This window comes from Bacteriovorax sp. PP10 (assembly GCF_035013165.1).
GTDB classification, from domain to species: Bacteria; Bdellovibrionota; Bacteriovoracia; order Bacteriovoracales; family Bacteriovoracaceae; genus Bacteriovorax; species Bacteriovorax antarcticus.
Window position 1 is genome coordinate 288,358 of the sequence record NZ_JAYGJQ010000001.1, and the last position, 115,343, is coordinate 403,700.

At 38.8% G+C, this 115,343-nt stretch carries 118 protein-coding genes and 7 tRNA genes (2 of these 125 only partly in view); 80 read left to right on the forward strand and 45 right to left on the reverse strand.

From position 1 onward, the window contains the following. The 8 genes from hutH to SHI21_RS01370 all read right to left on the reverse strand — a co-directional run. Positions 1-601: the 5' end (the start) of a histidine ammonia-lyase gene (hutH, locus tag SHI21_RS01335; RefSeq protein WP_323574319.1), read on the reverse strand. It extends 935 nt beyond the left edge of the window; the window shows 601 of its 1,536 coding nt (coding positions 1-601); its start codon is at positions 599-601; its stop codon lies off the left edge, out of view. A gap of 90 nt (positions 602-691) precedes the next feature. Beyond that, complete coding sequence (locus SHI21_RS01340) at positions 692-1,141, reverse strand: hypothetical protein (RefSeq protein WP_323574320.1); 450 nt, start codon at positions 1,139-1,141, stop codon at positions 692-694. Between the two features lie 140 nt (positions 1,142-1,281). Further along, a complete protein-coding gene (locus SHI21_RS01345; protein ID WP_323574321.1) occupies positions 1,282-1,932 on the reverse strand; it encodes a ribulose-phosphate 3-epimerase in 651 nt (216 codons plus the stop codon). A 5-nt stretch (positions 1,933-1,937) separates the two neighbouring features. After that, positions 1,938-2,885 (reverse strand): methionyl-tRNA formyltransferase, encoded by a 948-nt coding sequence (gene fmt / locus SHI21_RS01350; RefSeq protein ID WP_323574322.1) that lies wholly within the window; start codon positions 2,883-2,885, stop codon positions 1,938-1,940. Continuing rightward, a complete protein-coding gene (gene def, locus SHI21_RS01355; protein ID WP_323574323.1) occupies positions 2,885-3,469 on the reverse strand; it encodes a peptide deformylase in 585 nt (194 codons plus the stop codon). The genes fmt and def overlap by 1 nt, the downstream gene beginning before the upstream one ends. A 20-nt stretch (positions 3,470-3,489) precedes the next feature. Further along, positions 3,490-4,596: an LptF/LptG family permease gene (locus SHI21_RS01360; protein ID WP_323574324.1), complete on the reverse strand. Its 1,107-nt coding sequence runs from the start codon at positions 4,594-4,596 to the stop codon at positions 3,490-3,492. After that, positions 4,568-5,296 (reverse strand): CFI-box-CTERM domain-containing protein, encoded by a 729-nt coding sequence (locus SHI21_RS01365; protein ID WP_323574325.1) that lies wholly within the window; start codon positions 5,294-5,296, stop codon positions 4,568-4,570. The genes SHI21_RS01360 and SHI21_RS01365 overlap by 29 nt, the downstream gene beginning before the upstream one ends. Positions 5,297-5,316: 20 nt before the next feature. After that, complete coding sequence (locus SHI21_RS01370; RefSeq protein WP_323574326.1) at positions 5,317-6,153, reverse strand: hypothetical protein; 837 nt, start codon at positions 6,151-6,153, stop codon at positions 5,317-5,319. A 91-nt stretch (positions 6,154-6,244) separates the two neighbouring features. Between SHI21_RS01370 and galU the strand changes: the two genes are divergently transcribed. The 4 genes from galU to SHI21_RS01390 all read left to right on the forward strand — a co-directional run bounded on the left by galU (position 6,245) and on the right by SHI21_RS01390 (position 12,225). Next, the gene (gene galU, locus SHI21_RS01375) at positions 6,245-7,132 is read left to right on the forward strand and encodes a UTP--glucose-1-phosphate uridylyltransferase GalU (protein WP_323574327.1); all 888 of its coding nucleotides are present in this window, start codon (positions 6,245-6,247) and stop codon (positions 7,130-7,132) included. Positions 7,133-7,141: 9 nt separating this feature from the next. Beyond that, entirely contained in the window at positions 7,142-8,068 is a 927-nt protein-coding gene (locus SHI21_RS01380) for a hypothetical protein (protein ID WP_323574328.1), read from the forward strand. Between the two features lie 3 nt (positions 8,069-8,071). Then, positions 8,072-10,075 (forward strand): replication restart helicase PriA, encoded by a 2,004-nt coding sequence (gene priA, locus SHI21_RS01385; protein WP_323574329.1) that lies wholly within the window; start codon positions 8,072-8,074, stop codon positions 10,073-10,075. Positions 10,076-10,155: 80 nt separating this feature from the next. After that, positions 10,156-12,225, forward strand: coding sequence for a hypothetical protein (locus SHI21_RS01390; RefSeq protein ID WP_323574330.1), 2,070 nt, complete (start codon positions 10,156-10,158; stop codon positions 12,223-12,225). A gap of 63 nt (positions 12,226-12,288) precedes the next feature. Here the strand turns inward: SHI21_RS01390 and SHI21_RS01395 are convergent, their stop codons facing one another. After that, complete coding sequence (locus SHI21_RS01395) at positions 12,289-13,764, reverse strand: hypothetical protein (protein WP_323574331.1); 1,476 nt, start codon at positions 13,762-13,764, stop codon at positions 12,289-12,291. Between the two features lie 93 nt (positions 13,765-13,857). Between SHI21_RS01395 and SHI21_RS01400 the strand changes: the two genes are divergently transcribed. From SHI21_RS01400 to SHI21_RS01425, 6 genes are all read left to right on the forward strand, one after another. Continuing rightward, positions 13,858-15,792 (forward strand): transglycosylase domain-containing protein, encoded by a 1,935-nt coding sequence (locus SHI21_RS01400; protein WP_323574332.1) that lies wholly within the window; start codon positions 13,858-13,860, stop codon positions 15,790-15,792. Between the two features lie 48 nt (positions 15,793-15,840). Beyond that, positions 15,841-15,915, forward strand: a tRNA-Gln gene (locus SHI21_RS01405). A gap of 42 nt (positions 15,916-15,957) precedes the next feature. Beyond that, positions 15,958-16,902 carry a ribose-phosphate diphosphokinase gene (locus SHI21_RS01410; RefSeq protein ID WP_323574333.1) on the forward strand — a complete coding sequence of 315 codons (945 nt, stop codon included), beginning with the start codon at positions 15,958-15,960 and terminating at the stop codon, positions 16,900-16,902. A gap of 11 nt (positions 16,903-16,913) precedes the next feature. Then, on the forward strand, positions 16,914-17,483 hold the full coding sequence (pth, locus tag SHI21_RS01415; protein WP_323574334.1) for an aminoacyl-tRNA hydrolase: 570 nt from the start codon (positions 16,914-16,916) through the stop codon (positions 17,481-17,483). Between the two features lie 19 nt (positions 17,484-17,502). Next, positions 17,503-18,612 (forward strand): redox-regulated ATPase YchF, encoded by a 1,110-nt coding sequence (gene ychF, locus SHI21_RS01420; protein WP_323574335.1) that lies wholly within the window; start codon positions 17,503-17,505, stop codon positions 18,610-18,612. Between the two features lie 94 nt (positions 18,613-18,706). Beyond that, positions 18,707-19,822, forward strand: a complete 1,116-nt coding sequence (locus SHI21_RS01425) for a lipase/acyltransferase domain-containing protein (protein WP_323574336.1) — start codon at positions 18,707-18,709, stop codon at positions 19,820-19,822. Here SHI21_RS01425 and SHI21_RS01430 read toward each other — a convergent pair whose 3' ends face one another. Both SHI21_RS01430 and SHI21_RS01435 read right to left on the reverse strand, forming a co-directional pair. Continuing rightward, positions 19,823-21,907, reverse strand: coding sequence for a lytic transglycosylase domain-containing protein (locus SHI21_RS01430; protein ID WP_323574337.1), 2,085 nt, complete (start codon positions 21,905-21,907; stop codon positions 19,823-19,825). Between the two features lie 30 nt (positions 21,908-21,937). Next, positions 21,938-22,537: a hypothetical protein gene (locus tag SHI21_RS01435; protein ID WP_323574338.1), complete on the reverse strand. Its 600-nt coding sequence runs from the start codon at positions 22,535-22,537 to the stop codon at positions 21,938-21,940. Between the two features lie 158 nt (positions 22,538-22,695). Between SHI21_RS01435 and SHI21_RS01440 the strand changes: the two genes are divergently transcribed. From SHI21_RS01440 to SHI21_RS01470, 7 genes are all read left to right on the forward strand, one after another. Beyond that, positions 22,696-23,868 (forward strand): Mrp/NBP35 family ATP-binding protein, encoded by a 1,173-nt coding sequence (locus tag SHI21_RS01440; protein WP_323574339.1) that lies wholly within the window; start codon positions 22,696-22,698, stop codon positions 23,866-23,868. Positions 23,869-23,888: 20 nt separating this feature from the next. After that, a complete protein-coding gene (locus tag SHI21_RS01445; protein ID WP_323574340.1) occupies positions 23,889-24,428 on the forward strand; it encodes a hypothetical protein in 540 nt (179 codons plus the stop codon). Positions 24,429-24,478: 50 nt separating this feature from the next. After that, positions 24,479-24,670: a hypothetical protein gene (locus SHI21_RS01450; RefSeq protein ID WP_323574341.1), complete on the forward strand. Its 192-nt coding sequence runs from the start codon at positions 24,479-24,481 to the stop codon at positions 24,668-24,670. 196 nt (positions 24,671-24,866) lie between these two features. Then, complete coding sequence (locus SHI21_RS01455) at positions 24,867-25,904, forward strand: hypothetical protein (RefSeq protein WP_323574342.1); 1,038 nt, start codon at positions 24,867-24,869, stop codon at positions 25,902-25,904. An 85-nt stretch (positions 25,905-25,989) separates the two neighbouring features. After that, entirely contained in the window at positions 25,990-26,322 is a 333-nt protein-coding gene (locus SHI21_RS01460; RefSeq protein WP_323574343.1) for a tRNA-binding protein, read from the forward strand. A 68-nt stretch (positions 26,323-26,390) separates the two neighbouring features. After that, positions 26,391-26,768 (forward strand): DOPA 4,5-dioxygenase family protein, encoded by a 378-nt coding sequence (locus SHI21_RS01465; protein WP_323574344.1) that lies wholly within the window; start codon positions 26,391-26,393, stop codon positions 26,766-26,768. Between the two features lie 233 nt (positions 26,769-27,001). After that, entirely contained in the window at positions 27,002-27,409 is a 408-nt protein-coding gene (locus SHI21_RS01470) for a CBS domain-containing protein (protein WP_323574345.1), read from the forward strand. Positions 27,410-27,481: 72 nt separating this feature from the next. Here SHI21_RS01470 and SHI21_RS01475 read toward each other — a convergent pair whose 3' ends face one another. The 6 genes from SHI21_RS01475 to SHI21_RS01500 form a co-directional block, all read right to left on the reverse strand. After that, entirely contained in the window at positions 27,482-28,444 is a 963-nt protein-coding gene (locus SHI21_RS01475) for an electron transfer flavoprotein subunit alpha/FixB family protein (protein WP_323574346.1), read from the reverse strand. A gap of 20 nt (positions 28,445-28,464) precedes the next feature. Beyond that, positions 28,465-29,253 (reverse strand): electron transfer flavoprotein subunit beta/FixA family protein, encoded by a 789-nt coding sequence (locus SHI21_RS01480; protein WP_323574347.1) that lies wholly within the window; start codon positions 29,251-29,253, stop codon positions 28,465-28,467. Positions 29,254-29,256: 3 nt separating this feature from the next. After that, positions 29,257-30,399, reverse strand: a complete 1,143-nt coding sequence (locus tag SHI21_RS01485; protein ID WP_323574348.1) for an acyl-CoA dehydrogenase family protein — start codon at positions 30,397-30,399, stop codon at positions 29,257-29,259. Between the two features lie 72 nt (positions 30,400-30,471). Next, positions 30,472-30,933 (reverse strand): 2-amino-4-hydroxy-6-hydroxymethyldihydropteridine diphosphokinase, encoded by a 462-nt coding sequence (folK, locus tag SHI21_RS01490; RefSeq protein ID WP_323574349.1) that lies wholly within the window; start codon positions 30,931-30,933, stop codon positions 30,472-30,474. Positions 30,934-30,935: 2 nt separating this feature from the next. Further along, positions 30,936-31,157: a lipoprotein gene (locus SHI21_RS01495; protein ID WP_323574350.1), complete on the reverse strand. Its 222-nt coding sequence runs from the start codon at positions 31,155-31,157 to the stop codon at positions 30,936-30,938. Continuing rightward, positions 31,147-32,166, reverse strand: a complete 1,020-nt coding sequence (locus SHI21_RS01500) for a hypothetical protein (RefSeq protein ID WP_323574351.1) — start codon at positions 32,164-32,166, stop codon at positions 31,147-31,149. The genes SHI21_RS01495 and SHI21_RS01500 overlap by 11 nt, the downstream gene beginning before the upstream one ends. A gap of 120 nt (positions 32,167-32,286) precedes the next feature. Between SHI21_RS01500 and SHI21_RS01505 the strand changes: the two genes are divergently transcribed. The 4 genes from SHI21_RS01505 to SHI21_RS01520 all read left to right on the forward strand — a co-directional run bounded on the left by SHI21_RS01505 (position 32,287) and on the right by SHI21_RS01520 (position 35,789). Then, entirely contained in the window at positions 32,287-33,042 is a 756-nt protein-coding gene (locus tag SHI21_RS01505; protein ID WP_323574352.1) for a LysM peptidoglycan-binding domain-containing protein, read from the forward strand. Positions 33,043-33,113: 71 nt separating this feature from the next. Next, complete coding sequence (locus SHI21_RS01510; protein WP_323574353.1) at positions 33,114-33,896, forward strand: hypothetical protein; 783 nt, start codon at positions 33,114-33,116, stop codon at positions 33,894-33,896. Then, positions 33,893-34,927: an aminoglycoside phosphotransferase family protein gene (locus SHI21_RS01515; protein WP_323574354.1), complete on the forward strand. Its 1,035-nt coding sequence runs from the start codon at positions 33,893-33,895 to the stop codon at positions 34,925-34,927. The genes SHI21_RS01510 and SHI21_RS01515 overlap by 4 nt, the downstream gene beginning before the upstream one ends. Further along, positions 34,917-35,789: a sugar phosphate nucleotidyltransferase gene (locus tag SHI21_RS01520; protein ID WP_323574355.1), complete on the forward strand. Its 873-nt coding sequence runs from the start codon at positions 34,917-34,919 to the stop codon at positions 35,787-35,789. Before SHI21_RS01515 ends, SHI21_RS01520 begins: the two co-directional genes overlap by 11 nt. On the opposite strand, the gene SHI21_RS01525 is transcribed toward SHI21_RS01520, so the two are convergent. Further along, positions 35,786-35,992 (reverse strand): 4Fe-4S binding protein, encoded by a 207-nt coding sequence (locus tag SHI21_RS01525; protein WP_323574356.1) that lies wholly within the window; start codon positions 35,990-35,992, stop codon positions 35,786-35,788. The genes SHI21_RS01520 and SHI21_RS01525 overlap by 4 nt on opposite strands. 56 nt (positions 35,993-36,048) lie before the next feature. On the opposite strand from SHI21_RS01525, the gene SHI21_RS01530 reads away from it, so the two are divergent. After that, positions 36,049-36,774: a hypothetical protein gene (locus SHI21_RS01530; protein WP_323574357.1), complete on the forward strand. Its 726-nt coding sequence runs from the start codon at positions 36,049-36,051 to the stop codon at positions 36,772-36,774. A 39-nt stretch (positions 36,775-36,813) separates the two neighbouring features. Beyond that, positions 36,814-37,320 (forward strand): hypothetical protein, encoded by a 507-nt coding sequence (locus SHI21_RS01535; RefSeq protein WP_323574358.1) that lies wholly within the window; start codon positions 36,814-36,816, stop codon positions 37,318-37,320. Positions 37,321-37,351: 31 nt separating this feature from the next. Here the strand turns inward: SHI21_RS01535 and SHI21_RS01540 are convergent, their stop codons facing one another. Then, entirely contained in the window at positions 37,352-38,188 is an 837-nt protein-coding gene (locus tag SHI21_RS01540) for a TIM barrel protein (protein WP_323574359.1), read from the reverse strand. Positions 38,189-38,457: 269 nt separating this feature from the next. Here SHI21_RS01540 and SHI21_RS01545 point away from each other — a divergent pair, with 269 nt between their 5' ends. From SHI21_RS01545 to SHI21_RS01565, 5 genes are all read left to right on the forward strand, one after another. Continuing rightward, positions 38,458-39,228, forward strand: a complete 771-nt coding sequence (locus SHI21_RS01545; protein WP_323574360.1) for a hypothetical protein — start codon at positions 38,458-38,460, stop codon at positions 39,226-39,228. Between the two features lie 5 nt (positions 39,229-39,233). After that, positions 39,234-41,108, forward strand: coding sequence for a CHASE2 domain-containing protein (locus SHI21_RS01550; RefSeq protein WP_323574361.1), 1,875 nt, complete (start codon positions 39,234-39,236; stop codon positions 41,106-41,108). Between the two features lie 101 nt (positions 41,109-41,209). Beyond that, positions 41,210-42,706 (forward strand): sigma-54-dependent transcriptional regulator, encoded by a 1,497-nt coding sequence (locus SHI21_RS01555; protein ID WP_323574362.1) that lies wholly within the window; start codon positions 41,210-41,212, stop codon positions 42,704-42,706. A gap of 5 nt (positions 42,707-42,711) precedes the next feature. Beyond that, positions 42,712-43,212 carry a signal peptidase II gene (gene lspA / locus SHI21_RS01560; protein WP_323574363.1) on the forward strand — a complete coding sequence of 167 codons (501 nt, stop codon included), beginning with the start codon at positions 42,712-42,714 and terminating at the stop codon, positions 43,210-43,212. Then, positions 43,193-43,933 (forward strand): prolipoprotein diacylglyceryl transferase, encoded by a 741-nt coding sequence (locus SHI21_RS01565; RefSeq protein ID WP_323574364.1) that lies wholly within the window; start codon positions 43,193-43,195, stop codon positions 43,931-43,933. The genes lspA and SHI21_RS01565 overlap by 20 nt, the downstream gene beginning before the upstream one ends. Positions 43,934-43,941: 8 nt before the next feature. Here SHI21_RS01565 and SHI21_RS01570 read toward each other — a convergent pair whose 3' ends face one another. Then, complete coding sequence (locus SHI21_RS01570) at positions 43,942-44,370, reverse strand: 4Fe-4S dicluster domain-containing protein (RefSeq protein ID WP_323574365.1); 429 nt, start codon at positions 44,368-44,370, stop codon at positions 43,942-43,944. 100 nt (positions 44,371-44,470) lie between these two features. Between SHI21_RS01570 and icmF the strand changes: the two genes are divergently transcribed. After that, positions 44,471-47,626, forward strand: a complete 3,156-nt coding sequence (gene icmF / locus SHI21_RS01575) for a fused isobutyryl-CoA mutase/GTPase IcmF (RefSeq protein WP_323574366.1) — start codon at positions 44,471-44,473, stop codon at positions 47,624-47,626. Beyond that, on the forward strand, positions 47,626-48,192 hold the full coding sequence (locus SHI21_RS01580) for a cob(I)yrinic acid a,c-diamide adenosyltransferase (protein ID WP_323574367.1): 567 nt from the start codon (positions 47,626-47,628) through the stop codon (positions 48,190-48,192). The genes icmF and SHI21_RS01580 overlap by 1 nt, the downstream gene beginning before the upstream one ends. Here SHI21_RS01580 and SHI21_RS01585 read toward each other — a convergent pair whose 3' ends face one another. Beyond that, positions 48,193-48,792 carry an FHA domain-containing protein gene (locus SHI21_RS01585; RefSeq protein ID WP_323574368.1) on the reverse strand — a complete coding sequence of 200 codons (600 nt, stop codon included), beginning with the start codon at positions 48,790-48,792 and terminating at the stop codon, positions 48,193-48,195. A 133-nt stretch (positions 48,793-48,925) separates the two neighbouring features. Here SHI21_RS01585 and SHI21_RS01590 point away from each other — a divergent pair, with 133 nt between their 5' ends. After that, on the forward strand, positions 48,926-49,258 hold the full coding sequence (locus SHI21_RS01590; protein WP_323574369.1) for a HesB/IscA family protein: 333 nt from the start codon (positions 48,926-48,928) through the stop codon (positions 49,256-49,258). 8 nt (positions 49,259-49,266) lie between these two features. Beyond that, positions 49,267-50,823: a tetratricopeptide repeat protein gene (locus SHI21_RS01595; RefSeq protein WP_323574370.1), complete on the forward strand. Its 1,557-nt coding sequence runs from the start codon at positions 49,267-49,269 to the stop codon at positions 50,821-50,823. Here SHI21_RS01595 and SHI21_RS01600 read toward each other — a convergent pair. The 3 genes from SHI21_RS01600 to SHI21_RS01610 all read right to left on the reverse strand — a co-directional run bounded on the left by SHI21_RS01600 (position 50,788) and on the right by SHI21_RS01610 (position 53,839). Next, the gene (locus tag SHI21_RS01600; RefSeq protein ID WP_323574371.1) at positions 50,788-52,224 is read right to left on the reverse strand and encodes an aKG-HExxH-type peptide beta-hydroxylase; all 1,437 of its coding nucleotides are present in this window, start codon (positions 52,222-52,224) and stop codon (positions 50,788-50,790) included. The genes SHI21_RS01595 and SHI21_RS01600 overlap by 36 nt on opposite strands. A gap of 124 nt (positions 52,225-52,348) precedes the next feature. Further along, the gene (locus SHI21_RS01605; RefSeq protein WP_323574372.1) at positions 52,349-53,665 is read right to left on the reverse strand and encodes a hypothetical protein; all 1,317 of its coding nucleotides are present in this window, start codon (positions 53,663-53,665) and stop codon (positions 52,349-52,351) included. Positions 53,666-53,764: 99 nt separating this feature from the next. Then, positions 53,765-53,839 (reverse strand) — tRNA-Asn (locus tag SHI21_RS01610). 163 nt (positions 53,840-54,002) lie between these two features. On the opposite strand from SHI21_RS01610, the gene SHI21_RS01615 reads away from it, so the two are divergent. Both SHI21_RS01615 and SHI21_RS01620 read left to right on the forward strand, forming a co-directional pair. Next, complete coding sequence (locus tag SHI21_RS01615) at positions 54,003-54,596, forward strand: hypothetical protein (RefSeq protein ID WP_323574373.1); 594 nt, start codon at positions 54,003-54,005, stop codon at positions 54,594-54,596. Continuing rightward, positions 54,596-55,810: a DUF2252 family protein gene (locus SHI21_RS01620; RefSeq protein ID WP_323574374.1), complete on the forward strand. Its 1,215-nt coding sequence runs from the start codon at positions 54,596-54,598 to the stop codon at positions 55,808-55,810. Before SHI21_RS01615 ends, SHI21_RS01620 begins: the two co-directional genes overlap by 1 nt. Before the next feature lie 36 nt (positions 55,811-55,846). Here the strand turns inward: SHI21_RS01620 and SHI21_RS01625 are convergent, their stop codons facing one another. Genes SHI21_RS01625 through SHI21_RS01635 form a run of 3 tightly spaced genes read right to left on the reverse strand, consistent with a single transcriptional unit; the run spans position 55,847 to position 59,785 of the window. Next, on the reverse strand, positions 55,847-57,370 hold the full coding sequence (locus tag SHI21_RS01625; RefSeq protein ID WP_323574375.1) for an aldehyde dehydrogenase family protein: 1,524 nt from the start codon (positions 57,368-57,370) through the stop codon (positions 55,847-55,849). 7 nt (positions 57,371-57,377) lie between these two features. Further along, on the reverse strand, positions 57,378-58,409 hold the full coding sequence (locus tag SHI21_RS01630; RefSeq protein ID WP_323574376.1) for an arginine N-succinyltransferase: 1,032 nt from the start codon (positions 58,407-58,409) through the stop codon (positions 57,378-57,380). A gap of 8 nt (positions 58,410-58,417) precedes the next feature. Continuing rightward, a complete protein-coding gene (locus SHI21_RS01635) occupies positions 58,418-59,785 on the reverse strand; it encodes an aminotransferase class III-fold pyridoxal phosphate-dependent enzyme (RefSeq protein ID WP_323574377.1) in 1,368 nt (455 codons plus the stop codon). Between the two features lie 91 nt (positions 59,786-59,876). Between SHI21_RS01635 and SHI21_RS01640 the strand changes: the two genes are divergently transcribed. From SHI21_RS01640 to SHI21_RS01660, 5 genes are read left to right on the forward strand one after another with little or no spacing between them, the layout of a single operon-like run. Further along, positions 59,877-60,614: a tetratricopeptide repeat protein gene (locus tag SHI21_RS01640; RefSeq protein ID WP_323574378.1), complete on the forward strand. Its 738-nt coding sequence runs from the start codon at positions 59,877-59,879 to the stop codon at positions 60,612-60,614. Between the two features lie 16 nt (positions 60,615-60,630). Beyond that, a complete protein-coding gene (locus tag SHI21_RS01645; protein WP_323574379.1) occupies positions 60,631-61,269 on the forward strand; it encodes a cyclic nucleotide-binding domain-containing protein in 639 nt (212 codons plus the stop codon). Then, positions 61,266-62,318, forward strand: coding sequence for an AI-2E family transporter (locus tag SHI21_RS01650; RefSeq protein WP_323574380.1), 1,053 nt, complete (start codon positions 61,266-61,268; stop codon positions 62,316-62,318). Before SHI21_RS01645 ends, SHI21_RS01650 begins: the two co-directional genes overlap by 4 nt. Positions 62,319-62,366: 48 nt before the next feature. Continuing rightward, complete coding sequence (locus SHI21_RS01655) at positions 62,367-63,011, forward strand: outer membrane protein assembly factor BamD (RefSeq protein WP_323574381.1); 645 nt, start codon at positions 62,367-62,369, stop codon at positions 63,009-63,011. Between the two features lie 12 nt (positions 63,012-63,023). Continuing rightward, entirely contained in the window at positions 63,024-63,755 is a 732-nt protein-coding gene (locus SHI21_RS01660; protein WP_323574382.1) for a tetratricopeptide repeat protein, read from the forward strand. Positions 63,756-63,832: 77 nt separating this feature from the next. Here SHI21_RS01660 and fliW read toward each other — a convergent pair whose 3' ends face one another. The 12 genes from fliW to SHI21_RS01720 form a co-directional block, all read right to left on the reverse strand. Beyond that, positions 63,833-64,414, reverse strand: a complete 582-nt coding sequence (fliW, locus tag SHI21_RS01665; RefSeq protein ID WP_323574383.1) for a flagellar assembly protein FliW — start codon at positions 64,412-64,414, stop codon at positions 63,833-63,835. Positions 64,415-64,505: 91 nt separating this feature from the next. Beyond that, on the reverse strand, positions 64,506-64,736 hold the full coding sequence (gene csrA / locus SHI21_RS01670; protein WP_102245320.1) for a carbon storage regulator CsrA: 231 nt from the start codon (positions 64,734-64,736) through the stop codon (positions 64,506-64,508). Positions 64,737-64,878: 142 nt separating this feature from the next. Next, a complete protein-coding gene (gene flgL, locus SHI21_RS01675; protein WP_323574384.1) occupies positions 64,879-65,904 on the reverse strand; it encodes a flagellar hook-associated protein FlgL in 1,026 nt (341 codons plus the stop codon). 16 nt (positions 65,905-65,920) lie between these two features. Further along, positions 65,921-67,384 (reverse strand): flagellar hook-associated protein FlgK, encoded by a 1,464-nt coding sequence (gene flgK / locus SHI21_RS01680; protein WP_323574385.1) that lies wholly within the window; start codon positions 67,382-67,384, stop codon positions 65,921-65,923. Between the two features lie 9 nt (positions 67,385-67,393). Beyond that, positions 67,394-67,885: a flagellar export chaperone FlgN gene (gene flgN, locus SHI21_RS01685; protein WP_323574386.1), complete on the reverse strand. Its 492-nt coding sequence runs from the start codon at positions 67,883-67,885 to the stop codon at positions 67,394-67,396. Between the two features lie 41 nt (positions 67,886-67,926). Further along, positions 67,927-68,244, reverse strand: coding sequence for a flagellar biosynthesis anti-sigma factor FlgM (flgM, locus tag SHI21_RS01690; protein WP_323574387.1), 318 nt, complete (start codon positions 68,242-68,244; stop codon positions 67,927-67,929). Beyond that, positions 68,241-68,753, reverse strand: coding sequence for a rod-binding protein (locus SHI21_RS01695; protein WP_323574388.1), 513 nt, complete (start codon positions 68,751-68,753; stop codon positions 68,241-68,243). The genes flgM and SHI21_RS01695 overlap by 4 nt, the downstream gene beginning before the upstream one ends. Positions 68,754-68,850: 97 nt before the next feature. After that, on the reverse strand, positions 68,851-69,855 hold the full coding sequence (gene flgI, locus SHI21_RS01700; protein ID WP_323574389.1) for a flagellar basal body P-ring protein FlgI: 1,005 nt from the start codon (positions 69,853-69,855) through the stop codon (positions 68,851-68,853). 3 nt (positions 69,856-69,858) lie between these two features. Further along, positions 69,859-70,644 carry a flagellar basal body L-ring protein FlgH gene (locus tag SHI21_RS01705; RefSeq protein ID WP_323574390.1) on the reverse strand — a complete coding sequence of 262 codons (786 nt, stop codon included), beginning with the start codon at positions 70,642-70,644 and terminating at the stop codon, positions 69,859-69,861. Next, the gene (locus SHI21_RS01710; RefSeq protein ID WP_323574391.1) at positions 70,641-71,534 is read right to left on the reverse strand and encodes a flagella basal body P-ring formation protein FlgA; all 894 of its coding nucleotides are present in this window, start codon (positions 71,532-71,534) and stop codon (positions 70,641-70,643) included. Before SHI21_RS01710 ends, SHI21_RS01705 begins: the two co-directional genes overlap by 4 nt. An 8-nt stretch (positions 71,535-71,542) precedes the next feature. After that, complete coding sequence (gene flgG / locus SHI21_RS01715; protein ID WP_323574392.1) at positions 71,543-72,385, reverse strand: flagellar basal-body rod protein FlgG; 843 nt, start codon at positions 72,383-72,385, stop codon at positions 71,543-71,545. Between the two features lie 25 nt (positions 72,386-72,410). Then, on the reverse strand, positions 72,411-73,250 hold the full coding sequence (locus SHI21_RS01720; protein WP_323574393.1) for a flagellar hook-basal body protein: 840 nt from the start codon (positions 73,248-73,250) through the stop codon (positions 72,411-72,413). Between the two features lie 250 nt (positions 73,251-73,500). Here SHI21_RS01720 and SHI21_RS01725 point away from each other — a divergent pair, with 250 nt between their 5' ends. From SHI21_RS01725 to SHI21_RS01740, 4 genes are all read left to right on the forward strand, one after another. Continuing rightward, on the forward strand, positions 73,501-73,707 hold the full coding sequence (locus tag SHI21_RS01725; protein ID WP_323574394.1) for an exodeoxyribonuclease VII small subunit: 207 nt from the start codon (positions 73,501-73,503) through the stop codon (positions 73,705-73,707). Continuing rightward, on the forward strand, positions 73,708-74,754 hold the full coding sequence (locus tag SHI21_RS01730) for a patatin-like phospholipase family protein (RefSeq protein WP_323574395.1): 1,047 nt from the start codon (positions 73,708-73,710) through the stop codon (positions 74,752-74,754). A 21-nt stretch (positions 74,755-74,775) separates the two neighbouring features. Then, positions 74,776-77,451: a penicillin-binding protein 1A gene (locus SHI21_RS01735; RefSeq protein WP_323574396.1), complete on the forward strand. Its 2,676-nt coding sequence runs from the start codon at positions 74,776-74,778 to the stop codon at positions 77,449-77,451. A gap of 129 nt (positions 77,452-77,580) precedes the next feature. Further along, on the forward strand, positions 77,581-78,585 hold the full coding sequence (locus SHI21_RS01740) for a cell envelope integrity protein TolA (protein ID WP_323574397.1): 1,005 nt from the start codon (positions 77,581-77,583) through the stop codon (positions 78,583-78,585). A gap of 121 nt (positions 78,586-78,706) precedes the next feature. Here SHI21_RS01740 and SHI21_RS01745 read toward each other — a convergent pair whose 3' ends face one another. The 4 genes from SHI21_RS01745 to SHI21_RS01760 form a co-directional block, all read right to left on the reverse strand. Further along, entirely contained in the window at positions 78,707-79,006 is a 300-nt protein-coding gene (locus tag SHI21_RS01745) for a hypothetical protein (RefSeq protein ID WP_323574398.1), read from the reverse strand. 259 nt (positions 79,007-79,265) lie between these two features. Continuing rightward, positions 79,266-79,655, reverse strand: coding sequence for a glycine cleavage system protein GcvH (gcvH, locus tag SHI21_RS01750; RefSeq protein ID WP_323574399.1), 390 nt, complete (start codon positions 79,653-79,655; stop codon positions 79,266-79,268). Next, positions 79,655-80,731, reverse strand: coding sequence for a glycine cleavage system aminomethyltransferase GcvT (gene gcvT / locus SHI21_RS01755; protein WP_323574400.1), 1,077 nt, complete (start codon positions 80,729-80,731; stop codon positions 79,655-79,657). Before gcvT ends, gcvH begins: the two co-directional genes overlap by 1 nt. 26 nt (positions 80,732-80,757) lie before the next feature. After that, the gene (locus tag SHI21_RS01760; protein ID WP_323574401.1) at positions 80,758-81,624 is read right to left on the reverse strand and encodes a bifunctional 5,10-methylenetetrahydrofolate dehydrogenase/5,10-methenyltetrahydrofolate cyclohydrolase; all 867 of its coding nucleotides are present in this window, start codon (positions 81,622-81,624) and stop codon (positions 80,758-80,760) included. A 76-nt stretch (positions 81,625-81,700) separates the two neighbouring features. Between SHI21_RS01760 and SHI21_RS01765 the strand changes: the two genes are divergently transcribed. The 4 genes from SHI21_RS01765 to ruvB are packed head-to-tail and all read left to right on the forward strand — an operon-like array spanning position 81,701 to position 84,059. After that, positions 81,701-81,874 carry a hypothetical protein gene (locus tag SHI21_RS01765; protein WP_323574402.1) on the forward strand — a complete coding sequence of 58 codons (174 nt, stop codon included), beginning with the start codon at positions 81,701-81,703 and terminating at the stop codon, positions 81,872-81,874. Next, positions 81,871-82,371, forward strand: coding sequence for a crossover junction endodeoxyribonuclease RuvC (ruvC, locus tag SHI21_RS01770; protein WP_323574403.1), 501 nt, complete (start codon positions 81,871-81,873; stop codon positions 82,369-82,371). Before SHI21_RS01765 ends, ruvC begins: the two co-directional genes overlap by 4 nt. Continuing rightward, positions 82,368-83,033: a Holliday junction branch migration protein RuvA gene (gene ruvA / locus SHI21_RS01775; protein WP_323574404.1), complete on the forward strand. Its 666-nt coding sequence runs from the start codon at positions 82,368-82,370 to the stop codon at positions 83,031-83,033. The genes ruvC and ruvA overlap by 4 nt, the downstream gene beginning before the upstream one ends. A gap of 3 nt (positions 83,034-83,036) precedes the next feature. Continuing rightward, on the forward strand, positions 83,037-84,059 hold the full coding sequence (gene ruvB, locus SHI21_RS01780; protein WP_323574405.1) for a Holliday junction branch migration DNA helicase RuvB: 1,023 nt from the start codon (positions 83,037-83,039) through the stop codon (positions 84,057-84,059). Here ruvB and SHI21_RS01785 read toward each other — a convergent pair whose 3' ends face one another. Both SHI21_RS01785 and SHI21_RS01790 read right to left on the reverse strand, forming a co-directional pair. Beyond that, positions 84,060-84,491, reverse strand: a complete 432-nt coding sequence (locus SHI21_RS01785) for a hotdog fold thioesterase (protein ID WP_323574406.1) — start codon at positions 84,489-84,491, stop codon at positions 84,060-84,062. Between the two features lie 9 nt (positions 84,492-84,500). Beyond that, the gene (locus SHI21_RS01790) at positions 84,501-85,523 is read right to left on the reverse strand and encodes a hypothetical protein (RefSeq protein WP_323574407.1); all 1,023 of its coding nucleotides are present in this window, start codon (positions 85,521-85,523) and stop codon (positions 84,501-84,503) included. A 197-nt stretch (positions 85,524-85,720) separates the two neighbouring features. On the opposite strand from SHI21_RS01790, the gene SHI21_RS01795 reads away from it, so the two are divergent. From SHI21_RS01795 to rpsQ, 33 genes are all read left to right on the forward strand, one after another. Then, on the forward strand, positions 85,721-88,228 hold the full coding sequence (locus SHI21_RS01795) for a tail fiber domain-containing protein (RefSeq protein WP_323574408.1): 2,508 nt from the start codon (positions 85,721-85,723) through the stop codon (positions 88,226-88,228). 307 nt (positions 88,229-88,535) lie between these two features. Then, positions 88,536-89,456, forward strand: coding sequence for a UDP-3-O-acyl-N-acetylglucosamine deacetylase (gene lpxC / locus SHI21_RS01800; protein WP_323574409.1), 921 nt, complete (start codon positions 88,536-88,538; stop codon positions 89,454-89,456). 52 nt (positions 89,457-89,508) lie between these two features. Then, complete coding sequence (locus SHI21_RS01805; RefSeq protein WP_323574410.1) at positions 89,509-91,227, forward strand: proline--tRNA ligase; 1,719 nt, start codon at positions 89,509-89,511, stop codon at positions 91,225-91,227. A gap of 7 nt (positions 91,228-91,234) precedes the next feature. Continuing rightward, positions 91,235-92,008 carry a TrmH family RNA methyltransferase gene (locus SHI21_RS01810; protein WP_323574411.1) on the forward strand — a complete coding sequence of 258 codons (774 nt, stop codon included), beginning with the start codon at positions 91,235-91,237 and terminating at the stop codon, positions 92,006-92,008. A gap of 84 nt (positions 92,009-92,092) precedes the next feature. Next, a tRNA-Thr gene (locus tag SHI21_RS01815) sits at positions 92,093-92,168 on the forward strand. Positions 92,169-92,195: 27 nt separating this feature from the next. Next, positions 92,196-92,281 (forward strand) — tRNA-Tyr (locus SHI21_RS01820). A gap of 22 nt (positions 92,282-92,303) precedes the next feature. Further along, positions 92,304-92,379: transfer RNA gene (locus SHI21_RS01825), tRNA-Gly, on the forward strand. 50 nt (positions 92,380-92,429) lie between these two features. Next, positions 92,430-92,504: transfer RNA gene (locus SHI21_RS01830), tRNA-Thr, on the forward strand. Positions 92,505-92,634: 130 nt separating this feature from the next. Beyond that, positions 92,635-93,825 carry an elongation factor Tu gene (gene tuf / locus SHI21_RS01835; protein WP_323574412.1) on the forward strand — a complete coding sequence of 397 codons (1,191 nt, stop codon included), beginning with the start codon at positions 92,635-92,637 and terminating at the stop codon, positions 93,823-93,825. A gap of 94 nt (positions 93,826-93,919) precedes the next feature. Then, positions 93,920-93,995 (forward strand) — tRNA-Trp (locus SHI21_RS01840). 128 nt (positions 93,996-94,123) lie between these two features. After that, entirely contained in the window at positions 94,124-94,510 is a 387-nt protein-coding gene (secE, locus tag SHI21_RS01845; protein ID WP_323574413.1) for a preprotein translocase subunit SecE, read from the forward strand. A gap of 22 nt (positions 94,511-94,532) precedes the next feature. Beyond that, a complete protein-coding gene (gene nusG / locus SHI21_RS01850; RefSeq protein WP_323574414.1) occupies positions 94,533-95,117 on the forward strand; it encodes a transcription termination/antitermination protein NusG in 585 nt (194 codons plus the stop codon). A 33-nt stretch (positions 95,118-95,150) separates the two neighbouring features. Continuing rightward, positions 95,151-95,579 carry a 50S ribosomal protein L11 gene (rplK, locus tag SHI21_RS01855; RefSeq protein ID WP_323574415.1) on the forward strand — a complete coding sequence of 143 codons (429 nt, stop codon included), beginning with the start codon at positions 95,151-95,153 and terminating at the stop codon, positions 95,577-95,579. A gap of 67 nt (positions 95,580-95,646) precedes the next feature. Continuing rightward, complete coding sequence (gene rplA, locus SHI21_RS01860; RefSeq protein ID WP_323574416.1) at positions 95,647-96,348, forward strand: 50S ribosomal protein L1; 702 nt, start codon at positions 95,647-95,649, stop codon at positions 96,346-96,348. Positions 96,349-96,453: 105 nt separating this feature from the next. Beyond that, positions 96,454-96,957: a 50S ribosomal protein L10 gene (gene rplJ, locus SHI21_RS01865; RefSeq protein ID WP_323574417.1), complete on the forward strand. Its 504-nt coding sequence runs from the start codon at positions 96,454-96,456 to the stop codon at positions 96,955-96,957. A gap of 38 nt (positions 96,958-96,995) precedes the next feature. After that, on the forward strand, positions 96,996-97,364 hold the full coding sequence (rplL, locus tag SHI21_RS01870; RefSeq protein ID WP_323574418.1) for a 50S ribosomal protein L7/L12: 369 nt from the start codon (positions 96,996-96,998) through the stop codon (positions 97,362-97,364). 135 nt (positions 97,365-97,499) lie between these two features. Next, on the forward strand, positions 97,500-101,627 hold the full coding sequence (gene rpoB / locus SHI21_RS01875) for a DNA-directed RNA polymerase subunit beta (protein ID WP_323574419.1): 4,128 nt from the start codon (positions 97,500-97,502) through the stop codon (positions 101,625-101,627). Positions 101,628-101,707: 80 nt separating this feature from the next. Continuing rightward, on the forward strand, positions 101,708-105,823 hold the full coding sequence (gene rpoC / locus SHI21_RS01880) for a DNA-directed RNA polymerase subunit beta' (protein WP_323574420.1): 4,116 nt from the start codon (positions 101,708-101,710) through the stop codon (positions 105,821-105,823). Positions 105,824-105,909: 86 nt separating this feature from the next. Further along, complete coding sequence (gene rpsL / locus SHI21_RS01885; RefSeq protein WP_323574421.1) at positions 105,910-106,284, forward strand: 30S ribosomal protein S12; 375 nt, start codon at positions 105,910-105,912, stop codon at positions 106,282-106,284. A 105-nt stretch (positions 106,285-106,389) separates the two neighbouring features. Next, complete coding sequence (rpsG, locus tag SHI21_RS01890) at positions 106,390-106,860, forward strand: 30S ribosomal protein S7 (RefSeq protein WP_323574422.1); 471 nt, start codon at positions 106,390-106,392, stop codon at positions 106,858-106,860. A 62-nt stretch (positions 106,861-106,922) separates the two neighbouring features. Then, a complete protein-coding gene (gene fusA / locus SHI21_RS01895) occupies positions 106,923-109,007 on the forward strand; it encodes an elongation factor G (protein ID WP_323574423.1) in 2,085 nt (694 codons plus the stop codon). A 28-nt stretch (positions 109,008-109,035) separates the two neighbouring features. Further along, a complete protein-coding gene (tuf, locus tag SHI21_RS01900) occupies positions 109,036-110,226 on the forward strand; it encodes an elongation factor Tu (protein WP_323574412.1) in 1,191 nt (396 codons plus the stop codon). Positions 110,227-110,309: 83 nt separating this feature from the next. Beyond that, positions 110,310-110,618 carry a 30S ribosomal protein S10 gene (gene rpsJ, locus SHI21_RS01905; protein ID WP_102245280.1) on the forward strand — a complete coding sequence of 103 codons (309 nt, stop codon included), beginning with the start codon at positions 110,310-110,312 and terminating at the stop codon, positions 110,616-110,618. 83 nt (positions 110,619-110,701) lie between these two features. Then, the gene (gene rplC / locus SHI21_RS01910; RefSeq protein ID WP_323574424.1) at positions 110,702-111,355 is read left to right on the forward strand and encodes a 50S ribosomal protein L3; all 654 of its coding nucleotides are present in this window, start codon (positions 110,702-110,704) and stop codon (positions 111,353-111,355) included. Between the two features lie 13 nt (positions 111,356-111,368). Continuing rightward, the gene (gene rplD / locus SHI21_RS01915; RefSeq protein ID WP_323574425.1) at positions 111,369-111,986 is read left to right on the forward strand and encodes a 50S ribosomal protein L4; all 618 of its coding nucleotides are present in this window, start codon (positions 111,369-111,371) and stop codon (positions 111,984-111,986) included. A 2-nt stretch (positions 111,987-111,988) separates the two neighbouring features. Next, complete coding sequence (gene rplW, locus SHI21_RS01920) at positions 111,989-112,279, forward strand: 50S ribosomal protein L23 (protein WP_323574426.1); 291 nt, start codon at positions 111,989-111,991, stop codon at positions 112,277-112,279. Between the two features lie 26 nt (positions 112,280-112,305). Beyond that, positions 112,306-113,130 carry a 50S ribosomal protein L2 gene (gene rplB / locus SHI21_RS01925; RefSeq protein ID WP_323574427.1) on the forward strand — a complete coding sequence of 275 codons (825 nt, stop codon included), beginning with the start codon at positions 112,306-112,308 and terminating at the stop codon, positions 113,128-113,130. Positions 113,131-113,145: 15 nt separating this feature from the next. After that, complete coding sequence (rpsS, locus tag SHI21_RS01930; protein WP_323574428.1) at positions 113,146-113,430, forward strand: 30S ribosomal protein S19; 285 nt, start codon at positions 113,146-113,148, stop codon at positions 113,428-113,430. Positions 113,431-113,449: 19 nt separating this feature from the next. Next, entirely contained in the window at positions 113,450-113,785 is a 336-nt protein-coding gene (rplV, locus tag SHI21_RS01935) for a 50S ribosomal protein L22 (protein ID WP_323574429.1), read from the forward strand. A gap of 10 nt (positions 113,786-113,795) precedes the next feature. Further along, positions 113,796-114,422 carry a 30S ribosomal protein S3 gene (rpsC, locus tag SHI21_RS01940; RefSeq protein ID WP_323574430.1) on the forward strand — a complete coding sequence of 209 codons (627 nt, stop codon included), beginning with the start codon at positions 113,796-113,798 and terminating at the stop codon, positions 114,420-114,422. 33 nt (positions 114,423-114,455) lie between these two features. After that, positions 114,456-114,890, forward strand: a complete 435-nt coding sequence (gene rplP, locus SHI21_RS01945; RefSeq protein WP_323574431.1) for a 50S ribosomal protein L16 — start codon at positions 114,456-114,458, stop codon at positions 114,888-114,890. Between the two features lie 52 nt (positions 114,891-114,942). After that, positions 114,943-115,134: a 50S ribosomal protein L29 gene (gene rpmC / locus SHI21_RS01950; protein WP_323574432.1), complete on the forward strand. Its 192-nt coding sequence runs from the start codon at positions 114,943-114,945 to the stop codon at positions 115,132-115,134. A 10-nt stretch (positions 115,135-115,144) separates the two neighbouring features. Next, on the forward strand, positions 115,145-115,343 hold the 5' portion of the coding sequence (gene rpsQ, locus SHI21_RS01955; RefSeq protein ID WP_323574433.1) for a 30S ribosomal protein S17. The gene runs 56 nt beyond the window's last position; only the first 199 of its 255 coding nucleotides appear in the window; the start codon lies at positions 115,145-115,147; its stop codon lies off the right edge, out of view.

The following is a 115,343-nucleotide window of genomic DNA, read 5'->3' on the forward strand; positions in this document are numbered from 1 at the left end:
CAGTTCCGTTGATTAGAGCTAAACCATCTTTTGGCCCAAGAACAGCAGGAGCTCTTCCTAATGTTTTGATTGCGATATCAGAGTTAACAATCTTGCCTTGGAATTCAACATCGCCTTCACCGATTAAAGCTAGAGCAATATGAGATAGAGGGGCTAAATCTCCACTGGCACCAACAGAACCTTTTTCAGGAACTACTGGAGTGATGTCGTTATTTAAAAAATCTAAAAGTAATTCAACAGTACTAGGTTCTACACCAGAGAATCCTGAGATTAAGCAGTTTGCTCTTAGAAGCATGATCGCTCTTGTGATCTCACGAGAAAAAGGTTTACCCACACCAGTACAGTGAGAGCGAATTAAATTTACTTGAAGTTGAGCAAGATCTTTTTCAGCAATGTGCATGCTAGATAGTGCACCAAAGCCAGTATTGATTCCGTAAACCGGAGCACCTTTTTTTACGATTTCAAAAACGAAGGCACGAGAGGCTTTCATTTTAGTCATCGCAGATGGGTCGATTGATAATTTAATATTTCCGCTTTTTGAATGAGCGACTTGGTGGACTTGATCAATAGTTAAAGACTGGCCATTTAGACTGATATTCATATGTTCTCACAAGGGTTAAAAATACCTTGATCCTACAATGAAAAATGTGGGTTTGTAATGATGTTTTGCTTCAAGTTTGGGATGTTTTAACTAAGCGGCCATGGCATAGGCCTTTTCAGGCGGATATTTCTTAATCATTTGGAGAACGACCATTAGCGCCTTGGTATTATTATAGAATTTGCACCATGACAAAAGAGTCTGCTTTTTATAATCGCAGTGAAGAATAGTAGGATTGGATTCAATTGCTTCGGTCAGGGATTCCAGTTTATTACTTTGTATAAACAAAACAATTTGTTCCATCTCTTTTGGTGCTTGAATGCGTTTTGCTTTTCCATGTGAACGGCGTTTTGTCGTATTGAAAAGTACGTAGATGGGAATAATGAAAGCTAGTTTTGGGACGAATAAAGACAGACACCCAATGAACATGATTGCCCAAAAATCGTTCGGGCCCAGACCAATCACGAAGGGTAGAGAAAATGTTGAAAGATATTCGATGCCATCTTTTACCTTCTCGTTTTTAATGTATTGTTTGAAACTCATTAAATGAAGTTTAATTGGTAAAAGTGTCTAAACCAAGCACAGAGGTAAGTGTTGGAAATGTTCAGCTCACTGACGATTTATTAATCAGAAAATTGCCCAGAATTGATGGCGGAATAGTAATTTCCTCAATGAAATAAAGACTATCTCAAGGATTCAATCTTTTCGGCATATTTGTCTTTTGTCGTTTTAAAAACATAAGATCCAGCAACGAGATTGTCAGCACCTGCAGCGATTAATTCTTTTGAATTTTTATCTGTCACACCACCATCTACTTGAATTTGAAAGTGAGCTTTAAGAGATTCACGTCTTGATTTTAGTTCTTTGATTTTATCAAAGGCACTCGGCATGAATGATTGCCCACCAAAGCCAGGTTCAACTGACATAACTAAAACCAGATCTATTGCTTTTAAGATTTCATCTGTAAGCGCACTCACAGGAGTATTGGGCTTAATAGAAATTCCCACGCTAGGATAATGTGATTTTAGTTTTTTAATAAGTCCTAGAGAGTCTGGAGTCGCTTCCACGTGAAATGTGAAGTTGTATAGACCAGAGTCTTTTAATATTTCGCCATGAAACTCAGGATTTGTGACCATGAAGTGAGCGTCACATTTATGAGGAGCTTTTTTTGTAATAAGTTCGATGATCGGATGACCGAAAGTTAAATTGGGAACGAAGTGGCCATCCATGATGTCCAGGTGGAACCACATGTCTTTCACACCAGCAAATGCATTAAGCTCTGGTTCAATATTTAAAAAGTCGCAGGCAAGAAGGCTAGGTGAAATGATTGTCATAAAAATTACGGATTAAGAATAATCTCTCCGCCCTTATTTTTTAGGCCATTAAGTAGTTCTGTATCGTTGCAAACTTTTTTACCTTCGAGTTGAATTGAGACTAAGCGAATAGTCGCATCTTTAATTCCCACTGCCAGGTGTCCGTGATCAATGGATGTCTCTCCAGGAGCAAGGTTGCGCTGAAGTTTTTCAATCTTAAATACTTTAAGGCGTTGTCCATTTAGGAAACAGTATGTTCCAGGCCATGGATCAAGCGCTCTGATTTGATTGTAGATTTTTTTATAGTCAGAGTCTTTGAAGTTTAGGAATCCATCTTCTTTTTTAAGAGTTGGAGCAAAACTCACACCCGCTGGGTCTTGTGGGGTATAGACTAATTTATCGTTTAGAATTTTTTCGATTAAAGCTTTTGTACTAAGAGCAGCTTGGTCTTTAAGTCTGTTATAAAGACTCTCTCCGTTTTCATCAGGAGCAATATTTAATTCATCGAAATGAACTAAATCACCAGCGTCCATTTCTTTCACCATTTTTTGAATTGAAACACCTGTTGAAGTGTCGCCATTTAAAAGAGCGTATTGAATTGGAGCGGCCCCTCTGTATTTTGGAAGGATAGAAGTGTGAATGTTAAAACATCCAAGCTTCGGCATATTTAAAACTCTTGAACCCAAAAATTGAGCGAAAGCTAATACAAGAATGAAATCGATCTCTAGTTTTTCTAGCTCTTCTAAAACGGCCGGTTCACGGTTGATGTTTTCAACTTGAAACAATTTAATATTATTGGCCTTCGCAAATTCAGCAACAGGAGGAGATTTTAATTCCTGCCCGCGTCCTGCTGGTCTATCCGGCATTGTGATCACGCCAACTAAATTAATAGCAGGATTGTTGAAGAGTTCAACCAGAGTCGGAACTGAAAAATCAGGAGTTCCGCAATAAACAACATTAAGTTTTTTCGTCATTATTTTTTCTTAGCTTTTTTAAGGAACTTCTTTTCAATTAACTGCTTCTTTAAAAAGCTTAGTCTTTCGATAAAAACAATTCCATCAAGGTGATCGTTTTCATGTTGAAGACACACAGATAAAAGTTCATCAGCTTCAAGGCTGTGATGATTGCCGAACATATCTTGATACTCAACAGTCACGAACTCTGCGCGCTTCACATCTTCGTAAACACCAGGAACACTCAGGCATCCTTCTTCGTGAATAATCTCACCTGTCTTGTTTTTGAAAACAGGATTAATGACCGCGATGGGTTGCATGTCTGAGTAACGGTATTCTGATGATCCATCAGGAAGTGTGACTTTTTCTCTTTCAAACCAAATGTCCATAACGAATAGACGGATGCTGTGACCAACTTGAGGAGCAGCAAGACCGATTCCTGGAGCATGATACATCGTAAACAACATATCTTTGATTAGTGCTCTCAAGTCGTCATTGAATTCAGTAACAGGAGCAGCAATCTTTTTTAAGACAGGTGCCGGGTATACAGAAATTGGAAGCTTAGTTCCAATCAGTTCATAATTATCTAGGAAGTTTTCTTTCATAGCTAAATTCATATCATAAATTAGCGTAATTTGCGATGGTAAATAAAGTAGAACACCAGGTAGACGACAAAGACAGATGGTACCCCAAAAGTGGCGGCTATCGCTGGGATTTTACTAGTTTGCCCTAGTGTCATGAAGTAAGAATAGATAAACCAATAGATGAAAGTGAAGGTTAAAACAAAGGCAATATTCGACCCGAATGAGCTGTTTCTTCGATTGGGATTAAAGAGTGCAACTGAGGCCAGAATCGCAAGTATCAGACAAGTGAAGGCCGAAGAGAATTTATCAAGGAAGGTTACAAAATACTCACTATCGTTGATTCCGTTTGTGCGTAAAACAAGAATGTAGTCGTAGAGTCTCCAGATATTTAAAGTCGAAATATCAGCGTTAATTTTTTTGAAATCCGAAATGGTTTCTTTTAACTGAAACATTTTGTCGTGAAAGTAACTTGGTTCCGGAAACGTTTTGTTTTCAAGATTCGTTACATGCAGACCCTTTTTTAAAAGCCATGAATTACCTTCAATAAATTTTGCTGAATTGGCCGTAACTTGCTCAGAGAATTTGAAGTTTTTGTCATAATAGTAAAGATTCAAATCGAAGATCGTATTGCTGTTTCCATCAAACGAGCTGTATGAAAAAAAGTAATCCTGACCCTTAAACCAAATTTTACCGGATTTAAGAGCATTGATTGAAACTGAGCTGGTCTTTGCTTTGTTGGCAATGGCCGGATGAGTGTCACTCAATGTTGATTGCTTATGTTTTGTGTAGGGAACAAGGTAACCGTTAATAAAAAAGAGAGTTAATCCAACGAAGGCCCCGATCGTTCCGATACAAAGAACAAACTGGCGTCTTGAAAATCCGCTGGCGAAAATGGCAGTCAGTTCGTTTCTGCTTTTTAATTTGTTGATTGAAAATAAAGAAGCAACCAGACATGAGACAGGAAAAATTCTTATTAAGAAAGTAGGAAGTTCTAAAACTAAATCCAGTAAAATGGATTTGAGTTCATTCGTTGCTTTTAACAACCCGGTTAAAATATGACCAAGTGAAAGCACCATCACTAAAATGAAGACCGAACCTAGAAAGAATGTAAGCCACTCTTTAAGAATGAGTTTTCGTATGGTGAACATGTGACCTTATGAAAAAAATGAACGTTGATAAAAGAGGACGGGCAATAAAAGTGTTGAACACGAATTTTTGCTTTGGCCTGACTTCCAGATAATTCACTAAAGTTGGTGAGTGAGCATAATAAAAATCGATAAAATCAAGGCCAAGATTGTATTTGGCAATTTTTAATTTGAAATGGCGAAGAGTTTCCGTCTTTTCATCTTCAAAACCGAAGGCCATCGTTGCTACATAACAGCGTTTCGCACTGATTTGAATCTTATGGTAAGCGGCTTCAAAAGCTTTAAGGTTGTGGGCCTGCTTTTTATTATTAAATTTACGGATGATCTGAGCGTTGACGTGTTGGTATTTAAAACCAATTGAGAATTTCATGAATTGCTCAAGACATCTAAAGCAGTCTCTTTGAAGATTTGGACTTCTATCATAGGCCTTGGCAAGATCCCAATAAGCGTGACTGATTAAAAGAAGCTCAGTCATATCTTTTTCAGCATCAAATAAGCTTGGAGATAAACGATCTTCAGTAGTGTCGAAATAAAGTGCCAGAATACCGAGATACTTATTATAAGAGTCTACGGCAAGCGCCATGCGGTCTTCCTTGACGAAAACTTGGGCGCGCTTTAAATGAGCAAGACGAGTGCGATAAAGTTCAACAACCTGTTCGCGCTTTCTATCGCTTGCATCTTTCGGGTCTTTTTTCTTTGCCAATGAAAACCTTGTTTTTTAAATTAGAATCTAAATGAAGCACCAAAAGATGTTTCTCTGATTTTTGATTCATTTCTATTAATAGCTAAGTCAGCTTCTTGTTTTGTATTTTTCATTGCAAATTCGAAAGCAAGTTTGGGTTGTACCCATGCTAGCCCAAACCCATTTCCTTTTTCCTGGCGGCTTTTATCATTGAAAGCCCCAAAACGAAGGTAGAAATCATTTAGGACACGAAGTTGAACTCCACCACGATAAAGTAGTGTATCGCCAATTTCATCAGCGTTATAGTTTCCACCAAAATCAAACGCCAGCGTTACATAGTCTGCAAAGATGTGTTGCCCACCGATGATGGCCTTTGTTTCACCTGCTTTAGAATTGAAAGCATCGTAAGCTACAATCCCTAAAGAAGTTTGAGTGTCCAGAGCGTGAATAACACCAATGACTGTTTGATAATAATCGACTTCTGTTTTTGTTGTTAAGTTTTCGTCTTTTGATTTTCTTATACTCGCACCAAAAGCAGATTTCTCGCTTAATGGACTTGAAGCAGTAAGGCCCCAACGCGTGCGTTTTTGATCGCCTTCTTCTTGGTTTACATAACTTAGTGATCCACTCAAGCTCGGATTACCATCGGCCATGACCACACCAGTATTTTTTGGCTTTTGAATGACATTGCCGTCTTTGTCTTTGATTTGCAGCATATCTCTTTGAACATAAACATCAGCTTGATTAAAGAATGCTAAACTCGCTGGGTTTAAAAAAGCGGCTTCTTCCATAAAAATGCCCGCAACACCAGTTCCTGCGATAGACTTGGAGTGAGTTGTTTCAAATTCGTGTATCTTTGCAAAAGCAAAATTAGACATGAGTAATGTTGCCAGGAAAAAAGATTTTTTGATTTGATTGCGAATGTTAATAATTCCTTTTAAAATTGATAATGCTTAAGAGGAAATTATAATGAAAATAAGACGCGCCGTCATCCCCGTTGCTGGAAAAGGGACAAGATTTTTGCCAGCTACCAAACAAGTACCTAAAGAAATGATTCCAATCATCAATCTACCGATGATTCACTACGTGGTAGAGGAAGCAATTTTGTCGGGTATTGAACAGATTATTTTTATCACTTCATCGGGAAAAAACGCGATTGAAGATTACTTTGATAGAAACTTTGAATTAGAAGACTTTCTAATTAAGAGTGGAAAAGTAAAAGAGCTGGAGTTGATTCAGCAAATTGGTAAAATGGTTGAAGTGACTTCAATTCGCCAAAAAGAACAACTTGGTTTAGGCCACGCCGTTCTTTGTGCAAAAGATGTTGTTGGTAATGAACCGTTTGCAGTTATTTTAGGTGATGAGATCGTTCGCGGTCCAAACCCGGTAACAAAACAGTTAATTGATATTTCAAATAAGAACAATAATGCCAACGTGATTGGTGTTATGGAAATTGATCCACTTGAAACATACAAATACGGTATCGTTAAAGGGGATTACATCGATGATCTAAAGAAAACGATGAGAATGCACACGATGGTTGAAAAACCTCGTCCGGCAGAAGCTCCATCAAATCTTGCGACTCCGGGACGTTATGTATTCCGTCCGGAAATCTTCGATGCACTAAAAGTTATTCCTAAAGGTGTTGGTGGAGAATACCAACTGACGGATGCGATTAATCTTTTAGCAAAAGAAAGTGAAGTCTATGCTCATATTTTCGAAGGGGACCGTTTTGATACGGGAAGTATCGAAGGTTATTTAAATGCAACGATTGAGTTTGCTTTAATGAACAAAGAGTCTGAGCCGATGATGAGACGTTTGATTAAAGAAAAAATGGAAAAGTATAAAATTAAATAGGTAAATATTATGAAAATGTTTTCAAAGCTTTTAATTGTGATGATGATTTCTTTTTCTGCCGTTGCTTCAGTGCCAACTGAAGAAGGCCTGTTGAGAAATTTGAACAATGCTGATTTGCCAGGACAATACATTACTGTAAAGACCATGGTTCAATCGTTAACGGAAGCTGACAAGACAGATTACGTAAAGTTTCAGATTTCAGCAGAAAATCCAAATACTGTTGGTTTACTACAAACAACATATTCAAACGGGCAGATGCTTAATTCGCAAATTAAGAGTGTTAAATATTTTCCAGATTTACTTGCACAGATTAGAAGAGAAAAAGCTCCGGAAAAAAGTTTGTTTTATTCTGTCCTGATGATGCTAACAACAAACCGCTCACAAGGGATGGAAGCATTCCTGGAAAAAAACGGAATCAGCGTTGTTAAAAATAAAACAATCTTAAACGAAGATAAAATTAAACTTCTTCGCGCTTACAGAGCTCACCTTGTGAATAACAAAGGTAAAGGAGATTCTGGGTCACCATTAAATCCGGAAGATCCAAAAAACAAAGAAAAAGTTTTAGATCTATTTAGATCAAATACTTTCAAGAGAGCTAAAAATATTGAACTAGTTAAAAAAGATAATGAGTTCATGTGGAAAGTTGACTGGAAAGCGGCACAAGGGTTTTTCTCAAATGAAGAAAGGCAATTTAGAGCTATCGACTACAGTACAGCTGATTCTCAAATTAAAATCGAAGCTAACAGCTACTTACTATTCAATGGAACAAATGAACTTCCAAAATTCATGAACATTAAAGATAGTGCCGGGCAGTTATACAAAATTCAAACCCTAGGTTTGGACATTAAACGAACAGACAAGCGTCTTGCTGATAGTTACGAAGAGCTTAAAAAAGCTCCAGGACAATCAGATGCTGGTTATTCGTTCTTATTTTAAAGAATGGAAAAACACTTTTTTCTCGTAGCAGTTAATACGCCTTTCAATTCATCTATGCTCACTTATAGTGCGACAGAGGAAATGAGTAGCGTGATTAAAAAAGGCTCGCTGGTCAAAGTTCCCTTGGGGAAAAATAGACTCGCGGATGGCTGCGTGTGGGGAAAAACATCAGGCGACAATCTCGACCTGAAAAAAATCAAAGATATTCATTCAATCAGTGAAGAGCTTTTCATCTTAAAAGAAGAGTGTGACTTATTCCAATGGATGTCCAGTTATTACCATTACCCATTAGGGCAGTTAATTTTTGATGTTCTTCCGACTTTTTTAAAACGCCCGAGGAAACTAAACTTTGATCAAGGTCAGGGAGTTACAAGTCCATTTGTTTTAAATGAAGACCAAAAAGAAGTTGTCGATAAAATCGCAGCAGCAGGACTCGATAAGTTTAGTAAGTCACTTGTTCACGGGGTAACGGGAGCAGGGAAGACAATCATTTATCTTGAGTTGATTAAAAAGATTATTCACGAGAAAAAATCAGTTCTCTTTCTTCTTCCAGAAATTAACTTAACTCCACAGTTTTTGAAAACTTTTCAAACATATTTAGATGTACCAATTTATTCTTATAACAGTGCTATTAGTAACTCTGATAAATTTGGCCTTTGGAAACTTCTTCAAGAAGACTCTTCACCTAAGTTAATCCTGGGTGTTCGTAGTAGTATTTTTCTTCCGATAAAAAATCTGGGATTAGTAATCGTCGATGAAGAGCATGACCAGTCTTTTAAACAAGATGACAGGTGTACATATAATGCCCGCGATATTGCCATTAAAAGAGCGTCACTTTTAAAAATTCCGGTCATCCTGGGTTCTGCTACACCAATGGTAGAGACTTATAAAGCTTTCGTGGGAACAACTCATTACTTTCCAATGCAAAAAAGAGCTCAGGAAGCAAAACTTCCCGACGTTGAATTAGTTGATATGCGCGGAAGAGGTCGAATCGAGTCTGAAAAACATTTATGGCCTTATAGTAGTGAAAGTATTTTTAAAATTAAAAAAGCACTGGAAAAAGGTGAGCAGGTTTTGGTTTTTATTAACCGCCTTGGATACGCCAGCTACTTACAATGTAATTCTTGCGGGCATCAGTTTTCATGCCCTAATTGCAGCACGAATCTAAAATTTTTTAAAAAAAGAAGTGAACTGGTTTGTCAGACATGCGAATTCAAAATGCCTCAGCCGGAAATGTGTCCAGAGTGCATGAACATTCAGTTAACTCCTAAAGGATTTGGAACTGAAAAAGCACACGATACATTACAGGGCCTATTTCCTGATAAAATCATCGAGCGCTTTGACCGTGATGAAATTAAAACGTTCACCAAGTTAGAAGATACGCTCAATCTCTTCCACGATAAAAAAATAGATATCCTGGTTGGAACTCAAATGCTTTCAAAAGGTCACAACTTTGAAAACGTAAACCTGGTTATTATTCTAGGGATTGATTCCCAACTAAACTTCCCGGACTTCAGGTCTAATGAGCGCGTCTACCAAACTCTTACTCAAGTAAGTGGTAGAGCAGGACGCTTTGGAAAAAAGGCAGAAGTTCTAGTGCATACTCTGGCCCCTGAAAATAAAATTTTCTCTTACCTGAAAAATCACTCATTCGATGACTTCTATAAAGATGAGATTCCGATGAGAGAGATGTGCTCATCTCCACCTATGAAAAAACTTATCCTGATCTACTTTAATGGTAAGGATCAAGGACAGGTTATAAAGGAGAGCAGTGAGCAGGCCCAACGTTTACGAGACACTGCTGAAGCTCATTTTGCTAAGGTCGACATCTTAGGGCCTCGACCGAGTATGATAGAAAAGAAGGTTAACAAATTTACTTGGTCATTAATGATACGAAGTGAAGATGTGAATCAACTTCACAACTTAGTGAACTCTTTTGAAAAAAATTACCGCCCCCCTCACACTATCTCCCTGAAAATAGATGTAGATCCGTATTATTTTGATTAAGTATTAAAGTAAATCCGATATTGCTCCGTTAAGACGATGAGTTCTAGATAAATAGGCCCACGTCCTTAAAGGAATTATTTATGAAATTGAATAAAAAAATGATGGCAATTAACGTCCTTGCGACACTTCTCATGACAGATGTGGCAATGGCCAGAATTTCTGGGGAAAGAAAGCCGTCGACACCAGGAGAGAGTTCCTCTAGTGGTGGAAGAAGTCAGTCACAACCTTCAAAGGTAAAAGTCACTGTAGCTTCTAAAGACAATTTTCAAGTTGTGAAAACAGCGGACATGGTAAATTGTACGATGGATATGGATCAGGAAAAATATTTTCCACTAGATCTATTCACCCAGCTTTCACGAGATGAAGGAGCAGGTGTTGATATTCAATTAAGAGCAGGAAATAAAGTTGTGGTGAAAATTCCACCAACGATTAATGTCTGCGGTCAGTTCACACCGGAACTTAGACAAGATAATGATACAAAAAACGTAACCGTTTTAATTAAATTAATTGGAACGAAAAAAGAAACCATCGAAGTAAACGGTGTAAAAACTGTTGTTGAAACAAAAGATGCTCTTCTTACGCATAAAGATCTTGAAGACTGTTTAGTCGAAAAGAATATTATCGTTGATGGTAAAATTGATTACGATAAAGTTCCAGGTAAAGGTTATTCAGAAAGTATTTCAACTTTCGACTATGACTTTGATAAAAAGAAAGATGTAAAAAATACTGTGACTGTATCATATGGTTATCCAAAATCTTATGACTCAGATGAGGGATATAAAGCATTGTTTGGTTTCGAAGACAGGACACCAAATGTTCCTGGTGAAAGCTGTATGCGTACTGAAAAAATCGCAGACAATTCAGTTTATATTAATGAAGGTAGAGATGTTCTGATTGAAAGAATCAACGCTGCTTGTATGAGTGAAGACGCTCAGAAAATTGCAGACGCGAAAAGATCAATGGGGAATGCGGATGCTCTAAAAGACATCGCAGAAAAAATTAAATCTGAAATGGATGCGGCTTATTTAGTAGCTGTAAAAAAAGACGTTCTCGCAATCAGCAATAAGATGTCTAAGATTGAAGATAATTTAAATAAAAACAAAGACTCAATGGACGAAGCTAAAGCTAAAAAATTGATGGCAGAATATGCATCTTTAGCTAAAGACTTAGACCGTGACTTTTTAAATCCGGCCATCAAGCGTTTAGACAATCTAATGCTAAAAAGAGCTGCTCTTGATGATGATGAATCACCAGCTGCAAGAGACCTGGATGCTGAAATTAAAAAAATCAATGAAGACGTTTCTCAGTTCTCAAAAAGAAACCCAACTTCATTTGCGAGTGTTTACTCTGTAATGGAAAAATACGCGCTTAATGATTCAGCTAAAACTATTGAAGATATTCGTTTGAAGTCTTACCTATATGGAAAAGTTTACGCTGGTCCAACTGATGACAGACGTGGAAAACCACTATCTTTCGAATCAGCTAACCAACAACAAGTTCAAAAGCTTTCAAGCTTTGAAAAAACTCTGAATGTTTGGTCTGATGTGTACTTAGTTGGAAAAGGAAATATGCTTCCAATCCAAAGAACAGAAAGAGAGCGCCAAGGTGCAATTGATCGTATGAACTCTCGTTACGCAGCTTTTGAGAAAAAAGAATTATCTGATTACAACAATTACTGTTCAGTTGGTATGCTTGGATCAGTAAAGAACCCGGTTAAGTGTAAAGAGTTCGTAGGTGGACGTGATAAGCGTATGCAAAATGAACTTAAGAAACGTGAAAAAGATCTTCTTTATGTAAGAAGCAAAAATGACATGTTAACAAAAATGGGAACTAGTTATAACGACTACCAAAGAAACGTAGCTTCGAAAGAAGCAGCTGAAGCTGAAATGTATGACCCAACTGGATCAACATATACAAACTACGATGATAACTTTGCTGACAGATTCCCTGGGTACTATGGACCAAGTTCAACGACAGCATACGATCCTAACATGTACAACATGGGTGGTGTAAGTGGATCAATGAATATGGGGCAACCTCAGATGATGATGGCACAACAACAGCAGTATGGTGGACAACAAGGTTACCAATACCAAATGCAACAACCTCAAGGTGGTGGTCAGCAGATGGGTGCTTGGCCGTCGCTTTAATGAAAAATTTTAAAAATTAGATAAAAAAAAGGCCCTCTTTCGAGGGCCTTTTTTATTTTAGAATTAGAAAGTTACTGATGTGTTTACTTGAAGAAGAAGAGAGCTTTTCGCTTCGTTCTTAACGTTTGCATCGTTAGTGTAGCTGAAATAATCACCAGTGATTAAATATCCAAGACCAGCACCGATTGAGATTTCATTATTCCACTTGTAAGTAGCGTTCATGTCGATCTCTGTTCCAAGGTCGTCTGCTTGAGTTGTTGCAGCAGTAAAGATTTTATTTTTTGTGTGGTTGTAAGCTGACTTTCCAGCTTCTGCCACTTCAAGAGCTTTTGCATAGATGATAGCTGTATCAAAAACCCATTTCTCTGTGCTGTAGCTTGATCTAAGTTTTAAGTACATTGAGTTTGTGATGTATGAATCATAAACGCTTCCATTAACTCCATTATTATTACCCTTAGTACCAATTGCACCGATGTTGTAACGGTAAAGAAGATTAGCAACTTGGTAGTTTGGATTTAAATAAAGAGCACCAAACTTAGAAGCACTTCCGTCGTGACCATTAACATGTCCACCATCTAATCCAAGCGTCCAGGAATCATTTGCACGGTAGTTTGTTTGAGCAAGAATAGCTTTTGTAGAATAGCTAACTACAGGTCCACCAGTAATTGTTCTTCCAAGGTCACCAGACATTAAAGGAACTTCAACAGCGATATCGAATTTATCCCAAGTTTTTTTCAGGAAAATATCTGTAATTTTAACATCTGTTGCGCCAACAGGTTGAGCCGTTGGAGTTTGGATTGTAGAAGTGATTGTTGTATTTGAACCATTGCTTGATTTTACACCGTACATGATACCGAATGCGATATCTCTTTCAGCGTTATCATAAAGAAGTCCAACCCCGTATTCTTTTACATCTGTCGCAGTTGTTAAACCAGTGTTAGCAACTTTTGACCAGAATGGGTGAACGTGAAAGTTCCCAACTTTTAACTTCATCGTGATCCCGTCACGAGAAGAAGCATGGCGATCCCAAGTGTTTGAACCATCGTTATAGATTGCTCCAAGACCCCATTGGTATGTGTGGCGACCAATCATATAAGTTGCTGTATCAGAATATAATTCTAGATAAGCTTTTTTGATGTTTACAGTGCTGCCTTTTGCTTGATTGTGGTAATAAACAGGAATATTGTTCGTACCGTTAGCGTCAGTCTGTGATGAATCCCCAAGCATTCCGCCACTAGCATAATCAGTCGTTAATTCTGCTTTGAAAGTCGCAGCGTCATTGATGATCATAGTTGGAGCAAGTTTGAAAACATAACTTAGCCAGTTAGCAGAACCTTTTCCACCATTATCAAGGCCAACTTCTTGTGATCCGTCGTTAGTTGATGTTTGATCAGTAGTTGCTTTAACTCGGCGATATCCGCTGATAAGAGTTGAGTCAACACCGAAAGCTCCATGCCAATCAATTGGAAGAGCGAATGATGTAGCAGGAACAACTGCCAAAAGCGCGATGGCCATTAATCTGTTCAGAGACATAGTCATGAAATACTCCAAAAAAAGAAGTCAATTAACATTGGAAAGTTTTATCAAAATACTATATGAAATGGTAGTAGTTAAGTCAAAACGAGAAACACAATGAAGCAATGGGCAATTCGCATATTAATCGCGCTACTGATTTTAATCGTATTAGCGGCAGGCGCAGTATTCATTTTTGTCAAAACGACATTAAATGAAACTTCGATTGCACTTTTAGAAGAAAAAATTTCTAAAACTTACGATCCTTACACCACTCCAAGTGAACCAATCACACTGGAAGAGGGATCTCTTGTAAAACGTGAAGAATTACAACGCTTCTATTTATTTACTGCAGAAAAAAATAGCTTTGAAGACTTCATGGCAAGATACCGTGAAACAGGTGCGATTACTGAATTAAAAGAAATCCCTGGCGTCTTACAAGTTAATCAGAACATTCATTTTAAAAACTTAATGTCCAATGACTGTGTTGAGCTTTATTGCTACCAACACTACCTGCCTTTCGAATACATTCCTTCAATTTTCTGGAAAGGATTAATTGGCGTTGAAGACCAAAGATACCTGGATCATTTTGGTGTCGATTTAAAATCTCTTTTTAGAGCACTAATCACAAACTTAAAGACGATGAGATACACTCAAGGTGGATCAACAATCTCTCAGCAGTTAGTTAAAAATTTGTTTTTTACCAATGAAAAAACATTCACACGTAAATTAAAAGAAATGGTGGTTTCAATTTACATTGAAACGCAATTTCCTAAAGAAAAAATTCTGGAAGCTTATTTAAACGAAGTTCACTGGGGAGCACTTCAGGGAATTAAAATGAAAGGTGTCCTTTCTGCTTCACTTTTTTACTTCGGTAAAAAGCCAGGGGATATCACACCGTATGAAGGCGCAATTTTAATTGGTCTCTTAAAAGGGCCAGGATACTTTCACCCTCTGAAAAAAATTGAACGCCTGCAAGAACGTGCAGGAATTGTTTACAATAAACTTATTCAAGAAAACTTTGTTGCCAATGATCCGTCAGTTGTATGGAAAAAGAAAGATTGGGATAACTGGACAGCAAGACTTACAAAATTAGAATCACAAAGATACCACCAGGCGATCTGGAGAACACTTAACGATCAAGAGCCGACTCTTTCAAATTATGAAAAATTTGTTCTGATTCAAAAAGTGGCCGATGTTAAATCTAAAATCGCAGCAAGGTTTAACGATAAATTCAACACTGTAGATATCTCTGTAAAAGTTATGCTTGGGCCATTAAACGGCAGCTCTTGGTACAGCTATTACAACCGTGTTGAGAGAAACAAAGAAAAAGCACTTCACCAGGAACGCCACCAGGTAGGAAGTACGATTAAACCAATTATCTATAGTGTGTTCGAAGACCTTGGTCGCAGCATGAGTGATTATGTATCGACTGATGCCATCACATTAAATTTAAAATCTGGTCCGTGGACTCCAAGAGAGTCTCATAGCAAAGTTGAGCCTCAAGTTTCTTTGACTGAAGCTTTGATGAAATCATACAACCGTCCGGTGATCAGAATTGCCAGTGAATTAGGTTTTCCAGCTGTGGAAGAACGCCTGAAACCATACTTTCCAGAGTTAAAAACTCCATTGGATCAATACCCATCAGAGCTTTTAGGAAGTATGGAACTGAGTATGAGTGAGCTTCGTGATGCCTACGTAAGCTTTATTAGAACAGAGTGCGGCAAAATAAAAAACAGTGAACGTTTCATGGATCAGTCCGTTTTATCGATCCTGAGCGATCCAAATCAGACGACAGTTGAGCGTGCGGTTGACGTTGTAATGCAGAAGCTTCGCTTCTTCGGGAAAACGGGAACGACAAATAATGGTTATGATAACTGGTATGTGGCCTTTGACGGGAAGAACATTACGTTAATTTGGGTTGGATATGAAGGTGAGCGTAAAACAAAATCTTTAGGATTATACGGTGCGACCACTTCATTTGATGTTTTCCAGAGTTATTACCGAGACAGAGGGCGTCGTTTCCAACAATTCAGCTGTGATCTAGTTAACTAGCTCTTGCAAAAAAGCACTGTTTTGATTATATTAAGTTCACAAATGTATTGGGGTGTCGACAAGTGGTAAGTCTGCAGATTTTGATTCTGCCATGCCAAGGTTCGAATCCTTGCACCCCAACCATTTTGTAATCAACGAAGTACATTTATTTTAAGAGAGGATCTTGTGAAACGAATCGTATTAGTTTCTGGTTCTTCAAATCCATCACTCGCTAACCAAATATCAGATTTTTTAGATGTGCCGCTTGTTAATCCCCAATTAGTTCGTTTTGCTAATGGAGAGATTTTCTGCGAAATCGAAAAGCACGTTCGCGGAGCTGACGTCTTCGTCATTCAATCGACAAGTGCACCGGTTAACGACAATTTGATGGAACTCTTAATTATGATCGACGCTCTAAAAAGAGCATCGGCCGCTTCAATCACAGCAGTTATTCCATTCTACGGATACGCAAGACAAGATAGAAAAGCTTCCCCTAGGACTCCAATCTCAGCAAAACTAGTAGCTGATATCGTGACAGTGGCCGGAGCAACAAGAGTTGTGACTATGGACCTTCACGCTGGTCAGATCCAGGGATTTTTCAATATTCCTTTCGATAATATTTTTGCTTCGCCTGTGCTTCTTCAGTACATCAAAAAAGAAATCTTCACGGATAATTCAGTGTTCATTTCTCCAGATGCTGGTGGAGTTGAGCGCGTTCGTTTTTATGCTAAAAAATTAAATTCTGAAATCGCCATGATCGATAAACGCCGTACAGGTAAAAACATTGCGGAAGCAATGAACGTTATCGGTAACGTTGAAGGCAAAGAATGTATCATCATCGACGATATGATCGATACGGCCGGGACTTTGATTGAGGCCTGTAAAGCGCTTAAGAAAAATGGTGCGACTAAGATTTATGCTTGTGCAACTCACGCAGTATTCTCTGATCCAGCGATTAAGAGAATTACAGAGTGTGCAGAGCTTGATCGTGTCATCGTAACAGATACAATCCAAATGAGTGAAGCTGCAAAAAAATGCGATAAGATCAAAGTTTTATCAACAGCTGAACTTCTAGCAAAAGCAATCCACAGAACATTCAATAACGATTCTGTCAGCTCGCTTTTCATCTAAGGAAAAGGGCCATGGACCGTTTAATTGTAGGACTTGGAAATCCAGGATCAAAATATCATTACACTCGTCACAACATTGGTTGGGATGTGTTCGAAGAACTTAGTTTTGCGGGCCAGTTAAAATGGACCGACAAATTTAAAGGTCAGTATGCCGTTTATCAAAACGGGGATGAAAAAATCTATTTTCTAAAACCTCAGACATTTATGAACCTTTCAGGCGAAAGTGTTCAACCCTTGATGAACTTCTTCAAAATTCCTGTGGAAAACATTCTGGTCGTCCATGACGAACTCGATCTTCCATACGGGACCATCGCTTTCAAGAAAGGCGGGGGTTTAGCAGGCCATAATGGATTGAAATCTATTACAGCATCGCTTGGAACTCAGGAATTCAGAAGAGTCAGAGTAGGAATCGGCCGCCCGGTACACGGCGATGTTTCCAACTGGGTTCTCTCGGGGTATATAGGAGAAGACAAAGATTTTTTTAGACCTTTTTTAAAGGGTGCAGCACAGGCGCTGGAAGAGTATATCAAACTTGGTTTTGATAAAGCAGCGACCTCATATAGTAAGAAAAAAATTGTTTAATATTTAATAGAGGAATTTTATGGCATTAAATTGTGGAATTGTTGGTCTTCCAAATGTTGGTAAATCAACAATCTTTTCAGCGATCACTTCAGCTCCTGCAGAAGCAGCGAACTACCCATTTTGTACAATTGAACCAAACGTGGGAATCGTAGCAATGCATGACCCTCGTATGAAACAAATCGGGGACATCATCGGACCTGAGAAAATGATCTACACAACTGTTGAGTTCGTAGACATTGCTGGTCTTGTTAAGGGTGCTTCAAAAGGCGAAGGTTTAGGAAACCAATTCCTAGGTCACATCCGCGCTGTAAACGGAATCGTTCACGTTGTTCGTTGTTTCGAAGACGGAGATATCATTCACGTTCACGGAAAAGTTAATCCAAAAGACGATATCGAAACAATCAATCTTGAGTTAGCGTTTGCTGACTTAGAAGTTGTTGAGAAAAAACTTCAAAACATTCCGAAACTTTTAAAGTCTCAAAATAAAGAAATTTTAACTTCAGCAAAAATCCAACTTCCTCTTTTAGAAAAACTAAAAGTTGAACTTGAATCTGGTATTGCTGCAAGAAACTCTTCTCTATCTGACGAAGATAAACTAGCAGTTGAAGATCTTAACCTTATCACTATGAAGAAAGTTATCTATCTTTGTAACGTTGATGAAGAAGGTCTGACTTCAGACAATGATCACGTTAAAGCTGTAAAAGCATACGCTGCTGCTGAAAACTCAGAAGTAATGAAGTGCTGTGGGAAACTTGAATCAGAAATCGCATCTCTTGAAACTCTTGAAGAGAAAAAAGAATTCCTTGAAGCTGCAGGTATCACAGAGTCTGGTCTTGATCAGTTAACTCGTGCTGCTTACAACATGCTTGGACTTAAAACTTATTTCACTGCTGGTGTTAAAGAAGTTCGTGCATGGACTTTCCATGATGGTTACAAAGCTCCTCAGTGTGCAGGTGTTATTCACTCTGATTTCGAAAGAGGATTCATTAAAGCGGAAGTTTTCCACTTTGATGACTTAATCAAATTCGGTTCTGAAGCGAAAGTTAAAGAAGCTGGAAAGTTCAGAGTTGAAGGAAAAGAATACGTAGTGAAGGATGGCGACATCATGCACTTCAGATTTAATGTGTAATTGGTTTTTTAAAACAATAATACTTTTAACAGTGGCCGCCTGTTCAACACGCGGCCCTGATAAAAGTTCAATAAATCTTCCCATCGAATCCCATATGCCCCAAAAAATTCTTCTATTCATTCCTGGTTATTACGGTTCGAAGCTAAAAGAAAAAAGCTCTGGAAAAATCCGTTGGGCAAAAGCTTCTAATTTTTTATTCAGTCAGGTTGGTGTTTCGACACAAATCCCCGGAACAGAGATTGGATCTGATAATGAATTAGTGATTGATGGTGTTTTAAGAAATGTTCTCATTTTTCCCGCTTTGTGGGACGTTGATTCATATGGAAAAACATTAACGTTACTTGACCAGTTCGCCGTTGATAATCAAATGCGCTTAGAAACTGCTGCTTATGATTGGCGAGATGATTTTCATAATAGTGTTCTTACTATTGATCAAAAAATTAAAAGTTTTAACTTAAAACCTGATGATGAGCTCTATGTTGTAAGTCATAGCACTGGTGCTCTTTTAATGGCCTATTACATTCGTTATGGAACTCAGGATGTCGATGATGCTGTTGAGAACTGGGATGGTTTAAAAAAGCTTACAAAAGTGGCCTTAATCGCTCCTCCTCTTCATGGATTAATGATTTTAATGCGAGATATGGAAGATGGAACAAGAGTTGGTATTAATAGATCGCTGCTTTCAGGATTAGAATACTCGACGTTTAAATCTTCTTATTTTTTCCTGCCGCCAAGAGGTGAAGATATCGCTCTTAGTGAATCGAAAGAAAAAGTCTCATTAGATATTCACGATATTAATAAATGGGAAAAAAATCATTGGGGACCGTTTAAATACGCTAAACCTAATGAGGTTGCGACTGTTCGTGCCTTTGTTCAAAAGTACATGTCACGTTCTGAAAAATTCCATGCACTTTTACGTGCGCCTATAAAAATAAATCCACCTAAGAAGCTACCGATGCTTCATATGAGAGGTTTAGGTCATGAGACTAAAGAGTATGCTTCTCTTGCTATGAAAGATGGAATGCTTTCTTATTCGTTTGATAAAGAAGGGCAAGTTGATGGTGATGGGACTGTAACGATTAGATCTGGAGTGCCGCTGGAGTATTTTAAAGCGTTGGACTTTACGACGATCGATTCAGGACTAGGGCATCTAGATATTCTAGCTTTGCCCGAGTCGCAGATCAATATTTGGGATTTTCTTAAAAAATAATTATTTTACAGCACTAGTCACTTTAAACGACTCATCAAGAGGCGTTGTCAGCACCGAACGATTCTGAAGAAGCGAATAGAAAAATCTATTTCTATAAATAAGTTTCACGTAATTTCTCGTCTCTTCAAATGGGATAGACTCAATAGTCGCTAACGGATCATCATTTCTAAAGATCTCTTTTTTCCAACGATCAATTCTATTTTCACCAGCATTATAAGACGCCAGAGTGTAGATCAAGTTACCGTCAAATCTTGTTAATAACTGCTTTAAATATTTCGATCCTAAAGCGACGTTCACTTTCGGGTCATTTAAATGAGTCACTCTGATCTTGCGGTTAAAGCGTTTCGCCGTTGCTGGCATTAACTGCATTAAACCTTTTGCCCCAACTCTTGAAGTGGCCAGTGGGTTAAAAGCAGACTCTTGTCTGATAAGCGAAATCACAATTAAAGGATCGATATTGTCTGTGTTTTTCTCAATTAAACTCATGTATCCCACAGGGAAGATGTATTTAATTAAACGGTAGTTTAAACTCAGTGAGTTTTCTCCAAGAGAATCCTGGAAAACTTTAAACGAGTTAATAAACTTATCCTGAGAGTGGAGTAGGCGAACCAGGTTCAGCACAATAAACTCTTTATTGTCATTAACCGTTATATTCTTGGCCAGTTCTTTATCTTTGAAGACAGATAGTTTATCCATTGATTGAACATGACGGATTTCTAAGGTTGCAAATCTTTCGTGTCCAAGAGCATTCCATACAGCTAAACGTCTAAGAGCATCTTTTAGCTCTTCGCTCGTTACATCCATTTTAAATTCAACAGGAGCATCTTTAGAAATAAGTTTCGCCAGGATATCCTGTTCGCTCATTCCTTTGTTCTGAGTCGCGATCTCTTTAAGTGAGATGATCGAGTAAAAAGAATAAGGAGAAGAGTTAATGATCTTATTAAAGTAAGCCGTCGCTTTTTTGGCTTCACCAGTTTTTAATAAACCGTAAGCAATCCAATACTGAAGTTTTGAATCAAACGATTCAAAGTTCTTTTCCATGTTGAATTTTTCAATAACCGCTTTCATCGACTTATAGTCTTTATTAATTAAATGCGGCCATAGAAGGTAGAAAGTCGCTTCAGAAGCTTCTTCTTTAGGAGCGACAGCACGAGCAAGAGTTAAAATCTCTACAGCATCGTTATCGCGACCTTTATAGTATAGAGCTTTTGCCGCAAGAGTTGTTCCAACCCATGCTTTTCTTTCATCAATAAACTTTTTATTCTTACTATAGAAGTTTAAAGCAGCAATAATCTGAGCTTTTGCTTGAACGTATTCGCCTTTGTCAGTTAAGTCCTGTGAGTCTTTAATCAGGCGAGTGAACTCTTCCTGAAAGAAAGTCCCAGAGTTATTATCCAGGTGAAGATTGTTTTGTAGGAAGTTATTTAACTGAGTACTAACATGCAGATTCACAAGGATTGCAGATGTTGGCTTAGTTTTAAAATCGATATACTTAGCAATTAAAATATCAGAGATTTTTTCGTGTTCACTTTTGTTTGCTTTGAAGTGTTTTAAAACAGCTGAAACGTCAGTTTGATTTTCACCAGTCACATAAAAAGAGGCAGCATCTTTAAGGTAGCTTAAATCTCTTGTTGAAAGATTAATCGTTGGCGAGAATTTCGAAAGATTCTTTAAAAATAAGTAACGGCAGTACTTATCAAGCGTGATGTCCATTCTGTGAGCAAGATTTTCTGTAAACTCGTTAACCTGACGAGGTTGAATCGCACAGTTTGTATAAAAGCTATCCTGATCAGAAATTTTTGAAATAAGCTCAAGACGATTCGTCATCATATCAAGGTGACTGAATGACTGTTTCTTATTTTTGTAGCTCACAAATTTAGCTACAGTAGACTTTTTTAATTCATTTTTAGATAAGTCTGCATATAAAGAAACAAGTTCTTTTCCAATCTCCATATCAAGCGGAGAATAATTAAGCTTGAATGGCACGTCGTCCGCCATTGCGATTGAAGCAAAATTTAAATTTGGATTTGCTAGCGCCGCCGATATGTAGCAAGTAGTAATGGCCGCTAACGTAACTAGCCTCAAAATAAAGACCTCCATGTCGTTTTTCCTGACTTAACTCTTGTTCGTGAATCTCTCTTGGATTTCTGAGAGACGCGAAGAGATTTCATTTAATACGACTCGTTTATCATCCGGAACCACGAGGCTTAAATTATTTATGTATGAATTGACTTCGCTCAAATAGACTAGGTCACTCTTGTAACCATCTTCTATGTATTCAATAGTATCATTTAAGTCGTCAGCTACATCCTGGAAATAATCTCCCTTGCGGAAAAATAGTTTACCAGGACTAAATCCATCTCGTATAGATCGTAGATGTTTCTGCAACTTATAAAGCGGACCAGCAATTCGGTGAGAAAAAAAGATGCATCCAAAAAAGGAAAGGATGGCAAAACCGAAGTGAAGTCCAGTCAGTAAAAGAATCAAGAGGTCGCGTTTTTCACTGTAATACAAAGCAATTTCAGGATTCTTAAGAGCAAAGTTAGCGCTGATTGCACTTAAGAGAACGTAGATCGTAAATGGATAAATAAGCCCTGTGACGAATACTAAAACTGATGCGTAAAAACTCAGTCTGTATTGAAACTTTGGATTAATTAAATATATTTTTCTACTGTAAGACACGAGATCCCCTGAAACGAACAAATGTACTTTCATTTTAGTGTAAATCCGCGTTGTCTCCTAGGAAAATATGAAACACTAGGACAATTGTTGACGAGCGACATCGGCCAATTTTTTAGCAATTTTGAATTCTTTAACATTCGCTACATTTCAGGTATAAAAGCTGTGTTAAATAAAAATTCAAAGGGCCAATTATGAGTAACGAGAACATCTTAAATTCACTCAAAGTTATAGTAAATCCAAACACTGGAAGAACTCTTCAAGAAGAAGGAAGAGTCATCGAAGTAAAAGCTGACCAAAATGAGCTACTATTCAAATACAAGCGTGACGGAATCACTCCTGAACAAAAAAGAGCGATCGAAACGATCATCGTGAATATTGCTCACCCAACGTACCCGGCAGATAAGGTAACTGTACTGACAGTTTCAGAAAACTCTGCGGACGTATTTGCTGGAAAAACTTTCACAAAGCCAGAATCAAAAGCAGCACCAGCGGCCTCTGCTCAAATTAAAACTGGTCACGGTCCTGCCGGACAAAATAAGAAACACGTGGCAGGTGCTAAAAAAGTTATCGCCGTATCTTCATGCAAAGGTGGAGTTGGTAAATCGACAGTGTCGGTTAACTTAGCTTTCGCACTTAAAGCTCAAGGTAAAAAAGTTGGATTACTTGATGCCGATATTTACGGGCCATCAATGCCAATGCTTTTAAATCAAAGAGGCGCAAAACCAGGAGCGACTCCTGAGAAAAAAATTCTTCCAATCGATGCTTATGGAATTCCATTCATTAGTTTCGGATTATTCATCAATGAAAAAGATCCTGTTATCTGGCGTGGTCCAATGCTTGGTGGAGTTTTAAATCAATTCTTATTCGATGTAGCTTGGGAAGGATTAGATTATTTAATTATCGATCTTCCTCCTGGAACAGGTGACATGCAATTATCAATGATTCAGGCAACTGACATTGATGGAGCGATCGTTGTTTCAACTCCACAAGACGTAGCAGTTATGGACTCAATTAAAGGGATGAGCATGTTCACTCAAGTGAAAGTGCCTATTTTAGGAATGGTTGAGAACATGAGTTACTTCGTTCCAGAAGATAACTTGTCTAAAAAATATTATATTTTTGGAGAAGGCGGAGTGAAGAGAGCTGCAAAAGAATTCAATGTAAATCTTTTAGCAGAAATTCCTTTAGAGATCGCTTTAAGAGAAGGATCTGATAAGGGAACACCATACATGAATGAAAAGAAACATGAAGGCCGTCCGGTTTGGAATGCTTACATGAATCTAGCAAAGAATATCGATCAGTGTTTCAATACACCGGCCGAAGAAGGACAACCGAAAGGATTTTTTAAAAGACTTTTTTCGTAGTAAGAGCATAAGATAGATACATGACAAACTTGATTGAAGTTTTAAAAGAACAGGCCTCATTTGGATTTACCGGAAAGGTGAATGTTCTCTCTAAAGAGAACGGCCAGTTCTTAGGTGTTATCTATCAACAAGAAGGAATGATTGTCGGAGCTCAGTTAAAAGAGTTGAAAGGCAAGAAGGCCTTATTGAAAATGATCTTTGATGATGTTGAATCGAATGAGTTATTCAAGTTCATCGTTGAACCTGAAGTTCTTTCACCAGAAAATATCACTTTAAAAATTACCTTCGAAGAAGTTAGGAAAGAGGCCCAAGGCCACTTCCAGGAATACCTAAGTGCGAAGAAGCTTCGCCCGGCACCACATTTAAAACTGGTCATTGACCCGGAAATTATTGTGTCGATTGAGAGCATCACTCCTCAGGAATTCGATGTATTATCGGTCATTACTGAGTGGTGCAATGTTAGTGACATCTATAAATACAGTAAGTTAATGGATTTTGAAGTCACACATGCCTTGGTCTCTTTACGCAAAAAAAGAGCAATAAAGGTATTCCAAAATTAAGAATTACCCAATAGAATTTCCTAACTTTATAAAGTTACATTGGAGAGACCATGAAAAGCCAAACACACAATCAAGGTGAATTAAAAGACCTGAACATTAAAGTAGAGAAAGACGTAGTTGAAGCATTCGAAAGAATGACGAAGACTTCAGGACTTCCTCTAGCAGACCTAGTGGTTATCGCTATGAAGAGATACCGCTCATCTCACTCAGATTGGGATGTTAAGCCTAAGAAAGAACAATAAGACCAAACTTTTTACACCTGGCCGTGGTATGTAAATATTATAGCCAGTGTGTTTAAATCCTAGCCACCCGCCTATCTAAAATCTAAACAAATCTACCTAAATTCATACCCTTACACTCAGAAATACCCGACTTTTCCACTTTGAAACATGGCATTATCGTTGCACTTTAAAGCTTAAACAAAGAAGGGGAACGGTTATGAAAGTTTTAACATCTAAGAAGGCCATCATCGTAGCACTAAGCTTAGGCTCAGTAGTACTAGCTGGAACAATTAAAGATATTAACTCACGCACCGTAAGTAGGTCACATGCCGAACAGGTAGAGATGGCGCCTATAGAAAGGAACCTTGCTTCTGAAGCACAGACGGCCAGTCAACGAATAGCGGTTATGAAAGTTGAAATGAATGAAGCTTTCAAGATCGACGGTGAATGGGAAGTTACACGAATTGTGGGTGCTGACGAAACTGTTACATATGATAAAATCAATAATCCTGAAGACGCTCATAAGAAGATTATCGTACCGATGAAACTTGTTAGAACTTCAGAAGTTATGGTGAACAACGACCGAGGTCTTGTTTATAAAATCTCTCTTCTATCTAACTTTGGAACTATCGCGATCTATAAAACGATTAACGGTGGCCAGGAAATTTTAGAAGCCAAGAGAATTAAAAAAGTTAAAGAAGAAGGTGCTGCAACATCTGAAGAAGTTGAGCTGGTTCTTGAGCGAGCTCTCAACCAATCTAAATCGACAAAGATTTTAACTGGTTCAGAAGTTTCAGGGGAAATGACTTTAACGAAAGGATCAATTGAAGGATTAACTGTTTCACTTACAAATACAAATGGTGAAGTTCAGAGTATCGACATCGCAAGCGCTCAACTTATGGATGGTGGATCGTTTAAAGCAGACGTAGGTGATGAAGAAGTCGCTGGGGTTGTGTTTAATAACGGGAAAGATGGTTACAGACTAAGTTTCGTAACTGGACCATTGGCCGGAGCAATGCTTAACTTCGTAACAAAAGAAGCATTAAGTGAAATGGAAAATAAAACGAAAGAAGCGAATGATGACTATATCGCTCAAGATGAATCAAGTGTGGAATCGATGCAACAGCAAGAAGGTGTTCAGGACGCGATCGCTGAAAGAAGAGAAGTAGCATCAGATGAAAACTATGAGCCAGTAAGAATCTTAAGTGCCGATGAAATTAAAGAGACTGCTGAAACTCAAGGATTTGCTTTCTAAATAAAATCGAAAAAGAAATTAATGGGAAATAAAAAACCTCGCGAATGCGAGGTTTTTGCGTTTAAATTATTCCAATGAGGTGAATATGATTTCATGGGAAGATTTTGAAAAAGTCGATATTCGTTTGGGCACTATTATAAAAGCGGAAGAGTTTCCTGAAGCAAAAAGGCCTGCTTATAAAGTGTGGGTTGATTTAGGTACCGATCTTGGAGTAAAAAAATCGAGCGCGCAAATTACTACTGTCTACAAGCTTGAAGAACTAATAGGGAAGAGAGTGCTTGCTGTCGTAAATTTCCCTCCAAGACAAGTTGGAAAATTTATGTCGGAAATTTTAGTGACAGGGTTTTATCGCAAAGAAGGTGAAGTTGTTTTGGCCACAGTTGATCAGGATGCACCTAATGGATCACGACTTTTGTAAAAAATTATTCAGGTCACAAAATTAAATATCAGTTAGTTCTTTTCAATTTTTTATGGTTTATTAGCTCCATGAATGAAACAACCTTTAAAGTAAATTCCAAGTTACTACCTGTCGATTTTCCACGTGAATTCGATGCTCACATTTATTTCGCAAGCGAAGAGCTAAACGCCGCGACTCTTTTAAGAGATAAAATGAAAAGTCATTTTAAGGACGTGGTCTTTTTTGTGGGTGATATGATCACTGTACCTATAGGACCACATCCAATGCCGATGTTTGAAGCGAATTTTCCGCAAGAGTGTTTTACTGAAGTTGTATTGTGGTTAATGAGAGAAAGAGAGAATTTCTCTGTGTTGGTTCACCCGTTAACTGGTGATGATCTATATGATCATACTCAAGGCGCCATGTGGTTGGGTAATTCGGTTGAACTTAAGTACGATGTTTTTTAGGGACGTGGAGACCTAACGAGCTATAACCGTTAAACAACAATTTACTGAAGGTGTAAGACATTCCAATTATTCAACAAAGCCTCCCAAGTATTATGCAAAACTGATAACTCTCATCTTTTAACCTTTTCTGAATCACATCTGCGCCATTAAAAACTGATTATTATAGACTAGATTTCAAAAACTATATTTCACATTCTTATTTGTGTTTTAAACAAGCTTTAAGGGAGAAAATTATGACTAAACCAATTCCTCAGATTAATAAATTTATGACGACATCGCCTCATACAATTGGATCTGACCAAACGCTTGAACAAGCAAAAAAAATTATGCACGAGTTTTCAATTCGTCACTTACCTGTATTAAATGCAGGTAAGATAGTTGGTATTATTTCTGAAAAAGATATAAATTTCTTAAGTTCTTTTAAAGAGATTGATCTACAAAAAGAAAAAGTTGAACAAGCAATGACATTAGATCCATTTATGGTTAATGCTGACACGCTGTTGGATGGGATTTGTATGGAAATGGCAGAAAAAAAGATAGGCAGCGTTCTGGTCAAAGACAATAACAAATTAGTTGGAATTTTCACTTGGATCGATGCACTTAGAGCTATGAATGAATTATTTCAAACACGTTTAAAATAAAAAAATGAATTTCTCTAAAAAAAAAAGGCCACATCATTGATGTGGCCTTTTTTTATCGATTTCATTTTAGGATTACTTACCTAGTAATGCTTTAAACTCTTGAGTCATGATCGGAACGATCGTGAATAAATCACCAACGATACCGTAGTCAGCTTTTGTGAAGATCGGAGCATCTGGATCAGTGTTGATCGCAACGATAACTTTCGACGTTCTCATACCAGCTAAATGTTGAATAGCTCCTGAAATACCACAAGCAATATAAAGAGAAGGAGCAACTGTTTTACCAGTCTGACCAACTTGCATTGCGTGTGGAGCAAATCCTGAATCTACTGCAGCTCTTGAAGCACCAACTGTTGCTCCAATAACTTCTGCCATTTCATCAAGGATTTTGAAGTTAGCTGAATCTTTCATCGCGCGACCACCAGAGATGATGATGTTTGCTTCAGTTAAATCTAGCTTTTCAGATGCACCTTTAACGATGTCTTTAATCATTGCTCTGATTGCTCCAGCGTCTACAGCATCTTCTTTCGCAGAAGCGGCAGCAGCAGTTGGGTTAGCGTTCATACCAAGAGCGTTTGGTCTAACAGTTACGAAGTGAGGCTTCGGTCCTGTTAACTCAACTTTCGCGAAACACTTTCCAGCAAATAGTGGACGAGTTCCAGCGAATTTATCACCTTCCATAATGAAGTTTGTCACTTCTGATGCCATACCAGCATCAAACATTGTAGCTACACGTGGAAGTAAATCTTTACCAACTGAAGTTGCTCCAGCGAATACGTAATCGTATGCGCCTGCAGAGATGAAACCTTTAAGAGCGTTTGCGTATCCTTCTGGAGAATACTTTTCTAAGTTAGCACCCTTTAAAGAGTGAACGTTAGCAGCTCCGAATTTTGCAAGGTCTGCGATAGCTTCTGAAGGGATTGTTCCGATCGCTGCTACATCAACAGTATGTCCTGCTAATTTTCCTAAAATTTCTAATGTCACACCTTTAACGTGTGATCCGTGAAGTTCTGTGAATACTAATATTTTCGCCATAAAATCCTCTTAAAATTTAATTAAATAACTTTTGCTTCAGTTCTTAATAGTCCAACTACTTCTTTAACTACAGCAGCTTGTTTAGCAGCGTCTGTTGCATCGAATTTCTTTCCAGCTGGTTTCTCAGGAGGAAGAGAGAAGTTAGAGTATTTAACTCTCTTATCTGCATCACTAACACCAACGTCAGCAAGAGATAAAACAGTTAAAGGCTTTTTCTTAGCTTTCATGATCCCTGGAAGAGAAGCGTATCTTGGAGTGTTGATCCCTTTGTTACAAGCGATCATCGCTGGAAGTTTTACACCGTAAACTTCAAGTGCTCCACCTTCAATTTCGCGTTTTACTGTTACTTCAGAAGCATTACCTTCGTAACCAACAACAACTGAAACAGAAGGAACGTTTAACATTGTCGCAAGAATTTGTGGAACTTGAAGACAGTCATCGTCGATTGCTTGTTTACCAGTAAGTAGTAGGTCTGGAGTTTTTCCAGATTTTTCGATCGCACCTTTTAGAGCTTTAGCGATCATATAAGAATCTAAGTTATCAGCTGCTTCAACAAGGAAAGCTTCGTCAGCTCCCATTGCCATTGCTGTTCTTAGTGCTTCTGTGTCTTTTGTAGATCCAACTCTTAGAACAGTTACAACTGATCCAGCGTTAGCAGCTTGAACAACAAGAGCTTGCTCAACAGCGTATTCATCATATGGATTCATGATCCACTTGATTGAGTTTGTTTCAATGAATGATCCATCCGCAGTTGGGATGATCTTTGTTTCAGTATCCGGTACTTGTTTTACGCAAACGAAAATATTCATATGTTAGCTCCTTGAAAATATTTCTTTAGCAATAACTAAACGTTGTATTTGAGATGTCCCTTCGTATAACTGGATAAGCTTAGCGTCTCTCATGATTTTTTCAACCGGGTACTCTTTGCTGTAACCGTAACCGCCAAAAACTTGTACTGCATCTGTAGCAATTTGCATACACGAATCAGCTGCGAAAGCTTTCGAGTACGAAGCTAGCTGAGTGTTAGGTTGTCCGTTATCTAGAAGCCATGCGGCCTTGTGAACTAATAATCTTGATGCTTCGATTTTCATCGCCATATCAGCAATCATAAATTGAATTGCTTGATGGTGAGAAATAGGAACATTGAATTGCACGCGCTCTTTAGCGTACTTTACTGCGTGGTCATAGGCACATTGAGCTCCACCAACAGCGCTTGAAGCAACCATCGGGCGAGAGTGATCAAGTGTCTTCATGGCAATCTTCCAGCCTTGATTCAATCCACCTAAGATATTTTTTTTGGGAATGCGAACGTTATTGAAAGTCATAGCACGAGTGTCCGAACAACGGTGACCCATTTTATCTTCTTTCTTTCCGATCTCAATTCCAGGAGTTCCTTTTTCGATAACAACGGCCGTGATCCCTTTATGCTTTAGAGCAGGGTCAGTTGTTCCGTATAAAACGAATAGATCAGCGTAACCAGCGTTGGTGATCCACATTTTGTTACCGTTAATAATAACGTCGTCACCATCTTCTTTAATCGTCGTCTTCAATCCACCAGCATCTGATCCATTTCCAGGTTCAGTTAAGCAGAAAGCGGCGATCTTATAACTCTCCGTGAACGGAGTTAAAAATCTTTTTTTCTGTTCATCATTTCCACCAATAACAATCGGAAGAAGGGCCAGGTCATTGGCCATGATCGCTGTATTCATTCCCATACAACCGTAAGCCAGTGCTTCAGTGATGATCATTGAATCAATTGCTGTGAATCCATTTCCACCGTATTCTGTTGGAATACATGTGTTGATGAGTCCTAGCTCCCATGCCTTTGTTAGAATTTCCATTGGCATTTCTGCTTTTTCATCAAACTCTTGAGCTTTAGGCATCATCTCGTTGCGAGCGAATTTCATAGCGAGATCTTTGATCTCGATTTGATCGGGCGTTAGGCTAAAATCCATAGAATTTTCCTTTGTGATCTTTGAAGAAATTTGATCAGCCTAATTATACGAACTGAAGATGATTTTGGTCAATCAAGAAATGGGAATTGCAGTATTATCGAAGGTAAAATTGAACGAATGTTTTTTTTGCAAAGTTTTAAAACCCGGTAGCTCTGATAAAGGCAAGACGACAAAGCTGCGCTCAAATAATCTGGGGTGTGGAAGCATGAGTTTTTCGCTCTGAATCTTTAAATCTCCCCAGAAAATCATATCGAGATCAATGATTCTAGGCCCCTTTGGAATTAAACGATTTCTTCCCATAAGAAGTTCAGTTTCCAAAAGAAAATCCATAATCGCTTCAGGAGATTCATCGGGAATTTGGAATTCTAAAACTTGATTATAGAAATCTGGTTGATTTAAATAATCCACCGCAGGACTTTCATAAATCTTACTTTCTGCAATAAAAACTAATCTTTTTGATAAATAAACTTTGGCCTCATCAAGATGAGATTTGCGATCGCCAATATTTGATCCGGTTGCAATGAAAAGTGACATGATTAAGGCTTTACTGGAATTTTCTGTTGTTGTTGATCAAGGGTGCTTGGAATAGATTGTTTGTCTTTCGTACGCTCTTTCTCTTCAGCAGAAAGCTCAGTACCCGTATAGTCTTTTACGTAAGAGTCCACAATCGTTTCACGATATTTAACAGGTGGTCCTTTCACTCCACATGAAGTGAGTGTTAAAAGAAGTCCAAGGCAAATGATAATTTTAGAATTCAAGAGTTAGTCCACCACTTAAAATATCAGAACCCAGGTCTGCACGGATAAACCAGCCTGGTACTATCCTTTTTAAAACAGTGACACCAAAAATAACAGAACTTTTCTTTAAATCATCAACAAGCTTTACTTCGTTTTCTAATTCTTCGGGCGTACTTTCACCGTCTTCAACACCAGCTCCTGGTGAATTGACGTTAATTACCTGGTAACCAACATAAGGCATAATATAACTATAGAAAGGCGCATTGAATGTGTACTTCACTTTACCAGTAAAGTTAGTCATCCTCGTATCAATTCCAGTCGCTGGATAATCAGTAATGGTGTTAGTTCCCACGCCAAGCTCGGCCCAGATATTATCTGAAACCTGGTAGCCCCAAGATCCATTCATGTGAGTGTATCTTTTGCTTGAGCCATCAACATCAAGGCCCGAGATCAAGCCAACACCGGCAGAAATCAAGTTGTCAGTTTTAATTAATCTCTTTGAAGTTTCTTCTAAAGAAAGGTCATCATCATTAAGTGTTGTTGAGTTGAAAAGATCGTCTTCATCTTGAACTTTTGAAGTGTTCTTAGCATTTTCTTCAGGCGTTTTAGGAGTTTTTTCTAAATTAGAGTAGTAACTGTCGTCACCTTTAAGAACTAAGACTTCTTTTCCAACTGCCATTTGTTTCCAAAGAGTCACGTTGTAGATTTTTACGATTTTAATTCCAGAAAGCTGATCATCAGTTGTCTTGGCCACAAGGGCGCGACAAACTAACTTATTCCCTAATAGTAGAGAAATAAAATCACCTTTAGAGAAAGTCTTATTTTCGTTGGTTAGAATAAAGATTTTTTTTGAAGGAGAAACAACTTTTATTGTTTCTGCCACTAAATTAGGAGCATTTTCTGTATGGCCTGTTTCGATTCTGTCTTCTTCTTCGATGTCATCTAATACGTTTTGAGCATAGACGCTTGGAATTGCTAAAAATATTAGCAGACAAAAAAGGACAGCTATTTTGTATCTTCTTAAAAACATAACTTATTCTAAATTCTCATAGGAAATTTGCAACTTAAATAATTATTGAGTGGTTTATTCCGGGCTTCTAAACTTTTTTTTTCAAGTGCCGATAACCAATCATAACGAGAGGGGATTCTTATGAAAATCGTAACACTTTTAGCTCTAATTTTAACACTTAGTTCATGTAGCTTTTCTGACTCTAATAAAGAAGAAGTAGCAGTGTCTCATGACGATCTGGAATTTGCAGTTGATACGATTGCTGATCAACCAGATAATCAGGAATTTAAAGTAGAAGAAGAGAAAGTTGCAGAAACAATTATACCTGACGAATACCAAGCTCCTCCGGTTCAAGAAGAAGTTGCAATGACTGCTCCGCAAGAGCCGACATTCGAAGAATTCAAACCAGAAGCAAAAGTAGAGGATTTCATAGCGGAAGCTCCAATGCCAGTCGTTGAAAAAACAAAAGAAGCTCCAGCAAGAATTAAAATTGTTGAAGAAGCAGTTCCAACATCTTCATCATATGGCCCTATGGAAAACTATAAAGTCCAAAAAGGTGACACAATGATGATGATCGCTTTCAAGATCTATGGTGACTACCGTAAGTGGAAAGACATTAAAGAGTGGAACAAAGACGTTAAAAAAGTCGGTGAAGGCGTAGAGTTAAAGTATATGGTTCCTGAGCAAAGATTCGGATGGCAGCCATCTGGACTTCCATACCTAATTAAGACAGCTGATACTCTTGGAACAATCTCGAAAGACAAGTACGGAACAACTAAAAAGTGGAAATCTATTTATGAGAATAACCGTCCACTTATTAGAAACCCGAACCTGATCTTTGCTGGTTTCACTATTTACTATCAACCAGCACGTAGTCTTGCTTCTGAGCCAAAATAATCTATAATAAATTCAAGATAATATGGTCTTGTAGTTGGGCCCTTAAATATTAAGGGCCCTTTTTTTATTATATGAACAAATTTTTTCGCTTCATTCTTATCGCCTTACTCGGGATTTTTGTATCTTGTAGTACAAACTCGAACAAAAAGACTATCGACTACACTGGGATCGGCGAACTTCAAACCAAAGACTATATTGACCACCTGGCCGCTGCCGGTGGATATTACTTAGCTTACGAAGAAACGAAGACTATAAAACTTCGTCCGGACACTATTGAGTTTTTAGAAAGCATCTATGATCGTTTGGTTTCAAATAACCAGCTTATTTTGAATCTGAACGAGCGTCCGACGTTTTATATCATTCAACATAAATCTCCCTTTCTCTTTTCTCTTCCAAGATCACAGTTTTTCTTTTCAACGGCCTTAATCGAACGCTATCTGAAAAGTGAAGAGCTCTTCGTGGCAGCTTTCGCGGCCGAAGTCGTAAGAAGCCAGCGCTATATTTATGAAAAAAAAATCATGCTGCCTTTGGGATTCTACAACACTGAAAAAATGATCGGCCTTACAAAACTAAAATTTGATACCAAACAACAAGTCAGTGAATGGACTTATTTCGTTTTAAAGAGAGCAGGTTATGATGCCTCTGCTTATTTAAACTGGATCCAGATCCAAAACCGAAACACCTTAGATTTTTCTATGTACCTTGGAGACTCGGTAGGAATTTCAAAGGAAGAACATCTCTTTAAAAACTTCATGACCAAACAAGGTGTCATGGGTGTAGAAAAAAGATTCAACGAAGCCAACTCATCTAAAAACTTTTATAAACTCCTAAATAATGTTGCGAGCAGAAAATGAAACCAGAACAATCAGAAAGAATTCTTGTAGAAGAACTGTTTAAAAAAACGATCCATAAAGATCTTCTTAAAGATGACATGGTTGAAAATGTAGAAAAGCTTACTGGTGATGCTTCAACAAGAAAGTATTACAGAATCTGGACTTCAAAAAAATCTTATGTTGTCTGCCTTGATAACCCGGTGACAGAAGGCCAGGAAGAGCCAACATTCTTAAAACTTCAAAGAGTGCTTCATGCTGAAAATGTACGCGTGCCACTTATTCACGATAAAGAATTAGCAACGGGGTACATCCTGGAAGAAGACTTAGGGGACGTAACGTTCTTAAAAGAAATCTCTCAAATTCAAAATCTTCAAGATGAGTATAACTTCTACATCACGGCAATCGATCTTATGCATTCAATCCATAAAATCGATACAACGAAGTATAAAGGTGAGAGTTTCACAAAACTCGCTTTTGATACTGAGAAGTTATATGCAGAAATGGAATTCACAAAAAAATATTTTTTAAAGTCCTACTTAGGTTTAGATGTTTCATCTACACCAATAGAAATTTTATACAAAAGCCTTTATGAAATGTGCTTTTCAATTTCAAGTGAACCAAGAGTACTGGTTCACCGTGATTACCACTCAAGAAACCTGATGATTAAAGACGGCGAACAAATCGTTATCGATTTCCAGGACGCTCGTATGGGGACACCTCTTTATGATCTAGTGTCTCTTTTAGAAGACTGTTACTACCAAATTGATGATGGAAATAAGAAGCGCTTAATTGAGTACTACTTCAATACTTATTTCAAGAAGTTTGATCCAGCAAAAAGCTTCGAAGAATTTAAGTCTCTCTACGATATGATGACCATTCAAAGAGTCTTCAAAGCAATCGGAAGTTTTGCTTATATTTACGCTGATAGAAAAGATCTTAGGTACATTAAGTACATTGGATACGCTTTTGAAAAAGTAAGAAGCATTATGCTTCACCACGAGCATTTCGCTAAAGAGCGCAAAATTCTTTCGAGTTTATATTATGCAAATTGATTATGCTTTAATTCTAAGCGCTGGCCTTGGAACCCGCATGGGTGAAATTGGTAAGAAGTTACCAAAAGCTCTATGGCCGGTTTTTTACAAGAGTTTACTTGAGCTTCAAGTGGACTACTGTCACGACCTTGGAATTAAAAGAATCTTCATCAATACACATTTTCTCTCTGAAGAAATTGAAAATTATGTACGCTCAGACGAGAAGTTTGCTGACGTTGTCATTCTGCATGAAGACCCACTTCTAGATTCTGGTGGAGCGATCCACAATATGGCCTCACGTGGAGATGTAAACTATTCGGGAACTCTCCTGCTGGTCAATGCAGATCAATTCCTATTTTTCGATAAAGAATACTTTCAGGAAGCTCTTTCAGCACTAGAGAATTCAAGAGCAGCACTCTTTGGAATTAAAGTCGAAAAAGGCTCAAAATATAACGAAACGGTTCTGGTGGATGATCAATTAAAAGAAATCAGAAAGGCCGATGGGCTAAGTGACTACGTGACATACTCAGGATTAGGTTTATTAAAATTAGACTCTCTTGCGCCTGTGGGGGGAATCACAAAATTTTTCGAAACAGTCGCAAATTATAAAAAAGAGCGCATTCATTTCGTTGTTCCTCCTAGGTTTGAATACTGGGATTTTGGAACAGCTGAAATTTATTTCAATAGCATCAAAAATATTTACCAGAATATCAAAGACGAAAAAGGTGGATGGTTGATGGAGTTTTTGAGAGTTCATGGAGCTCTTAATGGCGATGAAAATAATTTCTTCAGTCAGGAATTAAATTCAGTGAGCCTTGATGGAGTCAATGCTTTTGAAAGAGACAGTATTGTAGGAAAGGGAATTGTTCAAAATCTTATTTAGAAGATTTTCTTTTTATTGGATTCTTCTGTAATAAGTTTTATACAGTCCACCGGGCAGACTTCTACACAAGCATTACAAAGAGTGCATGACCAGGTTTCTACGATATACTGAGTGCCATTTTTTAAAATAGCATTCTCTGGGCAAATAAGGTTGCAGTTGTCGCAAGAAATACAAAGTGTGTTAATTTCAAGATATGGTATCATTGCATTATAATACCAAACTTAGGTAAACTTATTTCAGGCCGGATAAAATTTCCCTTATGAAAGTTTTAAAAAGAAATTACGAACATCGAAACTTGATTTTATTTTTAATCTTCTCCTTGGTGTATCTCCAAGCGATTTACTCACTCTCTCGTGGGGAATCAATTCTTAATATCGAAGCGCTAAAGACCTTTTTAAAGAACCACTATTTCATTCTGGCCGTAAATCTGATCACTATCTTCATGGTCGTGAGGATCAAAAAACACTCAGATAAAATGCTGCTTTTATGCCTGACTTTAATTGCAGGAAAGAACTTCATTATGCTGGCCGCGAGTTTTAATAAACTCATCCTGGGACTTAACTTCGTCTATTTAATCTTTGCTTTTTACTTCTTCGTCACTTGGGAATTAGAGATCGCCAAAGCTTCATTCAACCCATTATTTTCGAAGAGAGACCTTGAAAAAGACACTCGCTTTCATTTAAAAGGTCAGATCGAAAACGTGACTAACGGATCAACGGTAGATGTGCTGGTCACAAATATCGACGAAAACGGATGTTTTGCATTGATCGCAGCGACTAATGAGTCAGAAACAAAACTTGAGTCTTCTGCTCAGTATCGCCTGAAAGCTAATTATGAAGGCAAAGAGTTCATTCAAGAGGCCCAACTGATCTCGAGCTATGACCGCGGGGTAGGCCTTGAATTTAAGCGAGTAAAGACTCCTGATTACCAACTAGATTGGTCAGAATTGTACAAAGTTTGCCTAGAGCGCGGTCTCTTTAATTAGACACTAAACTCACATCAATTAAATGCCGAACAGTCAGGCATGAGTAATGACGACACATTAATTTCACAACTTATTTCTGAAACCTACACTGAGACTTCTGATAAAGAACAGCCAAGTCCCGTGATTGATTTAAGAAATTATTTTGAACGCAAACTTAACGAAGTTGAGTTTCTTTCTATTGATGATTATCTAGCGCAAAACAATCTGAACATGAGCGATCTTATGCTTCAGGAACAAACTCAGTGCTACCGTCTAACTTACAATGAATCAGTATTAGATTTTCCAGTAAACTGGTCGATCTTCAAAGAAATCGGGACTGAGGATATGGTGTTTGTTGACCAGTCTTTAGATCAGGATTTTCTATTAGATATTTTCTCTGAAATCACGGGCGGATATACAAATCTTGCTTTGGTTAAAGAAAATGGACTAGTAAAAATGGTTTATCTTCCAGAAGAAGCTTCAAAAGAACATATTCAATGGTTTCGTGGATTTTTTGAAAAGAAAAATACTGCGGCAACTGTGGAAGTGGAAAAAGACGCGGCCTAGTTTTCACCAGGCCACGATCATAGAACAATCATTATAGAGCTAGGTAAAAATCCTTCATCATCTTCGCATCTTTTTCAAGATTTGGAGAGTTACAAATTACGTACCCACGACAATCATAATCTTTAAGTGCGCGAAGTAGTTCACGCCAGTTGAAATCAGAATCTTCAAGGTTAAGGTGCTTTAAATCACCTTTAGAGTTTGAAGAAATCCCAGATAAATGGATGTGCATGTTCTGAAGAGCATTTGGATCCAATTCTTCTTTTAATTTCTTTAGAACAACACAGAATTCTTCATACGTATTGTACTCGTTTGTACGAGCAAATAAGTGAGAGAAGTCCATACATGGTGAACATGAAGAAACTGATTTTGTTAAATCAATTAACTCTTCAAGTGAACCAAACTGAGAAGTCTTCCCAGTAAGTTCTGGACGAAGTTCGATCTGGATATCAAGACGGTTAAGTCTTTCTTCAATCACGTTAAGAGATTTTTGAACTAAATCAAAAACATCGTACGGAGAATCTTTCATGTAGAAAGCAGCGTGGAAAGTCATCGATTCAGCACCACATAGATCAGAGATCTTTGCAGTTTGAATAATACGCTCAACAGATGAGTCGATTTTATCTTGTTCACGAGCGTTCAGGTTGATGTAGTAAGGACCGTGCGAAGTAAGAGGAACTCCTAATTCATACGAAACTTTACGTAATCCAGAAGACACTTCTTCTTTCATACGAACACCGTGAGCAAATTCTAATTGCATACAGTCCAGCCCAAGAGCGTGAACTTGTTTTACACCATCAATAGGGTTATTTTTTTTCGGAGTAGAGTTCGGAACACCAGCAGTACCAAATAATAGACGTTCGAATTTCATATAGGGCCCCCAAGTAAATTACTAAATCCAGTCATTGTTATCACATATTCAAAAAATACGAGAGACGCGTCGTGAAAAGACCTTTAATTTCAAGATCTTGCACGGTGCCTAGAAAACCCCACCACTTCAATAAATGCGATTAATGCCTTATAGCTCTACCCTGGATTTTTGTCTATAATTTAAGAGTACCAGTGTAAATATGACACCAAAGTAAACTTCGTTTAGGGCAGGTTTTTATTTTTCGTTATAGATATCTTATATTCATCGTCTTGGTTTTCATTATCAGTTGTGCGTTTGCAGGACTGCTTTTTGATTTAACTATGGGCCCGTGGATTGGAATGTTTGTATCTCTAGTAGTGCTCGCATTTTTTTCCAAGTGGGGAGAGAAGTTAGTTTTAGTATTTGCGAAGGCCCGCTACGTTGGTGATGATGAATCGCTTATCAATCAAGTTAAAAATTTCAGCTGCCATTTAAACATCAGTGAAGTGAAGATCTACTGGTCGAATGCTTTTGTTAATAATGTTTATTATACAGACTCTTATTTCGGGAAGCCGGCCCTGGTAATCGGAAAGAACGTTTACAATCAATTCTCACGCAATGAACTCAATAGCCTTATCTATGCTTCTCTTTTGAAAATCAAATCAGGTGAAGCAAAGAATAGAACGATGGTATCGCTGATTTTTACTATTTTATACTCTCCGGTTTATATCCTGCGTGCTTTATTCAAGTCGTATCGTATGCGCCGTAACCTTGAAATTTTCTTTTACCCGGCGTTTAGTTTAAAAACGCTTATGTATGAAAATGAAAAGAACGTTATGAACTTTGATAGTGAAGTAGGAAAGATGCAAGGCCTGAAAAAAGACTATATGGCCGCATTGTTTAAGGTTTCACATATGCCAAGCTTCAATGAGAGAACTGTTGGTGCCCTGGTGTTGGCCGAACTTGCTCATACAAAAAATACAACTGAAGATGTTCTGGGGAATCTACTTTTTAAATCAGTAGATATTAATACTAGAATGAAGGCATTGAGTTCTAACTAATGAAAATGAAGTTTAAAAAACTCAAGATTGATTTGTCGGATTATTATCCGCTCTTATTTACGCTTATCTTTGTAACGATTCTTTTTCAATATCCATTGGCTTCGTTTGAATCAATCATCTATGACTTAAAGGTTCGTTGGGACTTCGGCATTAAGCCTAGCCCTGAAATTGTTATCGTAACGTTAGATGAAGAAAGCGATGACTATCTAGGTGATGTTTACCCTTATACATATGCCACTCACTCACGCTTCCTGGAAAAAATTCTAAAATCTGAACCAAAGATTATTGATTACTTCGTAAAAATGCCTGAAGTGTTGGACGACGAGGATGTTTATTTTTCTGAGTTCAAATCAAAATTGAAAAACTTCATGACAGAAGGCGGGAAAGTTAACTTTGGAACTGAAATTGATGAAGTAAAAGGTGAGGAGCTTCCTCCACTGCCACTTCGCGAATTTAACTATAACCTGGCCCAGCTTAACGTAGATAACTTTATCTTTGCAAAAGACGATGTTGTAAGACGTGCAATTTTTAATGTTTCAGGTGAAGAGAGTTTGCATCTACTGACGGCCAATCAGTACCGTGCGATGAAGGGAAAAAATGTTCTCAATGTTCCAGATGTAATCGGTGCTTATTATAATGACGAAGCCGACGCGAACTTTGTTCTGTTTCGCTATTCAGGATCACCTGTCTATAGTGAGTTTAAGTATAAAACGATTCCTTTTCACCGCGTGCTTGTAGGAAACTACAACCCGGAAATTTTTAAAGATAAAATCGTTTTAATTGGCCCGAACTATATTTCAAGAAGCGATAACTTTTATCTGACTCCTTTTAACTTAGAAGAGTACAAAGCACCCAAGCTCATCGTTCATGCTTCTATAATTGATGCTTTTATCCAGAACAAAACGATTAAGATGCTGCCAAGGGCGGTTTCAAATATTATGGCCTTCATTGTGGCCATCATCCTGTCGATTCTTATCTCGAAGCTAAAACCTAAAGACGGATTAATTATCACGCTTTTAGTTCTGGCATCGATTCTTCTGATTTCCTATCTGTTGTTCGTTTTTATGGGGCTATGGCTTTATACTGCTCACTTAGTTGTCACGGTCTTCGTGGTTTACTACATCTGGATTCCTTTTAGGGCGATCGGTGAATACCAGCGCCGCTATGCTATCCAGGAAGAAACGAAACTTTTAAAGCAAGTTGAAAAACTAAAACAAAACTTCCTGTCTTTAATGAGTCACGATTTAAAAACGCCGGTTGCTAAAATCGCAGGTGTTGCGGATAACCTGTATACACAAAACTCAGGAAATCCTGATATCCGTGAAAAATCTCAGCTCATCATTGATTCGACCAAAGAATTGAATAAGTTCATTTCTTCTATTCTAGATTTAACAAAAATCGAATCGAGTAACTTTGGACTGAATAAAATTTCAAAAGACATCAATTCCATCATTGAAAACGTCATCAAAGACCTGAACTTCAGTGCGAACCAAAAACAGGTTCAAATTAAGAAAGAGCTTGCCCCACTTTATCCGATTGAAATTGACGTGACCCTTATTACTCGAGTTATCTCCAACCTTGTGGAAAACGCCATTAAATATTCTGGACCAACCTCAGTGGTGCAAGTGAATACATGGGATGATGAGAAATGGGTCTATATTGAAATCAAAGATAATGGCGTGGGAATCCCGGCCGAAGAGCTTTCTAACATTTTTGAGAAGTTTTATCGGATTAAAAATGATGCGAATCATTCAATAAAGGGTACTGGTCTAGGGCTTTATCTGGTGAAATACTTCGTTGAACTGCATGGCGGAGTGATCTCTGTGGACTCAATTGCGGGTATTGAAACAAAATTCTTAGTGAAATTAGTTAATAAATAGTGGAAAAAATGCTCCAGTGGAGCATTTTTATAATGTAGAATAGAGCAAAACAGTGGACTTACTTTTAATGAGTTCCACTATTGTTTTCATGGGAGATCGGTATGCATCGTGTATTAGTTGTTGATGATGACAAGGTACTTCAGGATTCAGTAAAGGAAGCTCTTCTTTACCATAGTTTTGCTGTCGACGTTGCTAACAACGGAAAAGAGGCCCTTCACGCAGTTTACAAAGAAAAATATGACTTAGTAGTCATGGATGTAAATATGCCGGAAATGGACGGTATTTCTGCACTAACTGAAATCAAGAAAGTTGATCCATCAGTTATCGTGATTATTTTAACTGCTTACTCAAACGTCAGCGATGCCGTTAAAGTTGTTAAAGAAGGCGCGTATAATTATTTAGAAAAACCAATTTCATCTGAAAATTTAGTCGCTCTAATTAAGAGAGCACTAAAAGCAAGATCATTAGTTGAAACATCAATGTTCTCTTCTCCAAGATTATCTCTTGGTGGTGATGACCAATTCGTTGGTGAATCACATGTTATGCAAAAAGTTTTCAGCGTTATTGATAAACTTGCAAAAGTTAATACTCCGGTTTTAATTCGTGGAGAGTCTGGTACAGGTAAAGAACTTGTTGCCCGCGCGATTCACTATAACGGTCCAAGAAAAGATGCCAAGTTTGTTACAATCAACCTTGCAGCTGTTCCTGAGAACTTAATTGAATCAGAACTTTTCGGTCACGAAAAAGGTGCCTTCACGGGTGCATCTGAAAGAAAGCTTGGTAAATTCCAATACGCAGACGGTGGGACACTGTTCCTGGATGAAATCGGGGATATCAGTCCTACGATGCAGGTAAAGCTACTTCGCGTTCTTCAGGAAAAAACTTTTACTCCAATCGGATCTAACCGCGATATCAAAGTTGATGTTCGTGTTATTGCAGCTTCACATAAGCCATTTGAAAAAATGATTGCTGATGGGTCGTTCAGAGAAGATTTATTTTATCGTTTAAATGTTCTACCAGTTTATCTTCCACCATTACGTGAAAGAAAATCTGATATTCCTTTCCTTGTTGAATACTACATTAAGTATTTCAACAACGTTCACGGATTAAACATCAAAGGTGTGAGTGACGAAGCTAAAAACCTTTTAGTGAATTTCTCATGGCCAGGTAACATCAGAGAGCTAAGAAACGTTATCGAGCACGCATTCATTATTGAATCGTCTGATATGATCCAGGCACCATCACTTCCATCAACACTGAAGTTAACTTCAGCGACGAAAGTTCCAGAGCCGGATGAAGACTCAGACATGATGATCGATGTTGAGGGAATCCAAGATTCTATCTTCGATATGAAGAGTGATGAGTTAACTCGTGCACCAGACGGATTCTCATTCAACAATATTTTAAATTCAAAAGAAATGGTAATGGACTTCCAGGTTGCCAAAGATCTTTTTGAAAAAGAATTTATTGTGTGGGCCTTGAAGCAAAATAGAGGAAAGATTAACCAAACGGCACTTAAGGCAAACATCCCTAAAAAGACGCTTTTAAGAAAAATTGAAAAATACGAGATCACTGCCAAAGATTACGTGAACGGTTAGAACTTATGAAAATGATCTATAGAATGTGCATTATGATGTCGGCGATTATTATTGGCGACCAGGCGACGAAAGCAATCGTTCAGCAAAAGTTTTATTTGGGTGAATCAATTCCGGTAATCGAAGGTCTGTTCCATTTCACATACGTGAGAAATCCTGGAGCGGCCTTTGGAATGTTTGGTTACTCAGCAGACTGGATCAGAATCCCGTTATTTTTCGGTGTTCCGGTTATTGCGTGTTTCTGGTTACTGTATTTAATTTGGAAAACAAGAAATACATCAGTTCTTCAATGTCTTGCTTATAGCTTGATCTTTGCTGGCGCTGTTGGAAATCTAATTGATCGTTTTACAATGAACTACGTTGTCGATTTTCTGGATTTTTTCTGGAAAACTCACCACTTTCCGGCCTTCAACATTGCAGATAGCGCAATCACGATTGCGGCGTTCATCTTAATCTATGAAACGCTTTTTGCTCACAGGAAGAAAGATAGTGTTACCCGTACTGTTTGAATCATCTTTTTTTACTCTCTACGCCTATCCCTTATTTATGGGGTTGTCGTGGGGAGTAGGATTCTATCTTACTCGATACCTATTCGAAAAATTCAACTTAGACACTAAACCACTTATACCTTTATTCGGTGGAATCTTTGCGACGTCTTGGATTGGAGCGAAAGTCTTTTTTTTGATCGTCTCTTCTGAACACAAAGTTACCCAATACCTTTATGCAGATGAATTCTGGTTAGGTGGTGGATTTGTTTTCTATGGCGGATTAATTTTTGGCCTCGCCTTCTATTTCATCTACTCACTCTGGCTTAAAAAATTTCCTTTCGAAGAAAGTAAAATGCTTATCCCTGGATTAGTATTCGGTCATGCCATTGGAAGAGTGGGATGTTTTTTTACAGGATGCTGTTTTGGAACTCAGTGCGATCTTCCCTGGGCCATTCATATGCATGGAGAGTGGATCCACCCCGTGCAATTGTATGAAGCATTCGGATTATTTGTTATTGGGTATATGTCTTTGAAGTGGGTAAACCAGAAGAAAGAGAATTTCTTCGTGGTTACCCGTTATCTGATGTTTTACTCACTTCTAAGATTTGTGGTTGAACACTTTAGAGGAGATTTAATCCGCGGGGTCTATTGGTTTGATCTTTCGACTTCCCAAATGATTTCACTGGCCCTTTTTATCGGAACCCTTGCCGCGGTTTATACTAAAAAATTAAGTTCAAAATAATTTTACAACTATCCTATGATCTTTTTCTTAATTTCTTCGACTTCATTTTCAGCAACGTATAACTCAGATTTCAGAGTTTCAGATGACCAGGCCGTGAAAGCGTCGTCATGTTCATACATTGTGATAGTTTCCCAAGGGCAATCCACAGAACAGTTTTGGCAACCAATGCATCTTGCAAGGTCGATTTCTACAGTTTGATTGAATTGTGGGTTAAGAGGATTAGGTCCTGGCACAAGCTCGATAGAGTCAACAGGGCAGCCTTGAATACATACTTCACATCCAGTACAACCAGATTGGTGAACTACTGCAAGTAGTTTAGGCGGTCTCTTACCTTTTCTTTTCGGCTTAAGGCGCGCAGTATGGAACGGGTTCTCAACGATGATAGCTTCGCCATCTTCGTTAACTGTAGGATTAATTGTTGTATTTTCGGTGCTCATAGCAAACCCAAATCATGTAATTTGTGTTAATAAATATGTTCAATTATAACCCATATCGGCTTTTCTTGCTATTAGATTAACTAGAGATAGAGTGAAGATTATGAAAAAACTAAGATTTGTAACTGCTGCCAGCCTTTTTGACGGACATGACGTATCGGTCAACATCATGCGAAGAATGCTTCAATCCAAAGGGGTAGAGGTCATTCATTTAGGACACAACCGTTCGGCGCAAGAAGTCGTAGACGCGGCCCTTCAAGAAGATGTTAATGCTTTAGCTTTAAGCTCTTATCAGGGCGGACATGTTGAGTATTTTACTTATATCAGAGAGCTTCTGGATGCCGCAGGTGCAAAAAATGTAAAAATTTTCGGTGGTGGTGGTGGTGTAATTACTGCTTCAGAAATTGAATTATTACATTCTCGCGGGATCACTCGCATTTACTCTCCACAAGATGGAATGGAAATCGGCCTTAACGGAATCATCGATGACATGATTGCGAAAGCGGATCCCAATACGCTTGCTGGCGTAGATTTTAATAAATTTGATTTATCTGCACTTGATAAACGCTCGATCGCAAAAGTTATTACAGCGATTGAAGATAATGGTGAGCTTCCAGTAAAATTTAATCCGGGAACTGTTCCTGTTTTAGGAATCACTGGTACTGGTGGAGCAGGGAAGTCATCTCTAATTGATGAATTACTTCTTCGTTTCTACCGCCACTCTCCCGATTGCAGAATTGCTCTCATCTCAGTTGACCCTACAAAGAAAAAAACATCGGGAGCTCTTCTTGGAGACCGTATTCGTTTAGGAAGTGCAAGCTTCTCTAACTTCTACATTAGATCTCTGGCGACTCGTGATTCAAATACTGAACTATCTCCACAAATTAAAAATGTTGTATCGTTTTTAAAATCTCAACCATTCGACTTAATCCTGGTTGAAACTTCTGGTATCGGACAAGCGTCTGATGAAATTACAAAAGTTGCTGATAAGTGCATCTACGTAATGACTCCGGAATTCGGGGCCGCAACTCAGCTTGAAAAAATCGAGATGCTTGATGCTGCTCACTTTATTGTTTTAAATAAATTCGAAAAACCACGCTCGGAAGATGCTCTAAGAGATATCAGAAAGCAGTGGAGAAGAAATCATAACCAATTCGCTGGTCACCCTGGTGCTCCAGAAGATAAAGACCTGCCAATCTACGGAACAATGGCGTCTCAATTTAACGACGTTGGTGTAAACGCTCTATTTGCTGACATTGTAAAAACGATGAACGTAAAAGCGAATAACTTAGACGCTTTAAAATGCGATAAAGCTCCAACTGTTAAAAAGAGAATCATCGCTCCTGAAAGATCACTTTATTTAAGAGATATTTCTGGAACAGTAAGAGAGTACAACCGCAATGCTTTAGAGAATGCTGAAAAACTGAAAGATTACGAAGCACTTTTAATTACTTCGAACCTTCTTCAAGGAAACAAAGACGTTGTAGCAAAACTTGCTGAAGTAAAAGCAAGTCTTCCTGAAAACGTATTTGCTGAATTAAAAACATTCGAAGATACAATCGCTCAGTACGACAATGGAACTTTTTCTTACTTCGTTCGCGGAAAAGAAATTAAAGTTATCACAAAGTATAAGTCTCTATCTCACAACGATATTTCAAAAGTTGGTTACCCGAAGTTCAATTCATTAACTGACAAGTACCGCTTCATTAAAGGATCAAACCTTCCAGGACACTTCCCGTTCGCTGCTGGGATTTTCCCATTCAAGCGTGCTGATGAAGATCCAAAAAGAATGTTTGCCGGAGAAGGCGGGCCACTAAGAACAAATACACGTTTCCATTATCTATCAAAAGATGATCAGGCAAAACGTTTATCAACTGCATTCGACTCGGTAACTTTATACGGAGAAGATCCAGATATTCGTCCAGACATCTTTGGTAAAATCGGAGAGGCCGGAGTTTCAATTGCAACTTTAGATGACATGCAAGATCTATATAAAGGCTTCAGCCTTATCGATCCATTCACTTCAGTTTCAATGACAATTAACGGGCCAGCGCCAATCATCCTTGCTCTATTCATGAATACGGCGATGAAACAAACGCTTAAAGGCGATGACTTTTGGAATGAACAAAAACGTGTTGAAGTGATGAAGCAGGTTAGAGGAACAGTTCAAGCTGATATTCTAAAAGAAGATCAAGCTCAGAACACATGTATCTTCTCACTTGAATTCGCACTTAAGATGATGGGAGATATTCAAGAGTATTTCTGCCGTCACGCGATTAAAAACTATTACTCAGTCTCAATTTCTGGTTACCACATTGCTGAAGCTGGAGCGAATCCAATTTCTCAAATGGCCTTCACGCTTTCAAACGGATTCACATTTGTTGAATACTATTTAAGCCGTGGAATGAAGATTGATGACTTCTCTCAGAACCTTTCGTACTTCTTCTCAAATGGCCTGGACCCTGAATATACAGTAATGGGAAGAGTTGCTCGTAAGATTTGGGCAGTAACTTTAAGAGATAAATACGGTGCGAACGAAAAGTCGCAGCAGTTTAAATACCACGTTCAAACTTCTGGACGCTCTCTGCACGCTCAAGAGATCGACTTCAACGATATCAGAACAACTCTTCAGGCTTTCCTGGCGTTATCTGATAACTGTAACTCTCTTCACACAAATGCTTATGATGAAGCCATCACAACACCTACAGAGGAATCTGTAAGACGTGCGATGGCGATTCAGATGATCATCAACCGTGAATTCGGAATGAACAAAACTGATAACCCAATTCAAGGGGCCTACATTGTTGAAGAACTGGCCAGCTTAGTTGAAGAACAAGTTCTTCGCGAATTCGAAAACATCTCTGATAAAGGCGGTGTTTTAGGCGCGATGGAATCAATGTACCAACGCTCAAAAATTCAGGAAGAGTCTCTATACTATGAAACTCTGAAAGATAGTGGAGAGTTCCCGATTATCGGTGTTAACACTTACATCGCTCCAAACATTAAAGAGCAGATGGCAAAAGAAATCGAAATCTCTCGTTGCTCGGACGCTGAAAAGACGGATCAAATCAACCGTCTGAATAAGTTTAAAGAAACAAACAAGGGTAAAGCAGACGAGGCCTTAAAACGTCTTAAAGAAGTTGCACTGAATGACGGAAACGTTTTCGAAGAACTTCTTTATACTGTTAACTTCGCCAGCCTTGGACAAATCACAAACCTTCTTTATGAGGTTGGTGGTAAATATCGTAGGAACATGTAATGAAAAAATCGGCCGTCTACACTCGCACAGGTGATAAAGGTATTACTGGTTTAGTTGGTGGAACGCGTATTAAAAAAAGCGATTCACGTATTCATCTTTACGGAGAAGTAGACGAGCTGAATTCATACATTGGTCTTGGGATTTCTTTTTTAGACAAAAGTTTTGATAAATCACTTTTACAGCAGATTCAATCAAGCCTTTTCGATCTGGGAAGTAACCTTGCTTGTGAAAAAGAAAAACGTTCGCAGTTTAAACTTCCTCAGATCAAAACATCATCAATTGAAAAATTAGAATCAGATATCGATCAGATGGATTCTCAACTTATTCCATTAAAACACTTCATTCTTCCAGGTGGAAGCTCAGCTGCGGCCGCTTTTCATGTGTGTAGAACAGTATGTAGAAGAATTGAAAGACAAATGGTGGATTTCGAAGAACAAAACCCGGGGGAAGTTCCCGAGAATGCTCTTCAGTATATGAATCGTTTATCAGATTATTTTTTTATTCTTTCGCGCTATTTAAATTCTAGCAATCAGATTGAAGAAACTCAGTGGATACCGGAAGCTTAATTACTTTTTCTTTTTAACGACTTCTTTGGCATTGCTATCAAGTTTTAGCATCTTGGTGTCACCAGTACTTGCTTCCTGGTCTAAAATAGTATCAACACCATTAAAATCATCCGGTGCCTTCTTTTTTTCTTTAATACTTTTATCTAGAACGACAGTGCGTCTCTTAGGAGATTTGTCGGCCGCTTCTTCGGATTGAATTTCGGCGTTTTCTATTGCCTTTCTTTCTTTGGCACTCATGACTGGAAGAGTTTTTTCGTTTTCTACTTTCCTAGTAGAGAGGCCAATAGACATTCTCTCGCTGGCCGATAGTCGTTTCTCATCAATCCTGATAAGTGTGTTACCCACACGAACCACGTCGTTAATCTTAACTGCAGTCTGACTGATGCGGCTGTTATTAAAAAACGATCCGTTGGTAGATCCAAGGTCAGTAAACATTAACTGCCCTTTATGAGTCATCTCAAATGTGCAGTGTTGCCCAGACATTTTTGAATCTTTGATTGTGAAATCAGCGGAACTAGAGCGCCCCATGATAATCTTGTTAAGGACAGGTAGCTCAGTGACTTCGCCTTCCTCTGTCTTAATAATCAGAATTACTGCCATAATAAACCTCGTGTAACTAAATAATATCGCATTATTAGACCTAGCACTACAGGCAAAACATTCTTAGGGTTTTATGCTATAATATGGTAATAAATGATAAATATCCGATCAATTTGGGTTGGCAGAGGTTTTTATGGATCAAATCATTACAGTCACAGAAAAAGCATTAACACATATTCGCGACATCTATCAGAAAGAGGCCAAAGGTCTTGATACGGGATTACGCCTTGGTGTTTCTGGTGGTGGATGTTCAGGTCTTTCATACAAAATCGAATTTTCTGAGAAAAAAGAAAAAGACAACGTTCTTGATTTCGGTGATATCAAAATTTTAATCGACCCAAAATCTTCAATTTACTTGAAGGGTGTGGAGCTTGATTTCAAAGACGGACTAAACGGTAAAGGATTTGTCTTTTCAAATCCAAATGCGACAAACACTTGTGGTTGTGGCGAATCGTTTTCGGTTTAGTTTTTTAGATGGAAGCCAATCTTTCTTCGATTCGATTTAATTCTACTCAAATTGAACTTACTGATCATACCCTGATTGAAGTCACGGGCGCGGATCGTGAAGCCTTTTTTCAAGGCCAGGTCACGAATGATCTTCAAGCACTTCCTTTTAAAGAAGCGCAAGTCACAGCAAGATTAAACCGCACGGGAAAACTCCAGTCATTTTTTACGATCGCAAGACTTGAAGATAAACTTCTTATCTTGTGTGAAAAAAGTCTGGTGGAAAACATTCTGACTGACTTTAATAAGTTTATCATTATGGATGAAGTTGAATTAAAGGCCCTTGATGAAAAGGTCTATGTTCACTTCAATTATTTTCTGGAAGGTAACAACTCACATCTATTCAGCACGAACTTCTACGGAATCAATGCCGCAATCGATACAAAACCTTTTGCGAATGTTCCACATACTGATGAGACTGAATTAGAAGAAGTCCGCTTCTTAAATGGTTATCCTCTTTGGATGAAAGACGTTAATGAATCTATGTTCATCAACGACTCTTACTTAAATGAGATAGCGATCTCGTATAAAAAAGGATGTTTTTTAGGACAGGAGACTGTCGCTAAAATTGAAAACAATAGAGGGGCAGCTTACTTTCCAGTATTACTGCAACTTGAAACGAATCTAGATATTTCAAAAACCGATTTTTTCGTCGAAGATAAAAAGGCCGGAAAAATCAATTACCAAAAAGACCAATACTTGCAGGCAAGTCTCTTTAGAGATTTCCGCATCGAAGGCAAGAAGCTGACAATCACAATCGATGGCCAAAACCACCAAGTGATCGTTCACTATCTTCCTTTTTATAAAAACCAAACCAGAATAGAAATCGCTGATGAACTTTATCACGACGGCGTTGACGAATTCCAAAAGGCCAACACAGATCTGGCGATGGACTTCATGAAGCGCGCGATTGCCTTCAATCCAGAGCACTCTGATGCTTATGAATCGGTTGGAGTTATTTTAGGTCGCAAAGAACAGTACCAGGAAGCTATTGAGTGGATGGACAAACTTTTAAGCGTAAAGAGCTCATCTGTTATGGCCCACACAAATAAATCTCTCTTTTTAATGAAGATGGGAAAGATCGAAGAAGCTGAAGCGGAAAAAGCGCTGGCGACTGTAAAGACTTTTTCAATGTATGGTGAAGAAGCGAAAATAAAAAAAGCGCTTGAAGCCGAAAGACTTAAAAAAGAAGAAGACATCCTTCGCCGTGAAAAGATGTTCCATCAGGTTTTAGAAATTGATGCTGATGATACTGTCGCTTTATATGGAGTGGGAGACATCGCTTTTCATAGAGAAAATTACAAAGAAGCAGTGGCCAACCTTGAGCGCGTCGTCGCTTTAGATGAAAAGTACTCTGCGGCCTATTTGTTACTGGGAAAAAGTCTGGAAGCTTCGGGGAATTTAGAACGTGCGATGCAGGTGTATAAAAAAGGCATCGATGTCGCTTCTAAAAGAGGTGACATGATGCCTGCTAATGAAATGCAATCTAGATTAAACCAACTTATAGTGGCCTCTCGCCTCGCTTAACTCTTTTTTCAGAGTCGCGATTTTAGCGAAAGCCGTCTTATCCAATCCTTCAAGTTCAGCTAAAACACTTTCAACTGACTTTTTATAAGCATCGATGCGCTCATAAGTAGCGTTGATAAGCGCTAGGCCGTCCTTATTCACGCGTTTGTTCTTAAACGCATGTGTGAAGTCGGGTTTGCAGTAACTAAGCATGTAGTACTCTTCTAAGAAGCGAGTTTTGATTTTAATCTTTTCTTCTTTAGTAAAAGGAAGGATTTTCTTTTCCGCTGCCGTGTTTAGGTTAGAGTAAAGCTCCATTGCCCAGAAGAACGTAAAGACTGCATGGTAGATCCCACGAACCGGGCGAAGCGCCTTTCTCCATGGAGAGTAATAAACCTTGTCGTCGTCTTCATTGATCAGGTCAATGTGGTTTAAGTAAGTATTCAGGTAGTGGTGACCGTTTTCATGAAGTAAATCATCCATCAGGTCTAATGAATCGCGGTCAAACATGTTAATGCATGAGTAACCAGGAAGTGATTGCATTGAATAACTAACGATTCCTTTTTCATTTACCGGAACGATCGTGTGAGTAAAACTCTTGAACGTTGTATATAAATGAGGCGCCACTTTTTTAATATTGTTTAGGGCCTTCGTAATACTCTTCTTAAATTCATCCTGACGTTTCTCACCTTGTTCGCAGTGAGGAAGGACAAAAAGATTTAATTCTTCAAAAACCAGTGGAGCAGGAGCAGCTTCAATCTTTAAATCGACAAGCTTCGTGTCCGTTTCAATCGAGAACTTGTTTTCTTCAGGAGAAATAGCTCTGATTGGAAGAGAAGGGTATGTTTCTGGAGTTACTTTCAGTGCAACAGGTAAGTGTTTATCAGTAATGTAGATTTTCTTTTCGTTATCACCAAGCTCTGGAACAACTTGGTACATTAGAGCGTCCCCAAATTCCTGACGGTACATACTTAAGTGAGCAACATAGAAAGACACGATTTGGTTTTCTAAAAGTGGAATTAAGTTTGCTGAAACTTCAATAACAGGAGACCCATCATTTAAGAAGTTTAAGAAACTCTCAGATAATTCCGAGTCATTCCAGAAGTTGAAAAGTTCATTTTCTAAATCTGTTAATTCGTCAGTATCAATTCCTTCTTCGATAAGAAGTTCTTCGTGAAGCTGGATCACATAAATTAAATTATCAACCAGGTTTAACCAGTAAAATTTTAATGGAGAATAAGTATTAAACACTTCATCGTGAATGATGTCGTTTAACTGCTCTAAAAAATCTGGATCAACAACATCAGTGTCGAAACCTTTTTGAAAATCAATTCTTAAGTCTTCGATGAATTCTAAAAAACTTTTCTCAACATTTTTTTGCAGTTTCTTGTGGAAATCTTTTGAAAATATTTGCTCTTTCATGAGGCCCTCAGTGAAAATTTTAGAATTAGATTGTGTGGAGTATATAATGGTTTAGGATGGTCGGAAAGGACAGAACTACTTCAAAAGCAGTAAGTCCTTTCGTGACGCACTAAGAATAACAATATTATTGATTGATAAGGTCTTTCTTGGTTTCAAAATAAGTAGCGTCCATAATAATAGAGCCGCCTAGATAGATCCCAACTGCACGCAAGAAGCCCGCATTAGGATTTGTGGTCATACAAAGCTGGTTGTACATCATAATACTAAGTGCAATATTAGAAGGGGCGCTGAATAGGTTGTAAAGGCGATGGAAACTATAACGGTCTCCGGCCACCGAACCTGTCGACAACGGTCCTGCATTTTCCTGATACATTTTATCTGCCAGAGCTTCCATAAACATCTCTCTACTTTGATCAAGATCGATATCATCGATAGTGATCTCGCGATCGAAGTCTTTGACGTTAACAGGCTTATTAGTTTTTTTATCAATCAACAAGGCTGCAGACTCTTTTGAATACTTTTCAAAAAGATCTTTCTCATTTGCAATTTTTACTAGCTCTTCAACTTCGGCACGTTTTTCTGGTTTCGAAAGAAGATCATTAACTTTTTCTTCTAAGTCAGAATTTTTGGCCTTGAATAGTGAACCATAAACTCCGCCGGTAATTGCAGCATCTGTCACCATATTAGTTACATAGGCCATAGGCATTTTAACTGACCACGGAGTCATGTTTGGATTGGCCAGAATAAATTTTCCACTCGTAAAAGAAAGGCCAGCAGTAATTGCTAGAGAAAATCCAAGTTCGCTGTACCATTTAGAATTTTTTTCTTCATCCCTGTGAACATAAGTATAAGTCACAATGTTTGAGCCAAGTGCCCCGGCCGCAAGGGCATATGTCAGGCGTTTAGCTTGTTTGTAGTCAGCGGCAGAGGGAGCGGCCTTTACTTGCGTTTTGCAACTGTAATAAAGTTTTTCATAAAGCTCACTCTTTCCAAAAACATCATCCCCACCTTTAGCGATCATCTTTACTTTTTTTGCGTCTACTTTAGCTTTATGGTGTTGGAACTGTTTCCAGTTTTTAGTTTTCTCATTTTTTCCCATGTTGATCATACTAAAGTCGTGCAGAAGATTGAGTCTCAAATCAGGATCGACAGAAGTGTAGATAAAAAGTGATCTCAATGTATCCGCATTTTTTTCATTCAAGTCGGTGATTTGAAAATATTTGAAGTAATCAGCAATTTGATCATCAGTTAAATCGAGAGCGAGTTTTTCTTTGAGTAATTTCTTACTGTCTTCAAAACTCGTTGTATCTTTTGGTAAAAAATGATGGGCCACACCTAAGCAGGTATTATCTTCAACTTGTGCGGGAACTCTGGAAGTTACACTTCCGCATGAAGTGAGTAATAGGGCACAAATGTTAATGACCATGAGTTTTTTGTTCATGCCCGCTTATCGACTTTTAAATAAAAATCAAAAGTCTTAATACATGATTAAAAAACTAGTAATGGAAATGTAATAGAATGAAATTCTAGGCTTAAAAAATGGCTGGGAAGGTGGGAGTCGAACCCACGACCAATAGATTAACAGTCTACTGCGCTACCACTGCGCTACTCCCCATCAGCTTGAAATAGTACACAAGTTATAAAAATTATTGGAGTGAATGTCTAGAACTTTTTTATAAATAGCTAAAAAAAAATTCTAAGTGATCGAAATGTCTTAGTTGTAGAAAGGTGATCAAACCACTCAAGTTTATAAGCGTTGTGCCGATAAGATAAATACTATGGCGGTACAAAACCTTTTAATCATGACCCTCTTGCGAATCATCACTCCTGAAGAGATTGCTGATATTGCAACTAAGCACAACGGTGGAAAGTTTCTTTCACTGACGGATTTAGTTAATGAGAGAGTTGATAGAAAAATTTATCGCGATTTCTCGAGCACAGACTCTATGGATGAAATTCATGAAGAGCATGCTGTTCAACATACTGAGACTGAAGGCTCAGCAAAAATTCTTCCATTCAATAAATTAGAAAATAAGGAAGCGGCCACTGAAGAGCATTCTTCAGAAGAGTCAGCAGCTCCTAGATTTGTTACGCAGGCAAAACCTACGTCGCAATTTGCACCGGCCTATGAACATGTCGAAGTACCTGCGAAAGCTGCGATGGTTGAACATAAAGAAGATGAGAATATGTCTTCGTTCATTCTGGTTGAAAAAAATCGTCTGCAACAATCTCAAAAATCTCTTAAGCAAAAAGAGATTATTAATCTTTATCAAAAAAATTCAAACATAGATGTGGAGCAAATTAAAAGCACCAATCAAAATCCTAGTACCGCTAGCGAAGCAGGAGTCTTGGTCAACAAGAAGCAATACTGATGAAGTGGGTATACGTACCAACAATGTTTGTCCTCGCTTTTTTTTACGCTAAAGTAACTCTGAATGACTTCATGCCTAGAAAACAAAATTGGGCCATTGATCGCTCTCCTGCGAATGGACCACAAACCTGCAGAGAGATGCTCTCTGATTTTTATCCAACACAAACATCAGAATTTTTAGAAACACGTATAAATGCGAATGAAGATTTTTATTCATTTTACCGTGCATTTTCTCCAGTGTTTTATAAGCAGATGCTTGATCAGAATTTTGGATCAATGTTTAAAAAACTAGAAAAATACCGTGGAACTATCGCGGGAGATCTTCATGTGGAGAACTTTGGTTTTGCCATTGATGATAAAGGAAAAGTTATCTTTGTTGTCAATGATATCGACGATGCGACTGAAGGTGAAATTTATTACGATGTCATTCGCCACTTTATTTCAGCCAAAATTGTTGATAAAAAAATCACTTGGGATGACTACTTTAGTGCTTATCAAAAAGGGCTTAAAGGGGAATCTCGCCATTATTCATTTTATACTGAAAAAGGTATGAACGATGTCGCAGAAGTCACAGAAAAGTATATTGATAAATACGTAAGCTTTGATGGGCCTTTCAAATTTAAGAAATTTAAAACACCTTATAGAGCAACGACTTCAACTGAAGAAACAGAGCTTATAAAAGCATTAAAAGACAAATTCCCTAAAGTTGAAATCTTTGATCACTACGTAAGAATTAAAGAAGATGGCGGAAGTGCTGGTCTGAAGCGTTTTCAAGTTTTAGCGCGTGTATCACCTAAGGATAAAGTTCAGTGGCTAGATATTAAAGAGTCAGCGATTAGTGGATATGACAAAGTCTTTGGGCCACAAGCGAAAGAAACTTTTGAAAATAGAATGCTAGCGATAAAGAAGAATATATATGGAAATCAATTAGATGAATCTCTGGATGTATTAACAATTGATAAACATCCATATAGTTTTAGATTTGTTGATCAATTTGCCTCGGGGCTTAAGCTGGCCGATATACCGGAAGATGATTACACAGACGTTATTTTAGATGAAGCTTATGTCATTGGGAAAATGCACCAGTTATCTCTTAAAGAGAATGCTCCAGAGTATGCAAGAACATGGGCAGAAGTGAAGAGTAGCACGCTTGAAGAGCGCTTAATGGATCTAAAATTTAAACTAAAAGACCTTTATAAAGAAAGTAAAAAATAACTCGCTTCTAGCTAACTAGAAGCGAGTTTTATAAAATTATAAATCTAAACCAATAATCGACTTAATATCATCCGCTTCATCACCTAAAACTTCTAAACATGCCATCTGATAAACACAAGCATCAATAGTTGTAAGTGCGGCCGGGTGATAATTTCCAGAATTTTTCACTCCACCAAATGGAAGTTTCGCTGAAGCTCCAACCGTTGAGCGGTTAAAGTTAACTAATCCAGAATCAATTTCTTCAACACACATTTTGAAAATAGCAGGGTCTTTTGTGAAAACCGCAGCAGCTAATCCGTATTCAGTAGCATTAGCAATCGTAATAGCTTCTTCAATCGTGTCGTATGGAATAAACGTTACGTTTGGCCCAAAGATTTCTGAGTGAAGGAACATACTGTCGTTATTCCATCTATCAGCAAGGTGAATTGATGGACTTACGTAGTGACCTTTTTTCGTTTTATCTAACTGCTTTCCGCGCATGATTTCTTGAATCCCTTCGCGTTTTGCCATTCCCATAAATAGTAAATATGAATCAACGGCACTTTGATCCACAAGTGGCCCCATGAAAGGCTCACGAGTAAATTCAACCGGGTGATCAATAATAATTTTTTTCGCCATATCGTGGAAGCGTTCGATAAAAGAAGTCTGAATACTTCTATGAATCGCTACGATCGACGTTGATGTACATCTTTGTCCTGAACTTAAGAAACATGATTTTAAAAGTTCCTGAAGAGCGTGGTCAAGGTTGGCGTCACTGTGAAGGATCGTTGTATTTTTTCCACCAAGTTCAAGAGAAACTTGTTTCCCAAGATCGTGGTGAGTGACTTCAAGGATTTTCTTTCCAACTTCTTTCGAACCAGTAAAGAAGACACCTTTGATTGCTTTTTCTTTTGTTAAACGACGAGCAACTTCTCCATCACCTTGAATCATGTTAATTACACCAGCAGGGAATCCCGCAGCGTGGAAACATTCGATTAAAAGCTGAGCAGAGTAACAAGTCTTTTCACTTGGCTTGAAGATAATCGAGTTACCTGCAACTAGTGAACTTAAAATTTGTCCGTTTGCCAGGTGGCATGGAAAGTTAAATGGCCCAATGATTAAGCTAGGTCCAAGTGGCTTATAAATAATATGGCCATTCGTCTTTGGAAGGATCCCATCGATTTGTTTATTGGCAATTCTTGGAAGTGAGTCTTCAATTGTTACATTCACTTTAGAAACAACAGAAGCTGCTTCAGTTTTAGAATCCCAAAGAGGTTTTCCTGTTTCATAAGCAATCGCCAGAGCGATTTCTTCTTGTCTCTTTTTTACTTCAGCTTGGTAAGCTTTAAGGTAATTGTTTCTTTCCTCTTGAGAAAGTTTTCTCCACGTCTTGAAGCCAGCAACCGCTGATTCAACAACACGATCTACATCGCGGTAATCAACAGGAGCTTCCCAAAGAGCAAGCGTTGTATCAGCAGGACAAAAACGCTTAACGATATTTTCTACCGCTAAAGGTCCAGTTGTAGCTGGAAGGTTGAAAGCATTATTGTAATAGTTTCCAAGAATCTTATATTTTGTCATATTTCACCTATAGGTAAGTTGCGAAAGTTTTAAAATCTTCTGTTAACCCTAGTTCTTTTGCTTCTTCCGGATCGATAATAAATTTCGCCGGATTTCCTTTATTTAAATTTCCAGAAATAAGCGCAGCTCTAAATTCTCCTTGTTCAGTCGGAAGACTTGCAAGGATAGAGTCCTGATCACTTTTAATAATTGAATCACGAATAAGAATTTCAACTTCAAACATGTCCTTAACAGGAGTGATGTCTTTAAGTTTTGCTCTGTAGTGAGGTCCACCATCGAATGGATCAACTTCATTTGTATACTTGAAGCCGATACTTTCCAACATTCTCTTAACAGGAGCAGTCTCTTCACCAACTTTACCAATCGCATTTCTTGCTTCGATTGGAAGCAGAGTCATGTAAATAGTGTCCGATGGGAAAAGGCTTAAAATAAATTCTTTATTGCTACGAGAGAGCATGTCTGCTTCATGGTACTCAAGATTTAAAAAACGTCTTCCGATCGCTTCCCATAAAGGAGCGTGGCCTTCGTTATCAAATGGAGGCATTAGTTCAGAGTGGATAGTATCTTTGAAAAATTCCGGGTGCATTCCCATATATAAGAAACGAACAAAAGAAAGTTGTTTACCAAGTTTCTTTTCACTCTTTCTGCATTCCGGATCAAGGATAAGACCCCCGATTTCAGATGGGCCGTTAGTATCAAGTCCCAGCTTCAATGTACCGTGGATAAATCCAGTGTTCAGAGAAGCTGAAAATTTATTTTCTTGAGAAACTGAAAAGAAGTAATGAGGCTCATTTTCTGTTCCATGCTGAGCATGGATCATTGATGTTCCGACAATTCTTCCTGCTTTTGTATCTTCAAGCACGAAAAGGTAATAGTTTTCCCAAAGCTTCTTAGAAGGTTTAGTGAAAGCTTTAATCGAGCTTTCAATTTTAGATTTAAGGATCTCTTTATCAGGCGGAAGATTGATAAAAAGCATCAGCTGACTTAAATCATAAAGATCATCAAGGTCATTTAAGCTTGCAGATCTAAGAATAAACATAAAACATCCTAATTAATTGTCTCGAGAATAGTTTTTTCTACAATAGAAAAAATATGATCAATATGTTCGTCTAATAATGCCAATGGAAGAAGGAAGCGCACACGTGTTGGCTCTTTTCCGGCAGAAAACGAAATGATCCCATTTTCGAAAAGTTTTTTCATAAATTTATTTGTTATTTCAAGCGCGCCATCACCAACTTCAAAAGATAACATCGTACCGATTCCACCGTAGTATGGGATTTTCCCTTTACAGCTTCCTTCAGCGAGCATTTTGAACTTAGCTTTGAACTTGTTTTCCAGGTCTTTAATACGACCTTTTTCACCGTAGAAGTTTCCTTCTGTAAGATATCTAACAGTCGCTTTACCAGCGTTTAATGAAGCGATTGATCCGTTGAAAGTACCAGCGATAAGACCAGCTTTTGGATTTAATTCTTCTGTGTAGAATGTTCCAGCAGCTTGAAGAACTTTACCGATTGTCACGATATCAACGTATTCATCAAGCTCAAACATTTGGTAAGCAAACATTTCAGTTGTACGTGTGAAAGATTGAACTTCATCAATCCAGATATAGATTCCGTGCTTTTTAGACCACTCACAAATTGCTTTGTAGTATTCTTTTGTTCCAAAAATAAATCCAGCTTCACCTTGGATAAGCTCGATTGAAAGACCACAGTAAACGTTACCGTTTGTTTCAATTAGTTTATCAAGAGCATCGATTGTTTCTTTAATCGCGTTTTCTGGATTCTTAGCATTGTAGTGAGGAACGTGGTCAACCTGAACAGATTTAGGCATTCCTTCTCTGTAAGCTGGGTTGTAAGTCACGTCTTGCATAGCTACTGATCTACCAGCGAATGATTTTTGGAAAGCAATCAGACGGTAGTTAGGAGCTTTTTTCTGCCAAAGAATTTTTAGTGCCGTATCGTTTGAGAATGATCCTGAACATGAAAACCAAAAATGCTTTAAGCGAGATTTTTTAACAGAGTCCAGAAGAACTTTACTTAGCTCATACGGCTCTTGGTAAGAAAGAAGGTTTCCACACATCATTGTGTCTGATGTCGCAGCTTCTAAGTTTGCCTTAATATAAATCGGGTGAGAGTGGCCAAGAAGGTTCACACCAATACCATTGATTAGATCTAATTTTACTGAACCATCGATTAGTTCAACGAAAGGCCCGTGTCCACGACCTGAGGCCATGAAGGGATAAAAGAATCCACGTCCTTTAAGAGTTTCATATTCTTTTAACTTTTGAGTGATTAGTTCTTTTTTATCTTCATCAGCAGGCTTAATTTTATCAAATTTCTGCTGTTCTAATAAAATAGCTGTGAAAAGCTTATTAAAATGCTCGTTAATATCGGTTGATTGAACTCCAATAGCCATTTGTCCATTTCCTTTTGATTGTTAAAATTTTTGCTCGAAAAGAATACTTTTTCTCTCTTGCAAACTCTAGGGCCCATGAGATAATTAAATTATGAAAAATAGTAGCACAACCCCCAAGACAATGCCATCTGCTGTGATTGAAAGAAAGCCACTTTCTGAGAGTGGTAAATCAGTTACAGAAACCCCTTCAAAATCATCTTTTGATGAGCTGTATTTAAAGAAAGATTATAAGGGCGCAGCACAGTATCTACTCGATAATAAAAAACAATTTGAGTCGGGTATTTTCCACTATAATTTGGGAACCGTTTATTCAAAAATGGGAGACCAGGCCACTGCAAGATTTCATTTAGAAAAGGCCATTCAAGATGGCTATATTAATAGTTCTTCTATCAATAATTTAGCTTTCGTAAAATCTCAGTTACAAGTTGATGACCTAAGCACTTCAACCAGCTTACCTGACCAAATTATCAGTACAGCGACGGCCATTCCTATGTCCGGATATTTTTCAATCGCACTATTTTTGGTTTTAGTATTCACGTTAATGATTAGATTTAAAAAAATTCAAAAGAAGTGGGTGATGGTTGTCGTTTTTCTACTTGCACTAACTCCAGTTCTCTTCTCAAACTTCTATGTAAAAAACATTAACTACGCAGTCACTCTAAAAGAAATTCCTCTTTACGAAGGCCCTTCAAAGATCTTCGCAGAAAAAGGTAAAGTGCGCGCAGGTTCCAAAGTTGTTTTAGGACAATTTAAGGACGGATGGTTTTACATCGAATTCCCAATCTCGCTTTCGGGATGGATTAACAAAGATCAATTAGGCCTATATTAGTTCCTCTGGAGATAACATGAGTTCATCGTACGAAAAAGAGATCAAAGAATCTGGGATCAAAGAAAACACTCTCTCTAAGAGAATTGATTTCGGTATGATGAAATACTTATGGATGGCCAATCCATTAAGCAAAGTCAGAAGAGACTCAATCCCAAGATTTTTAAGAAACGTAGAGCTTCTAAAAAACTTTTCTGATAACGAACTTCGTATCCTTGCTAAATTTATGCACAGTCGTAAGTTTCATGAAAGTGATGTTGTTTTTCGTGAGGGAGAAGTTGGAATTGGATTCTATTTCATTTTCTCAGGCCTTATTGAATTAAGTAAAACGGATTACGGAAACGAAGTTGGTGAAGAAAAATTTCTTATCTTAGATGAGTTCAGCTACTTCGGTGAGATGGCACTTCTACAAGAAGGAAACCCAAGATCAGCAACGGCCATTGCTAAAACTCCATGCGAGTTAATTGGGATTTTTAAACCCGATCTTGAGCATTTAATTGAAAACCACCCGGTGATTGCTGCCAAACTTATTCAATCTATTTCATTAGCACTTGCTGATCGCCTTTATTACTTAACTGAAGAGGCGAGTAAACTAAGCCGTCGTCTAAGAAAACTTGAAAGACAAATGGCCGAAAAACAACAAGCAGAGACTAAATGATTCTAAGCAATCGAAAGAATATTGTAAAAATACAGCTGGCATTTTTCGCTGTCGTTATAGTGCTTTTCTGTGCATTAGTTTTAACTTTGCCAAGAATTTCTATTCCACTTTCTTTGGCCTATATTTTATCTTTGGCACTTAATCCAATTGTTAATTGGCTTATGAAATTCAAGCTGAATAAAACACAAGCTACGATTGTTGTATTCATTGCCTTGGTTGTTTTTGTCGGGATTCCACTTGTAAAAGTTATCCCTGTTTTATCAATGCAGACTCAGGATATTCAATACACAATCCCAAAAGTTGAAGAGTACGTTATTCATCAATACGCAGTGGTGACAAATTTCATCAAAGCTAAAACGGGCCATGAAGTGGCCGATGGTTACATCTTCCAGACTCTGGCCCAACTTGAAAGCTGGGCAAGTGAATTCGTTGTTAAGCTTCCAAATTATCTAGCAACCCTTCTAGAATGGATTTTCCTGGTTCCATTCTTTACTTTTTTTATGATTAGAGACGGAGACACTTTCAAAAAAACTTTTTTAAGTTTTACTCCAAACACAATCTTTGAACGATTCTATTACGTCATGCACGTCTTCAATCGTCAGTTAGGGGATTACTTCTTCGCAAAATTTGTTGAAGCCATCATCGTTGGTGGAATTATCACCATCGGATTGTTGATAATGGGAGTTAATAACGCTGCCATTTTAGGATTCTTAGCAGGACTTACCAACATCGTGCCTTATGTCGGGCCAATCTTAGGTCTGATTCCAGCAATCTTTTCAATGATGTTAGACCCAACAATGGCTTCATCTACAATGGGGGCCGTTTTAATTCTTTACGCTGTTGCCAACGCGGTAGATGCTTTTTTTGTTTTTCCATTCTTGGTTTCAAAAATCGTCAATCTTCACCCAGTGATCGTCGCTATCAGTGTTATCGTGGGCTCACATTATGCAGGAATCACGGGGATGGTAGTATCTATTCCGGTAGTTGCCGCGATCAAACTTATTATTACAGAAATTTACAATGAAATTTACACTGAGCGCTCCAGATGATAGGATTTTGCTAAACAAAACCCTGCTTGGAGCTCTCAATTGAAGTTTGTGAAATTAATACTTTTGGCCCTAACTCTTCTTGTTGTTTCATGTGCGACAAAAAGGCCTGAAGGGCAAACTGAAGCTGAAGTTCTTTTTAAAGAAGCAAAAGATTTGGTAGCAAAATCTCGCTACATTCAGGCAACTGAAAAACTAAACGCTATTCGTTCACAGTATCCATACAGCTTTTACGCAACTGGCGCAGAGCTTATGCAGGCAGATATTTTATTTTCTCAAGAAAACTACGCTGAATCAGCAGCAGCTTATATTCTCTTCCGCGACTTCCACCCAAAATATGAACAATTGGGTTACGTGGTTTTCAGAATTTCAGAATCGTTTTTCCGCCAATTGCCAGCAACATTCGATCGCGATCTATCTGCAGGTGTTGAGGCCATTAAATACTATAATGAACTTCTTCTTACTTACTCAAATACAGAATACGTAAAAGACGCTCAATCTCGCATCACAATGATTGAAGACATGATGGAGAAAAAAGAAATCTACATTGCGGATTTCTACTTCAAAACAAAAGACTTCTTTGCAGCGAAAGCTCGTTACCAGGACATCTTGGCTACATTGAAAAATGAGCAAGAACGCCCACGTATCATGGCAAGAATCGAAGAAGCTGATAAAAAACTAACTGCAACGAACTAGGACCGAGGTTATATGTACGCTTCAAACAACGAACAATTACTGAAAACTGCTCGCGAATGTTTTGATAAACAAGAATACAAAAAAGCTCAGGTCGTGCTTAACGAAATCATCGAGTCAGATGACCGTAATGTAGACGCACTTTTTTTACTCGCTAACATTTTTCACATCAACGGTGAAATCGGGAAGGCGATTAAGGCATTCACAAAAGTATTAAACCTAAATCCAGAACACACTGATGCAGCTATCAGCTTATCAGTTCTTTACAACGACATTGGACAATACGAAGACGCGAAAAAAGTTTTCGATACAGCTAATGAGCGTGTGAAAGGAAAAAATAAAGGCTCTGGCCTGATGGAAGACAAGCACATCAACAAAAAGTTTGCTTCTAAACACTACGAAATCGCCGATCTTTACCTGTCATATAACCGCTACGATGAAGCTCTTTTCGAGTTCAATAAAGTAATTGGTTTAGACCCGGAAAATCTTGAAGCAAGAATCAAAATCGCCAAAGTTTACGCGAAAAAAGGATTCATTGCGAAGGCGATTGAAGAGCTAAGAAATTTAAAGAATGAAGAGCCTAACTACGCGCCAGCTAGAATCGCACTAGGAGTTATCCATTACGGGAATGGGAACGTTTTAGAAGCACAAGCAGAGTGGGAGAAGGTACTAATGAAAGACCCATTCCACGCCGAAGCCAGCATGTATATGAACCTGTCGAAGACTGCGACAGAGACACGCATTTAATCAAAATATTTTAAAAATTTAGACCAAAAAAAAGCCTTCTTACGAAGGCTTTTTTATTTTAAGAATTTGAATTGAGATTAGTTAGCTTCTGGTGAATTGTTCTTCGTTGTAGTTGAAGCAACACCTGGAGTTTGAACTACTGTTGGACCTGCATTTTCTCTTGAAGTAGCAGCAACGTTTGTTCTCTTAGAGTCATCAGAAACATTGTTAGAATAGTTAACAATATATTTCTTAAGATCCATATACATTTTGAAGCGCACTTCAAGTTTTGAATCTTGAAGAACAATTTGTCTCGCCATTTTCGTCTTGTTATTGATGATGATTGGCGCTTTTAAGTTCGCTGACATCTCAGTAACGTTCTGAGGAATAGTAAGCACCGTGTACACGCTTGCGTTTTGTAAATTCTCTAGAGCTAAACTGTTAAGTTCAACTGGAAGAAGTTTTACCATGTAGTTTGGTTGGAAAATTTTTGGTTCAATAATTGGGAATGCAGTACCTGCATCGTCAGTTGATTGTAACCAAAGAATTAACGTTTGATCACCTGGATCAACGATGAAGAATTTTTTTAGGTTTTCAAAACCAAGTAAACCTTCTGTAAACTCGATAATGTCTTTTTTGTCGACTTCTAGTTCGCCAAATCTAGTAGTTGTGATTTTCACTATTAAAGCCTCCGCTTTTTGCACTAAGTCGTATACCCGACCCTTATACAAAGATTTTAGCAGCCGTAGGGGCAAAAGTGCAAGTGGGAAATTACTTCTTATTCAACTCATTGGCTAAATCAGCAATTGAGCTTAAATCGGCTTGGGACGCCTCGGTATTTTGATCTTGAATGGCCTTGTAGACCTCTTCTCTGTGAATTTTTGTTTCTGGTGGCGCTTTGATACCAAGGCGAACTTGTTTGCCTTTAATCTGCACAACAACGATCTTAATGTGATCGTCAATCGCGATGCTTTCGCCTAGCTTCCTTGTCAACACGAGCATAAATACAACCTCAGCCTAACTGGACCGAAAAACTTTCCTGTTTCGGTCTCTGCAATGCTTCATATATTACTAGCATAATTAAAATGCAAGTAAAAACTAATTTATTTACGGATGTGACTCGCGGCTTATGGAGTGTGGAAAATTAACGACGCAGGAAGTCCATTAGGGTTTGATTCATAAGCCCCTGACTTGCCTGATAAGTTGTTTTCAAAACTGCCTGCTGCTTGTTTATATCCGAAAAAAGTTCTGTTACGTCTGCGTCAACAAGAGCACTGCGTCTGGAAGCATGATCAATATTCTCTGAGCCAAGATTAACTTTAGAAGATTCTACTGAATTCGTGATCGATCCAATTCTCGTTCTAAGAGTAACAAGCCTACTGACAGTATTGTCGAATTTTTCCAAAAGGCCTTGGACCATCTTAGGGTCATTGTTTTCAAGGGCCGATGTCAGTGCTTGTAATTGAGAAAAAATATTATCTCGCGATTTAAATCCTGGAGCTTCTGAACCTTCTGCAGGAGCATCAGTTTCAACAGAGGCCAGGTCGCGATTAAGTTTAACTTCTGGAGCATTTTTAAATTGCTCAAAATTTTCAAGTGGGTTTTCAGGTTTAACAGTATCAGGTGAACTGTAAAAGATCTCATCTCCAGTCAAATTGATTGGAACAAAGAAGTTTCTCGAAACTTCCAGCGAGATGTGATTGTTGTCACCTTTGTATGCACCAGTTCCATCAAATGGAACAGTCAGTGTATTTGTCCCTGAGAAAATATGTTTGATACCAACTTTCTTATTCGCAATCGCCAGTGACTGGTTATAAAGCTGCTGTACTTCGTTCGCGACGTTTTTTCTAACGTCAGCGTTGAAGAAGTCAGAAGACTGGGCAATGGCAATTTCCTTGGCCTTAACGATAATGTCGGTAAGTTCTTCAATGGATTTTTCACTCACACTTAAATTAAGTAGAGCGAAGTCGGCATTTTTTAAATATTGGAGGTTGTCGTTAGTAGCAGATGTCAGCGACATTGCTTCAACGTTAGAAACCGGGTTGTCTGAGGGTTTAGTTATCTGCTTAAGGGTTGAACCCTTAAGTTGCAGATCTTCAACCTTCGCTTTCGTTTTATTGAGAGCGTACTTTAAAGATGCTGATGAACTATTTTCAGAAACTCTTGTCATTTTTTATTCTTACCTATTAGCGCTTTAATTCTAATACAGTTTTAAACATATCATCTGCTGCTTGCATGATTTTAGCAGAAGCCTGGTAAGCTTGCTGAAAACGAACCATGTTGGCAGTTTCTTCATCAATTGAAACACCAGTCAGTCTTTCTCTCAAACTTTGTGCCTGAGCTAAAATTCCTGTCGACTGTTCTGCATCCAATCTTGCTTTACCAGTCTCAAGACCGATACTACCGATTGTCTGAAGATATTTTTCTTCTAAAGTGATGTCACCATCACCAGAAATTCTTTCGTGCTGAAGTTTCGAAATCGCGATTGCTACACGGTTGTCACCTGGAGCATTCGGCTCTACACTCGCAGCAATGTTACTTAAATCTTTTTTTACAGCGTCTGATAAATCGATAGAGTTTCCAGCTTCTTCAACAGACAGGGGTTGCTTAAAGAAGTCCAGGCCAGTCGTTAAACCTTTATGGTCTAATTGAGCTGGTTTTCCATCAGCACCGATAGTGATCGTACGGTTAACAAATCCCTGACGGTGAATCGTGTTTACCGAAGTTGTAAACTGGTAGGCGATACCATCAATATCAGTTTGTAATTTTCTTAAATCTTCGTTTCTTACTTTAATAATTGCAGAGAGAGCTCCACCCTGGAACTTATCTGTGATTTTTTGTGAAGGACGATCTTTTAAAACGACTTCAACAGAGCCGTTCATTCCGTTTGATGAATCTTGCTGGTTCTTTGAAATAGTTCCCATTTCCTGAACGTGAAGACCAGTAACAAGTGTACCGATACCCTGAGCAGTTACAATGAAGCGGCCTTTTTCATCCGTATATGTATGGATTTTAAATTGTTCAGACAGATTTCTTAAAGCGATGTCACGTTGGTCACGTAAATCACCAGTTTCACCCTGAGCAACTTCAATACTTGTGATCTTGCCGTTCAAATCAGCAATGTGATTTAGAAGCTGGTTAACATCAGCAACTGAGTTTTCAATTTTTCTATCGATGTTGGTAGCTTGAGTATCAAGTGTTCCACGAATACGGTGAAAATCTTTGATAACAAGATTTGCTGTATCTCTTACAACTGACCTGATTGTTTCGTTCTCAGGTTGGTTAGCAAGTTCTCTGAATGAGTTGAAGAATTTATTTAAGACCTGATTTAATCCATCCTGATCAAGCTCGTTAAAAATACTTTCAACTTGCTCCAGGTTTTCAGTTCTAGCTTCATAGAATTTATTATTTGCTAAGGCGTTCCCTAAGCGTTTATCGATGAATTCATCGTTAAAGCGGCGTACACCATCAACCTTCGCTCCAGTTCCCTGAACGAATCCACCAACAGATACAGGAATGGCAGTAGACTGCATAACTCTCTGGCGAGAGAAGCCTTCAGTGTTAACGTTAGACAAGTTGTGACCAGTCACTTCAAGCGCTTTCTTTGAAACGTTAAGACCGGATCTACCAATGCCTAATAAGTCAGCCACATCTTCTCCTTAAGTGCTCGTACTGACAGCTGAGCCTCGCGCCGAATAAGTCGAGAAGTTTTTTTTCCCCGAAGCTTCGAGACGGATTTGCTGAAGTGAGTGTAGTGCTTTATTAATAAAAAGTTGGTTGCGTTTATTTTGTGCCTGGATCTTCTCGATAATATCGATCAAAAGAGCATTAAAGCGGAACAGGTGCTTTTGATTGCTTTCTATTTCGTACTCAGACATCACTGTAAGTAGTACCGAAACGCTGTCGATATTTCTGCCAGGGTATAATTCATTTAATTCTTTGATTAAATCGCGACGAACTAATTCAAGTGTCCCGATTCTTTTAATGCATTCGTTTTTTTCTTCGATTTTTTCTTCAAGAAGCTCTAATTCGCTTTGAAGTAAGAGAGAGTATTCGTCACAAGTTAAATTGAAAAGATCGTTATGTTCTTCACATAACTGTTTCCAGAGGCTTGTTACTTGAAAATATAAAGAGGCCAGTTGTTCTTTCATTCGATGATCCATCCTAGATATCGATTACAGTAGGAGAGTTATTAGAACTCTTGTTCCATAATTTTGTCAGCTAAATCTCCAGCGTCTACTTGGTAAGTACCAGCTTGGATTTGTGCTTTTAATCTTGCGATTTTATCTGTGTTATCAATCGCAGGAGCAGCATCCGCTACTTTTTTAATGCGAGAGAAGTCTTTAATTGCGTCCGGGATTTCTACTTTAGAATCGTTTTTTGAAAACGTTTCAAGCTCATCTCTTCTTACTTCAGAGTTTCTTTGTAATCCAGTCGATCCAACCTTACTGCTTTCGCGTTTGTTAGGAAGGAAAATCGAGCGTGATGATGTGCTGTCGATTTTGCTCATAGCAAGCCTCCGTCTTCTTTCGTTCCAACAAGAGCTTTTTCGTCGGAAACTGGGTTAGAATCATTCTTCCCCATTTCAATTGTATCAGTCTTCCTGTCAATTTTATAGCTAGGCAAATTATGGTGGATGCGGTTGTTTTGGGCCTCATATTGCTTCAGGGCCATCTCATTTCGCATCCTTTTGGGATATATTTGATTCAAAATCATGTCCTGCAGCCCTAAATTGTTCTGCGCTGTCATGGTTTTGGCACGTTCGCTCTTTTGAAGGGACTTATAATAGTCCATTCCCATACCGCCACCTTCGGTTTCAGCTTCATCTACTGTGCGGCTCATTTGATCGAGCATCATCTCAGCAAACTGCTGTTCCATTCCTGCGGCCACTTCTTTGTATTGTTTCGGGATGTACTGACGATCATCAATCTGAGGGCCTTGATCGAGAGCTTTTGGTTTCGCCTGAGTATTGACTGCAATACCGGGCAAGGTCTGTGGATTAATTTTGGTATCACTCATTGGGACTCTTCCTAAGTTTATGAGTTCTAAGTCTTAAAAATTTTATCACCAATGAGGGATCAAATGCTAGATATAAAATTTACAAAGCATCATGCTTTTAAATTAGTTCAATCTCACCCACAAGAGCACCATCGCGCTTAAGTGTCTGAAAAATTGATATCAAGTCATCCGGACCTACACCAAAAGCATTTAAGCTTTTGACTAAATCACTCAAGGTTGTTCCTTTTTCCATGTAATAAATACTTCCGGGCTTAGCTGCTTTCGCATCTCCTTCGCCTTTTACTTCAACTGTCAGGTCACCATGGCTGATGGCCACAGGTCTCACCATAATATCTCCACCAGCTACAATCGTTCCGGTTCTTTCGTTGATCACGATTTTTGCGACAGAGTCAGTATTCACTTTGAAGTTTTCAATGATGGCCATTAACTGAACCACGTTTCTTTCATATTGATTAGGAACAACCAGGTCAATCGTTGTTGCATCTTTTGCTGAAGCAAACTTTCCACCTAATTCTTCATTGATCACTTTTTCAATACGGGCCGCTGTCGTGAAGTCCGGGTTATTAAGCGCAAGTCGTAGTGAATTCTTTTTTTCGAATTCAGTCACGATTTCTTTTTCAACTGTTGCTCCACCTGGAAGAGTGGCAGTTGTCGCAAATTTTGACCCTTTTTTCATTCCACCAATTGATAGTGGACCAGCACCTACAGCGTAGATATTTCCGTCACCAGCCTTTAGTGGAGTCACTAGAAGTGTCCCACCAGCTAGAGAAGAAGCGTCTCCAATACTAGATACAATTAGATCTACTTTCTGTCCTACGCGAGCAAACGCTGGAAGTTTAGCTGTAACAACAACTGCTGCAACGTTTTTTGAACTTACTTCTGACTTAGGATTTAATCCTAGTTTTTCAAACATTTTTTTAAGTGATGTATTTGTGATTTCTCCACCACCGTCACCAGTACCAGCTAGACCGATAACTAGTCCATAACCAATAATTGGGTTTTCGCGAACACCCTTAACACTCACGATGTCTTTTAATCGTGACGGAGCTGCAAACGTTGGAGTTGCCAATAGAAGAGAAAGTGCAATAGCTGTAACTTTCATGAATTACCTCACAACCGTAACGTTTGATTCTAGGATCGCATCTGAGCTTACAGAATCGTTATCTTGAATATCTTTTCTAGATACCAGTGCCTGTACTTCAACCATTCTCTTTCTGTTTTTGAAAAGAACGTTTTTTCTTCCTTTGATTAATAAATGCTCGCGGTTGATTTCTTCTACAACAACACCTGAAATCTTATCTGTGTCTGCTGAAGAATCAGCTGCAGCGGTTGCAGCTGCTGGGGCACCGGGTGCTGCCGCCGCAGGAGTCGCTACAGATGCAGGAGCTTTTCCACTATTTTCATATGGGTTTTCAGGGAAAGCACGCTTTAGTTCAAGAGTGATCTCGTTTCTAAGTTTTGTAAGAACATTAATTTGAATAATGTCTCCAGAACTTTTACTTTTGCTTGTTGAAAATAAGAAGGCATTAGCGTCTCCGCCGCCCCATAAGCTTCCATCATTTCCAGTGTCAGTTAAATCACTGGCCGTTGTTCTCTTAAGAGCAACTCGCTCGTCTTGATATTGTCTTTTTACTTCAGGGTTAACCATTTTTTGTGTGTTTGTTGAAACTTCACCGCGGTCTCTTCCTGGCTTGTTATAAACAGAAGACGTTCTTCTTTTTGTATTTTTTCTGTATTGGTCGAATTGATCTGGATACACCTGATTATCTTCTTCAGCATCCGCAGCGACTCTTTCTTGACGATCGAGGTCTTTATACATGTTATCGACGAACGATCCGCACGATGTAAGTAGAGTTAGAGAAGACATAAGGATTAGGCTTGTAAATTTCATAGTTCGATCACCACTTTGTTAAAGTCGACAACTTTTCCAGCTATATTTTTATTATTAGGACCTTTTAGTTCAATCACTTCACCAAAATGAGCAGAACGCAGAGGCATTGCTGTCTTTTGAAGAGAGATACTTTGACTCACAAGAGTCACGCTGACAGGGGTTCCGTAGTTAATCAGGTTTACCGCTTGTAAATCTAAATTAGAAACAACTGCATTTTGAACGATGGTCTTATTTGATTTATAAAAACCAATATTATCCAGAGTCGTCAGAGCATTTTCAGGAGTCATCGTCATAACTTCTTCGAAATAGAAGTCGTTGGCATCTAAAGTTTTTTGTTGAAAGCTGATATTTCTTTTTGCTTTTACTACTTTCACTTTTGCCATAATTTTTGAAGAAAACCACAGTGTTCTGCTGGTGTTTGAAACAACGTTAGCGACATCAATCTTAATATTTTTTTCACCAAAACTCTGGCATGAATCACAAACGGCTCTCATTTGTTCACCTTCAGATAATCCAAGCGAGGTGATTCCATTGAGAGATCTTGCTTGTGAGAAATAAAGATTAGAGTCGGGGATTAGCTGGTCTCTTAAAGCAGCATTGAAATCAAGAAGAGAGAGTTTTTTCGTTGTGAAGTGAATTTGCACATCAGAGAATTCTTTTTGAAGTTCTGATTTAAGAAAATCACTACCTACAGTTCCTTCTGAGCTAGATACAAGAGAAGCAAGTTTATTAGAAATTTCAGGAGAGCAAGTCGAGTCTTTAACTAAATCTCTCGCTTGAAGTGCTTGGTTAGCATTCAATCGATAGATTTTAGAAAACAGCTCAATTTCACACTCAGAAGCGTAAAGGTTGAAAGATGTGAATAGTAAAATTGAGAAAAAATATTTCATTAAACTATTTACCTGATGTTGTTAATTGTTTGCATCATTTGATCGGCCACACCCATAACTTTTGAGTTCATCTCATAAGCTCTTTGTGCGCGAATCAAATCAGTCATTTCTGTCATCGGGCTTACGTTAGAAGCTTCAAGCGCTCCTTGCATAATCGCTCCAGCACTATCCATTCCAGGAATTCCTTGAACTGGCTGGCCGCTTGAAAGTGAAATTTGATAAAGGTTCATACCAGTCGATTTTAATCCTACCGGGTTTACAAAAGTGAAAATGGGCATCTGACCAACTTCTGTCGGAGTCGCTCCACCTTTAGTGAAGGCTTCCATTTTTCCATCTTCAGAAATTGAAACTGTCGACGTATTAGGTGGGAAACTAAATCCCGGATAAATTTTGTAACCTTGTTTATTAACTAATTGTCCTTGAGCATCGACGTTGAATGATCCATCACGTGTGAACTTTAATTCACCGTTTGGCATGATGACTCCGAAGAATCCATCACCGTTTATCATAAGATCGAAAGGGTTGTTTGTGATTTGAGGAGCACCATTAGTAAATTCTTTTCTAACAGAAGACACTCTCGCTCCAGAACCAACTTGCGTTCCTACGTTGTAAGTTGTCGAGGCAGAAGACCTTGCTCCTGCTTCTTGAACTGTTTCATAAGTAAGGTCGTCGATTTCTGTACGACCTCTTTTAAATCCAGTCGTGTTAACGTTCGCGATATTGTTAGAAATCGTGTTGACGTTAGTTTCCTGGGCACTCATTCCCGAAGCTGCCGTGTGAAGGGCCTTAAGCATTGCCTGCGCTTCCTGCATAGTCGCCAAACTAATCGTCATCAGAAAGATTTTAGTCATTTTATTTTTCAAAACTCACACCCTCTTAAAATTTAGATATTTCGTTAACTGCTTTCGCACTCATTGTGTCGTAGGTCTTAATTACTCTTTGAATCGATTCGAAATTTCGGTTCGCATTAATAAGATTCGACATTTCCCCAACAGCGTTGACGTTTGATTGCTCAACAAAGCCCTGGTGAACGCTGGTTTTTGACTCACCAACTTTAATATTTTTTTGATCTGGATTAATGAAAAGGTTGTTACCTTCTTTTCTTAGAGCGTGAATATCGTTGAATTCTGTAAGGGCAAGATCACCGACTTTATTTTGTCCGTTGAAAACTTCACCATCAAGACTGACTGAGAATTTTCCGGTACCAATATTGATCGCGCGTGATTCAGGAGCTGTTGCTAGATTTAATTTACCATCGGCCGTAGCTATTGGTGGAGCGTCTTTAGAGAGAACTAAAAACCCTTGATCAGTCACCAGTTTTCCATCATTGCTAATACTGAAAGCGCCGTTTCGTGAAAAACGAACACCATTAGGAGTCAGGACTTCGTAAAATCCCGGACCACTTAAAGCATTATCAAAAAAGTTTCCAGTTTGTGCGAGCTGACCTTGTTCGTGAACTGTATATGAGCCGTCGACTTTCACAAAAGAGTCTTCAGCATTATAAGAGCGGTAAAAGTCTTCGGGCTTCCATTCTTTTTGTGGAAGATCGATTCCTTGTTGGTCGCCACCTTTCTCCAGAGCAGCTAAGTACTCCTTAAAGACGACTTGGTCCCTCTTAAATCCCGGTGTATTTATATTTGCCACGTTATTAGCGATTGTCTCAACATTTCTTTGTTGAGCAATTGCGCCTGATAGTGGCACCCAAAGTTCTCTCAAAAGTTTCCTCCGATTTGAGATGGACTATTAAGTTAACTATAGCGTGCGTGGTGCCAATATCCCTACATAGGTAAAATTATCCCTCTAAAGCGCTTCCAAGTAAGTGCCCGATAATGTATCTTTACACTAAGATGACATTAGGAAGAAGCGGAAGATTTAGATCGTTAGGTGTGTAATTTTTGACACATTATACAGGTCTAAAAAAGTCAGCTAATGAAATTGAGTTTTACCCTAAATAAAGAGGCACATAATGACTAAGAAGAAATCTTTTGAAGATTCATTGAAAGAGCTGGAAAATATAGTATCCAAACTAGAATCTGGTGAACTGCCGCTTGAAAAAAGCTTAGAAGAATTTGAAGTGGGCACACGTTTATACAAAGAGTGTAAAGACCAGTTATCAATTGCGGAAAAAAAGATCGCTCTATTAACAGATAGTTTAAAAGAAGAAGAACTTTAGATGAAAAGAATATTTCTCTGCTCTTTATTAATCGTGCTTACAGCTTGTTCTGGAATCCAGCAGCTGCCGCCTAAACCAGTTCCGGGATCACAACCAGCAGCACATCAAAATGCTCCTGCTCAAGTTGATATAGGGCTGACAGATGAGATTGGTATTAATGGTGGATCAACTCCGCAATTAATTCCCAACGAAGAAACTGTTCGTCTGGGAGACAGGGGGGGAGATATTTTCACACCAGTTGAAGACTCGGCAACAATTGGCCAGGGCGTTTCAAAAAAACTACGTATCGGACTGAGTTTAGGCCCGGGTCTTTACCGTACGATTAATTACGTTTCCCTTTTAAAGTTTTTAGAAAGACAAAACCTGAATCCGCAAGTGATTACAGGAACTGGTTTCGGTGCCATCGTTGCAGCAATGTACGCGAGTGGTATGACTCCTGAAGTGATTGAGTGGAACTTCTACCGCTACTTCAAAGAAAAAAGAAAATATCGCCCATATGAATCTGAATGGCTGGAAGAAGTAGATAATCTTTTATTAGATAAACTAAAAAATAAAACAATTCAGGATACTCCTAAAAAGTTTTACATCACTCTTTATAACTCAAAGACAAAGAAGACTTATTATTTCGATAAAGGAAATATCCGCGAGTTACTTCTATTAAACTTAAAGTTAAGCAATTCAGTTGATCTTAGAAAACCTGGAATCCAATACACTACTGCTTTTGAAAATGAAGTTTTCAATGCAGGACTTATGAAGAGACTAGGTGTGGACTTTGCTATCGGTGCTGACGTTCTAGGTTCAAAGTTTGATTTTGAAGATTCAAATGAATTCCTGATTGGGGTTTTCGGCAGAGCTGCCGGAAGAATCACTCGAGAGAAAAAAGGTTTTGATTATTTCTATTCAATCCCACTTCAGAAAATGAGTTTAGATTCAACTGAAAACGGGGCGTTCTATTTATTAAAAACTCAAGAATATGTTGAAGCACAGTCGAGTCGACTTAAAAAATTGATTCAACAAAAAATTTCTTCGGGTAAAGCAGCTGAGTAAAAGGATTTACAAGGATCGATGATGAAGAGTTTAATCGTTAGAATTATCTTCGCACTACTGGGAGTTGGACTCCTGGCCGGAATGACGGGTGCATTGGCATTTACATATTTCAATCTGGACTTACCAAAGATTGATAAACTTCAGGATTATAAGCCAAATCTTGCTTCGCAAATTATCTCAAAAGATGGAGTGATCCTGGCCGAACTTGGTCTGGAGAAAAGAGAAATCGTTGAGATGAAAGATGTCCCTCAAAGAGTGATCGATGCATTCTTATCGGCTGAAGATGATAAATTCTTCGAGCACAAAGGTGTCGACTATTGGGGATTATCGCGTGCGATGTTTGCAAACTTTAAAGCGGGGAGAGTTGTGCAGGGTGGATCGACGATCACTCAGCAGGTTGCCAAATCCCTTCTACTTAGTTCTGAGCGCTCAATCACCAGAAAGTTAAAAGACTTTATTCTTGCCCAAAGAATTGAAGAAAAATTAACCAAAAAAGAAATTCTCTATTTATACCTGAACCAGGTTTATCTTGGTGGTGGTTATTACGGTGTTAAAGCGGCCGCTCGTGGATATTATAATAAAGAACTAAAGAATATGACGGTTGCTGAATCAGCAATGCTGGCAGGTCTTCTGGTTGCTCCAGGGAAGTATTCACCTTTTGTGAACCCCCACGCAGCGAGAATGAGACAAGGTTATGTTTTAGGGCGTATGCACACCCTGAAAAAAATTACCGATGCTCAATATAAAGAAGCCTTGAAAGAGCAGACTGTTTATCACATTAATGAAGACATTCTTAAGGCCGGGTATTTTACAGAATGGGTAAGACAAAAAGTTGTTGAAGCTGTTGGAGAAAAATCATTCTTAGTTGATGGATTTAAAATTAAAACAACTCTTGATTGGGATCTGCAACAAGTTGCAGAAGATCAAATTCAAAGAGGGATTAAAGAAATTGATAAGCGTCAGGGATACAAAGGCCCATTCGCTCATATCGGAAATGAAGAGTTCGAGAAGTTTGAAAAACAAGCAAGAAAAACGCTGTTCAAAAACAAATCAACTTTTTTCACGATCAATGAAAAGAACGAAAAAATCTATGAGTACCATTTCGATGAGAAAGCTTACGATCAGATGAGATCAGAGATTACAGATCAGGAAACTGCTTCTGGAGATGAAAACTTTGTCCATGGTTTAGCTGCCAATGACAACATCATCAACACTCTAAAAACAAACACTCAATATGAAGCAGTTATTACAAAAGTTGATGATGGACTAAGATTAATTCACGTCTCTCTTGCTGGATCGCCTGGGATTATTCCTTTTGATTATTTCAAATGGGCCCACAAGAGAAGTATCAACGAAAACACTGGTTACTATCAGGAAGTTTCAAAACCTTCGACGATTTTGCGTGTAGGGGATTTAGTCTACGTTCAGATGGTTAAAAACTCTGTGCAGTTAGCTCCTTATTTAAATAAAGATGGAACGGCCCTTCTAACAAAAATGAAGAGTGCTGCTTTAGTGCGCAATCAAAAATACATTTTATGTCAGCTTGATCAAGTGGCCGAAGTTCAAGGTGCAATCTTTTCAATGGATGCTAAAACGGGTGACATCGTAAGCTACGTTGGAGGAAGCAATTACAATACTTCTAAATTCAATCGTGTTGTTCAGGCCAAGAGACAACCAGGTTCTTCATTTAAGCCAATCCTTTTTGCAGCTGCACTGGAAAATGGATACACGCCTTCAACCATCATCATGGATACACCAGAAGCAATGCCAGGGTTTGACTCTGCTTCAAGCTGGAAACCAAAAAACTATGATGGAGGTTATAAAGGGCCGGTTACATTCCGTCAGTCTTTGGAAGAATCAAGAAACATTCCGACAATTAAAATCGCTGATAAAGTTGGTGTAAGTAATATTCTAAAATTCGCCAACAGAATTGGATTCAACGCTAAGCTTGAGGCTAACCTAAGTATCGCTCTTGGAACTTTTGGAGTTTCTCCTCGCGATATGGTGACAACTTATGCAATTTTCGCCAATGGTGGACGTTTTGTTACACCAAGAGGGATTGTTTCAGTTGTTGACCGCGATGGAAAAAAATACGCCATTAATGAAGTTGAAAAAGATATGAAAATTCCGGCATCAGTTGATGAAGAAAAATCAGCTGACGAAATTGGAGTGGCACAAACTGGAAATCCATACACAAGAAATCTTTCGGGAAGACAAGTGTACGATCCACGTTTAGCTTATGTAATGTCGAACCTTTTAAGAGGTGTTATTTCTTCTGGTACCGGTGGAGCTGCTCGCGAGCTTGGGCCAAACGTAGCAGGGAAAACTGGGACAACGAACGACTATATTGATGCTTGGTTTGTTGGGTTTACTCCTAATATTGTGACAGCAGTATGGACAGGATTTGATGACAACAAGACTCTAGGCTTCGGTGAAACTGGTGGACGTTCACCTATTTCCGTATGGAAAGAGTATATGCGCGCGACAATAAGAAAATACGGCGACGATTCATTTGAAGTACCGGCCGGAATTACTCAAGCATGGATTGAGAAAAAAACTGGTCGTAAAGTTGCACCTAATTCAGCAGGATCTATATTGGAGTCTTATGCAGAAATGCCGGACATTCCAGTGGAAGAAGGTGGAACTGCTCAAAAAACAAGGCCATTAGGCGATGATGAGTATTTTGAAAATCAATAGACGATAAATTAAGTTATGGCCGGAAAATCTTAAGGAGACTCCGGCTTAACTTTTGTCTCCCTTTTTCCGATAATATCCTTATAGAGTCTCGTCACGGGTGACGACTGATTGGTGAATTAAGGAAGAAATATGAAATTACTAAAAATTGACCGCCAAAAAATTTCGTATTCATTCCTATTTTCGATGGCCATTCACTTTAGTTTTTTAGCTTTCATGGTGAAGGTTAATACAGAAAATCATTTCGTAACTCCCAACGAACAACTTTTAAAAGCAGCAAAACTTGCAGATAAAGGTAACTCATTCGACTCAGTAAAAATCATCTCAAAAAAACAACTTCAAGCGATCAAAGACAGCCAGAATAAACAGGTCGTTGCCAATGAAACAAATGGCAAGCTCGATCGCCCGCTAGATTCACGTTTTTTAGGTGAAAAAGACCAGACGTTCGAGCGTCAGACAATTGCTCGCGCTAATGGATCTTTTAAAGAGGCCGGATTAGGTAAAAAAACAGGCTCTAAAACGACACTTGCTCAAGCTGAACCGAAAGCTCAGAAAGTAGCAACAACACCGCCCAAAAAGGCCAAAAAACAACTTACACTGAGTGATCTTGGTGGATTTAAGATGGCCGATGTAGAAAAAATGCAAAAAGAGGCCGAAACTCTGGATGAAATGACGAAAACTCTGGCAAAAGAATCTGTCGCTGGAGCTGAAGGTGTTGATAGAGGAAAACTAGGGAAAACTGGTCTTGCTCAAAACAATGACTTCGTTGAAGAAGTTCCATTGGGAGATATGACGAATCTAAATACGACAGAGTTTAAATACTATGGATTCTATCACCGCATCCGCCAGAAATTAGAACAACACTGGGGAAGCTCAATTAAAGACAAAGCTAAAAACTTATACCGTTCAGGTAGAAGAATGCCGGCGAGTGAAAACCTAATCACGTCCGTAGCAGTGACTCTTGATGAAACAGGAAAAATTGTAGATATGCAGATTGAAGGAACTTCTGGAGTAAGAGAACTCGATCAAGCAGCGATCGAGTCCTTTAATAAAGCTGGCCCGTTCCCAAACCCTCCGAAAGGTTTATTAGTTGGCGGCAGGGCCACAATTCAATGGGGATTCGTAGTCAAATCTTAGAATCGTTTAAAAATACCATCTACGTCGTTGCTATCGTCTTTCGTTCGTCGAAGTACTAACGTACATCTCCTCTCTCAATCCTCTGCGCCTAGCATCTGGCACTTTTAAACAATTCTAAAAATTAGTGTTGGATATTATTTTTTAGAAGGTCTTTCAGTTTCCCGATTCCTTCCATTAGAACGTAATCGTTCCAAATCGAATCTAGCTCTCTTAGCGTTTCAATAATTGAAATCGCAGCTTGATCCTTAGACATTTTTTCTTCTTCAGCTAAGTGATCAACAGCAACTAGTAATGCGTTCATAACTGGAGAGTTACAAGTCTTCGCAAGTCTTTCTTCATAACTAGCATTGATTCTTTTCTCTTTGCTTTTTATGACTGCAGTATTGAGAAGCTGAATTGCGTCCTGTTTTTCAGACATCATATAATAGTGGATCCCATTCGATTTTTATTATCAGTTCTTTGTGTAGGACAGAAGTATGGTGTTTTTAATAATCTTCGTAAAGATTTTTTTAGGCAAAATTTTTTCTGAGAAATCAATCATAGTCTGAAAAAAATTCTAAATAATTTCACACGTAAAATTAAGTATTTTTTAAGTTTTTACTGCGTAAATTACACTCGCAAAATACCTCTTTCAAAGTATTTTGCGAGTAAGTTATCGAAAGTTTTAAATTACAAAAGAATTATAGTGTTGATAGAAAATTTTGGTAGTCAGACGCAGAAAGTAGAGAATTTAGCTCAGCAGGATTGCTAAGTTTGATTTTAATCAACCAAGCGTTTCCATATGGCTCAGCATTGCAAAGTTCAGGAGCGTTTACCACTTCTGCATTTGTCGCTAAAACAGTTCCCGCTAATGGCGAAAAAAGATCAGATACAGATTTAATTGATTCAACAACACCAAAAGTTTGGTGACTATTTAGTGTCTTACCTACTTCTGGAAGTTCAACGAAAACGATATCTCCAAGTGCTGATTGTGCAAAATCAGTAATACCGATAGTTACAGTATCTCCTTCAACTTTTGCCCATTCATGGTCTTTTGTGTACTTCAGTTCCGATGGAATAGTGTTACTCATTACTTGTGTCCTCCGTTTACGAAAGCTTTCGTGTGAAAGTTCGCTTCATAGTTAGTATTTCTAATGTTGATTAAGTATTTTTTATCAGCAGGAGCTTTCGCTTTTTCAATGAGAGCAAGTGCCACGCCTTTACCAGTCACAACTGACATTGTTCCCGATGTTACTGTTCCAACTTTTTGTCCTTCAGTGTTTAAAACGTCATATCCTTCGCGAGGAATACCGCGCTCAAGAGATAATTTTACTAATTGGAATTTGGGTTTGTAGGCTTCAAGCGCTGCTTTACCAATAAAATCAGCTTTCGCCATTTTCACAGTCCATCCAAGGCCAGCATCAAGTGGAGTCACTGTATCGTTGATTTCATGCCCGTATAGAGGGTAACAAACTTCAACACGTAACACGTCTCTAGCTGCTAATCCACAAGGTCTAACACCATTGAAGATTAACTTATCCCATAAGTGTCTTGCATAGTGGTGGCTTGAGAAAACTTCAAATCCATCTTCCCCAGTGTATCCAGTGCGAGCAACGATAATTTTCTCACCTTCGTGAGTTGTTTCCAGGATTGAGTAGTATGGGAAGTCTGTTGGAAGTTTTATTCCAAAGTCGCGTAAAATTAATTCAGCTTTTGGCCCCTGAAGCGCAATGAGAGAGAAATCATCTGAAAGATTTGATAGTTCGCAGTTGAAAGATCCAACTTTAGAACTGATCCATTCCCAGTCTTTAGCGATATTAGAAGCGTTCACACAAATTAAAACGCGGTCTGTGCCTAATTTGTAAGCGATTAAGTCATCAATCACTGTTCCATCTTCACGGCAAAGTGGAGAGTAAACAGCTTTTAATATCTCTGCGTTTTTAAAATCATTTGTTACAATATGATCAACGAATGCAATCGCATCCGGACCAATAACAAAAAATTCTCCCATGTGACTAACATCGAAAACACCAGCGTGTTCTCTTACGGCCATTACTTCTTCTTTAACTGAAGAGTATTGTAGTGGCATATCGTAGCCAGCAAACGGCGCCATTTTAGCATTTAGTGCAAGGTGCGCTTCATGCAATGAAGTTTTTAAAAGTGTCATTGTGTATCTCCTAGAAGAAAAGAGTTCTAAAGAGATAACCTGTTTTTACTAGCTTGTAAAAGGTTTTGCGCTAGTGAAACAATGGTCATTGGACCCACTCCACCAGGAACTGGAGTGATGGCAGAAACGTGATCGACAACTTTTTCAAAGTAAACGTCGCCGCATAACTGGCCTTGAGTGTCAGTGTTCATACCAACATCGATAATAACTTGATTTTTATTAGCAGAAAGATAACTTTCATCAATAAAGTTAGCCTTACCAATTGCACTGACAAGAATGTCACATTTTTTTGTAAGATCTTTTAGATTTTCTGTGTGCGAATGACAAAGAGTTACTGTCGCATTGTGATTTGTAAGAAGCATTGCAAGAGGTTTTCCGACAATCATACTTCTACCGATAATCACCACGTGTTTTCCAGCAACACTAATTTGGCTTTCTTGCATCAAAGTAAGAATTCCCTTGGGCGTACAAGAAATAAAATCGTGTTGGTCACCGTTATTACTTAAAAGAGCATAAAGATTTTCCGGATGAAATCCATCAACGTCTTTTTCCTTTTTAACTAAACGTCCTACGTCTAAATGCGAAAGATGTTTAGGCAACGGCATTTGAATAATACAGCCATGAACTGAATCATCGCTGTTAATTTCATTAATTGTGTTTAGGAATTCAGCTTCAGAAATTTTTTCATCAAGAGTAACGATTTCACAAAGTGCACCGATTTTCTCACAGAATTTTTTCTTGCTTGTAGTGTAAATGACACTTGCGGGATCTGAACCAACCAGTACGACTTTCATAGAAGGAAAAATATTTTTTTCCTTTAGTGCCTTACATTCAGATTTAAGGCCTTTCGTGATCAGTTTTCTAACTGAGGCAGAATGAAGTAGTTGACTCATGCGTGAATGATACTAATTTATAGATCTTTTTACAAAGAAAAAAAACTTAAGTACGATTGAATTATCGAGGGATATTATGTTTTTTTATGTTGGTCTTGGGATGCAGTTAGTTGGGTTCGCTTCTGTTGGACTGTGTCTATTTGCTGGTCTTGCTAAAGGTGATTACGGAAAACTTGAATTGATCCAATTAATCGGTGGATCGTTGATGTTTTATATCGGAACTTTTGTCAAAGGCCGAGGTGCTAAGTGATTATTCTTGGAATTGACCCGGGATCGAGAAAAGCAGGTTATGCTTTAATTGATGTTCAGGGAAAAAAGATTTCTTACATCGCTTCAGGTGTTCTAAAATATGATCACGTTGACGAATTCTTAGAAAGACTAGGAATGATTTATCAAACGTGTGACGAGTTAATGAATAGGTATCAACCGGATGAAGTTTCAGTTGAAGCACTTATTTATGTAAAAAGTGTCGATGCTTTAAGTAAACTTGCTCAGGCAAGAGGAGCGATGATCGCAGCTTTCTCCCGTACAAGACTGGGGAAAATTTACGAATATGCACCAAATGCTGTGAAGTCATCGGTTACCGGTCACGGACATGCAGATAAAGACGCCATCAATAAAGCGATGACGATGATGTTTGGAAAATTAACTTTCAAAACATCAGATGAATCAGATGCCCTGGCGATTGCTGTTTGCCACGCACTTAACCGCAATATGAAATTAAGATTAATGGGGAAGACCGTATGATAGGATTTTTAACTGGCGAAGTTCTTTTTAGTGATGGAAGTGAATCAATCATTCAAACATCATCTGGAATCGGCTACCAGGTTTTCTACAATAAAGTTTTAGTTGAAGGAACTCTGGCAGCAATCTACGTTGCCCACATTGTTAAAGAAGACTCTGAAACGCTTTTTGGTTTTGGATCTCTTCGCGCAAAAAAACTTTTCGAAATGCTCTTAAGTGTAAAAGGAATCGGCCCTAAATCGGCCTACAACCTTATTTCTAATATCGGTGTGAACGAAATCATCAATGCCGTAAACCTTGAAGCTAAAGCAACGTTAACGAAAGTTCCGGGTCTTGGCGCTAAAGGTGCTGCTCAAATCGTTCTCGATTTAGCAGGGAAAATCGACCGCGTGAAAATGTATAGTGACTCTTCAAAAATTATTCGTGGCGGACTTGCTCCGGCCGCGAAATTAGATTTCTTATCAATGGAAGAAGTTGGCTTTGTTGAAGAAGTGGTAAAAGCAGGAGCGACTGGTCAGCACGAAATTATGAATGACACTCTTATGGCCTGCAAAGAACTGGGCTTTAGAGAAGATAAGATCATTCCCATCGCTCAGAAAATTCTCGGCGCAAATTTAATCACAAAACCAGAGCAGTTAATCCATCTGGTTCTTAAAGAATTATAAAATATGATTTTTGATAACGAAGACAATGCCCGTATGGTCGGTGGGGAATCCCACAATGAAGAATTCAAACATGAAGTTCTTCTGCGCCCAACTGATTTCAGCGAATATATTGGACAGAAAAAAGTCGTCCAGAATATCGACGTTATGGTTGAGTCGGCAAAAATCAGAAATTCAGCAATGGATCACGCACTATTATCAGGACCTCCTGGTTTAGGAAAAACTTCTCTTGCCATGATCATTGCCAAATCAATTGGTAGTGAACTGCATGTGATTTCGGGGCCGGGAATTGACAAAAAAGGTGACCTCGCGGCCATCCTTACGAACTTAGGTCCTCGTGACGTTTTATTCATCGATGAAATCCATCGCATGAATGTTGCAGTTGAAGAAATCCTGTATTCAGCAATGGAAGACTACCGCTTGGATATCGTTATTGGACAAGGCCCTAGTGCCCGCACAATGCAAATCCAGATCGCTCCATTCACATTAATTGGTGCGACGACAAGATCGGGTCTTTTATCAAACCCACTTCGTGATCGTTTCATGGCCCATTTGCATTTTGATTTTTACAATCATCATGAATTAAGTGAAATCGTAGAAAACAATTCTAAAAAATTGAATATCACTCTCGATAAAGCTGCCTTATATCTCATCGCTGCTTGCGCGCGTGGAACACCAAGAATTGCCAATAGAATATTGAGACGCGTTCGCGACTTCGCACTAGTGAAAGGCGAAAGCAAAATTTCAGAAGAGTCTGTTAAAAAATCTTTATCCCTGATGGAAATCGACTCATACGGATTAGACCGTATGGATAGAAAAATCCTTCAAGTTATCGAAGACTATTACAAGGGCGGACCTGTTGGGATTGAAACGCTGTGTGCGACCTTAGCAGAAGACCGCACAACAATCGAAGACGTCTATGAACCTTATCTTTTAAAAGAAGGATTTCTCCTTAGAACGCCTAGAGGAAGAGAGATCAGTCAGAAATCAAAAGAACATTTAGTAAAAATGAAAACTGACTTAATGTAGTTATTTTTTATTAACGATGGCCATGATGATTTTTGAATCACAGATCAATTTGTTTTCATCATTGAAGATTTCAATTCTCCACGTTTGAGAACTTCTTCCCATGTAAATCATCTTGGCAACACCACGGACATGACCTTTAGTTGCTGAACGAAGGTGAGTCGCTTCAATGTGCTGACCTACTGCCATTTTTTCTTTTGTATCAATAACCATATTGGCAGCTACACTTCCAAGTGTTTCAGCAAGTACGCAAGAGGCCCCGCCGTGTAGAAGGCGAGCAGGTTGAAATGTTCTTTCGTCAACTGGCATAGTCCCTTCAAGAGTATCGTCGCCAATTTTTGTCAGCTCGATTCCCAAGTGAGAAACCATTGTGTTTAGGCTCATTTTGCTTAATTGTACTAGAGAGACGTCTTTGTTAAACCAGATTGAACTCATAAATTTTCCTTAAAAAATGACAAAGCCGATTCCCACACCAATACGATTGATGGTCAGCTTCGTTGGCCCTTCAAGCATATGACGTTTATAAAGCAAATGGTAGGTAAATTGAGTTTCACCTTTCACACTTGCAAACAATGTAAAACGTTGTCCATCAAATTTATCTTCTGGTCTAGATGACGTTGTATCAGATTTTAGTGACTGCGAAATACTAGATTTCAAAAGTAACTTATAGTCGCGCACAAAAAACGTACGGGCGACTCCGGCAGTGGCATAAAATATTTTATTCTGATTTAAAGCAAGCGTTTCACCATCGATAAAATCATTCGTATTAAAAGTAGAGAATTGTTCATAATCAGCACCGCCATAAAAAGAAAGTGCATGCCATGCGGTTAGTTGTTGATAATAAAGATTGAATCCAATTTCTGCTTTTGTTTCAAGCTCACCTGCTGTCACATTATCACCACTGAGTTTTGAAGAGCGAAGACTCGACCAATAAAAACTCGAGTTAATCATACGGTTTGTTTTATCCAGCAAAACAGTGGTTCCAAGTCCTAGAGAGAAAGGAGAGTTTTGAGTACTCTTGATACTTCCTTCCTGAGTTTTAATCTGTTCCTGGAAATCCCCGACAGAAGCGGTATACATCGCAAAGAGAGTGTAGTTCTTATTTCCAAGAGGAGTTTCTGAATCTGAATTCAAAACATTGTAATTTGTCCCTCTGGTAAGTTTGGGAGCATAGGGATACGAGATGTAACTCGGATATGGGTACTCGATATAAATATTACTAAAAACGGGAATTGGATTCCAGGAATTGATCTGAGGATTCCACTGAACTAAATCTTTCTTAAAGTCCTCAATCCTCTTATTGTACTTAGCTTGATATTTGGGAATCAGTTTGGTTGCCACACTATCAAGTGTCTCTTTCCCCTTGATCATATACACGTCAGGTGTGCTTTCTGACTGAGCAAATACCTGAGGAGTGGCAAAAGAAAGTAGTAATACCGCGAGTATGCTTGTTGTAAATGTATTCATTCTTCAATTCTAATGGAATTTTTTTTAATTGCACTAGGCGGGGATTACCTACTAATCGAGGCACTTTTTCCAATGAAAGTGATAATACCAAAATGTAACTTATCCTAATTTAGAAGCCGATGAGGTAGTTAATAGAAGCGAGTTATAGTTAGATAAATATGAAACATCAGGTACTAATAGTCTTTTGTGTTTTGGCGATGTTCGGCTGTATAGTCGATAAAGGCGCAGTTTCAATTAGTGGAAAAAAGAAGGCCACAACCACTACTTCTCGAATTAACTCTGCCTCAATTTCTTCAGTTCAAATTATCAATAATCAATTAGTCATTACAGGGACAGGTCTTACGGCCGTAACTAATATTAAGGTTAGTGGAAATTCATTAAATAAAGATTTTAATATAGAATCTCAATCGGGCACTCAGATCATTGCTAATTCATTAAGTGTCTTTTCATTTGATGTTTCCAAAGTTTTTAATCTTATTTTATCCGATGCCAATGCAAGTGCGACTTTTCCAATAGATTTTTCAATTTGTAATTCAACTTTAAATGGCAAAAGTTTTAATTGCTCAATCACGGCGATGGATAAGGATGTTTTATCTTATGATGCTGTCTCTGGAACATGGAAACCACGTGCCGCTACTGGAACAAATTATCTTGGAGCGTTTAATGCTTCAGCAAATCCTCCAGCACCTACACCATCTCCATTTCCGGCCTCAGGTTCATATTATATTGTAAGCGCTGACGGAATGATCGGTGCTACTTCATTTGTGACAGGTGACTGGCTTATTTCCAACGGAACTGCTTGGCAGAAGATTGGAAATTCTACATTGGTTACTTCAGTTTTCTCACGCACAGGAAATATTGTTGCTCAGGAAGGAGATTACGATCTTGATAAATTAACAGACGTTGATTTATCAGTGGCCCCAATCTCTGGTAAAGTTTTAAAATTCAATGGTACTCATTGGGTGGCCGCAGATGATCTTTCAGCTGGCGGAGCAGGTTCCGTTGTGACGGCTTCAATTGCAGACAGTGCAGTTACAGACGCAAAGATCGTAACAATTGCTGCCTCAAAAATTACCGGTACAATTAACAGTACACAAATTCTCGATGGAACAATTGTAAACGCTGACATTAATGCAGCTGCTGCAATTGATTACTCGAAATTAAATATTCCTGCTGCTGCTATTCCTTATGCAAAACTAAATATCGCGAACGGTGATATTCCGTACGCAAAGTTAAATATTGCAAACGGAGAAATTCCGGCCGCAAAAATTTCAGGTCTTCCAGCAGCTACTGACATTTTAACAACGTCGATTATCAATAGTGATACGACTCATGCTCCTGATGCTGATTCTGTATTTGATGCTCTTTTAACAAAATTAAATCTCATCGGTGGCGGAACAATTTCTCTTGGAACAATTAATGGAATACCTACTCCTTCTTTTGGCGATGATGTGGCCAATAAAAGTTATGTCGATACACAAATCCCTTCTGTCATCGCTGATTCACCTGGGATAAGTGTGTGGGTTCCGGCCAATTCGATATTCGCAATGAAAGTGTGTCCAGGAACGTGGACTGACGTCGGTGTAACTGGAGCAGGCCCAAATTCTGCAACCTGTGATGGTGTTACATGTAGAGTTTGCCAAAGCCCAGCAACGAAAGGCCTAATGCCAGCTAGCTCGGTTGTTCTGATGGAATCTTGCCCTTATGGATGGGCCCCATTGGGAATAGTGATAGGACCTGGTAGCGCAGGATTGAATTATACTTATCAATCTTGTCAGTCTCCGGGCACTGATTCAAAAATTCCTCAAAATGCAAAAGTTATTATGAAAACATGTCCAACAGGATGGAGCGATCTCGCTATGTCTGGTGGCCCTTTGGCCGCGACTTGTTCAGGAACTAGTTGTCATGTTTGTGAAACACCAGGAAACAATACGACTGCAAGAGGTATGGTCGGTGGTGCTGGGGGAGTGACTGGCACTGGAGGAGAAATTTTCATCAAAGCAGGTGCCGGAGGAACAACATCTGGGCCAGGTGGAGATGTGAACATTACATCAGGGGCCACGACAGAGGGAGTAGCAGCTGGAGCGATTAATTTAACTGGAGGTATTGGAGCAGGAGCGGCCAATGGTGGAAGTATTAAACTTTCCGCAGGTACAGCTAGTGGAACAGGTGCCCTTGGTACAATTCTTCTCAATCCAACTAATGCTGGTTTCGTCGGAATAGGAACATTAACTCCAGCGTACACACTTGATGTTGTCGGTGGCGTAAACGCTTCAAGCGGATATACTTCAGTTTCAGACCGTAGACTAAAAAAGAATATCGTCACAATCGATGATGCTTTAATAAAAGTTTTAGGACTTCGCGGAGTCGAATTCGATTGGAAGAAAAATGACGAACACGAAATCGGATTAATCGCCCAAGAAGTCGAGGCGATCGTGCCAACTTTTGTAAAAACCGGAACAAATGGTTTCAAGGCCGTTAAATACTCCAACATCGTCGCACTTCTTATTGAAGCAATGAAAACAGAGCACAAACAAGTTCAAAAAAATCTCTCGATGATGAATACAATGCAAACAACTCTCGAAGAGCACTCAAGAGAAATCGCTTCTCTTGAAGAAGAGAATGTTCACTTGAAAAAAGAGAATGCTGATATCAAAATTCGATTAAGTAGGCTGGAAAAGGTCATTCTCCAAATGAAACACTGATTATTTCGAAGTAACCTAAACATTGGCTAGACCTCTATCTGCCTAAAATTATTGACAAATTTAGAACTAAACCAATCTAAATAACTCTTCTTTTATTGGAAATCTTTTCATAAGTTATGAATTTTCCCCTAGAAAAGACGAAAATAGAGTAATATAAGACTGCTCTTGTCGGGTATTGACCCGGCAAAGTTTTATTCTTCAGTCTAAGTCCCAACGGAGTTATAATAGTTTGTAGTTGCCAAAAAATTGCGCGACCATTAAATTATGAGAACTATTAGAGAATTAGTGAAATAGGTAACCAAATATAATGTTGAACCAACGTACTATTGCCAAGAAATTTTCAGTTACTGGTATCGGTATCCATTCCGGGAAAAAAGTAACAATGACTCTGCACCCTGCAGAGGCAGACACTGGCATTCAGTTTCAACGTACAGACATTCCTAACGCTCCAATTCTTCGCGCGACTGCCACGACAGTTGGTGCTACTGAAAACAATACGACAATTGGTGAAGGACAAAACGCTGTTCACACTGTTGAGCATTTACTCTCAGCTTTTTATGGTTTCGGAATCGAAAACGTTTTTTGCGAAATCAACGGGCCCGAAGTTCCAATCATGGATGGTTCAGGTGCATCTTTCGTTTTCCTTTTAAAGGAAACGGGAATTGTAACTCTTAACAAATCAAAAAAATTCTTAATCGTGCTTGAAAAAGTACGCGTTGAATTCGACGACAAGTGGGCGGAGATCGAACCTTCGTCAAAACTCATCATCGATTCAACAATTGTTTTCGCTCACCCGACAATCAAAACTCAAAACAAAGTTTTTGAATTCTCATGCGAAAACTACATCAATGAAATCGGCCGTGCCCGCACATTCGGTTTCGTAAAAGATGTTGATGCACTAAAAAGAAAAGGCTTAATTAAAGGTGGATCGTTAGATAACGCAATCGTTCTGGATGACTACAAGGTCATTAACCCAGAAGGTCTTCGTTTCGCTGACGAGTTCATTCGCCATAAAATTCTAGACACAGTAGGCGATATCGCGCTTATGGGTTATGAAATCGCTGGTAAAATTACGACTTACAAGTCAGGTCACCACGTTCACAATCTTCTGTGCAGAAAGCTTCTCGCTACTCCTTCTGCCTTTGAGATTGTTTCAGCTGCATCGCTTGAACGCGAGACAGTAGAGGCATTCGCACTCCCCAGAGCACTACAACCGTCATTTCATTAGTAAGTCGTTTGTAGTAACATCATTTTAATTTAATCTCACCAAAGGTATTCATATGAAACTTTCTCAAGGTTTTTGGCAAACGTATAAAGAAGTTCCAGCAGACGCTGAAATTGCTTCTCACCAATTAATGATTAGAACTGGTCTTATCCATAAGTCGGGTTCAGGTTTATATAACTATCTACCAATGGGTCTACGCTCAATTAGAAAAGTTGAAACTATCGTCCGCGAAGAATTAGATAAAATCGGATGTTTCGAAATCACAATGTCTGTCGTGACTCCAGGAGAGTTATGGCAAGAGACAGGTCGTTGGGACAAGATGGGCGGGCTTATGCTTCGCTTTAAAGATAAAAAAGGCGCTGACCTTTGTATCTCTCCAACTAACGAAGAGACTGTGACTGATATCTTCAGATCGACAATAAAATCTTATAAGCAGTTACCGGTTACACTTTATCAGATCAACACAAAATTCCGCGATGAAATTAGACCACGTTTCGGTTTGATGAGAGGACGCGAATTCACAATGAAAGACGCTTACTCTTTCCACTTGGACAAAGCGAGCTTGGACGTTGGCTACCAGGCCATGTACGACGCTTACACGGCGATCTTCACACGCCTTGGACTGGAATTCATTCCAGTTGAAGCAGACGGTGGAGCCATGGCCTCTGCAGATTCAAAAACTCACGAGTTCCAGGTTGTAGCAAACTCTGGTGAAGACTTAATCATTTACTCACAAGAAGCAAAATACGCTGCTAACATTGAAAAAGCTCAAACTAAAAAAGCTTCTGCTCCATACGACATGAACATTATTCCAATGAAAGAAGTGGAGACGATTAAAGCAGAAACAATCGATGCCGTAAGTAAGATGCTAGGATTAACATCAAACCAAAGCTTAAAATCGATGGTGTACACGGCAACAACTGGTGAAGTCTCAAAAATGATTCTTGCCATGGTTATTGGTGACGATTCAGTTAACGAAATCAAACTTCAAAACTTTTTAAAGTGCGATCACCTTGCTGCATCTTCTGAAGAAGAACTTAAAAAAGCAAAACTTTGGAAAGGCTATATCGGACCTGCTGGATTAGAAGACCAACTAGAAATTATCTTCGACAACGAAGTAAATGTTGAAGCTTCATATGTTATCGGTGCCAATAAAAAAGACGCTCACGTAAGTGGATTTAATCCAAAACGCGATATGAAAAAATTAACGATGGCAGACCTAAGACTTTCAAAAGCTGGCGACTTAACGATGGACGGAAAACACACTGTCGTTGAAAAACGCGGTATCGAAGTCGGTCACGTTTTCCAACTAGGTGACAAGTACACAAAAGCGATGAAAGTCGGTGTCCTTGATCAAAACGGAAAGCTAGCAACTCCATTAATGGGTTGTTACGGAATTGGAGTTACACGTGTTGTAGCTGCAGCGATTGAACAAAACCACGATGCCAATGGTATCGTCTGGCCAAAAGCAATCGCGCCATACGACGTTTACTTCGCAACAATTGTGAAAGCTCCTGAGTTCGCCCAAATCGCCGACGATATCTACGGCGACATGAAAAAAGCTGGTTTAGAAGTTGTTTACGACGACAGAAACGTAGGCCCAGGAAACAAATTTAAAGACTCAGATCTTTTAGGATTGCCATACAGAGTAGTCTTAGGAGAAAGAGACTTTGGTGCTTCTGGCGAGTTAGAAGTGATCGAGAGAAAAACAGGAACAATTACGAAAGTAAAAAGAGAAGACCTGATTTCGACTTTAAAAAACCTTTTGAAATAGGATCTATATGACAGAGATAGAGCATGACATGATCGTTGGAATCCACAGCATTGCTGAGGCCATCAGAAATCCTGAGAGACAAATTTTTGAAATTGTCACAACGGATGAAGGCTTCCAGGAATTCAAAAAGCGCAGTGGACTCAAAGATTCTGAAATCCCTCTTACGAAAGTGAGATGGTTGGAAGGTCATGCTCTTCAAGAAGAAGCTAAAAAAAATTACCGCGATCTTGAAATGGAATTCCAACGTGTGCCGAGTGGTATCTTCATGTTGGTAAGTCCGATTAATATTTGGGAACCAACTTGGATCTACCAACAATTAGAAAGCAGAATCCCTATTAAAATCCTAGCTCTCGATCAGATTACAGATGCCCACAACGGCGCTGCAATCATGCGTACAGCAGCTTTCTACGGTGTAGACGCTATTCTTATCTCAGCGAGAGGGAATTTCGGCCTAGGGCCTGGTTTTTCACGTATCGCTTCGGGTGCAACTGAACACGTAAAAATCGTTCGTTGTTCGGCCCTGCCAAAAACCATCACAAAAATAAAAGAATTGGGCGCAATCTGCATCGGTTTATCAGAACACGCGACCGCAGACCTTGGTTCAATCGACACAACAAAACCAATTTGTTTAGTTTTGGGTGCTGAAGATGTGGGAATGTCACACGCCGTCAGTCGCGTTGTAGACACGACAATTTCTTTTAAACCCGCAGGGAAAATCAAATCTTTGAACGTGTCAGTTGCCGCTGCAATTGCCATGGAAAAAATATTTGGTGGAATTTAATTTCAAAAAAAAGTAAAAAAAATATTGCCATTAAAAGGCCGCTAGATTATAAATTACCCCTAGCATAGCGGTTAGATACTGTACGCTGACTTAGCTCAGTTGGTAGAGCATCGGTTTTGTAAACCGACGGTCGTAGGTTCGATTCCTATAGTCAGCTCCATCTATTTTTTCGTTAGTGTTGAAATGAGGAGAGGTTGCCGAGTGGCCAAAGGCAACAGACTGTAAATCTGTCGGAGCGATCCTTCGAAGGTTCGAATCCTTCTCTCTCCACCATTTTCTTACCAAAAAGTCCTATGCGGGCGTAGCTCAGTTGGTAGAGCGCCACCCTTCCAAGGTGGATGTCGCAAGTTCGAATCTTGTCGCCCGCTCCATTTCTCTACCTAATACATTATTAAAATTTTTTTGAATATCGTATGAAAATGCTCTAGTGGCTCAGTGGTAGAGCACTCCCTTGGTAAGGGAGAGGTCGTGGGTCCGATTCCCATCTGGAGCTCCACTTTTTCCTCTTGTCAGGAGGAAGCATCGCGGGCATACTGTTGACTTAATTTAGAACCCGTTATAATTGCTACATATAAAAATTGATTCTTTTTAAAAGTTAAAAGAGTAATCGAAGAAGGAGAAACCAGATGGCTAAGGAAAAATTCGACCGTTCAAAACCTCACGTTAACATCGGAACTATTGGTCACGTAGATCATGGTAAAACGACATTAACAGCTGCTATTACAATGACTATGGCTAAGATCCATGGTGGAGCAGCGAAATCATATGCAGATATCGATTCAGCACCAGAAGAAAAAGCACGTGGTATTACAATCAATACAGCACACGTTGAATATGAAACAGCAGCTCGTCACTACGCTCACGTAGACTGCCCAGGTCACGCTGACTACGTTAAAAACATGATTACTGGTGCCGCTCAAATGGACGGTGGTATTCTTGTATGTTCAGCAGCAGACGGACCTATGCCACAAACTAGAGAGCATATCCTTCTTGCTCGTCAGGTTGGTGTACCAGCTCTAGTTGTTTTCTTAAACAAAGTAGACATGGTAGACGATCCAGAACTTCTAGAACTTGTTGAAATGGAAATGAGAGAACTTCTTTCATCATACAATTTCCCAGGTGACGCAATTCCTTTCATCGCTGGTTCAGCTCTTGCTGCAGTTGAAGGAAGAAACCCAGAAATTGGGGAATCAAAAATCGTAGAACTAATGAACGCAGTAGATGCTTATATCCCAACTCCAACTCGTGATGTTGATAAGCCTTTCCTTATGCCAGTGGAAGACGTTTTCTCGATCTCAGGTCGTGGAACGGTTGTAACTGGACGTATTGAGCGTGGAATTATTAAAGTTAACGAAGATATCGAAATCGTAGGTATCCGTGACGTACAAAAAACAACTGTAACAGGGATCGAAATGTTCCGTAAGCTTTTAGACCAAGGTCAAGCTGGGGATAACGCTGGTCTTCTACTTCGTGGAACGAAGAGAGAAGATATCGAGCGCGGTCAGTGTCTTGTTAAGCCAGGATCAGTATCTCCACACGCTAAGTTCAATGGTGAAGTATATATCCTTACAAAAGAAGAGGGTGGCCGTCACACTCCGATTTTCAAAGGATACCGTCCACAGTTCTACTTCAGAACTACAGACGTAACTGGATCAATCGAACTTAACCCAGGTGTTGAAATGATCATGCCGGGTGACAACACTTCTTTCAAAGTAGAGCTTATTTCTAAGATCGCTATGGAAAAGTCACTTCGTTTCGCTATCCGTGAAGGTGGACGTACGATCGGTGCTGGTACAGTTTCTGAAATCCTAGATTAATTCTAAGATTTCCAAAAAAGTTTTTAACAGTGGGCCGGTTTTTTCCGGCCCACTTTTTTGTCCTCTTGTCTTCTGATAGTATTTTTATTGAGCTGGGCGTATAGCTCCAATGGTAGAGTAGGTGATTCCAAATCACTTGGTTGTAGGTTCGAATCCTACTGCGCCCGCCACTTTAAATATTATTTCTTTCATTCACACCGTGTCATCGGTGAAATCTCACTTCTCTCTAGACAAATTAGCTTTTTTCTTGCATATGTATTAGATTCTATTTTTTTATCCAGTAAAAGAAAGGTTAACTATGTCGATCATTAAGAGCGAAGACTCAAGAAAGTGGATTACAGCTTTAACTGTAATTGCTTCAGTACTAGCAGGTTACGTTGTCTATAAATTCGTAGGTCAGTTAGGGGATTGGTTTGATCTAGAAACGAAAATTTCTAGCTATAGCATGGTAGCCCAGGGTCTAGGATTTCTAACTGGTGTAGGGACGTTTATTTACATCCTGAAGAACAGTGAGACATCTTCTTACCTTCAAGAAGTTTATAATGAACTTGTAAAAGTTGTATGGCCGTCAAAGGATGCAACTGTAAAGATGACAATCGGAATTGCGATTGCACTTGTTATCGTTGCTGGTATCTTTACTGCAGTCGATTTCATCTTCAAAAAGATTTTAGAGTTCGTTTATTAATAACATTAATTGGTAGTTAATTATGGCTGAATCAAATTCACATGAAACTGTCGAGCTAGCTAAAGGTGATACACCAGATTTCAAATGGTACATCGCAAAAGCTCAGACTGGACAAGAAAACAAAGTAACAAAATCTCTTAAAGAGAGAATCGTTAACTATAAAATGACAGACCTTTTCGCCGAGGTTCTTGTTCCGGAAGAAACAGTTGTTACAACTGCTAACGGGAAGAAGAAGACCATCAAGAAAAAGTTTTTTCCAGGTTACGTCTTGATTAAGATGATCATGAATGATAAGACTTGGCACCTTGTTAAAAGTACTGACAAAATCACTGGTTTTGTTGGGGGAACGTTAGATAAACCAGCTCCAATTACGAATGAGGAAGCTGCTTATATGACAACTCAAATGGAAGACGGGTTCAAAAAACCACGTACTTCTATTAATTTCTCTGAAGGTGAGAGCGTTAAGGTTATTGAAGGACCATTCGCTAACTTCGTAGGAACGATTGAAGCAGTAAGTGATAAAGGAAAGATTAAAGTTAACGTATCAATCTTCGGTAGACCAACTCCAGTAGAGTTAGATTTTACTCAGGTTGAAAAAGTTTCTTAAAAAAATATTTGTTGGAATGTAGTAGGAGTTCATATGGCTAAGAAAGTAACAGGTTTTATTAAATTACAAATCGCAGGCGGAAAGGCAAACCCATCACCACCAATTGGACCAGCTCTTGGTCAAAAAGGTGTTAACATTATGGAATTTTGCAAAGCTTTCAATGCAAAAACTCAAGCACAAAACGGTGTAACACTTCCAACGATCATCACAGTTTACTCTGATAGATCATTTACATTTGTTACAAAAACGCCACCGGCTACTTACCTTTTAAAAGATAAGTTAAAAATCACTTCTGGAGCTCAAAAGCCAGGATCTGAAGTTATGGCTAAAACTGTTTCAAAGAAAGTTGTAGAAGAAATCGTTGAAACGAAAAAAGTAGACTTAACTGCTGGATCAAAAGAAGCAGGAATGAGAACAATCGAAGGATCTGTTCGTTCAATGGGTCTAAAACTAGATTACTAATTAACAGGCCCCTCGGGGCTTAATTTAAGTGGGAGACTGCAAAGTCGTTTGACCACAGGAGAATCATATGAAAAAGCCTTCAAAGCGTTACGCTGAAGCATCAGCAAAAGTAGACAAAACTAAAGTTTACTCTTCAGAAGAAGCTATTAAATTAGCTAAAGAAACAAAATCAGCAAAATTCGACGAAACTGTTGATCTAGCATTCAGACTTGGTGTTGATCCAAGACATGCTGATCAAATGATCAGAGGAGCTCTTGCTCTTCCAGCTGGAACAGGAAGAACTGTTAGAGTTGTTGCGATCACTTCAGGATCAAAAGTTGATGAAGCTACAGCAGCGGGTGCAGACTTCGCTGGTGGCGACGATATCATTACAAAAATCGCTGGTGGATGGTTAGACTTCGACCGCGTAATCGCATCTCCAGATATGATGAGTAAACTTGGAAAAGTTGCTCGTTTACTTGGACCTCGTGGTTTAATGCCAAACCCGAAACTTGGTACTGTAACAACTGACGTAGCTGGAGCTGTAAAAGAGCAAAAGGCCGGAAAAGTAGAATACAGAACTGAGAAGACAGGTATCATTCACGTTCCAATCGGGAAGACTTCTTTCACAGCTGAACAACTTAAAGCAAACTACGCTGCAGTTGTTGGTGCTATCGTAAAAGCGAAGCCAGCATCAGCGAAAGGAACTTATATTAAATCTCTAACTCTTAGTACAACTATGGGTCCAGGGATCAAGATTGATACAGTAGAAGCTTTTAACATTATTTAATTAATTACGTAGGGATTGAAGAAAGTCGGTTTGTTAATTTTTTACCCAAAAAGTTAACTATAAAGCCTGCCTAAATCTCCCTCCAAATACTAACTAGGAGGATTTATGCTAAATCGTGCCGAGAAAGAAGCAATCATCCAAGATCTTAAAACAGATATTGGAAGAGCTAAGGCTGTCTTTCTTACAAACCTAATCGGTATCAGTTCAAATGATGCAGTTAAGGTAAGAAAAGCGGTTCGCGACTCAAATGGAAAAATGGTCGTAACTAGAAACACGCTTTTCAAAAAAGCCGCAGAAGGAACTTCTGCAGCAGAACTTGTTGCTAACTTATCAGGACCGCATGCTCTTGCATTCGCTTTCGATGATCCAGCAGCAGTTGCAAAATCTTTAAAAGAAGCAGGGGCTACACTAGACCTTGTGGAACTTAAAGGTGGAACACTTGATGGTGTAATGCTATCTAAAGCTCAAGTAAAACAACTTGCGGATTTACCTTCTAGAGACCAAATGCTTGGTACTTTATTAGCTACTTTCTTAGCTCCTGTTTCTGCTTTTGCTAGAGTGCTTTATGCAATCCAAGAGAAAAAAGAAGCCGGCGAACTTTCAGCTTAATTACAAAAATTTAAATTATTACTTATTAGGAGACTTATATGAGCGTTACAAATGAACAATTAATCGAACACATCTCAAAAATGTCAGTTTTAGACCTTGCTAACCTAGTTAAAGAACTAGAAGAAAAATTCGGTGTTTCAGCTGCTCCTGTAGCTGTAGCTGGTGCTGCTGGTCCTGCTGCTGCTGTTGAAGAGCAAACTGAATTCACAGTTATGCTTCTTGATGGTGGAGAGAAGAAAATTAACGTAATTAAGGAAATCCGTACAATTACTGGTCTTGGGCTAAAAGAAGCTAAAGATCTAGTAGAAGGCGCTCCTAAAATGGTTAAAGAAGGAATCGCAAAAGCTGACGCTGAAGCAATCAAGAAAACTCTTGAAGGTGCTGGAGCTAAGGTTGAACTTAAGTAATTTGAAAGCTTACGTTTAAATAGATTTTTTATAATAAGGTGTGAAAGAGAGAAATCTCTTTCACGCCTTTTTGTGTTTTTTTGCTTTTTATAATTTTATTCTAAGAATATTTATCTCTTATACGAGGAGAGCGCGATGACTCAGGTTTTTTCACCTAACGAATGGTTTCGCAAAACCTTTTCAAATACTCCAGCAGTATTAGATACACCACCCCTTATGAAGTTACAGGTTAACTCTTATGAAGATTTTCTTCAAAAGGACGTACCTCCAGCTAAGAGAATTGATAATGGACTTCAACAAGTCTTCAAATCAGTTTTCCCAATTTATGACTTTAACAAGACAGTTTCTCTAGAGTTCGTTTCTTACTCTCTAGAAGAACCTAAATATACTGTAAAAGAATGTCGCCAACGTGGCCTTTCTTACGAAGCACCACTTAAGGTTGTTGTTCGCCTAGTATTCTTCGACGTAACTGTTGATAGAGATGGTGTTGAACAAAGAACTGTTTCATCTGTAAAAGAACAGGAAGTTTACTTAGGTAACATCCCTCTTATGGCCGAAACTGGTTCATTCGTTTACAACGGAACTGAGCGAGTAATCGTATCTCAGTTACACAGATCTCCAGGGATCATTTTCGAACACGACAACGGAAAAAAACACTCTTCTGGTAAACTTCTATATTCAGCAAGAATCATTCCTCATAGAGGATCTTGGCTAGATTTCGAATTCGATCACAAGAACATTCTATTCGCTCGTATCGATAGAAAGAGAAAGCTTCATGCATCTGTTGTTTTAAAAGCAATGGGATTCTCTACTTCTGAACTTTTAAAAGAATTCTACCAAATGGAAGCTCTGTCTTTTAACAAAGACGGATCTTACTCACGTAAACTAGATTTCAATCTTCTAGTTGGAACGAGAGCAAACGCTGATATCCTTGATAAAGCAGGGAACGCGATTGTTAAAAAAGGTAAAAAATATACAAAAGCTTCTACTAAGAAAATGGAAGACGCAAAAATTACTGAACTACCAGTTGAACTAGACGAAGTAGTAGGGAAAGTTTTAGCGGAAGATATCTTCAATGAGAAAACAGGTGAAGTAATTTGCCTTGCTAACGAAGCTCTTTCTGAATCTAAGATCATGGACCTGATCAAAGCTGGTGTTAAAGAAGTTAACGTTCTTTACATCGACATGATCAACTACGGTGACCAGATCAGAAACACACTTCTTATCGATAAAACAGAAACGAAAGAAGACGCTCTAATTAAAATTTTCGAAAGACTAAGACCAGGGGAACCTCCAACGGTTGAAGCTGCATCTCTACTTTTCGAAAACCTTTTCTTCAATAAAGACAAATACGACTTATCAAAAGTTGGTCGTATGAAAATCAACTACAAATTCGGAATGAACATTCCTGTAGAAGAAACTGTTTTAACAAGAAGAGATATCCTAACTACTGTTCAGTACCTGGTAGAACTTAACAACGGTAAAGGTAAAGTCGATGATATCGATCACCTTGGTAACCGTCGTGTAAGAGCTGTAGGTGAACTTCTAGAAAACCAATTCAGAGTTGGTCTTGTTAGAATGGAAAGAGCAGTTAAAGAAAGAATGGCAATTCAAGAAATTGAAACAATGATGCCATACGATCTAGTTAACCAAAAACCAGTTGCAGCAGCTGTAAAAGAATTCTTTGGTTCTTCTCAGCTTTCTCAATTCATGGATCAGACTAACCCACTTTCGGAAGTAACTCATAAGAGACGTCTATCTGCCCTTGGGCCAGGTGGTCTAACTCGTGAGCGCGCAGGATTCGAAGTACGTGACGTACACCCTACTCACTACGGAAGAATGTGTCCGGTAGAGACTCCAGAAGGACCAAACATTGGTCTTATTACATCTCTAGCTACATACGCTCGCGTTTCTGAATACGGATTCATTGAAACTCCTTACCAAGTAATTGGTGATGATAGATCTATCTCAGCTCCAAAATACTTCTCAGCTTTCGAAGAGGAAGGAAAAGTAATTGCTCAGCTAGATGCTAAATACGTAAAAGACAAACACATCGTTGGTGACGCTATCGCTGCTCGTTCTGCGGGTGACTTTACAATCGTTAATGCTAACGAAGTTCAGTTAATGGACGTTTCTCCAACTCAGATGATTTCGATTGCAACATCTCTTATTCCATTCCTGGAGCATGATGATGCCAACAGAGCCCTAATGGGATCGAACATGATGAGACAGGCAGTACCAGTTGTTAGAACTGATGCTCCTATCGTTGGAACAGGGGTTGAGCAAATTATCGCTCGTGACTCTGGTGCAATTGTTTACGCAAAAGAATCAGGAAAAGTAATTTTCGTTGACTCAAACAGAATCGTAATCCAAAGAGAAAACTTCTCTGAAGGTGAGTCTGGAGTTGATGTTTATAAACTTACTAAGTACCAACGTACTAACCAAAATACTTGTAACAACCAAAAAGCTCTTGTTAAAGAGGGTGATAAGGCTACAAAGGGAATGGTTATTGCTGACGGTCCAGCTACTCAGCTGGGTGACTTAGCCCTTGGACAAAACGTGCTTGTAGCGTTCATGCCATGGGGTGGTTATAACTATGAAGACTCGATCCTAATCAACGAAAACATTCTTGCAAGAGACGTGTTTACTTCTGTTCACATTGAAAGCTTCGAAATTGAAGCTCGTGATACAAAATTAGGTAAAGAAGAAATCACTCGCGATATTCCAAACGTTTCTGAAGAGGCCCTAAAAGACCTTGATGAAGCTGGTATCATCCGCGTTGGTGCGATCATTAAGCCAGGGGATATCCTTGTTGGTAAGATCACTCCAAAAGGTGAGTCTCAACTTTCTCCGGAAGAAAAACTTCTTAAAGCTATCTTCGGTGACAAAGCTGGAGACGTTAAAGATACATCTTTAAGAGTTCCATCTTCAGTAAGAGGAACTGTAATCGACGCTAAAGTTTACACAAGAGAAGGTGTTGAACTAGACGCTAGATCTAAAGAAATCATCGATCACGAAACGACACTAATCCGTCGTGACGAGCGTATCGAAATTAAAGCAATCCAAACTTCAGCAATCCAAAAAATCGCTGAAATGTTCAAAGGTGCGAAGACTACAGATAAACTAATCTCAGAAGACGGTACAACTGAACTTCTTGGAAAAGGGATCGCTGTTACAGGAGAAATCCTTGCTTCAATTCCTTTCGAACTAATTGGTTACTTACCTCTTGAAGCTGCTCTGGAAGAAAAACTTTCAGAATACTTCGCTGACGTAAGAAACAGAATTACTAGAGTTCGCCAAAAAGCTAACGAAGAAATCGCAAAACTACATAAAGGTGATGAACTTCCTCCAGGAGTTATCAAGAAAGTTATGGTTTACGTTGCGATTAAGAGAAAGCTTCAGCCAGGTGATAAGATGGCCGGCCGTCACGGAAACAAAGGGGTAATCTCTAATGTTGTTCCTGCGGAAGATATGCCATTCCTTGCTGACGGTACTCCTGTTGAAATCGTTCTTAACCCACTAGGGGTTCCATCACGTATGAACATCGGGCAGCTTCTTGAGCTTCACCTTGGATGGGCAGGTCGTGGTCTTGGTGAAAAAATCAAGATGATGATGGAAGAGAATGCAAAAGTTCATGAACTGAAAGATTTCATCTACCAAATCTACAAGACTGAAGAAGTTAAAGACTGGTTGAAGAAAGCTACAGACGAAAGAGTTATTGAAGTTGCTGAACAACTTACAATGGGTGTTCGTTTCTCTACAAGTGTGTTCGATGGTGCATCTGAAGATGACATTAAAGACATGCTTGAACTAGGGGATCTAGATAGATCAGGAAAGACAACTTTATTCGATGGTAAGACTGGGGACGTTTTCTCGGAAGACGTAACTGTTGGTGCTATGTATATGTTGAAACTCCACCACTTAGTTGATGAGAAGATCCACGCTCGTTCTACTGGTCCATACTCACTTGTAACTCAGCAGCCATTAGGTGGTAAGGCTCAGTTCGGGGGACAAAGACTAGGAGAGATGGAAGTTTGGGCACTTGAGGCATACGGAGCTGCTTATACTCTACAAGAATTCTTAACTGTAAAATCTGATGATGTTATCGGCCGTACAAGAATGTATGAATCGATCGTTAAAGGTGAACAAGTTCTTGAGCCAGGATTACCAGAATCGTTTAACGTTCTTATTAGAGAGCTTCAAGCGCTATGTCTGGATATCAAATTGGAAGAGAACTCTGAAGAAGAGAATACTTTTAGTTAGTAGTTATGTGCGGGTAAAACCGCACATAAGTTTTGTTCTCTAGTTACTAGATAGAAATTAAATAGCACAAGGATAAAAATATGAAAGACTTGTTGAACTTTTTTGATAAACCAAAAGATCCTATCAGTGTAGAAGCTGTTTCGATCAGAATGGCCTCTCCAGATACAATCAGAGAATGGTCGTTCGGTGAAGTTAAGAAGCCTGAGACAATTAACTACAGAACGTTCAAGCCGGAAAGAGATGGTCTTTTCTGCGCAAAAATCTTTGGACCAATCAAAGATTACGAATGTATTTGTGGAAAATACAAAAGAATGAAGCACCGTGGAGTTGTGTGCGAGAAATGTGGTGTTGAAGTAACTCTTTCGAAAGTTAGACGTGAAAGACAAGGTCACATTGAACTTGCTGCTCCTGTTGCACACATTTGGTTCTTAAGATCACTTCCATCAAGATTGGGAGCTCTTCTAGACCTAACTCTTAAGGAACTTGAAAGAGTTCTTTATTATGAAGCTTACGTTGTAACTTCATCAGCAACAAACAATGTTGATGGTGGATTAGAAGTAGGTCGCGTAATTTCTGAGCAGCAATACGCTGAACTAAAAGAGCAAGGAATCGAATTCGAAGCCGGAATGGGTGGACAAACGATTAAAGAACTTCTTAAAAAACTTGATCTAAACATCGAAAACAAAGAACTTCGTCGTGGTCTTGCAGTAGCTACTACTGAAATGGCACGCGCGAAAGTTATCAAAAGACTTAAGGTTGTTGAATCAATCCTTAAATCTGAAAATAAGCCTGAATGGTTTATGATGGATGTTATTCCTGTTCTTCCACCAGATCTTCGCCCTCTAGTTCCACTAGAAGCAGGAAGATTCGCGACTTCAGATCTTAACGATCTTTACCGCCGTGTAATCAACAGAAATAACCGTCTAAGAAGATTAAAAGAACTAAACGCTCCGGAAATCATCATCAGAAACGAGAAGAGAATGCTTCAAGAAGCAGTCGACGCTCTATTTGATAACGGTCGCCGTGGGAAAGTTTTCACTGGAGCTAACAAGCGTCCACTAAGATCACTTTCAGACATGTTAAAAGGTAAGCAAGGTCGTTTCAGACAGAACTTACTTGGTAAGCGTGTTGACTACTCTGGACGTTCTGTAATCGTTGTAGGTCCTTCTTTAAGACTTCACCAATGTGGTCTTCCAAAGTTAATGGCACTAGAACTTTTCAAACCATTCATTTACAACAAGCTAATTGAAAAAGGTCACTGTACTACTATTAAAGTAGCTAAGAAGATGGTTGACCAGCAAAAGCAAGAAGTTTGGGATATCCTAGAAGAAGCTGTTCAAGAGCATCCGGTTCTACTTAACCGTGCACCTACTCTACACAGACTTGGTATTCAAGCTTTCGAGCCAATCCTTATCGAAGGTAAAGCGATCCAGCTTCACCCGTTAGTATGTACAGCCTTCAACGCTGACTTCGACGGTGACCAGATGGCCGTTCACGTTCCTTTATCGATTGAAGCTCAAATTGAGTGTCGTATTCTTGCAATGTCGACAAACAACATTCTTTCTCCAAAAGATGGAACACCTATTATCGTTCCTTCTCAGGATATCGTTCTTGGTCTTTATTACATGACAAGAATTAGACCTTTCGCTCGTGGATACAACAAAGTATTCGCTTCGAAAGAAGAAGCTCAGTTCGCTTACCATTCAGGTAACCTTCACCTTCAAGCGCCGATTAAAGTTCGTATCGATTCAGTAATGATCGAAACAACTGTAGGTCGTACGTTCGTTTGGGATGCAGTACCTAGATGTCTTAAGTACAACGACATCAACCAAATCCTAGGAAAGAAAGAATTAGGTAAACTAATCGATCTTGCTTACAGAGTTGGAACTGAAAAAGAAACAGTTATGCTAGCTGACGCTATCATGAGACTTGGATACGAGTACGCTACAAAAGCGGGTATCTCGATCAACATTAACGACATGACAATCCCTGTGGAAAAAGCTGGAATTCTAGCTGACGCTCACAAGGAAGTTGCAAAGATCACTGAAGAATATAACGAAGGTTCTATTACTGATGGTGAACGTTACAACAAGATCGTCGACGTTTGGGCACAAACAAATGAGCGCCTAACTAAAGTAGTTATTGAAAGAATTTCGATCCAGACTTTTACATCGGAAGATGGAAAAGAAACGATGAACGCTCCTTCATTCAACTCTCTTTACATGATGGCAAACTCTGGAGCCAGAGGTTCTACTCAGCAGATCAGACAGCTGGGTGGTATGAGGGGTCTAATGGCGAAGCCGTCTGGAGAGATTATTGAAACTCCGATTACTTCGAACTTCCGTGAAGGTCTTTCTGTACTAGAATATTTCACGTCTACTCACGGTGCTCGTAAAGGTCTTGCCGATACAGCTCTAAAAACTGCGAACTCAGGTTACCTGACTCGTCGTCTAGTTGACGTTGCTCAAGATGGTATTATCAGAAATACAGACTGTGGATCTACAGATGGAATCATTCTTACTTCAAGAATCGAGGCCGGAGAAGTTGTAGAGCACGTTGCTGATAGAGCTATGGGACGTGTAACGACTCAAGCAATTTTAAGTGGTGCTGGAGTAGAAGTATTCCCAAGAAACCACATGTTAATTGAAAAAGATCTTAAAGTTTTAAAAGACCAGGAAGTCGATCAGATTAAAGTAAGATCAGTTCTTACTTGTAAAGAAAGACATGGTTTCTGTGCTCACTGTTTTGGACGTGACCTTGCCCGCGGTAAACTGGTTTCTATCGGTGAAACTGTTGGGGTAATTGCTGCTCAATCAATTGGGGAGCCAGGTACACAGCTTACAATGAGAACTTTCCACGTTGGGGGAACTGCAACTGCAGGAGCTCAAGTTAACAAAACTGAAGTACGTACTGCAGGGGTAATTCACCTTGAGAACGTTCAGTCTGTTATCAACAACGAAGGTGTAACAATCGTTCTTAACAAAAACGGAGAGCTAATTGTAAAAGACGCTCGTGGAGTTGAGAAGGAAAGATACCCAGTTGTTTACGGATCGAAAATTTTCTTTAAACAAGGTCAGGAAGTTTCAGTTGGGGATAGAGTACTTGAATGGGATCCATTCGCTATTCCAGTTCTAACAGAAGTTTCAGGGACAGTTAAATACGAAGATCTAATTGTTGGATCTACGGTTAATGAGCAGGTCGATGCAGTTACAGGTCTATCTCACAGAGTTGTAACAGAATCTAAAAACCCTTCTCTTCAACCACGTATCGTTATCGTTGATGATAACGGAAACCCTCAATTAGTTCCTGGAACAAAAAGATATGCAGCTTACAGACTTCAAGTCGGAGCTAACATCGTTGTTCAAGAAGGTGACAAAATTGATATCGGTTCTCCGGTTTCAAAACTTCAACGTGAAACGACGAAGACTAAGGATATTACCGGAGGTCTTCCACGTGTTGCTGAACTTTTCGAAGCACGTAAGCCACAAAACGCAGCTCAAATTTCTGATATCTCAGGAACGATTGAATTCGGTTCAGAGTTAAGAGGAAATAGAAGAATTATCGTTCGTCCAGAAGACGGATCAGATCCAATGACATACGTAGTACCGAAAGGCCGTTACGTAGTAGTTAACGAAGGTGACTATATCAGAGCTGGAGAGCCAATCATGGATGGACCATCAAATCCACATGACATTCTTCGCGTTCTTGGTGTTAAAGCACTTGCTCGCTACATCGTTGATGAAATCCAAGAAGTTTACAGACTTCAAGGTGTTAAGATCGATGATAAACACATTGAGGTAATCGCTTCTCAAATGTTAAAGAAAGTTGAAGTTACTAATGCTGGTGACTCATCTTACGTAACAGGTGACTCGGTTACTCGTGCTGAGCTTAACGAAGTAAATGAAAGACTTATTGCTGCTGGAGAAAAGCCAGTTGAAGCGGCACCGCTTCTTCTAGGTATCACGAAAGCATCTTTAACTACTGAGTCATTTATCTCAGCAGCTTCTTTCCAGGAAACGACTAAGGTTCTTACTCAAGCAGCGCTTGAAGGAAAATCTGATGCGCTTCGCGGTCTGAAGGAAAACGTTATCATGGGTCGCTTGATTCCAGCAGGATCAGGGATTCCAAGATACAGAAACTACGAAGCAGTTATGGCTGAAGACGAAGTAACGTCTGCAGCATCATTATCATTTTAAAAATTAGCTTGAACTGGTCATTTTTTTTTGATAATAAAAATGACCAGTATTTTGCAGAAGTTGGAATTTAAGGGAGCAGTTGGATTATGCCTACAATTAATCAGTTAGTTAGAAAAGGTCGCGAAGATAAGTACACGAAAACTAAATCGCCGGCACTAAAATCATGTCCTCAAAGACGTGGAGTTTGCGTTAGAGTTTATACAACGACTCCAAAGAAGCCAAACTCAGCGATGAGAAAGGTATGTAGAGTTAAGCTTACTTCAGGATTTGAAGTAGCGTCATATATCGGTGGAGAAGGTCACAACCTTCAGGAACACAGTATCGTTCTTATCCGTGGTGGAAGAGTAAAAGATCTACCAGGGGTTCGTTACCATACTATCCGTGGAGCTCTAGATGCTACTGGTGTAGATAAGAGACGTCAGTCTCGTTCTAAATACGGTGCTAAGAGACCTAAGAAATAGTCAAAAAGATTACATAAGTAATTTTAAATAACACTCCCTCTACTGTTAAGTCGGTTTAGGGAGAGTAATTTCTTTCATTGTGAAAGAAATGAAGAGGAGTATCAAATGAGCAGAAAAAGAAAAGCGGACGTCAGAGAAGTTCTTCCTGATCCAAAGTTCCAAGACATCGTCATCACTAAGTTCATGAACACACTTATGATCGGTGGAAAAAAATCAATCGCAGAAAAAATCTTCTACGGTGCTTTAGACCTAGTTCAAGAAAAAACTGGTGAAGAGCCTCTAAAAGTATTCAAGAAAGCACTATCGAACATTAAACCAGCTGTTGAAGTAAAGTCTCGCCGTATCGGTGGAGCTACTTACCAAATTCCTGTTGAAGTTCGTCCAGCTCGTCGTCAATCACTAGCACTTCGTTGGTTAAGAGACTACGCTGTAAATAGATCTGGAAAAACTATGGTTCAAAAGCTTGCTGATGAAATCATCGATGCTTCTCAAAACCGTGGTGGATCTGTTAAGAAACGTGAAGACGTTTACAAAATGGCTGAAGCTAACAAGGCTTTCGCTCACCTTAAATGGTAATCAACTAATTGAATTTTTTTTAAAGGGCTCCCCGAAAGGGGAGCTCTTTTTATTTTAAATATATGAGTTCAAATCAAATAGATAAAATTCGCAATATCGGAATCATGGCACACATCGATGCCGGTAAAACTACGACTACAGAAAGAATCCTTTATTACACTGGAAAAAGTCACAAAATCGGTGAAGTTCATAATGGAACTGCAACGATGGACTGGATGATCCAGGAGCAAGAAAGAGGAATCACTATCACTAGTGCCGCGACAACATGTCGTTGGAACAATCAAGTCATCAATATCATCGATACTCCAGGCCACGTAGACTTCACGATTGAGGTTGAAAGATCTCTTCGCGTTCTTGATGGTGCCGTTGGTGTTTTCGATGCTGTATCTGGTGTTGAGCCTCAGTCAGAAACTGTTTGGGCCCAAGCTGATAAATATAAAGTCCCTCGCCTGGCCTTCGTTAATAAGATGGACCGTATGGGTGCTGACTTCGATAACTGTGTTAACGAAATTAGAGAAAAACTAGATAAGAAGGCCGCTGCTATTCAAAGACCAATTGGTTCAGAAGAAAGTTTCAATGGGATCGTTGATCTAATTGAGATGAAAGCGATCTATTTCCCAGCAGAAAGCTTGGGATCAAAAATTGATATCAAAGACATTCCAGAAGATTTGGTTGATGAATGCCAAATGTATAGAGACGAGCTTTTAGATAATCTTTCTGAATATGATGAGACATTAACTGATCTTATTTTGAATGATGAAAAGCCTACAGTCGCTAATATTAAAGCAGCTCTTAGAAAAGCTGTTATCAAAGATAATTTTATCGCTGTCCTATGTGGATCAGCTTTCAAAAATAAAGGTATTCAACCACTCTTAGATGCAGTTGTTGATTATCTTCCATCTCCTACTGATAGAGGGGAGCTTCACGGCCACAGTATTAAGAACCCGGAAAATACCGAAGTTCGTAGACCTGAAGTTGATGAAATGTTTTCTGGTATCGCATTTAAAATTGCAACAGATCCATTCGTCGGTAGTGTAACGTTTGTGAGAATCTATTCAGGGAAACTTGAATCAGGCCAAACTGTTTACAACCCAATTAAAAAGAAACGCGAAAGAATTAATAAGATTTTTCAAATGCATGCCGATAAACGCACGGAGCTTCAAGAGGCTTTCGCTGGAGATATCGTTGCCGTCGCTGGTTTTAAAGACACTACAACTGGGGAAACTCTTTGTACTGAAAACAAGCCAATCATTTATGACTTAATGGAATTCCCAGAAACAGTTATATCTGTAGCGATCGAAGCAAAAACTGCAGCTGATGAAAAGAAATTACTTACGTCTCTTGAGCAGTTAAAAAATGAAGATCCATCTTTCACATTTAAAAACAACCAGGAAACTGGACAGCTTTTAATTCTGGGAATGGGAGAGTTACATCTTGAAATCATCGCTGATAGATTACAGCGTGAATTCAATGTTGGTATTCGCGTAGGTAAACCACAAGTTTCTTATCGTGAAAGTATTTCTGGAAGTGCAACGGAGAATAATATTTTCCATAAAGAGCTTGCAGGAAAAGTTCAATTTGGTGACGTCACTATTAAAGTTGAGCCAGCTGATTATCAGGCCGGTGTCCAATTCGAATCAAGTGTCCCAACTAAACAACTTCCACAGAACTTCATAGATGCTATTAAAAAATCAGTTATGGACACGGCACCTGGTGGTGCAATGGCCGGCTACCCGTTCCTAAACATAAAAGCAACGCTAGTTGGCGCTACCTTTAATGAGAACGAATCTTCTGAAGTTGCTTACGCCATCGCGGCGTCTTCAGCATTCAGAGATGCCTGTAAAAAGGCGGGTGTACGCCTACTTGAACCAGTTATGGAGCTAGAAGTTGTAACTCCTCAAGATTATACCGGAGACGTTATCTCGGATATAAACGCGAAGAGAGGAAAGATTCTGACTATGGGTATTAAACAAAATAAAGATTTAATTTCTGCAGAAGTTCCATTGGCGGAGTTATTCGGTTATAGTACTGATCTTCGCTCAAAATCGCAGGGTCGTGCTAGTTTCACGATGAAGTTTAAAAGCTATGTTGAAATGCCAACAGAGTTAGCGAAATCGACGTTAGAAAAGAAAGGGATATATATTTAATTTTCTATAATTAAAGGGAGCACTTAAAATGGCTAAGGAAAAATTCGACCGTTCAAAACCACACGTTAACATCGGAACTATTGGTCACGTAGATCATGGTAAAACGACATTAACAGCTGCTATTACAATGACTATGGCTAAGATCCATGGTGGAGCAGCGAAATCATATGCAGATATCGATTCAGCACCAGAAGAAAAAGCACGTGGTATTACAATCAATACAGCACACGTTGAATATGAAACAGCAGCTCGTCACTACGCTCACGTAGACTGCCCAGGTCACGCTGACTACGTTAAAAACATGATTACTGGTGCCGCTCAAATGGACGGTGGTATTCTTGTATGTTCAGCAGCAGACGGACCTATGCCACAAACTAGAGAGCATATCCTTCTTGCTCGTCAGGTTGGTGTACCAGCTCTAGTTGTTTTCTTAAACAAAGTAGACATGGTAGACGATCCAGAACTTCTAGAGCTTGTTGAAATGGAAATGAGAGAACTTCTTTCATCATACAATTTCCCAGGTGACGCAATTCCTTTCATCGCTGGTTCAGCTCTTGCTGCAGTTGAAGGAAGAAACCCAGAAATTGGGGAATCAAAAATCGTAGAACTAATGAACGCAGTAGATGCTTATATCCCAACTCCAACTCGTGATGTTGATAAGCCTTTCCTTATGCCAGTGGAAGACGTTTTCTCGATCTCAGGTCGTGGAACGGTTGTAACTGGACGTATTGAGCGTGGAATTATTAAAGTTAACGAAGATATCGAAATCGTAGGTATCCGTGACGTACAAAAAACTACAGTAACAGGGATCGAAATGTTCCGTAAGCTTCTAGACCAAGGTCAAGCTGGGGATAACGCTGGTCTTCTACTTCGTGGAACGAAGAGAGAAGATATCGAGCGCGGTCAGTGTCTTGTTAAGCCAGGATCAGTATCTCCACACGCTAAGTTCAATGGTGAAGTATATATCCTTACAAAAGAAGAGGGTGGCCGTCACACTCCGATTTTCAAAGGATACCGTCCACAGTTCTACTTCAGAACTACAGACGTAACTGGATCAATCGAACTTAACCCAGGTGTTGAAATGATCATGCCGGGTGACAACACTTCTTTCAAAGTAGAGCTTATTTCTAAGATCGCTATGGAAAAGTCACTTCGTTTCGCTATCCGTGAAGGTGGACGTACGATCGGTGCTGGTACAGTTTCTGAAATCCTAGATTAATTAATAAAAAAAGAATGCGGTCGCTTGACAAAGGGCCGCATTCAAAATAAAAAGTCAAAAACAAATAAGGACCAACGTATATTATGAAAGCAACAAGACTAAGAATTAAGTTACGCGCATATGACCATAAGCTTCTAGACACTTCAGTAAATGAAATTGTTCAAACAGCTAAAGAAACTGGCGCAAGAGTAGCGGGACCAATCCCTCTTCCAACTGAAATTAACAAGTTTACAGTTCTTCGTTCTCCGCACATCGATAAAAAATCGCGTGAGCAGTTCGAAATGAGAACTCATAAACGTCTAGTTGATATCATCGAACCAACTCAGCAAACAATCGACCAACTAATGAAGTTGGACTTGTCTTCTGGGGTTGACGTAGAGATCAAGTACTAGTAAAACAATTAAACTTTTGAACTAACAATTAATAAGAACCATGAACGCATCCCTTAGACTAGGGTGATGCTGTGGAGGAAAAGATGTCTGACGCGAAAATCGCTTTAGATGCCGTTTACGGCGTTAAAGCAGGAATGACTAGAGTATTTGATGAAAACGGGAATCACATTCCAGTAACTGTAATCAAAATTATCCCTAACCTAATCACACAAGTTAAAACTACAGAAAAAGACGGTTACACGGCTTATCAAGTAGGATTTGGCGAAAAACGTGAAGCCCTTCTAAACAAACCAAATAAAGGAATTCTTGCGAAAGCAGGTGTTTCTCAAAACGTAACTCACTTTGCTGAAATCAAAGCGGACGCAGTTGATGCTGCTAACCTTGGTAAAGAAATTGATGTTGCGATTTTTACTCCTGGTGCTTACGTAGACGTAACAGGTGAATCTAAAGGTAAAGGTTTTGCCGGAGTTATGAAACGTTATAACTTCCGTGGTGGACCGGCATCTCACGGATCTCACTTCCACAGAAGAGTAGGATCAATCGGTAACAGAGCAACTCCAGGACGTGTATTCCGCGGTAAAAAAATGCCAGGACATATGGGTGTTGATAAGAAGACAGTTCAAAACATTGTCGTTGTTGAAGTAAATCAAGCTAAAGGCTACTTACTACTAAAGGGATCAGTTCCAGGTGGTAAAGAAGGATTTATTAAAATAACTAAAGCTCTTAAAAAAGCATAGGTAGAGGTCGCAAATGACAGAATTAAATGTATTAAATAGTAAATTTGAAAGCAAAGAAAAAATCAAAGTTGACTTTGATTTTTCTCCAGAATCAATCAATGTTCCTGTTGTTCACCAAGTTGTTAAAGCAACACTTGCTGGAAGAAGACAAGGAAACGCACATACTAAAACTAAAGCAGAAGTAAGCGGTGGTGGTAAAAAACCATTTAAGCAAAAAGGAACTGGTAATGCTCGTCAAGGGTCTACACGTTCTCCTCTAATGCCAGGTGGTGGTACTGTTTTCGGACCAAGAAAAAGATCATTCGAGCAAAAAGTTAACAAAAAAGTTATGCTTAATGCAATTAAGTCTGTTCTTGTTGATAAACAATTGGCCGGTAAGTTAATTATCGTTGATTCACTTGTTTCAACTGGTAAGACAAAAGATATGGCAACACTTCTTGAGTCAAAAAATCTTATGAACTCTCTTGTTGTAACTTTAGATTCAGCAAGTTTAGTAATCAGAGCTGTAAAGAATTTAAGAACTGCTAAAGGCCTTGGAGTGGATAACCTAAGTGTTTATGAAGCAGTTAAATATGAAAATTTAATTATTGAAAAGTTAGCTTTTGAAAAGCTTACTAACAAGTTGGTGTAATCATGGCTGCTATAAATGACGTAATTGTAAAACCTCTTATCACAGAAAAAATCTCAGCGGACTCTGAAGCGTTCAACCGTTACGGATTTGTTGTAAGTTTAAAAGCAAACAAAAACCAAATTAAAAATGCTGTTGAAGCTTTTTATGATGTAAAAGTTGTTAAAATCAGAACTGCAGTTATTCCAGGTAAAACAAAAAGAACTGCTAAATCTCATAAGAAGACATCTTCTTATAAGAAAGCTCTAGTGCAACTTGCAGCTGGACAGAAGATTGAGTTTTTTAAAGGAATCTAATTTTTAAGGATTGTTAAGGAATATTTATGGGAATTACAAAATTTAAACCACTGACGCCGACACTTAGAAAAAAGCAAGTGATGAACAGCAAAGATCTTACAAAAGACTTTGTTCCTTCAAAAAAGCTTTTAGCTCCAAAGAAGTCAATCGCAGGTAGAAACAATGCTGGTCGTATTACAACTCGTCACCGTGGTGGCGGAGTAAAACGTAAGTACAGAATCATCGATTTCAAAAGAAATAAACTAGATATCCCAGCGACAGTTACGGCTATCGCGTACGATCCAAATCGTACATGTAATATTGCACTAGTTGTTTACGCTGATGGAGCTACAAACTTCATCCTAGCACCACTTGGACTATCAGTAGGAGACGTTGTTATATCTTCAGTTTCTGCCGATATTAAAGTTGGTAACTCTAAACTTCTAAGTGATATTCCTATCGGGACACTTGTACACAATGTTGAATTAAGCCCAGGTGCTGGTGGACAAATTGCTCGCTCAGCTGGATCTTACGTTCAAGTTATGGCGAAGGAAGAAGATTCAGTTCTTCTAAGAATGCCATCAGGTGAATTAAGAAGAGTTAAGTCAAACTGTCGCGCAACAATCGGACAAGTTGGTAATCTAGATCACGAAAAAGTTAACCGTGGTAAAGCCGGTATCACAAGAAAGCTTGGTATTAGACCAACTGTACGTGGTGTTGTTATGAACCCTGTCGATCACCCTTTGGGAGGTGGAGAAGGAAGAACATCTGGTGGACGTCACCCAGTTACTCCGTGGGGATTACCTACACGTGGTTACAAGACTCGTAAGAACAAGAGAACTGATAAGTTTATCGTTAAGAGAAGAAAATAATTAAGGGGTTTTAATATGGCTCGTTCACTAAAGAAGGGACCTTTCGTAGATGCACATTTGCTTAAAAAAGTTGCTGCCATTTCAGGCGAAGCTAATAAAGCAAGTAAAGTAATCAAGACTTGGTCACGTCGCTCAACTGTAGTTCCAGAATTTATCGGGATCACGTTTGCGGTACATAACGGAAAGAAATTCATTCCTGTTTACGTAACTGACAACATGATTGGCCATAAGCTAGGAGAATTTTCTATTACTAGAACTTTCACTGGTCACGGTTCTGATAAGAAAGTAACTAAGAAATAATTAAATTGGAGAGGGGCTTATGGCCATTAAAGTAAAAAACAGTAACGTTGGAATCGCACCTAGAAAGATTAGACAGGTTTGTGATCTTATTAGAAACAAAAAAGCTTCTGAAGCTATCAAAATCTTAAGATTTTGCGAGAAGAAAGAAATTGCTGTTGTTCTAACTAAGTTGATCAATAGTGGTCTAGCGATCGCTAACGAAGCTAATAAATACGATCTTGAAAATCTAGTTGTTGGTACAATCTTCGCTGACGAAGGTCCAATGCAAAAAAGAATTATGCCAAGAGCACAAGGTCGCGCTTACAAAATTAGAAAAAGATCAAGCCACGTTACTGTGGTTTTAAAAGAAGCATAGGTAGGAAATAATGGGACAAAAAGTACATCCTTACGGTTTTAGACTAGGGTACATCAAAACTTGGCACTCAAGCTGGTATGCAAAAGATAGATATGCTGAGCTTCTTCATGAAGACATCAAGATGAGAGCATATATTGAAAAAACTATGAAAGCTGCAGCAGTAGCTAGCATTGATATTTCTAGAACTTCAGACCAAGTAAAAGTAACAGTGAATACAGCTAAACCTGGAATTGCTATTGGTAAGAAAGGTACTGGAATCGAGAAGATAAGAAACGATCTTAAGAAGATGACTACTGGAACTTTAATTTTCAACATCGCTGAAGTTAAAAGACCAGATGCAGACGCGAAACTTATCGCTGAAAACATCGCTCAACAGCTTGAGAAACGTGTTGCTTTCAGAAGAGCAATGAAAAAAGTTATGCAATCTGCTTTCAGAGCAGGTGTTAAAGGTATCAAAGTAAGAACATCAGGTCGTCTTGGTGGAGCTGAAATGGCAAGAACTGAAGGGTACGCTGAGAGAAAAGTTCCTCTTCATACTTTAAGAGCAGACATCGATTACAACACAGCTGAAGCATTTACAACTTATGGAATCATTGGTGTAAAGGTTTGGGTTTATAAGGGTGAAATCTATAAATAGTATTTATAGTATTAAATAAGGTAGAGGTTTCTCATGTTAAGTCCTAAAAGAGTAAGATTTAGAAAACAACAGAAAGGTAGAATGATGGGTGCTGCAACCCGTGGGAATCAAATCCTTAACGGTGAATATGCACTACAAGCTACTGGATGTGGATATATCACAAACAGACAAATTGAAGCAGCTCGTATCGCGATTTCAAGAAAAATGAAACGCGGTGGAAATATGTGGATTAAAGTTTTCCCGGATAAGTCGCTTTCAAGAAAGCCGGCTGAAGTTCGTATGGGTGGCGGTAAAGGTTCTCCAGAAACATGGGTAGCTGTAGTTAGACCAGGAAGAATTCTTTTTGAAGTTGGTGGCCTTGACGCAGAAACTAGTTTAGCAGCGCTAAGACTAGCTATGTACAAATTACCAATTAAAACAAAACTTGTTAAAAAAGAAGATCAAGTTAAGAAAGAAGCCTTGTCTTAATAAGAAAAAGATGCAATAAGGCAAAACGATAAATTAATTTTTGGATAGAAATATGATCACACTTGATGATGTAAAGAAATTAAACGCAAAAGACGTACAGAAGAAGATCTTCGAATTAAAGAAAGAACTTCTAACTCTTAAGATTCAGTCGTCTGTGTCTGGAGCTGAAAAGCCGCACAGAAAGCAACTTCTTAAGAAAGACGTAGCTAGACTTTTGACATTTAGCAAACAGTTAAGCAAATAGGATATTGAAAATGACTACAGAAGTAAAAAGACTTACAAAAAAGACATTAACTGGAACTGTTGTTAGCGATAAGAACGAGAAGACAGTTGTTGTTAAAGTTACAAGAAGATTCAAAGATCCAGTTTACAGTAAATTTGTAAGCTCATCTAAGAAGTACCATGTTCACGACGAAGCTTCTAAAGCAAAAATCGGTGACACGGTTACAATTA

Bases quoted from the DNA above. Each gene is read 5' to 3' on its own strand.
- flgN (WP_323574386.1), bottom strand. From the start codon at position 67,885: ATGAAAGAACAACTGGCCTCTTTATATTTTCAAGTAACAAGCCTCTGG.
- rplK (WP_323574415.1), top strand. From the start codon at position 95,151: ATGGCTAAGAAAGTAACAGGTTTTATTAAATTACAAATCGCAGGCGGA.
- rplL (WP_323574418.1), top strand. From the start codon at position 96,996: ATGAGCGTTACAAATGAACAATTAATCGAACACATCTCAAAAATGTCA.
- SHI21_RS01555 (WP_323574362.1), top strand. From the start codon at position 41,210: ATGCATCGTGTATTAGTTGTTGATGATGACAAGGTACTTCAGGATTCA.
- SHI21_RS01635 (WP_323574377.1), bottom strand. From the start codon at position 59,785: ATGGCTATTGGAGTTCAATCAACCGATATTAACGAGCATTTTAATAAG.
- SHI21_RS01540 (WP_323574359.1), bottom strand. From the start codon at position 38,188: ATGAAATTCGAACGTCTATTATTTGGTACTGCTGGTGTTCCGAACTCT.
- SHI21_RS01760 (WP_323574401.1), bottom strand. From the start codon at position 81,624: ATGAGTCAACTACTTCATTCTGCCTCAGTTAGAAAACTGATCACGAAA.
- rpsS (WP_323574428.1), top strand. From the start codon at position 113,146: ATGGCTCGTTCACTAAAGAAGGGACCTTTCGTAGATGCACATTTGCTT.
- SHI21_RS01570 (WP_323574365.1), bottom strand. From the start codon at position 44,370: ATGAGCACCGAAAATACAACAATTAATCCTACAGTTAACGAAGATGGC.
- SHI21_RS01470 (WP_323574345.1), top strand. From the start codon at position 27,002: ATGACTAAACCAATTCCTCAGATTAATAAATTTATGACGACATCGCCT.
- SHI21_RS01340 (WP_323574320.1), bottom strand. From the start codon at position 1,141: ATGAGTTTCAAACAATACATTAAAAACGAGAAGGTAAAAGATGGCATC.
- SHI21_RS01695 (WP_323574388.1), bottom strand. From the start codon at position 68,753: ATGAGTGATACCAAAATTAATCCACAGACCTTGCCCGGTATTGCAGTC.
- SHI21_RS01360 (WP_323574324.1), bottom strand. From the start codon at position 4,596: ATGTTCACCATACGAAAACTCATTCTTAAAGAGTGGCTTACATTCTTT.
- SHI21_RS01810 (WP_323574411.1), top strand. From the start codon at position 91,235: ATGACAGAGATAGAGCATGACATGATCGTTGGAATCCACAGCATTGCT.
- csrA (WP_102245320.1), bottom strand. From the start codon at position 64,736: ATGCTCGTGTTGACAAGGAAGCTAGGCGAAAGCATCGCGATTGACGAT.
- rplA (WP_323574416.1), top strand. From the start codon at position 95,647: ATGAAAAAGCCTTCAAAGCGTTACGCTGAAGCATCAGCAAAAGTAGAC.
- icmF (WP_323574366.1), top strand. From the start codon at position 44,471: ATGAAAAAACTAAGATTTGTAACTGCTGCCAGCCTTTTTGACGGACAT.
- flgI (WP_323574389.1), bottom strand. From the start codon at position 69,855: ATGAAAGTTACAGCTATTGCACTTTCTCTTCTATTGGCAACTCCAACG.
- SHI21_RS01585 (WP_323574368.1), bottom strand. From the start codon at position 48,792: ATGGCAGTAATTCTGATTATTAAGACAGAGGAAGGCGAAGTCACTGAG.
- SHI21_RS01500 (WP_323574351.1), bottom strand. From the start codon at position 32,166: ATGTTTTTAAGAAGATACAAAATAGCTGTCCTTTTTTGTCTGCTAATA.
- lpxC (WP_323574409.1), top strand. From the start codon at position 88,536: ATGTTGAACCAACGTACTATTGCCAAGAAATTTTCAGTTACTGGTATC.
- SHI21_RS01710 (WP_323574391.1), bottom strand. From the start codon at position 71,534: ATGAAATATTTTTTCTCAATTTTACTATTCACATCTTTCAACCTTTAC.
- priA (WP_323574329.1), top strand. From the start codon at position 8,072: ATGGAAAAACACTTTTTTCTCGTAGCAGTTAATACGCCTTTCAATTCA.
- SHI21_RS01425 (WP_323574336.1), top strand. From the start codon at position 18,707: ATGCCCCAAAAAATTCTTCTATTCATTCCTGGTTATTACGGTTCGAAG.
- rpmC (WP_323574432.1), top strand. From the start codon at position 114,943: ATGATCACACTTGATGATGTAAAGAAATTAAACGCAAAAGACGTACAG.
- rplJ (WP_323574417.1), top strand. From the start codon at position 96,454: ATGCTAAATCGTGCCGAGAAAGAAGCAATCATCCAAGATCTTAAAACA.
- SHI21_RS01645 (WP_323574379.1), top strand. From the start codon at position 60,631: ATGAGTTCATCGTACGAAAAAGAGATCAAAGAATCTGGGATCAAAGAA.
- SHI21_RS01520 (WP_323574355.1), top strand. From the start codon at position 34,917: ATGCAAATTGATTATGCTTTAATTCTAAGCGCTGGCCTTGGAACCCGC.
- SHI21_RS01515 (WP_323574354.1), top strand. From the start codon at position 33,893: ATGAAACCAGAACAATCAGAAAGAATTCTTGTAGAAGAACTGTTTAAA.
- SHI21_RS01370 (WP_323574326.1), bottom strand. From the start codon at position 6,153: ATGTCTAATTTTGCTTTTGCAAAGATACACGAATTTGAAACAACTCAC.
- SHI21_RS01505 (WP_323574352.1), top strand. From the start codon at position 32,287: ATGAAAATCGTAACACTTTTAGCTCTAATTTTAACACTTAGTTCATGT.
- SHI21_RS01740 (WP_323574397.1), top strand. From the start codon at position 77,581: ATGAAATTACTAAAAATTGACCGCCAAAAAATTTCGTATTCATTCCTA.
- rplC (WP_323574424.1), top strand. From the start codon at position 110,702: ATGTCTGACGCGAAAATCGCTTTAGATGCCGTTTACGGCGTTAAAGCA.
- tuf (WP_323574412.1), top strand. From the start codon at position 92,635: ATGGCTAAGGAAAAATTCGACCGTTCAAAACCTCACGTTAACATCGGA.
- SHI21_RS01765 (WP_323574402.1), top strand. From the start codon at position 81,701: ATGTTTTTTTATGTTGGTCTTGGGATGCAGTTAGTTGGGTTCGCTTCT.
- gcvT (WP_323574400.1), bottom strand. From the start codon at position 80,731: ATGACACTTTTAAAAACTTCATTGCATGAAGCGCACCTTGCACTAAAT.
- SHI21_RS01595 (WP_323574370.1), top strand. From the start codon at position 49,267: ATGGAAGCCAATCTTTCTTCGATTCGATTTAATTCTACTCAAATTGAA.
- SHI21_RS01380 (WP_323574328.1), top strand. From the start codon at position 7,142: ATGAAAATGTTTTCAAAGCTTTTAATTGTGATGATGATTTCTTTTTCT.
- rplD (WP_323574425.1), top strand. From the start codon at position 111,369: ATGACAGAATTAAATGTATTAAATAGTAAATTTGAAAGCAAAGAAAAA.
- rpoB (WP_323574419.1), top strand. From the start codon at position 97,500: ATGACTCAGGTTTTTTCACCTAACGAATGGTTTCGCAAAACCTTTTCA.
- SHI21_RS01725 (WP_323574394.1), top strand. From the start codon at position 73,501: ATGACTAAGAAGAAATCTTTTGAAGATTCATTGAAAGAGCTGGAAAAT.
- SHI21_RS01395 (WP_323574331.1), bottom strand. From the start codon at position 13,764: ATGACTATGTCTCTGAACAGATTAATGGCCATCGCGCTTTTGGCAGTT.
- SHI21_RS01730 (WP_323574395.1), top strand. From the start codon at position 73,708: ATGAAAAGAATATTTCTCTGCTCTTTATTAATCGTGCTTACAGCTTGT.
- rplB (WP_323574427.1), top strand. From the start codon at position 112,306: ATGGGAATTACAAAATTTAAACCACTGACGCCGACACTTAGAAAAAAG.
- SHI21_RS01445 (WP_323574340.1), top strand. From the start codon at position 23,889: ATGACAAACTTGATTGAAGTTTTAAAAGAACAGGCCTCATTTGGATTT.
- SHI21_RS01580 (WP_323574367.1), top strand. From the start codon at position 47,626: ATGAAAAAATCGGCCGTCTACACTCGCACAGGTGATAAAGGTATTACT.
- SHI21_RS01345 (WP_323574321.1), bottom strand. From the start codon at position 1,932: ATGACAATCATTTCACCTAGCCTTCTTGCCTGCGACTTTTTAAATATT.
- rplP (WP_323574431.1), top strand. From the start codon at position 114,456: ATGTTAAGTCCTAAAAGAGTAAGATTTAGAAAACAACAGAAAGGTAGA.
- SHI21_RS01455 (WP_323574342.1), top strand. From the start codon at position 24,867: ATGAAAGTTTTAACATCTAAGAAGGCCATCATCGTAGCACTAAGCTTA.
- SHI21_RS01625 (WP_323574375.1), bottom strand. From the start codon at position 57,370: ATGACAAAATATAAGATTCTTGGAAACTATTACAATAATGCTTTCAAC.
- SHI21_RS01615 (WP_323574373.1), top strand. From the start codon at position 54,003: ATGGCGGTACAAAACCTTTTAATCATGACCCTCTTGCGAATCATCACT.
- rpsL (WP_323574421.1), top strand. From the start codon at position 105,910: ATGCCTACAATTAATCAGTTAGTTAGAAAAGGTCGCGAAGATAAGTAC.
- SHI21_RS01735 (WP_323574396.1), top strand. From the start codon at position 74,776: ATGAAGAGTTTAATCGTTAGAATTATCTTCGCACTACTGGGAGTTGGA.
- rplW (WP_323574426.1), top strand. From the start codon at position 111,989: ATGGCTGCTATAAATGACGTAATTGTAAAACCTCTTATCACAGAAAAA.
- SHI21_RS01390 (WP_323574330.1), top strand. From the start codon at position 10,156: ATGAAATTGAATAAAAAAATGATGGCAATTAACGTCCTTGCGACACTT.
- SHI21_RS01480 (WP_323574347.1), bottom strand. From the start codon at position 29,253: ATGAATATTTTCGTTTGCGTAAAACAAGTACCGGATACTGAAACAAAG.
- rpsG (WP_323574422.1), top strand. From the start codon at position 106,390: ATGAGCAGAAAAAGAAAAGCGGACGTCAGAGAAGTTCTTCCTGATCCA.
- secE (WP_323574413.1), top strand. From the start codon at position 94,124: ATGTCGATCATTAAGAGCGAAGACTCAAGAAAGTGGATTACAGCTTTA.
- SHI21_RS01440 (WP_323574339.1), top strand. From the start codon at position 22,696: ATGAGTAACGAGAACATCTTAAATTCACTCAAAGTTATAGTAAATCCA.
- ruvA (WP_323574404.1), top strand. From the start codon at position 82,368: ATGATAGGATTTTTAACTGGCGAAGTTCTTTTTAGTGATGGAAGTGAA.
- tuf (WP_323574412.1), top strand. From the start codon at position 109,036: ATGGCTAAGGAAAAATTCGACCGTTCAAAACCACACGTTAACATCGGA.
- SHI21_RS01460 (WP_323574343.1), top strand. From the start codon at position 25,990: ATGATTTCATGGGAAGATTTTGAAAAAGTCGATATTCGTTTGGGCACT.
- rpsJ (WP_102245280.1), top strand. From the start codon at position 110,310: ATGAAAGCAACAAGACTAAGAATTAAGTTACGCGCATATGACCATAAG.
- SHI21_RS01660 (WP_323574382.1), top strand. From the start codon at position 63,024: ATGTACGCTTCAAACAACGAACAATTACTGAAAACTGCTCGCGAATGT.
- SHI21_RS01620 (WP_323574374.1), top strand. From the start codon at position 54,596: ATGAAGTGGGTATACGTACCAACAATGTTTGTCCTCGCTTTTTTTTAC.
- pth (WP_323574334.1), top strand. From the start codon at position 16,914: ATGGACCGTTTAATTGTAGGACTTGGAAATCCAGGATCAAAATATCAT.
- SHI21_RS01535 (WP_323574358.1), top strand. From the start codon at position 36,814: ATGAGTAATGACGACACATTAATTTCACAACTTATTTCTGAAACCTAC.
- SHI21_RS01605 (WP_323574372.1), bottom strand. From the start codon at position 53,665: ATGAACAAAAAACTCATGGTCATTAACATTTGTGCCCTATTACTCACT.
- SHI21_RS01435 (WP_323574338.1), bottom strand. From the start codon at position 22,537: ATGAAAGTACATTTGTTCGTTTCAGGGGATCTCGTGTCTTACAGTAGA.
- flgL (WP_323574384.1), bottom strand. From the start codon at position 65,904: ATGACAAGAGTTTCTGAAAATAGTTCATCAGCATCTTTAAAGTACGCT.
- SHI21_RS01600 (WP_323574371.1), bottom strand. From the start codon at position 52,224: ATGAAAGAGCAAATATTTTCAAAAGATTTCCACAAGAAACTGCAAAAA.
- SHI21_RS01650 (WP_323574380.1), top strand. From the start codon at position 61,266: ATGATTCTAAGCAATCGAAAGAATATTGTAAAAATACAGCTGGCATTT.
- rpsC (WP_323574430.1), top strand. From the start codon at position 113,796: ATGGGACAAAAAGTACATCCTTACGGTTTTAGACTAGGGTACATCAAA.
- SHI21_RS01805 (WP_323574410.1), top strand. From the start codon at position 89,509: ATGAAACTTTCTCAAGGTTTTTGGCAAACGTATAAAGAAGTTCCAGCA.
- SHI21_RS01465 (WP_323574344.1), top strand. From the start codon at position 26,391: ATGAATGAAACAACCTTTAAAGTAAATTCCAAGTTACTACCTGTCGAT.
- gcvH (WP_323574399.1), bottom strand. From the start codon at position 79,655: ATGAGTAACACTATTCCATCGGAACTGAAGTACACAAAAGACCATGAA.
- SHI21_RS01530 (WP_323574357.1), top strand. From the start codon at position 36,049: ATGAAAGTTTTAAAAAGAAATTACGAACATCGAAACTTGATTTTATTT.
- SHI21_RS01790 (WP_323574407.1), bottom strand. From the start codon at position 85,523: ATGAATACATTTACAACAAGCATACTCGCGGTATTACTACTTTCTTTT.
- rpoC (WP_323574420.1), top strand. From the start codon at position 101,708: ATGAAAGACTTGTTGAACTTTTTTGATAAACCAAAAGATCCTATCAGT.
- def (WP_323574323.1), bottom strand. From the start codon at position 3,469: ATGAAAGAAAACTTCCTAGATAATTATGAACTGATTGGAACTAAGCTT.
- galU (WP_323574327.1), top strand. From the start codon at position 6,245: ATGAAAATAAGACGCGCCGTCATCCCCGTTGCTGGAAAAGGGACAAGA.
- SHI21_RS01630 (WP_323574376.1), bottom strand. From the start codon at position 58,409: ATGTTTATTCTTAGATCTGCAAGCTTAAATGACCTTGATGATCTTTAT.
- SHI21_RS01510 (WP_323574353.1), top strand. From the start codon at position 33,114: ATGAACAAATTTTTTCGCTTCATTCTTATCGCCTTACTCGGGATTTTT.
- SHI21_RS01795 (WP_323574408.1), top strand. From the start codon at position 85,721: ATGTTCGGCTGTATAGTCGATAAAGGCGCAGTTTCAATTAGTGGAAAA.
- ruvB (WP_323574405.1), top strand. From the start codon at position 83,037: ATGATTTTTGATAACGAAGACAATGCCCGTATGGTCGGTGGGGAATCC.
- SHI21_RS01590 (WP_323574369.1), top strand. From the start codon at position 48,926: ATGGATCAAATCATTACAGTCACAGAAAAAGCATTAACACATATTCGC.
- SHI21_RS01475 (WP_323574346.1), bottom strand. From the start codon at position 28,444: ATGGCGAAAATATTAGTATTCACAGAACTTCACGGATCACACGTTAAA.
- SHI21_RS01785 (WP_323574406.1), bottom strand. From the start codon at position 84,491: ATGAGTTCAATCTGGTTTAACAAAGACGTCTCTCTAGTACAATTAAGC.
- SHI21_RS01550 (WP_323574361.1), top strand. From the start codon at position 39,234: ATGAAGTTTAAAAAACTCAAGATTGATTTGTCGGATTATTATCCGCTC.
- ychF (WP_323574335.1), top strand. From the start codon at position 17,503: ATGGCATTAAATTGTGGAATTGTTGGTCTTCCAAATGTTGGTAAATCA.
- SHI21_RS01450 (WP_323574341.1), top strand. From the start codon at position 24,479: ATGAAAAGCCAAACACACAATCAAGGTGAATTAAAAGACCTGAACATT.
- flgG (WP_323574392.1), bottom strand. From the start codon at position 72,385: ATGACTAAAATCTTTCTGATGACGATTAGTTTGGCGACTATGCAGGAA.
- fmt (WP_323574322.1), bottom strand. From the start codon at position 2,885: ATGACGAAAAAACTTAATGTTGTTTATTGCGGAACTCCTGATTTTTCA.
- SHI21_RS01525 (WP_323574356.1), bottom strand. From the start codon at position 35,992: ATGATACCATATCTTGAAATTAACACACTTTGTATTTCTTGCGACAAC.
- SHI21_RS01745 (WP_323574398.1), bottom strand. From the start codon at position 79,006: ATGATGTCTGAAAAACAGGACGCAATTCAGCTTCTCAATACTGCAGTC.
- SHI21_RS01400 (WP_323574332.1), top strand. From the start codon at position 13,858: ATGAAGCAATGGGCAATTCGCATATTAATCGCGCTACTGATTTTAATC.
- lspA (WP_323574363.1), top strand. From the start codon at position 42,712: ATGAAAATGATCTATAGAATGTGCATTATGATGTCGGCGATTATTATT.
- SHI21_RS01705 (WP_323574390.1), bottom strand. From the start codon at position 70,644: ATGAAATTTACAAGCCTAATCCTTATGTCTTCTCTAACTCTACTTACA.
- rplV (WP_323574429.1), top strand. From the start codon at position 113,450: ATGGCCATTAAAGTAAAAAACAGTAACGTTGGAATCGCACCTAGAAAG.
- nusG (WP_323574414.1), top strand. From the start codon at position 94,533: ATGGCTGAATCAAATTCACATGAAACTGTCGAGCTAGCTAAAGGTGAT.
- folK (WP_323574349.1), bottom strand. From the start codon at position 30,933: ATGTCACTTTTCATTGCAACCGGATCAAATATTGGCGATCGCAAATCT.
- flgM (WP_323574387.1), bottom strand. From the start codon at position 68,244: ATGAGCAAAATCGACAGCACATCATCACGCTCGATTTTCCTTCCTAAC.
- SHI21_RS01640 (WP_323574378.1), top strand. From the start codon at position 59,877: ATGAAAAATAGTAGCACAACCCCCAAGACAATGCCATCTGCTGTGATT.
- SHI21_RS01485 (WP_323574348.1), bottom strand. From the start codon at position 30,399: ATGGATTTTAGCCTAACGCCCGATCAAATCGAGATCAAAGATCTCGCT.
- fusA (WP_323574423.1), top strand. From the start codon at position 106,923: ATGAGTTCAAATCAAATAGATAAAATTCGCAATATCGGAATCATGGCA.